The 114,158-nt window shown below is 62.7% G+C and carries 99 protein-coding genes and 4 pseudogenes (2 of these 103 running past the window's edge); 48 read left to right on the top strand and 55 right to left on the bottom strand.

Annotated features, from left to right (window positions below):
• The 5 genes in view from ACSZPK_RS14900 to ACSZPK_RS14880 are tightly spaced (at most 35 nt apart) and all read left to right on the top strand, a layout consistent with a single transcriptional unit that may run on beyond the window.
• On the top strand, positions 1-316 hold the end of the coding sequence (locus ACSZPK_RS14900) for a TonB-dependent receptor (RefSeq protein ID WP_437882254.1). Its footprint begins 1,802 nt before the window's first position; only the last 316 of its 2,118 coding nucleotides appear in the window; its start codon lies off the left edge, out of view; it ends in the stop codon at positions 314-316.
• Between the two features lie 9 nt (positions 317-325).
• Positions 326-1,096, top strand: a complete 771-nt coding sequence (locus ACSZPK_RS14895) for an ABC transporter ATP-binding protein (protein ID WP_437882253.1) — start codon at positions 326-328, stop codon at positions 1,094-1,096.
• A gap of 2 nt (positions 1,097-1,098) precedes the next feature.
• Complete coding sequence (locus ACSZPK_RS14890; protein ID WP_437882252.1) at positions 1,099-2,052, top strand: ABC transporter substrate-binding protein; 954 nt, start codon at positions 1,099-1,101, stop codon at positions 2,050-2,052.
• Entirely contained in the window at positions 2,049-3,071 is a 1,023-nt protein-coding gene (locus ACSZPK_RS14885; protein WP_437882250.1) for a FecCD family ABC transporter permease, read from the top strand. The genes ACSZPK_RS14890 and ACSZPK_RS14885 overlap by 4 nt, the downstream gene beginning before the upstream one ends.
• Before the next feature lie 35 nt (positions 3,072-3,106).
• On the top strand, positions 3,107-3,925 hold the full coding sequence (locus ACSZPK_RS14880; protein ID WP_437882248.1) for an AIM24 family protein: 819 nt from the start codon (positions 3,107-3,109) through the stop codon (positions 3,923-3,925).
• A gap of 5 nt (positions 3,926-3,930) precedes the next feature.
• Here ACSZPK_RS14880 and ACSZPK_RS14875 read toward each other — a convergent pair whose 3' ends face one another.
• The 5 genes from ACSZPK_RS14875 to ACSZPK_RS14855 form a co-directional block, all read right to left on the bottom strand.
• Positions 3,931-4,158: a hypothetical protein gene (locus ACSZPK_RS14875; protein WP_437882247.1), complete on the bottom strand. Its 228-nt coding sequence runs from the start codon at positions 4,156-4,158 to the stop codon at positions 3,931-3,933.
• Positions 4,159-4,282: 124 nt separating this feature from the next.
• Entirely contained in the window at positions 4,283-4,981 is a 699-nt protein-coding gene (locus ACSZPK_RS14870; protein WP_437882246.1) for a pentapeptide repeat-containing protein, read from the bottom strand.
• Positions 4,982-5,038: 57 nt separating this feature from the next.
• On the bottom strand, positions 5,039-6,469 hold the full coding sequence (locus tag ACSZPK_RS14865) for an efflux transporter outer membrane subunit (protein ID WP_437882245.1): 1,431 nt from the start codon (positions 6,467-6,469) through the stop codon (positions 5,039-5,041).
• A gap of 4 nt (positions 6,470-6,473) precedes the next feature.
• Complete coding sequence (locus ACSZPK_RS14860; protein WP_437882244.1) at positions 6,474-9,611, bottom strand: multidrug efflux RND transporter permease subunit; 3,138 nt, start codon at positions 9,609-9,611, stop codon at positions 6,474-6,476.
• A gap of 15 nt (positions 9,612-9,626) precedes the next feature.
• Entirely contained in the window at positions 9,627-10,805 is a 1,179-nt protein-coding gene (locus ACSZPK_RS14855) for an efflux RND transporter periplasmic adaptor subunit (protein ID WP_437882243.1), read from the bottom strand.
• A 176-nt stretch (positions 10,806-10,981) separates the two neighbouring features.
• Here ACSZPK_RS14855 and ACSZPK_RS14850 point away from each other — a divergent pair, with 176 nt between their 5' ends.
• The gene (locus ACSZPK_RS14850) at positions 10,982-11,539 is read left to right on the top strand and encodes a transcriptional regulator (protein ID WP_437882242.1); all 558 of its coding nucleotides are present in this window, start codon (positions 10,982-10,984) and stop codon (positions 11,537-11,539) included.
• 144 nt (positions 11,540-11,683) lie between these two features.
• Here the strand turns inward: ACSZPK_RS14850 and ACSZPK_RS14845 are convergent, their stop codons facing one another.
• The 3 genes from ACSZPK_RS14845 to ACSZPK_RS14835 all read right to left on the bottom strand — a co-directional run bounded on the left by ACSZPK_RS14845 (position 11,684) and on the right by ACSZPK_RS14835 (position 15,720).
• On the bottom strand, positions 11,684-13,180 hold the full coding sequence (locus ACSZPK_RS14845; RefSeq protein ID WP_437882241.1) for an aldehyde dehydrogenase family protein: 1,497 nt from the start codon (positions 13,178-13,180) through the stop codon (positions 11,684-11,686).
• A 348-nt stretch (positions 13,181-13,528) separates the two neighbouring features.
• The gene (locus tag ACSZPK_RS14840; protein WP_437882240.1) at positions 13,529-14,206 is read right to left on the bottom strand and encodes an SDR family oxidoreductase; all 678 of its coding nucleotides are present in this window, start codon (positions 14,204-14,206) and stop codon (positions 13,529-13,531) included.
• A gap of 242 nt (positions 14,207-14,448) precedes the next feature.
• Positions 14,449-15,720: a hypothetical protein gene (locus tag ACSZPK_RS14835; RefSeq protein WP_437882414.1), complete on the bottom strand. Its 1,272-nt coding sequence runs from the start codon at positions 15,718-15,720 to the stop codon at positions 14,449-14,451.
• Positions 15,721-16,173: 453 nt separating this feature from the next.
• On the opposite strand from ACSZPK_RS14835, the gene ACSZPK_RS14830 reads away from it, so the two are divergent.
• From ACSZPK_RS14830 to feaR (ACSZPK_RS14820), 3 genes are all read left to right on the top strand, one after another.
• A complete protein-coding gene (locus tag ACSZPK_RS14830) occupies positions 16,174-17,673 on the top strand; it encodes an APC family permease (RefSeq protein WP_437882239.1) in 1,500 nt (499 codons plus the stop codon).
• The gene (locus ACSZPK_RS14825; protein ID WP_437882238.1) at positions 17,654-18,229 is read left to right on the top strand and encodes a DUF3156 family protein; all 576 of its coding nucleotides are present in this window, start codon (positions 17,654-17,656) and stop codon (positions 18,227-18,229) included. The genes ACSZPK_RS14830 and ACSZPK_RS14825 overlap by 20 nt, the downstream gene beginning before the upstream one ends.
• Positions 18,230-18,388: 159 nt before the next feature.
• On the top strand, positions 18,389-19,345 hold the full coding sequence (gene feaR / locus ACSZPK_RS14820; RefSeq protein ID WP_437882237.1) for a transcriptional regulator FeaR: 957 nt from the start codon (positions 18,389-18,391) through the stop codon (positions 19,343-19,345).
• A gap of 197 nt (positions 19,346-19,542) precedes the next feature.
• Here the strand turns inward: feaR (ACSZPK_RS14820) and ACSZPK_RS14815 are convergent, their stop codons facing one another.
• The 11 genes from ACSZPK_RS14815 to ACSZPK_RS14765 all read right to left on the bottom strand — a co-directional run bounded on the left by ACSZPK_RS14815 (position 19,543) and on the right by ACSZPK_RS14765 (position 31,300).
• Positions 19,543-20,652, bottom strand: a complete 1,110-nt coding sequence (locus ACSZPK_RS14815; RefSeq protein ID WP_437882236.1) for a class II histone deacetylase — start codon at positions 20,650-20,652, stop codon at positions 19,543-19,545.
• A complete protein-coding gene (locus ACSZPK_RS14810; RefSeq protein ID WP_437882235.1) occupies positions 20,649-21,839 on the bottom strand; it encodes an MFS transporter in 1,191 nt (396 codons plus the stop codon). The genes ACSZPK_RS14815 and ACSZPK_RS14810 overlap by 4 nt, the downstream gene beginning before the upstream one ends.
• Complete coding sequence (locus ACSZPK_RS14805) at positions 21,829-22,698, bottom strand: transporter (RefSeq protein WP_437882234.1); 870 nt, start codon at positions 22,696-22,698, stop codon at positions 21,829-21,831. The genes ACSZPK_RS14810 and ACSZPK_RS14805 overlap by 11 nt, the downstream gene beginning before the upstream one ends.
• A 90-nt stretch (positions 22,699-22,788) precedes the next feature.
• Positions 22,789-23,772 (bottom strand): response regulator transcription factor, encoded by a 984-nt coding sequence (locus ACSZPK_RS14800; protein WP_437882233.1) that lies wholly within the window; start codon positions 23,770-23,772, stop codon positions 22,789-22,791.
• 373 nt (positions 23,773-24,145) lie between these two features.
• Positions 24,146-24,913, bottom strand: coding sequence for an SDR family oxidoreductase (locus ACSZPK_RS14795; protein WP_437882232.1), 768 nt, complete (start codon positions 24,911-24,913; stop codon positions 24,146-24,148).
• Positions 24,910-25,701, bottom strand: a complete 792-nt coding sequence (locus tag ACSZPK_RS14790; protein WP_437882231.1) for an SDR family NAD(P)-dependent oxidoreductase — start codon at positions 25,699-25,701, stop codon at positions 24,910-24,912. Before ACSZPK_RS14790 ends, ACSZPK_RS14795 begins: the two co-directional genes overlap by 4 nt.
• Positions 25,694-26,515 carry a molybdenum cofactor biosynthesis F family protein gene (locus ACSZPK_RS14785; RefSeq protein WP_437882230.1) on the bottom strand — a complete coding sequence of 274 codons (822 nt, stop codon included), beginning with the start codon at positions 26,513-26,515 and terminating at the stop codon, positions 25,694-25,696. Before ACSZPK_RS14785 ends, ACSZPK_RS14790 begins: the two co-directional genes overlap by 8 nt.
• Before the next feature lie 84 nt (positions 26,516-26,599).
• Entirely contained in the window at positions 26,600-28,039 is a 1,440-nt protein-coding gene (locus ACSZPK_RS14780; RefSeq protein WP_437882229.1) for an amidase, read from the bottom strand.
• A 59-nt stretch (positions 28,040-28,098) separates the two neighbouring features.
• Positions 28,099-29,316: an MFS transporter gene (locus ACSZPK_RS14775; protein WP_437882228.1), complete on the bottom strand. Its 1,218-nt coding sequence runs from the start codon at positions 29,314-29,316 to the stop codon at positions 28,099-28,101.
• Positions 29,317-29,327: 11 nt separating this feature from the next.
• Positions 29,328-30,251: a SphA family protein gene (locus ACSZPK_RS14770; RefSeq protein WP_437882227.1), complete on the bottom strand. Its 924-nt coding sequence runs from the start codon at positions 30,249-30,251 to the stop codon at positions 29,328-29,330.
• A 59-nt stretch (positions 30,252-30,310) separates the two neighbouring features.
• Entirely contained in the window at positions 30,311-31,300 is a 990-nt protein-coding gene (locus tag ACSZPK_RS14765; protein WP_437882226.1) for a helix-turn-helix domain-containing protein, read from the bottom strand.
• A 644-nt stretch (positions 31,301-31,944) separates the two neighbouring features.
• Between ACSZPK_RS14765 and ACSZPK_RS14760 the strand changes: the two are divergent.
• Both ACSZPK_RS14760 and ACSZPK_RS14755 read left to right on the top strand, forming a co-directional pair.
• Positions 31,945-32,154: pseudogene (locus ACSZPK_RS14760) on the top strand (methyl-accepting chemotaxis protein); the annotation flags it as partial.
• Positions 32,143-33,297 (top strand): substrate-binding periplasmic protein, encoded by a 1,155-nt coding sequence (locus ACSZPK_RS14755; protein ID WP_437882413.1) that lies wholly within the window; start codon positions 32,143-32,145, stop codon positions 33,295-33,297. The pseudogene ACSZPK_RS14760 and the gene ACSZPK_RS14755, both read left to right, overlap by 12 nt.
• A 241-nt stretch (positions 33,298-33,538) precedes the next feature.
• On the opposite strand, the gene ACSZPK_RS14750 is transcribed toward ACSZPK_RS14755, so the two are convergent.
• The 4 genes from ACSZPK_RS14750 to ACSZPK_RS14735 form a co-directional block, all read right to left on the bottom strand.
• Positions 33,539-34,231 carry a helix-turn-helix transcriptional regulator gene (locus tag ACSZPK_RS14750; protein WP_437882225.1) on the bottom strand — a complete coding sequence of 231 codons (693 nt, stop codon included), beginning with the start codon at positions 34,229-34,231 and terminating at the stop codon, positions 33,539-33,541.
• Positions 34,232-34,254: 23 nt separating this feature from the next.
• On the bottom strand, positions 34,255-34,620 hold the full coding sequence (locus tag ACSZPK_RS14745; protein ID WP_437882224.1) for a cupin domain-containing protein: 366 nt from the start codon (positions 34,618-34,620) through the stop codon (positions 34,255-34,257).
• 65 nt (positions 34,621-34,685) lie between these two features.
• Positions 34,686-35,984 carry an NAD(P)/FAD-dependent oxidoreductase gene (locus tag ACSZPK_RS14740; protein WP_437882223.1) on the bottom strand — a complete coding sequence of 433 codons (1,299 nt, stop codon included), beginning with the start codon at positions 35,982-35,984 and terminating at the stop codon, positions 34,686-34,688.
• A 123-nt stretch (positions 35,985-36,107) separates the two neighbouring features.
• Positions 36,108-36,551 (bottom strand): GlcG/HbpS family heme-binding protein, encoded by a 444-nt coding sequence (locus tag ACSZPK_RS14735; protein ID WP_437882222.1) that lies wholly within the window; start codon positions 36,549-36,551, stop codon positions 36,108-36,110.
• A 166-nt stretch (positions 36,552-36,717) separates the two neighbouring features.
• Between ACSZPK_RS14735 and ACSZPK_RS14730 the strand changes: the two genes are divergently transcribed.
• On the top strand, positions 36,718-37,779 hold the full coding sequence (locus ACSZPK_RS14730) for an extracellular solute-binding protein (protein WP_437882221.1): 1,062 nt from the start codon (positions 36,718-36,720) through the stop codon (positions 37,777-37,779).
• 57 nt (positions 37,780-37,836) lie between these two features.
• Positions 37,837-38,259, top strand: a complete 423-nt coding sequence (hpaR, locus tag ACSZPK_RS14725; RefSeq protein WP_437882220.1) for a homoprotocatechuate degradation operon regulator HpaR — start codon at positions 37,837-37,839, stop codon at positions 38,257-38,259.
• Positions 38,260-38,534: 275 nt separating this feature from the next.
• On the opposite strand, the gene ACSZPK_RS14720 is transcribed toward hpaR (ACSZPK_RS14725), so the two are convergent.
• Positions 38,535-39,395: an MBL fold metallo-hydrolase gene (locus ACSZPK_RS14720; protein ID WP_437882218.1), complete on the bottom strand. Its 861-nt coding sequence runs from the start codon at positions 39,393-39,395 to the stop codon at positions 38,535-38,537.
• A 99-nt stretch (positions 39,396-39,494) separates the two neighbouring features.
• On the opposite strand from ACSZPK_RS14720, the gene ACSZPK_RS14715 reads away from it, so the two are divergent.
• From ACSZPK_RS14715 to ACSZPK_RS14690, 6 genes are all read left to right on the top strand, one after another.
• Positions 39,495-40,397, top strand: coding sequence for a LysR family transcriptional regulator (locus tag ACSZPK_RS14715; RefSeq protein ID WP_437882217.1), 903 nt, complete (start codon positions 39,495-39,497; stop codon positions 40,395-40,397).
• A 113-nt stretch (positions 40,398-40,510) separates the two neighbouring features.
• Entirely contained in the window at positions 40,511-41,230 is a 720-nt protein-coding gene (locus tag ACSZPK_RS14710) for a B3/B4 domain-containing protein (RefSeq protein WP_437882216.1), read from the top strand.
• A gap of 10 nt (positions 41,231-41,240) precedes the next feature.
• A complete protein-coding gene (locus tag ACSZPK_RS14705; protein WP_437882214.1) occupies positions 41,241-42,191 on the top strand; it encodes a LysR family transcriptional regulator in 951 nt (316 codons plus the stop codon).
• Between the two features lie 199 nt (positions 42,192-42,390).
• On the top strand, positions 42,391-43,800 hold the full coding sequence (locus tag ACSZPK_RS14700; protein ID WP_437882213.1) for an amino acid permease: 1,410 nt from the start codon (positions 42,391-42,393) through the stop codon (positions 43,798-43,800).
• 4 nt (positions 43,801-43,804) lie between these two features.
• A complete protein-coding gene (locus tag ACSZPK_RS14695) occupies positions 43,805-45,454 on the top strand; it encodes a thiamine pyrophosphate-dependent enzyme (protein ID WP_437882212.1) in 1,650 nt (549 codons plus the stop codon).
• Positions 45,455-45,463: 9 nt separating this feature from the next.
• Positions 45,464-46,654, top strand: a complete 1,191-nt coding sequence (locus ACSZPK_RS14690; RefSeq protein ID WP_437882211.1) for an aromatic amino acid transaminase — start codon at positions 45,464-45,466, stop codon at positions 46,652-46,654.
• A gap of 134 nt (positions 46,655-46,788) precedes the next feature.
• Here the strand turns inward: ACSZPK_RS14690 and hpaI are convergent, their stop codons facing one another.
• From hpaI to ACSZPK_RS14650, 8 genes are all read right to left on the bottom strand, one after another.
• Entirely contained in the window at positions 46,789-47,592 is an 804-nt protein-coding gene (hpaI, locus tag ACSZPK_RS14685; protein ID WP_437882210.1) for a 4-hydroxy-2-oxoheptanedioate aldolase, read from the bottom strand.
• Positions 47,593-47,609: 17 nt separating this feature from the next.
• On the bottom strand, positions 47,610-48,413 hold the full coding sequence (gene hpaH / locus ACSZPK_RS14680; RefSeq protein WP_437882209.1) for a 2-oxo-hept-4-ene-1,7-dioate hydratase: 804 nt from the start codon (positions 48,411-48,413) through the stop codon (positions 47,610-47,612).
• A gap of 12 nt (positions 48,414-48,425) precedes the next feature.
• Positions 48,426-49,736, bottom strand: coding sequence for an MFS transporter (locus ACSZPK_RS14675; protein ID WP_437882208.1), 1,311 nt, complete (start codon positions 49,734-49,736; stop codon positions 48,426-48,428).
• A gap of 51 nt (positions 49,737-49,787) precedes the next feature.
• Positions 49,788-50,198 carry a 5-carboxymethyl-2-hydroxymuconate isomerase gene (locus tag ACSZPK_RS14670; protein WP_437882207.1) on the bottom strand — a complete coding sequence of 137 codons (411 nt, stop codon included), beginning with the start codon at positions 50,196-50,198 and terminating at the stop codon, positions 49,788-49,790.
• Positions 50,199-50,251: 53 nt separating this feature from the next.
• Entirely contained in the window at positions 50,252-51,175 is a 924-nt protein-coding gene (gene hpaD, locus ACSZPK_RS14665) for a 3,4-dihydroxyphenylacetate 2,3-dioxygenase (protein ID WP_437882206.1), read from the bottom strand.
• 121 nt (positions 51,176-51,296) lie between these two features.
• Positions 51,297-52,757 (bottom strand): 5-carboxymethyl-2-hydroxymuconate semialdehyde dehydrogenase, encoded by a 1,461-nt coding sequence (gene hpaE, locus ACSZPK_RS14660; protein ID WP_437882205.1) that lies wholly within the window; start codon positions 52,755-52,757, stop codon positions 51,297-51,299.
• Positions 52,758-52,781: 24 nt separating this feature from the next.
• Positions 52,782-53,546 (bottom strand): fumarylacetoacetate hydrolase family protein, encoded by a 765-nt coding sequence (locus ACSZPK_RS14655; protein ID WP_437882204.1) that lies wholly within the window; start codon positions 53,544-53,546, stop codon positions 52,782-52,784.
• A gap of 10 nt (positions 53,547-53,556) precedes the next feature.
• The gene (locus tag ACSZPK_RS14650; RefSeq protein ID WP_437882203.1) at positions 53,557-54,204 is read right to left on the bottom strand and encodes a fumarylacetoacetate hydrolase family protein; all 648 of its coding nucleotides are present in this window, start codon (positions 54,202-54,204) and stop codon (positions 53,557-53,559) included.
• A 333-nt stretch (positions 54,205-54,537) separates the two neighbouring features.
• Here ACSZPK_RS14650 and hpaR (ACSZPK_RS14645) point away from each other — a divergent pair, with 333 nt between their 5' ends.
• Complete coding sequence (gene hpaR / locus ACSZPK_RS14645; protein ID WP_437882202.1) at positions 54,538-54,960, top strand: homoprotocatechuate degradation operon regulator HpaR; 423 nt, start codon at positions 54,538-54,540, stop codon at positions 54,958-54,960.
• Positions 54,961-54,971: 11 nt separating this feature from the next.
• Positions 54,972-55,871, top strand: a complete 900-nt coding sequence (gene hpaA, locus ACSZPK_RS14640) for a 4-hydroxyphenylacetate catabolism regulatory protein HpaA (RefSeq protein ID WP_437882201.1) — start codon at positions 54,972-54,974, stop codon at positions 55,869-55,871.
• A 159-nt stretch (positions 55,872-56,030) separates the two neighbouring features.
• Here the strand turns inward: hpaA and ACSZPK_RS14635 are convergent, their stop codons facing one another.
• Positions 56,031-57,287, bottom strand: coding sequence for an OprD family porin (locus ACSZPK_RS14635; protein WP_437882200.1), 1,257 nt, complete (start codon positions 57,285-57,287; stop codon positions 56,031-56,033).
• A 314-nt stretch (positions 57,288-57,601) separates the two neighbouring features.
• Between ACSZPK_RS14635 and ACSZPK_RS14630 the strand changes: the two genes are divergently transcribed.
• The 4 genes from ACSZPK_RS14630 to ACSZPK_RS14615 are packed head-to-tail and all read left to right on the top strand — an operon-like array spanning position 57,602 to position 61,707.
• A complete protein-coding gene (locus tag ACSZPK_RS14630) occupies positions 57,602-58,621 on the top strand; it encodes a TRAP transporter substrate-binding protein (protein WP_437882199.1) in 1,020 nt (339 codons plus the stop codon).
• A gap of 5 nt (positions 58,622-58,626) precedes the next feature.
• Complete coding sequence (locus ACSZPK_RS14625) at positions 58,627-59,151, top strand: TRAP transporter small permease (protein ID WP_437882198.1); 525 nt, start codon at positions 58,627-58,629, stop codon at positions 59,149-59,151.
• Positions 59,148-60,470, top strand: a complete 1,323-nt coding sequence (locus ACSZPK_RS14620) for a TRAP transporter large permease (protein ID WP_437882197.1) — start codon at positions 59,148-59,150, stop codon at positions 60,468-60,470. Before ACSZPK_RS14625 ends, ACSZPK_RS14620 begins: the two co-directional genes overlap by 4 nt.
• Before the next feature lie 55 nt (positions 60,471-60,525).
• A complete protein-coding gene (locus tag ACSZPK_RS14615; protein WP_437882196.1) occupies positions 60,526-61,707 on the top strand; it encodes a Bcr/CflA family multidrug efflux MFS transporter in 1,182 nt (393 codons plus the stop codon).
• Here the strand turns inward: ACSZPK_RS14615 and ACSZPK_RS14610 are convergent.
• Positions 61,663-62,883 carry an MFS transporter gene (locus ACSZPK_RS14610; RefSeq protein ID WP_437882195.1) on the bottom strand — a complete coding sequence of 407 codons (1,221 nt, stop codon included), beginning with the start codon at positions 62,881-62,883 and terminating at the stop codon, positions 61,663-61,665. The two genes, ACSZPK_RS14615 and ACSZPK_RS14610, sit on opposite strands and share 45 nt — an antisense overlap.
• Before the next feature lie 287 nt (positions 62,884-63,170).
• Here ACSZPK_RS14610 and ACSZPK_RS14605 point away from each other — a divergent pair, with 287 nt between their 5' ends.
• The 3 genes from ACSZPK_RS14605 to feaR (ACSZPK_RS14595) all read left to right on the top strand — a co-directional run bounded on the left by ACSZPK_RS14605 (position 63,171) and on the right by feaR (ACSZPK_RS14595) (position 66,481).
• Positions 63,171-64,340, top strand: coding sequence for a p-hydroxyphenylacetate 3-hydroxylase oxygenase component (locus ACSZPK_RS14605; protein WP_437882194.1), 1,170 nt, complete (start codon positions 63,171-63,173; stop codon positions 64,338-64,340).
• A gap of 156 nt (positions 64,341-64,496) precedes the next feature.
• Positions 64,497-65,429 carry a p-hydroxyphenylacetate 3-hydroxylase reductase component gene (locus ACSZPK_RS14600; RefSeq protein WP_437882193.1) on the top strand — a complete coding sequence of 311 codons (933 nt, stop codon included), beginning with the start codon at positions 64,497-64,499 and terminating at the stop codon, positions 65,427-65,429.
• Positions 65,430-65,563: 134 nt separating this feature from the next.
• Entirely contained in the window at positions 65,564-66,481 is a 918-nt protein-coding gene (gene feaR / locus ACSZPK_RS14595; protein WP_437882192.1) for a transcriptional regulator FeaR, read from the top strand.
• Positions 66,482-66,514: 33 nt separating this feature from the next.
• Here feaR (ACSZPK_RS14595) and ACSZPK_RS14590 read toward each other — a convergent pair whose 3' ends face one another.
• Positions 66,515-66,838 carry a hypothetical protein gene (locus tag ACSZPK_RS14590; protein ID WP_437882412.1) on the bottom strand — a complete coding sequence of 108 codons (324 nt, stop codon included), beginning with the start codon at positions 66,836-66,838 and terminating at the stop codon, positions 66,515-66,517.
• A gap of 285 nt (positions 66,839-67,123) precedes the next feature.
• Here ACSZPK_RS14590 and ACSZPK_RS14585 point away from each other — a divergent pair, with 285 nt between their 5' ends.
• The gene (locus ACSZPK_RS14585; protein ID WP_437882191.1) at positions 67,124-67,531 is read left to right on the top strand and encodes an MAPEG family protein; all 408 of its coding nucleotides are present in this window, start codon (positions 67,124-67,126) and stop codon (positions 67,529-67,531) included.
• 48 nt (positions 67,532-67,579) lie between these two features.
• Here the strand turns inward: ACSZPK_RS14585 and ACSZPK_RS14580 are convergent, their stop codons facing one another.
• Positions 67,580-67,831, bottom strand: a complete 252-nt coding sequence (locus tag ACSZPK_RS14580) for a hypothetical protein (protein WP_437882190.1) — start codon at positions 67,829-67,831, stop codon at positions 67,580-67,582.
• Positions 67,832-68,112: 281 nt separating this feature from the next.
• Between ACSZPK_RS14580 and ACSZPK_RS14575 the strand changes: the two genes are divergently transcribed.
• From ACSZPK_RS14575 to ACSZPK_RS14565, 3 genes are all read left to right on the top strand, one after another.
• Positions 68,113-69,342, top strand: a complete 1,230-nt coding sequence (locus ACSZPK_RS14575) for an MFS transporter (protein WP_437882189.1) — start codon at positions 68,113-68,115, stop codon at positions 69,340-69,342.
• A gap of 88 nt (positions 69,343-69,430) precedes the next feature.
• Entirely contained in the window at positions 69,431-71,335 is a 1,905-nt protein-coding gene (gene htpG / locus ACSZPK_RS14570) for a molecular chaperone HtpG (protein WP_437882188.1), read from the top strand.
• A 64-nt stretch (positions 71,336-71,399) separates the two neighbouring features.
• Positions 71,400-72,125, top strand: a complete 726-nt coding sequence (locus ACSZPK_RS14565; protein ID WP_437882187.1) for a dienelactone hydrolase family protein — start codon at positions 71,400-71,402, stop codon at positions 72,123-72,125.
• A gap of 13 nt (positions 72,126-72,138) precedes the next feature.
• Here ACSZPK_RS14565 and ACSZPK_RS14560 read toward each other — a convergent pair whose 3' ends face one another.
• From ACSZPK_RS14560 to ACSZPK_RS14545, 4 genes are all read right to left on the bottom strand, one after another.
• A complete protein-coding gene (locus ACSZPK_RS14560) occupies positions 72,139-73,800 on the bottom strand; it encodes an alpha/beta hydrolase family protein (protein WP_437882186.1) in 1,662 nt (553 codons plus the stop codon).
• The gene (locus ACSZPK_RS14555) at positions 73,797-75,002 is read right to left on the bottom strand and encodes an MFS transporter (RefSeq protein WP_437882185.1); all 1,206 of its coding nucleotides are present in this window, start codon (positions 75,000-75,002) and stop codon (positions 73,797-73,799) included. Before ACSZPK_RS14555 ends, ACSZPK_RS14560 begins: the two co-directional genes overlap by 4 nt.
• 165 nt (positions 75,003-75,167) lie before the next feature.
• On the bottom strand, positions 75,168-76,670 hold the full coding sequence (locus ACSZPK_RS14550; RefSeq protein ID WP_437882184.1) for an alpha/beta hydrolase: 1,503 nt from the start codon (positions 76,668-76,670) through the stop codon (positions 75,168-75,170).
• A 291-nt stretch (positions 76,671-76,961) separates the two neighbouring features.
• Positions 76,962-77,630, bottom strand: coding sequence for a TetR/AcrR family transcriptional regulator (locus tag ACSZPK_RS14545; protein WP_437882183.1), 669 nt, complete (start codon positions 77,628-77,630; stop codon positions 76,962-76,964).
• 117 nt (positions 77,631-77,747) lie between these two features.
• Here ACSZPK_RS14545 and ACSZPK_RS14540 point away from each other — a divergent pair, with 117 nt between their 5' ends.
• The 6 genes and pseudogenes from ACSZPK_RS14540 to ACSZPK_RS14515 form a co-directional block, all read left to right on the top strand.
• Positions 77,748-78,749 (top strand): HlyD family efflux transporter periplasmic adaptor subunit, encoded by a 1,002-nt coding sequence (locus ACSZPK_RS14540; protein ID WP_437882182.1) that lies wholly within the window; start codon positions 77,748-77,750, stop codon positions 78,747-78,749.
• Positions 78,746-80,518, top strand: coding sequence for an ATP-binding cassette domain-containing protein (locus ACSZPK_RS14535; RefSeq protein ID WP_437882181.1), 1,773 nt, complete (start codon positions 78,746-78,748; stop codon positions 80,516-80,518). The genes ACSZPK_RS14540 and ACSZPK_RS14535 overlap by 4 nt, the downstream gene beginning before the upstream one ends.
• Entirely contained in the window at positions 80,515-81,642 is a 1,128-nt protein-coding gene (locus tag ACSZPK_RS14530) for an ABC transporter permease (protein ID WP_437882180.1), read from the top strand. Before ACSZPK_RS14535 ends, ACSZPK_RS14530 begins: the two co-directional genes overlap by 4 nt.
• A 4-nt stretch (positions 81,643-81,646) precedes the next feature.
• Positions 81,647-82,759 carry an ABC transporter permease gene (locus ACSZPK_RS14525; protein ID WP_437882179.1) on the top strand — a complete coding sequence of 371 codons (1,113 nt, stop codon included), beginning with the start codon at positions 81,647-81,649 and terminating at the stop codon, positions 82,757-82,759.
• Positions 82,760-82,772: 13 nt separating this feature from the next.
• Positions 82,773-84,278 (top strand): efflux transporter outer membrane subunit, encoded by a 1,506-nt coding sequence (locus ACSZPK_RS14520; protein WP_437882178.1) that lies wholly within the window; start codon positions 82,773-82,775, stop codon positions 84,276-84,278.
• A gap of 338 nt (positions 84,279-84,616) precedes the next feature.
• Positions 84,617-85,087: pseudogene (locus ACSZPK_RS14515) on the top strand (IS3 family transposase); the annotation flags it as partial.
• Between the two features lie 7 nt (positions 85,088-85,094).
• On the opposite strand, the pseudogene ACSZPK_RS14510 reads toward ACSZPK_RS14515, so the two are convergent.
• The 3 genes and pseudogenes from ACSZPK_RS14510 to ACSZPK_RS14500 form a co-directional block, all read right to left on the bottom strand.
• Positions 85,095-85,331 (bottom strand): annotated as a pseudogene (locus ACSZPK_RS14510) (IS30 family transposase); the annotation flags it as partial.
• Positions 85,315-85,710: a YqcI/YcgG family protein gene (locus ACSZPK_RS14505; RefSeq protein ID WP_437882177.1), complete on the bottom strand. Its 396-nt coding sequence runs from the start codon at positions 85,708-85,710 to the stop codon at positions 85,315-85,317. The pseudogene ACSZPK_RS14510 and the gene ACSZPK_RS14505, both read right to left, overlap by 17 nt.
• A gap of 195 nt (positions 85,711-85,905) precedes the next feature.
• Positions 85,906-87,066: an MFS transporter gene (locus ACSZPK_RS14500; RefSeq protein ID WP_437882176.1), complete on the bottom strand. Its 1,161-nt coding sequence runs from the start codon at positions 87,064-87,066 to the stop codon at positions 85,906-85,908.
• 91 nt (positions 87,067-87,157) lie between these two features.
• Here ACSZPK_RS14500 and ACSZPK_RS14495 point away from each other — a divergent pair, with 91 nt between their 5' ends.
• Together ACSZPK_RS14495 and ACSZPK_RS14490 are read left to right on the top strand one after the other, a co-directional pair.
• Positions 87,158-88,495 (top strand): PLP-dependent aminotransferase family protein, encoded by a 1,338-nt coding sequence (locus ACSZPK_RS14495; protein ID WP_437882175.1) that lies wholly within the window; start codon positions 87,158-87,160, stop codon positions 88,493-88,495.
• Between the two features lie 409 nt (positions 88,496-88,904).
• Positions 88,905-89,300: a DUF4280 domain-containing protein gene (locus tag ACSZPK_RS14490; protein WP_437882174.1), complete on the top strand. Its 396-nt coding sequence runs from the start codon at positions 88,905-88,907 to the stop codon at positions 89,298-89,300.
• Here ACSZPK_RS14490 and ACSZPK_RS14485 read toward each other — a convergent pair whose 3' ends face one another.
• The 10 genes from ACSZPK_RS14485 to tssB all read right to left on the bottom strand — a co-directional run bounded on the left by ACSZPK_RS14485 (position 89,301) and on the right by tssB (position 102,041).
• Positions 89,301-89,843: a toxin-antitoxin system YwqK family antitoxin gene (locus ACSZPK_RS14485; protein ID WP_437882173.1), complete on the bottom strand. Its 543-nt coding sequence runs from the start codon at positions 89,841-89,843 to the stop codon at positions 89,301-89,303.
• A gap of 7 nt (positions 89,844-89,850) precedes the next feature.
• Positions 89,851-91,857 carry a type VI secretion system tip protein TssI/VgrG gene (tssI, locus tag ACSZPK_RS14480; protein WP_437882172.1) on the bottom strand — a complete coding sequence of 669 codons (2,007 nt, stop codon included), beginning with the start codon at positions 91,855-91,857 and terminating at the stop codon, positions 89,851-89,853.
• Positions 91,858-92,942: 1,085 nt separating this feature from the next.
• Complete coding sequence (locus tag ACSZPK_RS14475) at positions 92,943-93,551, bottom strand: hypothetical protein (protein WP_437882171.1); 609 nt, start codon at positions 93,549-93,551, stop codon at positions 92,943-92,945.
• Positions 93,552-93,633: 82 nt separating this feature from the next.
• On the bottom strand, positions 93,634-96,183 hold the full coding sequence (gene tssH, locus ACSZPK_RS14470) for a type VI secretion system ATPase TssH (RefSeq protein WP_437882170.1): 2,550 nt from the start codon (positions 96,181-96,183) through the stop codon (positions 93,634-93,636).
• Complete coding sequence (tssG, locus tag ACSZPK_RS14465; protein WP_437882169.1) at positions 96,183-97,202, bottom strand: type VI secretion system baseplate subunit TssG; 1,020 nt, start codon at positions 97,200-97,202, stop codon at positions 96,183-96,185. Before tssG ends, tssH begins: the two co-directional genes overlap by 1 nt.
• On the bottom strand, positions 97,166-98,953 hold the full coding sequence (gene tssF / locus ACSZPK_RS14460) for a type VI secretion system baseplate subunit TssF (RefSeq protein WP_437882168.1): 1,788 nt from the start codon (positions 98,951-98,953) through the stop codon (positions 97,166-97,168). Before tssF ends, tssG begins: the two co-directional genes overlap by 37 nt.
• Positions 98,937-99,377: a type VI secretion system baseplate subunit TssE gene (gene tssE / locus ACSZPK_RS14455; protein ID WP_437882167.1), complete on the bottom strand. Its 441-nt coding sequence runs from the start codon at positions 99,375-99,377 to the stop codon at positions 98,937-98,939. The genes tssF and tssE overlap by 17 nt, the downstream gene beginning before the upstream one ends.
• Before the next feature lie 15 nt (positions 99,378-99,392).
• The gene (locus ACSZPK_RS14450; protein ID WP_437882166.1) at positions 99,393-99,890 is read right to left on the bottom strand and encodes an Hcp family type VI secretion system effector; all 498 of its coding nucleotides are present in this window, start codon (positions 99,888-99,890) and stop codon (positions 99,393-99,395) included.
• Positions 99,891-99,972: 82 nt separating this feature from the next.
• Positions 99,973-101,451: a type VI secretion system contractile sheath large subunit gene (gene tssC / locus ACSZPK_RS14445; RefSeq protein WP_437882165.1), complete on the bottom strand. Its 1,479-nt coding sequence runs from the start codon at positions 101,449-101,451 to the stop codon at positions 99,973-99,975.
• A 29-nt stretch (positions 101,452-101,480) separates the two neighbouring features.
• Positions 101,481-102,041 carry a type VI secretion system contractile sheath small subunit gene (tssB, locus tag ACSZPK_RS14440; RefSeq protein WP_437882164.1) on the bottom strand — a complete coding sequence of 187 codons (561 nt, stop codon included), beginning with the start codon at positions 102,039-102,041 and terminating at the stop codon, positions 101,481-101,483.
• A gap of 209 nt (positions 102,042-102,250) precedes the next feature.
• Here tssB and ACSZPK_RS14435 point away from each other — a divergent pair, with 209 nt between their 5' ends.
• Genes ACSZPK_RS14435 through tssA form a run of 5 tightly spaced genes read left to right on the top strand, consistent with a single transcriptional unit; the run spans position 102,251 to position 109,775 of the window.
• A complete protein-coding gene (locus tag ACSZPK_RS14435; RefSeq protein ID WP_437882163.1) occupies positions 102,251-102,721 on the top strand; it encodes a type VI secretion protein in 471 nt (156 codons plus the stop codon).
• A 53-nt stretch (positions 102,722-102,774) separates the two neighbouring features.
• Positions 102,775-104,100 carry a type VI secretion system baseplate subunit TssK gene (tssK, locus tag ACSZPK_RS14430; protein WP_437882162.1) on the top strand — a complete coding sequence of 442 codons (1,326 nt, stop codon included), beginning with the start codon at positions 102,775-102,777 and terminating at the stop codon, positions 104,098-104,100.
• 30 nt (positions 104,101-104,130) lie between these two features.
• On the top strand, positions 104,131-104,901 hold the full coding sequence (locus ACSZPK_RS14425) for a DotU family type IV/VI secretion system protein (RefSeq protein WP_437882161.1): 771 nt from the start codon (positions 104,131-104,133) through the stop codon (positions 104,899-104,901).
• Positions 104,898-108,695, top strand: a complete 3,798-nt coding sequence (locus ACSZPK_RS14420) for a type VI secretion system protein (protein WP_437882160.1) — start codon at positions 104,898-104,900, stop codon at positions 108,693-108,695. Before ACSZPK_RS14425 ends, ACSZPK_RS14420 begins: the two co-directional genes overlap by 4 nt.
• A 15-nt stretch (positions 108,696-108,710) precedes the next feature.
• Positions 108,711-109,775, top strand: a complete 1,065-nt coding sequence (tssA, locus tag ACSZPK_RS14415; protein ID WP_437882159.1) for a type VI secretion system protein TssA — start codon at positions 108,711-108,713, stop codon at positions 109,773-109,775.
• A gap of 53 nt (positions 109,776-109,828) precedes the next feature.
• Here tssA and ACSZPK_RS14410 read toward each other — a convergent pair.
• Together ACSZPK_RS14410 and ACSZPK_RS14405 are read right to left on the bottom strand one after the other, a co-directional pair.
• A pseudogene (locus ACSZPK_RS14410) lies at positions 109,829-110,062 on the bottom strand (transposase); the annotation flags it as partial.
• Between the two features lie 10 nt (positions 110,063-110,072).
• On the bottom strand, positions 110,073-111,176 hold the full coding sequence (locus tag ACSZPK_RS14405) for a hypothetical protein (RefSeq protein WP_437882158.1): 1,104 nt from the start codon (positions 111,174-111,176) through the stop codon (positions 110,073-110,075).
• A gap of 43 nt (positions 111,177-111,219) precedes the next feature.
• Here ACSZPK_RS14405 and ACSZPK_RS14400 point away from each other — a divergent pair, with 43 nt between their 5' ends.
• The 3 genes in view from ACSZPK_RS14400 to ACSZPK_RS14390 are tightly spaced (at most 14 nt apart) and all read left to right on the top strand, a layout consistent with a single transcriptional unit that may run on beyond the window.
• Positions 111,220-112,221 (top strand): glycosyltransferase family 2 protein, encoded by a 1,002-nt coding sequence (locus ACSZPK_RS14400; RefSeq protein WP_437882157.1) that lies wholly within the window; start codon positions 111,220-111,222, stop codon positions 112,219-112,221.
• A gap of 14 nt (positions 112,222-112,235) precedes the next feature.
• Positions 112,236-114,074 carry an asparagine synthetase B family protein gene (locus tag ACSZPK_RS14395; protein ID WP_437882156.1) on the top strand — a complete coding sequence of 613 codons (1,839 nt, stop codon included), beginning with the start codon at positions 112,236-112,238 and terminating at the stop codon, positions 114,072-114,074.
• Positions 114,071-114,158, top strand: the start of a protein-coding gene (locus ACSZPK_RS14390) for a hypothetical protein (RefSeq protein ID WP_437882155.1). It continues 755 nt past the right edge of the window; the window shows 88 of its 843 coding nt (coding positions 1-88); it begins with the start codon at positions 114,071-114,073; the stop codon falls past the right edge of the window. The genes ACSZPK_RS14395 and ACSZPK_RS14390 overlap by 4 nt, the downstream gene beginning before the upstream one ends.

Genomic DNA, 114,158 nt, shown 5'->3' with positions numbered 1-114,158 from the left:
CAATCGTCCGCTCGACGTGCCGCGCCGGGACGCCAACCTGTGGCTGAGCAAAGCCTTCGCCGAACGCTTCGAAGCGGGGGCGGGCCTGCGCTATGTCGATTCGCGCTACACCGACAACGCCAACCAGCACAGCGTGCCGGGCTACACGGTGGTCGATGCCAATTTCGACTGGCACCTGCGGCCGGACCTGACCCTGGGCCTGCAACTGAACAACCTGTTCGACCGCCAGTACGCCACCAGTGCCAGCAGCGATGGGCTGCAATGGATGCTCGGCGAGCCGCGCTCGTTCTTCGTCACCGCCGATTACCGGTTCTGAGTGCCCGCCGTGCCGCTGTTGCAGATCGAAGGGCTGGACTGGTCGCCGCATGGCGCTCGTCACTGGAGCCTGCAAGACATCGCGCTGCGGGTCGAGGAGGGCGAGTTCGTTGGCCTGATCGGTCCCAACGGCAGCGGCAAGACCAGCCTGTTGCGCTGTGCCTATCGGGCCAATCGCCCCGAGCGCGGTAGCATCAGTCTGGCAGGCGAAGCGCTCTGGCAACGCAGTGCGCGCTGGAGTGCGCAGCATGTCGCGGTGGTTCTCCAGGAGTTCCCGGAGCTGCTCGGCCTGAGCGTACGGGATGTGGTCGCCATGGGCCGCACGCCGCACCAAGGGCTGTTCGAAGGCGAACGCCATGAGGAAGCCGGGCTGATCGAGCGGTCCTTGCAGGAGGTGGGCATGCTCGCGCTGGCCGATGCGGATTTTCTCGACCTGTCCGGCGGTGAAAAGCAGCGTGCACTGTTGGCTCGTGCCCTGGTCCAGCAACCGCGGCTGTTGATTCTCGACGAGCCGACCAATCACCTGGACCCGCGCTACCAGATCGAGCTGCTGCGCCATTTGCGCAGCCTGCCTGTCTCGACCCTGGCCAGCTTCCATGATCTCAACCTGGCGGCGGCGTTCTGTGATCGCTTGTACGTGCTCGCCAATGGCCGCCTCGTCGCCGAAGGCTCGCCAGAGCAAGTGCTGAACGCTGAACTGCTGCTGCACGTCTTCGGTGTGCGAGCGCTGGTCGATCGTCACCCCCTGGCGGGCCACCCGCGCATCACCTGGATCGTCTGACCATGTACAAACGCCTGCTGATCCTCGCCTGGCTGCCGCTTTCGGCGCTCGCCGGCGACTATCCCCTGACGCTGCACAGTTGCGCGCGCGAGGTGACCTTCACCCAGGCGCCGCAACGCGCTGTCAGCCATGACATCAACATGACCGCCATGCTGATCGGCCTCGGTTTGCGCGAGCGCATGGTCGGCTATACCGGTATCAGTGGCTGGAAAACCCTCGACCCCGGCTTGCGCCAGGCCCTCGACGGCCTGCCGGAACTGGCCAGCCGTTATGCCTCGGTGGAGAACCTGCTGGACGCCGATGCCGATTTCTTTTTTGCGGGCTGGAACTACGGCATGCACGTTGGCGGCCCGGTCACCCCGCAGACCCTGGCGCCGCTGGGGGTCCAGGTCTACGAGTTGAGCGAGTCCTGCTCCCACGTGCAAACGCAGCGGCAGGCGAGCCTGGAAGGCCTCTACCAGGACCTGACTAACCTGGGCCGGATCTTTTCGGTAGAGACTCGCGCCGCCGAACTGGTCGAAGGCTTGCGCGGGCGCATCGAACACGTCCGCGCACGGGTAGGCGGCCAGCCTCGGCCCCGGGTGTTCCTCTATGACAGCGGTGAGGACCGTCCCTTTACCTCCGGCCGCCTGGGCATGCCACAGGCGCTGATCGAGGCCGCGGGCGGGCGCAACGTGATGGCGGACATTCCCGCCAGTTGGACCCAGGCCAATTGGGAAAGCGTGGTCGAGCGCGACCCGCAGGTGATCGTGATCGTCGATTACGGTGCACAGACCTGGCAGCAGAAGCGTGACTTCCTGCTGGACGATCCGGCCTTGCAGTCGATGGCGGCGATCCGTGAGCGGCGTTTCGTGGTCCTGTCCTACCTGCAGGTGGTGCCTTCGCTGGACAACGCCGAGGCGGTAGAGACCCTGGCCAGGGCACTGCATCCGACCCTGTACGGAGCCGGGCGATGAGGTTTTTCAGGGGCGCCGGGGCCTATCGCTGGTTGCTGCTCGGATTGGCGCTCGCCGTGCTGTTTTCCTGCCTGGCGTCATTGGGCTTCGGCCCCGCGCGGATTCCCTTGCACGAGGTCTGGGCAATCGTTGGCCAGCACCTGGGCTTGCAGGTCGGCGGCGAGTGGAGCAGGGGACACGAGCGCATCGTCTGGACCATCCGCGCCCCGCGCGTGCTGCTCGCGGTCTTGGTCGGCGCGGGACTGGCCTTGGTCGGCACCGCGTTACAGGCCGTGACGCGCAATCCGCTGGCCGATCCGCACTTGCTTGGCGTCAGTTCCGGCGCCGCCCTGGGCGCCGTGCTGGTGGTCCTCTACCTCGGGTCTTTCGCCGGCCTGCTGAGTTTGCCGTTGGCGGCGTTCATCGGCGCCCTGGGCAGCATGCTGCTGGTCCTCGCCATCGCCCAGCAGGGCGGCAGGCTGGAAAGCGACCGGCTGCTGCTGAGCGGTGTGTCGGTGTCGTTCGTGACGATGGCACTGGCCAACCTGTTGCTCTACCTCGGCGATCAGCACGCCAGCAGTTCGGTGCTGTTCTGGATGCTCGGCGGCCTGGGCTCGGCGCGCTGGCCGAGCCTGATCGTGCCGGCTGTCGCGGTCAGTCTCGGTTTGCTGGCGCTGCTTGGCCTGGCCCGTGGCCTGAATGCCTTGCTCACGGGCGAGCAGTCGGCCCTGAGCCTGGGCTTCGACAGCCGGCGCCTGCGCCTGTGGGTGTTCGCCAGTACCGCGTTGCTCACCGGCGTGCTGGTCTCGCTGTCCGGGGCCATCGGTTTCGTCGGCCTGATGGTGCCGCACGTGGCCAGGCGCCTGGTCGGCGCCGAGCATCGTCGCCTGCTGCCAGTCAGCGCCTTGCTCGGCGCACTGTTCCTGCTCTGGGTGGATGTGCTGGCGCGAACGCTGATCGCGCCGCAAGACCTGCCCATCGGCATCGTCACGGCAGTCATGGGTGGGGTATTTTTCATGGTCCTGCTGCGTCGGCGCTGATACGCTCGCCGCTCCCTTTGCATGGATGTATGGACATGACCCAAGCGCTGAGCGTTCTCGACTCCGTTGAAACCGACCGTATCAAGATCGAGGTGGTCGCCTATCCGCGCCTGAAGGGCTCGGACAGCCTCGGCGTGGCGGAAAAGGTGTTCCTGCTCAACGAGGCGCAGATCACCACCAAGATGCTGCGCATCACCCTCGACGACCACAAGGCCCTCATCGAGCCGGGGGCGTTGTACTTCATGAAGGGCGCATTGACCCTCGAATCGAAGATGCAGGGTGGCCTGGTTTCTGGCGTGATGCGCCGGCTGGCCAGCGGCGAGACCATGTTCCAGTCGAGCATCAGTGGTAGCGGCGAGGTCTACCTGGAGCCGACCTTCGGCCATTACCTGCTGATGAACGTCGATGATGAACGCATCATCTGCGACAAGGGCGCGTTCATCGCCGCGTCCGGTGGCATCAGCGTCAAGGCGGAAATGCAGCGCTCGGTGTCCAGTGCCTTGTTCGGCGGCGAGGGATTGTTCCAGACCGCCATCGAAGGCCATGGCGTGGTCGCCTTGAAGTCGCCGGTGCCGGTCGAGGAACTGATGATCATCACCCTGGACAAAGGCGAGAAACTCACCGTCGATGGCAACTTCGCCCTGGCCCGTACCGCGTCGGTGGATTTCCGTGCCGAGAAATCGGGGGGCTCGCTGTTCCAGAGCGTGACGTCTGGTGAACTGCTGCTACAGACCTTCACCGGGCCGGGCACCGTGTTCCTCGCCCCGACCGAGCCGGTCTACCAGCGTATCGGCCTGTATGGCGGGGTCGAGCAACTGGTGCAATCGAATGGCAGCAGCAACAACCGGGGCTAGTCGAATCAGCCCTGCGTCTTACGCACGATGCGTCCGGCCTTGACCTCTTCGGCATAGGCCTTGAGCTGGTCGGCATCCTTGTACAGGCGATTCATCAGGTGCAGCACGGCAACCACATCGACACCTTCGATCTGTTCGGCGAGCAGGCTGATTTCGCCGGCAGTCCGTTCCAGATTGGCGGCTGTGTTCTTCAGGTCTCGCTTCAGTTCTACCGAAGATTTCTTGATACCCATCGCGTGCTCCGTCGCCCTAATGCGCTGGCCGTCAAACGACGGCAGGTGATGCGGACCAGGCCGCTGAAAAGCTTGGACAGTGTAAACGTGTCGCTAGGCACTTTTCTTACAACTGTGGTTGGTTTCAGCGTACGGTCAGCCCCAGGCCGGCCAGTAACATGGCGGCCTGGGCCTTGGAAATGATCGCGCCCTTGAACAGTTTTGCATCGACCAGGCGCAAGCCATCGAGGCTGGCCTCGCGCAGGTCTGCTTCATCGAAGCGGGCGTCGTTGACCCGTGCCAGCGACAGGCTACCACCGTCGACGAACACCGCCTTGCGAAAATCGCAGTAGCTGAGGTCGGCCTCGGCGAAGTCCAGGTTACGCAGCTCCGACTTGAAGAACGACACACCGGAAAGGCAGGCGCTGCGCAGCACGCAATCGTCGAAGCCGAGGCCCAGCGACGACACATCGGCGAAATTGGCGCCGGTCAGCTTGCAGCCGGTGAAGCTGACGTGGGCCAGTTTGCTGCGCTGCCAGCGGCTGTTGTTCAGGTCGCAGCCACGGAAGCGGGCATCGGTCAGGGTGGCCGAGGTGAAGATCGCCTGGCCGCCCCGGCAGCTTTGCCATTGGCTGTTCTCCAGCTTGGCCGCCGTGAGATTGCTGCCGGCGAACAGGCAACGCTCGAAACGGGCGCCACTGAAGTTCAGGCGCGACAGGTCCTGGCCGCTGAAGTCGATGCCGACGAAGGCCAGGGGGCCTGGCGCGTGAGCGATCAGTTCGGCCAGGTCACGGCCTTCGATGTCTCCCTGGGTGACGGTTGAGTACTCGGTTTCGGCGGGCATGCGGAATCTCTGGGGGGTAAGTAAGGCGAGGGGCGAGAGGGCCGTCCCTCACCGGCATCAGCGTGGCGGGTTCGACTGCGAAATCGTCCTGTCGTTCGCCGACCAGCCACCGCCCAAGGTCCGGAACAACGTGGCCAGGGCGATCTGCCGCTGGGTGCCGATCTGGATCAGGCTGCTCTGGTCGGTGAAGGCGCTGCGTTGTGCATCCAGGTAGCGCAGGTGATCGTCGATCCCGCCCTTGTAGCGGGCTTCGGCCAACGTCTCGGCGGTGCGGCTGGAGTCGGCGAGGGCACGCCGTGCGATCTCCTCGCGGCGCAGCGTATCGGTCGCGGCGAGGGCATCGGCGACTTCGCGGAACGCGGTCTGGATGGTGCCTTCGTAGTCGGCGATGGCTGCGTCCTTGCGCACCTCGGCCAGGTCGAGGTTGGCGCGATTGCGCCCGCCGGCGAAGATCGGCAGCGACAGGCTCGGTGCGAAGGTCCATGACTTGGAGCCGCCATCGAACAGGCCGGACAGCTCGGTGCTGGAGCTACCCACCGAGCCGGTCAGGGAAATCCGTGGGAAGAACGCTGCCCGCGCCGCGCCGATATCGGCGTTGCGTGCCTTCAGCCGGTGCTCGCTGGCGAGGATGTCCGGGCGCCGTTCGATCAACTGCGACGAGGTGCCGGGCTGGATGTCCTGCACCAGCAGCAGGTCGGCACTGGGGCTGGCTGGCAACAGGTCGAGCGCATCGGGCGTACCGATCAGCAGGGTCAGGGCGTTGTCGGCCTGGCGCAGTTCGCGCGCGGTGCTTTCGCGCTCGGCGCGGGCCTGTTCGGTCAGGCCGAGCGCCTCCTGGTAATCGAGCGCGGTGGCCGTGCCGACCTGGCGACGGCGGCTGACCAGTTCCAGCGAGGCCTCGCGGCTTTCCAGGGTTCGTTCGACCAGCGCCAGGCGACGCTGGGCGCCATCGCGGGTGAGGTAGGCCTGGACGACTTCGGCTATCAGACTGATCTGCGTGGCGCGGGTCGCCTGCTCGGTCGCCAGGTAGGTTTCCAGCGCCGACTCGGAAAGATTGCGCACGCGACCGAACAGGTCGATTTCGTATTCGGCCAGGCCCAGGCCGACCTGGTAGGTGCTGGTCACTTCGGAACGACCGGTCTGCGACAGATCGGCCGGCAGGCGCTGGCGGTTGCCGGTGGCATTGGCATTGATCGACGGCAGGCGGTCCGCGCGCTGCACCCGGTACTGGGCACGTGCCGCCTCGATGTCGAGCAGCGCCTGGCGCAGGCTGCGGTTGTTCTGCAGGCTGGCCTCGACCACCTGGCGCAACGTCGGGTCGACGATGAACGCCTGCCAGTCGAGGGTTGCCAGCGAACGTGCCGGGTCGCCGTTCCACTGCGCCGCGACCGGGGCCTCGGGGCGCTGGTAGCTGGGCGCCAGGGAGCAACCGCCGATGGCCACGGCCAGGGCGAGCAGGGCGGGGCGCAGCATGATAGGGCTGGTCATGGCATTACTCCGCTTTGTGCAGGGGATGGTTGTCGGTCTGCTGAGGCTTGGTGTGCAGCAGCGACAGCACCCAGACGAAGAAGATCGGGATGAACAGCACGCCCAGGAGGGTCGCGCTGAACATGCCACCGATCACCCCGGTGCCGATGGCGCGCTGGCTGGCCGCGCCGGCACCGGTGGCGATCACCAGCGGCACGACGCCGAGCATGAAGGCCATGGAGGTCATGATGATCGGTCGGAAGCGCATGCGCGCCGCCTCGACCGCCGCCTCGCGTAGCGAGTAACCGTCCTCCCACAGGTCCTTGGCGAACTCGACGATGAGGATGGCGTTCTTCGCCGCCAGGCCGATCACGGTGATCAGGCCGACCTTGAAGTACACATCGTTGACCAGTCCGGTGGCGGTCACCGCCAGCACCGCGCCGAGGGCGCCGACCGGCACGATCAGCATCACCGCCAACGGAATCGCCCAGCTTTCGTACAACGCCACCAGCAACAGGAACACCACGACAATGGCCAGGGCGAACAGCACCAGGGCCTGGCCGCTGGCGACCTTCTCCTGATAGGACAGCCCCGTCCACTCATAACCGATGCCATCCGGCAGTTCGGCAGCGATACGCTCCAGTTCGGCCATGGCATCGCCGGTACTCACGCCGGGTGCGGCGTCGCCGGAGATACGGATCGATGGATAACCGTTGTAGCGGGCGATCTGTACCGGGCCTTCCTCCCACTTCGTGGTGACGAAGGCACTGAGTGGCACCAGGCTGCCGCTGTCGTTGGGCACGTGCAGCTTGAGCACGCTTTCCGGCGTCATCCGCTCGGCCTGTTCGGCCTGCACCACCACCCGCTGCTGGCGGCCGGCGTTGGCGAAATCGTTGATCACCGAGGAGCCGAAGGCGGTGGACAGCGCCGTGCTGATCGACTCGAAGCTGACGCCCTGGGCCCGGGCTTTCTCGCGGTCGATGACCAGGCGCAACTGCGGCGCCTCGGCCAGGCCTTCCATCATGCCGTAGAGGAACTTCGGGTTGCCGTTGACCTTGCCCAGCACCTCATCGCGGGCGGCGAGCAGGGCCGTGCGGCCAAGGTTGGCGCGATCCTGCAGGCGGATGGCGAAACCACCCGAGTTGCCCAGCCCCTCGATGGGCGGTGGCGGCACGGCCATCATGGCGCCGTCGTCGAGGTTGGCGAAGCGGCCGTTGACCGCACCGGTTTCCGCCTGCACGGATTGATCGGGGCCACGCTCGGACCAGTCCTTGAGCAGCGGGAAGGCGATGGCGGCGTTCTCGCCCATGCCGGAGAAGCTGAAGCCCAGCACCAGGAACGAAGTGGCCACGGCGTCGCGCGAGGCGAGAAATGCTTCCAGTTGCTCGCCGGCGGCCGAGGTGCGCTCACGCGTGGCGCCCGGCGGCAACTGGATGTCGACGATCATGTAGCCCTGGTCTTCGACCGGCACGAAGGATTCCGGCAGGCGCAGGTAGAAGAAACCCATCAGCACCACGATGCCGACATAGATGAACATGAAGCGCCCGGCGCGTGGCACCAGTTTGCCGTTGAGCGCGGTGTAGCGCCCGGTCAGGCGGGCGAACAGGCGGTTGAAGGCGCCGAAGAAACCGCGCTTCTCATGATGCCCCTGGGCAATCGGCTTGAGCAGGGTGGCGCACAACGCCGGGGTGAAGGTCAGGGCCAGGAAGCCGGAGAACAGGATCGACACCGCCAGGGACAGGGAGAACTGCTGGTAGATGACCCCGACCGAGCCGGACATGAACGCCAGCGGCAGGAACACCGCCGACAGCACCAGGGTGATGCCGAGGATCGCCCCGGACACCTGGCTCATCGCCTTGATCGTCGCCTGCACGGGCGGCAGGCCTTCCTCGGCCATGATCCGCTCGACGTTCTCGACCACGACGATGGCGTCGTCCACCAGGATGCCGATGGCCAGGACCATGCCGAACATGGTCATCATGTTCACCGAGAAACCGAGCAGGTACATGAAGGTCAGGGTGCCGAGCAGGCACACCGGCACGACGATGGATGGAATCAGGGTGTAGCGCACGTTCTGCAGGAACAGGAACATCACCAGGAACACCAGCACCATGGCCTCGCCCAGGGTGGCGATGACCTTGTCGATGGCCACGTCGACGAAGCGCGAGGTGTCGTAGGGCATGGAGAACTGCACGTTGTCCGGGAAGTTCGCCGACAACTCGGTCAAGCGTTCCTTGACCGCCTTTGCGGTCTGGATCGCGTTGGCGCCTGGCGCCAGTTGCACGGCCGCGGCCACGGCCGGCCTGCCGTCCTGGCGCGAACCGAAGTTGTAGTCCTGGCTGCCGACCTCGATGCGCGCCACGTCGCCGAGGGTCAGGCGAGAGCCGTCCTGATTGGCGCGCAGGACGATGGCGGCGAACTCCCCGGGGTTGTCCAGGGTGCCCTTGACCGCGAGGGTCGCGGTCAGCTCCTGCTCGGCAGCGCCGGGCGTGCTGCCGAAGGCGCCGGCCGGCACCTGCACGTTCTGCGCGCGAATGGCGGCGTTGACGTCATCGATGGACAGGCCATAGCCCACCAGCTTCTGCGGGTCGATCCAGACGCGCATGGCGGCTTCGGAGGCGAAGAACTGCAGCTTGCCGACACCGGGTACGCGACGAATTTCGTTGTTGATGTTGCGCGCGGCATAGTCCGCCAGCGCCGTGGTGTCGTCGTGCTTGCCGCCATCCTTGTAGCTGAGGGCGTAGATCAGCAGGAAGCCGGCGGTGGCCTGCTCGGTCTGGATGCCCAGGGTCAGCACGGCCTGGGGCATGCGCGCCTCGGCCTTCTTCAGGCGGTTCTGCACGTCGACCTGGGCCAGTTCCGGGTCGGTGCCGGGCTGGAAGGTCACGGTGATCTCGGCGATGCCGTTGGCGTTGCTGGTGGACTCGAAGTACAGCAGGTTCTTCGCGCCGTTCAGTTCCTCCTCGATGACGCTGGTCACCGAGTCGGTCAGCACCTGGGCAGACGCACCGGGGTAAGTGGCGGTGATGGTGACCTGCGGCGGCGCCACGTTGGGGTACTGCGCCACTGGCAGGAACGGGATGGCCAGCAGACCAGCCATCGAGATGAACAAGGCGACCACCCAGGCGAAGCGCGGGCGCCGGATAAAGAACAGGGACGTCATGTCATGGGCTCCGGCTTATTGCGCCTTGGGTTGGCTGGCGTCAGCAGCGGGCGCCTGTGCGCCTTGCGGGCGAGGTACGACCTTGGCCCCCGGCCTGATCGCCGTCAGGGAACTGACGATGACCTTGTCACCGGCCTGCAGCCCTTCGGTGATCTGCCAGCGGCCTCCCTGCATGGCACCGGTCGTGACCGGACGGGCCTCGACGGTATCCTCGGCACCCAGCAGCATCACGCTGGCCTTGCCATCCGCCGAACGCTGCACGGCACGTTGCGGCACCAGGATGGCATTCTGGTTCAGGCCCTGCGGCGTACTCACCCGCACGTACATGCCGGGCAGCAACACGCCCTGCGGGTTGTCGAAGCGGCCGCGCAGGGCGATCTGCCCGGTAGTGCGGTCCACCGCGACATCGGTGAACAGCAGGGTGCCACGGCTTTCGATGGCGGTGCCGTCGACGCGCAGGGACAGTTCCTTGTCACCCTGGCCGGAGACCTTGCCCTCGGCTATGGACGCACGCAGGCGCAGGGCATCGGCGGCCGGCTGGGTGAAGTCGGCATACACCGGGTCGAGTTGCTGGATACGGGCGAGCAGGGTGGTTTCGTCCTGGCCGACCAGCGCGCCCTCGGTGACCTGGGCACGGCCGATACGGCCGGCGATGGGCGCCTTGACCGCGGTATAGCCAAGGTTCAGGCGTGCGGTTTCGACGTCGGCCTGGGCCGAACGCTTGGCGGCCTGGGCACTCTGCAGGGCGGCCTTGGCGACGTCGAAGTCCTGCTGGCTGACCGCTTCGATCTTCACCAGCGGCTCATAGCGCCTGAGCGTCGCCTGGGTCTGGAACAGTTGCGCCTCGGCCTGGGCCAACTGGCCTTCGGCACGCGACAGGGCGGCCTTGAATGGCGCCGGGTCGATCTGGAACAACAGGTCGCCGGCCTTGACGTCGGCGCCTTCCTCGAAGGTGCGCTTGAGCACGATCCCGGCGACCCGGGCACGCACCTCGGCGACCCGCACCGGTTCGATACGCCCAGGCAGTTCGGCGACTACGGTGAAAGGCTCGGTCTTGATGCTCAGGACATCGACTTCACGAGGCGGCGCCTCGCCCCAGCCTCCTTGCTCGCCTGATTGCTCGCAACCGGCCAGGCTGATGGCCACCAGAAGGGTTATCGCCGAAAAAACGCAACGCTCGCGTAACGTGGTCATCATTCACCTGGCCAAGTCGCCAATCCATAGAAGGCGCACATGATCTTTACTTGAGGCAAATGAGTCAATATTGACTCATTTGCTAATTGTGTGGACAAAGTTACCAAGTCCACTTGAGAAAAAGGGTTTTTCCTGCAAAATTGCCATCCCCGCGCCAGTCGAGTGAAAACCTGCCGATGGATCTACCTGCTGCTGAAGAAAAACTGCTCAAGGCCCTGGCCATTGCCATCGTTGACCATCCACGTGGCACCTTCAAGGAAATAGCCCAGGCGGCCGGCGTGAGCAAAGCCACGCTGAACCGCTTCTGCGGCACCCGCGACAACCTGATCGACATACTGCTCAACCACGGCTCGACGGTGATGAATCAGGTCATCGCCAATGCCGAGCTGGAGACGGTGCCTCCGCTTGAGGCCTTGCAGCGCCTGATCGACGATCACCTGAAGCATCGTGAACTGCTGGTTTTCCTGATCTTCCAGTGGCGCCCCGACTCGCTCGAAGCCTGTGGCGAGGGCGAGCGCTGGCAACACTATATCGATGCCCTGGACCGCTTCTTCCTGCGTGGGCAAAAAGAAGGCGTGTTCCGCATCGATATCGGTGCCCCGGTGCTTTCGGAAATGTTCGGCTCGGCACTGTTCGGCCTGGTCGATGCCGAGCGTCGTGGCCGGGTGGCAAGGGTCGGCATGTCGGCGACGATCCTCCAGTTCTTTCTGCACGGTTGTGCAGCGACACATTGAGGGGGCGCATTGCGCTACCCGCTCAGTGGCATGACCTTCATGGACTGGGTCCGCGAAGTCGCGCTGGTCGATGTGGCGGGTTGGATCAGCGAAACGGACCTGTGGCCCTGACTGCCGGGCAGTTGCCCGGCAGCGCCGATGGCCTCAGTAGGTGATGCACACCGACTTGGCTTCGGTGAAGCCCTCGATGGCGGCCCTGCCGAACTCACGGCCGATGCCCGATTGCTTGTAGCCGCCGAAGGGCAGGTTGGGGTCGACCGGGACATGGTTGTTGACCCACACGGTACCGGCTTCGATACGCGGGATCAGGTCCATGACCCGGCCCAGGTCGTTGCTCCAGATGCTCGCGGTCAGCCCGTAGCGGCTGTCGTTGACCATGCCCAGGGCCTGCTCGACATCGTCGAACTGCAGCACGGAGAGCACCGGGCCGAAGATTTCCTCCTGCACCGAGGTCATGTCCTGCTTGAGGTTGGCCAGCACGGTCGGTTGCACAAAGTAGCCCGGCAGGTCGGGCTGGCCGCCACCGGTGGTGAACTGCGCGCCTTCCTGGCGGGCGATGTTCAGGTAGTTGAGCACGCTGTCCTGCTGCTTGCGCGAGACCAGGGCGTTGATCTGTGCCTCGGGGTCCATGCCTGCACCGACCTTGAGCGCGGCGACCTGGGCGGTCAGGGCTTCGACGAAGTCCTTGTAGCGGCTGGCGTGCACATACAGGCGCGAGGCTGCGGCGCAGACCTGACCCTGGTTGAGCAGGCCGCCGCCGATGGCGCCGGCCACGGCTTTCTCGATGTCGGCATCGGCCAGCACCAGCATCGGGTTCTTGCCGCCCAGCTCCAGGGTGAAGCGGGTCATGTTCTGCAGGGCGGCGACGCCGACCTGCTTGCCCACAGCCGTCGAGCCGGTGAACGACACCTTGTTCACCTTGGGATGCGCGACCAGCGCGGCGCCGGCTTCCGAACCCTTGCCGATCAGCACGTTGAACACGCCTGCGGGAACCCCGGCCTCGACCGCCAGTTCGGCCAGGCGCAACGCGGTCAGCGGGGTCTCGTCGGCGGGCTTGATGATGATGGTGTTGCCGCAGGCCAGCGCCGGCATGACCTTCCACAGGGCGATCATCAGCGGGAAGTTCCACGGCACGATCCCGGCGATCACCCCGGCCGGCTCGCGCCGCGTGTAGGCGTTGAAGCGCGCACCCGCCGGCACCGGGATCGACACGTCGAGGGTCTGCCCTTCGATCTTGGTCGCCCAGCCCGCCATGTAGCGCATGTAGTTGAGCGAGGCACCGACCTCGACCGCGCGGGCCAGGTGGATCGACTTGCCCTGGTTGAGGGTTTCCAGTTGCGCCAGTTCTTCGCTGTGGGCTTCGACCAGGTCGGCGAACCTGAGCAGGATGCGTTCGCGCTGGGCCGGCGCCAGGCCACTCCAAACACCGCTGGCGAAGGCGCGCTGGGCGCTTTGTACGATGGCCTCGACTTGCTCGGCATCGGATTGCAGGGTGTGGCTCAATACCGCGTTGGTGGCCGGGTTGAACAGGTCGCGCAGGTTACCGTTGGCGGGTTGGCGCTGTTCGCCTTCGATGAACGAGGCATGGGTGCGACCAAGGAAAGCCTCGACGCTGGGAAGGGTATCGATCAGAGAAGTCACGAGCGGCTCCTGAAGCTGGGCAGATGGAAAGTTCGCCGATGGCGATCACCTGCCCAGCATAGGCAAGCCCCAGGCAGGAGACTTGACTGAGCCTGCCGAACTGGCATGACTGAGCGTGCAGGCTCACCGGAAAGCCCCAAGTATGCGTTTAACCGTCGTTCCCGCGAGGGCAGGGAAGCGACGCCATCGCTGAACAGCGCTAGCGCCGCCCGACGGGGAATAATCCAGAAGCATATTTTTATTTGGGCTCCCGCCTTCGCGGGAGTGACGGTAAATAATCGGGGTGCCTGTTTCTGCCCCGATGCCGCAACAGGAACAGGCCAGAGGGATGACGTGGGGAGTCCAGGTTTACCAAGGTAATGTCTGCTGCTGGTAGTCGACGAAATAGCAGCCACTCTTGCCGCGATGAGCGTCCAGGCTGACGACCAGGCCGGCGGCACTGTCGACGATTTCCACCGGCGCGTTGTCGCCGCCCATATCGGTCTTGACCCAGCCAGGGTGCAAGGCGAGCAGGCAGGCATTGGGCCGATCCGCCGCGCGGCTCCAACTGCGCAGCAGGCTGTTGAGGGCGGCCTTGCTCGCACCGTAGAGCGGCATTTCGGCAGATCGGGCCAGTTCCACGCTGCCCATCTGCGAACTCATGAAGGCGATCACCGCGTCATTGGCCATCCGCGTGCTGAGGGCGCGAGCGATCCGCAGTGGCGCGATGGCGTTGGTGAGGAAGAGTTCGACGATCTGCGCATGGCTCACGTCCTCGATTGTCTGCCTGGCGGAAATGCCCGCATTGAACAGGGCGATATCGAGCGGAGCATCCAGGGCGGCGGCGATGCGCTCAGCGGCCTGATCGCCGGTCAGGTCACTGACGATCAGATTCAGCCGTTGCGGATGCTGCTCGGCGAGATTTTTCAGGGCTTCGTTGCCCGGCTGGCGAACCACCACATGAACACGCTCGCCACGTTCGAGGAAGGCCCGCACCAGGGCCAGGCCGATGCCCCGCGATGCGCCCGCGATAAGGATGTTCTGCATGTCGGACTCTCTCTGTCAGGGAAATGCAATAACACTGGCAAGCAGACACAAGCCGCCGCCGGTTGGATTGTTCATAGTAAGGCCGTCGCCATGAAATCAGTGCTCAGGCGACCTTGCTTGACTTCATCACGCTCGAACCTTCACCGCCGGATTGGTCTCCGGCGGTTTTTTTTTGCCTGCAACCGATCCTAACGAAAACGCCGCAGCATAGGCTGCGGCGTTTCAGTGCCAAGTGAAGCAGATTAGAACGGTACGGCCACGGTCAACTGGCTGTAGACGTTGGTGCCATTGCCGCCGACCTGGTTGCCACCGGTGGCGGAATCCTTCTCAGGTTTGTACAGGCCAATCAGCGGGCTGATGATCAGGTGCTCGTTGACCGCCCAGTCGACGTACAGGTCCAGTTCGCGGGCATTCAGGTTCAAGTCGCGGCGGTCGTGCAATGTGCTGAAGTCGAAGTACAGCGCGCCGACCGTCACGCTCTCCAGTGGCGTGGCCTTGAGGCCGATGTGGTGGATGCCGGTGTTGCTGTTGAACGGGCCGGCGTAGTTGGCCGCGACCTCGCCCTGGAACCAGGTGCCAAGCCCCGTGCTCAGGCCAGTGAACAGCGAATCCCATCCTCCCGAGTAACGGGTGTAGCGGTAGGTCACGCTGGGTGACCAGGCGATGTCGGCGAAGGTGTAGCCCGCTTCGGCGTACCAGGCTTTCTCGGCGCCAGCCTCCTTGTCCTGCCAGGCGTACTCGAAAGCGAAACTGGCGTTCTGAATGCCGGCATCGCCTTCGCCACGGATGCTGTAGATATCCATGCCATCGCGCTGTTGCTGGAAATCGCTGGCCCATTGATCAGTCACATCGAGGCCATGGATATAGGTCAGGCCCAGGGTTCCGGCAGCGCCGGTGTAGTCCAGGGTGGCGCCGGCCAGCGATGTCTCGGCCTGGGCACGGTTGTCGGATTTCAGCCAGAAGGCGCTGCCGTGCAGACCGTCCTGCCCGCCCAGTTTCAGCACGGCCGTACGGTCGAAGGCATGCCGCGCGGCCAGGTAGTAGGCGCCGCCACGGTCGAGGGCGCCATCCGCCGGGCCGTTACCCAGGTTGGGGCCATCGTCGTTGATCAGGAAACCGCTGCCGATCTTGATCACCTGGCGGCCGAAGGAGACGTCCACGCCATCCTTGCCCAGCAGCGGGAACAGGTCGGCGGAGCGCCAGCCCAGGTAGGCATCTTCGATCTTGGTGGTGCGCTCGGAACCATCGGTGTTGCCGGCCGCATCGCCGTCGCCCCAGGTCGCGGAGCTGACCAGGCTGAACGCGCCATAGGCCGTGCCGGCGCCAGCCAGGCCCTGGTCGCCGCTCAAACCATACTTGATGAAACCTTCGCGCCAGGTCGAGCCGCCGCTGGTGCCATCGTAGTTCTTGCGGCTGTTCATCAGGCCGAACACGGCGAGCATGTCGGCATTCAGGTGCGTGTCGTCGTCGGCATACAGTTCATAAGCGCTGGCGGCCTGGTTGACGGTCAGCATGGCGATGCCCAGGCCAACGGCCTGAACCAGTGGTAGAAAACGGGTCGGACGCCCCATGAAAGAGTGCTCCCTGTTGCTCGTATTGGATATCCGGGACTTCTGGGGCCCCGGGATGCGATGGCCGCTGGAAGGGGGATTGCATGTTCCGGCGGCAGGCTATTAGTCACATCGACGAGACGCGCAAGTCTTGTTCGTGGCTGCCAAGGTCTTGATTGGGCCGGCCAGATCGTGGCGGCGCGGAGGGTAATGTCAGGCTGCAACAAAAGTGCCGGCAGACAGGGGCAAGACCGCTCTGGCGGGGGAGGCGCAAAGTGCCCGGCAACTGTCCGCAGCAACGCCCAGGCGTGGGTGGACGGAGAAAAGGCTGGCGCCAGGCCGGCGATCCGCTCACGGTGCCGCCAAGAGCATCGAGAGTGCCAATAACTAAAAAACCTGCTTCCGAGGTCCACGACGATGTCGCTCAACGACAAGCTTCACGTGCATCTGAACCGAGGGACGGTGGGCTTTCCCACCGCGCTCGCCAGCACTATCGGCCTGATCATGGCCAGCCCGGTGATCCTCACCGCCACCATGGGCTTCGGCATCGGCGGCAGCGCCTTCGCCGTGGCCATGCTCATCGCCATGGTGATGATGCTCGCCCAGTCGACCACCTTCGCCGAGGCCGCCTCGATCCTGCCGACCACAGGTTCGGTGTATGACTACATTTCCGCCGGCATGGGGCGCTTCTTCGCCATCACCGGCACCATCGCCGCCTACCTGATCGTCCACGTCTTCGCCGGCACCGCCGAGACCATCCTGTCCGGGGTCATGGCGCTGGTGAACTTCGAGCACCTCAACACCCTGGCCGAGTCCGCAGGTGGCTCCTGGCTGCTGGGCGTGGCCTTCGTCATCGTCTTCGGCATCCTCAACGCCTTCGGCGTCAGCGTGTTCGGCAAGGCCGAGGTGGTGCTGACCTTCGGCATGTGGACGACCCTGATGGTGTTCGGTGTGCTCGGCCTGATCGCCGCGCCAGCGGTGCAACTGGACGGCTGGTTCGGCGAATCCCTGGTCGGCAACGACCTGACCACCATCCTGTCGCTGGTCGGCATGGCCATGTTCATGTTCGTCGGCTGCGAGTTCGTCACGCCGCTGGCACCGGATCTGCGCCAGTCGCACAAGGTCATGCCGCGCGCCATGGCCCTTGGCTTGCTCGGCGTCGCCTCGTGCATGTTCATCTATGGCGCGGCGATGAAGCGCCAGGTGGAAAACGTGCTGCTCGACGAAGCCGCAGGTGTGCACCTGCTGGATACGCCGATGGCGATTCCGCAATTCGCCCAGCAGGTGATGGGCGACATCGGCCCGATCTGGCTGGGGATCGGCTTCCTGTTCGCCGGTGCGGCGACCATCAATACCCTGATGGCCGGGGTGCCGCGCATTCTCTACGGCATGGCCGTGGATGGCGCGCTGCCCAAGGTCTTCGCCTACCTGCACCCTCGCTTCAAGACGCCGCTGGTGTGCATCGCCGCGGCGATGATCATCCCTTGCGCGCATGCCGCCTACCTGGGTGGCAACGCCGATCACATCGTGCCGCTGATCCTGGCCGCCGTTTGTGCCTGGGGCACCGCCTACCTGCTGGTGACGTTGTCGGTGGTACTCCTGCGCATCCGTCGTCCGGACCTGCCGCGCGCCTACAAATCGCCGTTGTTCCCGCTGCCGCAGATCGTTTCCAGCGTCGGCATCCTGATTGGCCTGTGGTTCATCGCGCCGCCAGGCATGGCGCGTAGCGACGTGTACGTTCCGTTCTCGATCATGCTCGGCCTGACCGCGACCTACGCGCTGTTCTGGACCGTGGTGGTGCAGAAGGTCAATCCATTCCGCCCGGTGCCGGTGGAAGAAATCCTGGAGAAGGAGTTCCGTGCAGAGCCGGGCGTTCACGGCAGCGAGTCCTACGATCATGCTTCGAAAGCTGTCTGAACTGTTTGGCCAGCAGCGTGCGCCCTCCGGCTATCGGCCGGGGGTGACCCTCGACCACGTGCGGCGCAACCTCGGCGACCTCAGGTTCGAGGCGCTGGAAAGCGGTCGGGGGCGTTTTGTCGCCCTCGGCGGCACGTTGCAGTTCGAGGTGCACGAGCGCACCCAGTCGGAATTGCTCATGCACCTGGTGTTGACTGATTTCGTGCTCGACGTGCCTGCGTGCAAAACGGGGCGCGCCAGCCTGGAGTTGCGCCACAGTGGTGCAATCAAACGCAGCGGTATCGTCGTACAGCGACCCACTGGCGATGTCACGGCGCTGCAAGCAGCTTTGATCGCCGATCAGGATTTGAGCGAAAGCCTGATGCCCCTCGATTTCAAGCGCTTGCGCATCGAGCGCGACGACGATCACTGGCAAGTGCGCCTGGAGCACATGGCGGCCAGCGAAGTGGTCAACCGCATGCCCAGTTTCCGCCGCTACATCCGCCTGAACGAGCAGCAGCGCGACTGCCTGCTCGCCGCCCTGAATCACCTGCAGCGCATCCTCCGCGCCCATTGATCCTGGCGATGCGCCTGGCATCGCCAAGATCGTTCACATGTTAGCAATCTGGCACCGAATCTGCATGAACCCCGCCCAGAGGTTCTCTGTTGCGCCCTCATCGATAACATGTTAACTATTTGGCAACAAAAACAAGTCAGCATCCCGTGGAGGTGCGCAATGAATGGCCAGCCCATGGCTCACGAAGGATTGGAAGGCTGGAAGTCCGCTTTGCAGGCAGTCTGCGGTCAGTTCGAGACCCATATGGCGTTCAACCGCTCACTGTTCATCGGCGAGATTTCCCTGCAGTGCCACGCCGGCCTGCCGATGGCGCACCTGCGCACCAACGCGGGGCTGATCGCGCGTGATTCGATCAAGCCCGATCACGACAACGACCAGAGCTGTTTCCTGGTCAGCCAGCGCAGCGGCTTTTCCCAGATAACCCAGGACGGCACCAGCATTCAGCTCGCGCCGGGCGACCTGCTGCTGATGGATTCCGTCGGCTCCTGCGAGATTACGCCGTTCGGCCTGATCGAGCATGCGTCGCTGTCGTTGCCGCGCAACGAGGTCGAGCGGGTGCTCAAGCACAACAAGTTCGGCAAGGTCAGCGCCAGCAGTTCCAGCGGCAAGATGCTGCACGTGTTGGTCGATCAACTGTGCCGCGAACCGGAAAGCGAGCACGATGACGGCGAGGAAAGCGAGGCCCTGCGCACCGCGTTCATTTCCCTGCTGGCCCCGGCGTTGTCGCAAAGCCGCAAGGAGGTAGCGCCGAGCGAAACCCTGCATGGCGCCAACCTGCGCAGCTACGTGCAGAAGATCATCGATGAGTCCCTGGCCCAGCCGAGCTTGAATCCCGTCGGCCTGGCAACCCGGCTGAACATTTCCGTGCGCCACCTCTATCGCCTGTTCGAAGAGCAGGGTGACAGCGTCTGCCGCTATATCCAGCGCTCGCGCCTGAAACGCAGTGCCGATGACCTGTCCAACCCGTTCCTGAAAAGCGAGTCGATCACCTCCATCGCCTACAAGTGGGGGTTCACCGACTCGGCGCATTTCAGCCGGGCCTTCAAGAAGCACTTCGAGCTGTCGCCCAAGGAATACCGGGCGGTGTCGTTGATGGAAACGGCGGGAGCGGCATAGCGTCTGCTCCGCTTTCAGTTTCGATGGCTGGTTTGCGGCAGGAGCGGACGTTCACGCGATTATCGTGTTTAGCCGTCATTCCCGCGAAGGCGGGAACCCAAATGCGCCTGATCTTCTGGGTTCCCGCCTTCGCGGGAATGACGGAGGAATAACGAACGTCCGCTTCTGCCTCAATGCTGGCCAAAAGGGGGAGCGCTTTACGTGAACCGCCTGCCCAGTGTTTCGACGTATTCACTCAAGAATTGCGCATGCCGTTCGCCCGGCTGCTGCAATTCGATGAGCTCCAGCATCGGGTCTTCCACCGCTGTGCGCACGCCTGACAATTCCTCGATGGCCGCGAGGCCACAGAAGGGCACGTAGGCCTCCGAATAGCCCCCCTCATGCACCAGCACCAGGCGCCCGCCGCAGTGGCGCTCGGCGACTTCGCGCACAGCAGCGGTCAGGGCGCGATACGAGTCGCTGTGCAGCAGCATGCGCGCCAGCGGGTCGACGCCATTGGCGTCGTAGCCACAGGCGACGATGATCAACTGTGGGCGAAAGCGCTCCAGCGCCGGTACGACGATGCTGTGCATGGCTTGCAGGTAGGCGTCATGGCCACTGCCGGCGGGTAGCGGCACGTTTAGGTTGAACCCTTCGCCTTTGCCTGTGCCGCGTTCCTCGGCACCGCTGTAACCCGGTGGGTAGCAGTTTTCCTGATGCAGCGAGACCGTCAGGACGTCATCGCGTGAGACGAAGATCGACTGGGTGCCGTTGCCATGGTGCACGTCCCAGTCGACTACCGCGATGCGTTCGAGGCCGTGCCTGGCCCTGGCCGCTTCGATGGCGATGGCAATGTTCGACAGGAAGCAGAAGCCCATCGCCTGGTCGGCCAGGCAGTGGTGGCCTGGCGGGCGCGACAGCGAGTAGGCGTTGTCCGCTTCACCGCTGAGCACCGCATCGACCGCCGCGATGGCCAGCCCGGCCGAGAGCTTGGCGATTTCATAGGTGCCGGGGCCGATCGGCGCCTGGGGGCCGAGGTCGCCACCGCCGGCATCGCTGAGCGCCTTGAAGCGCTCCAGGTAACTGGCCGGGTGCACCCGTAGCAGGTCTTCTTCGCTCGCCGGGCTGGCCGTGCGCAGCAGCAGGTTTCGGCTCAGGCCGGAGACGTCGAGCAGGCTCTTCAGGCGCCGCTTGGTTTCCGGCGATTCGGCGAACCCCGCGGCGGCGGGCGGTTGCACCCAGCCACCGACGGGCAGCACCAGCGCATGCATGCCGGCGCTGTGCCAGAAGCAGAGTTCATCGGAAAAGAACGCGGTACGGCGGCTCATGGGTTGACTCCAGTGGTTTGCAAGGAAGAAGCGCGGTTGCGGCTCAGGCTCAGGGCCGCGAAGGACAGCAGCAGGCAGGCGCTGCTGAAGATCAGCATGCCGTTCATGCCCAGGCGGCTTTCCAGCAGGGGCCCGGCGATGGCAGGGCCGAGTGCCAGGCCGCCGCCGATGACCAGGTTGGTGCTGTTCATCAGCCGGCCGCTGCGGTCCAGATCGGCCAGGCAGGCGAGGATGAACGGCAGGATGAAGGTCCAGGTGTACTTGAACAGCAGCGCGGCGACCGCGAAGCGGGCGACGGCCGGGGTATCGAGCAACAGCAACACGGCGCCCGTCATCAGCCCGTAGCCCAGCACGAGCAGGCCGCCACGGCTCCAGCGATTGCCGATCAGCGCCGCACAGGCCGAACCGGCGATGCCGAGCAGGCTGGCGATGGCGAGGATGCGGCCGCTGCTGGCCGGGTCTATCGCCGCTGCGCCGGCCACGCCACCGATGAAGGTCCATACGCCACTGAGGCCGACGTAGAACGCCAGTACCGCGAACAGGGCCAGGCCAGGTCGCCAGCGGCCGGTTGGAGCATGATGTTCGACAGTACGCTCGCTGCGCTCGATACCTTTTGGAAAGGCACCGGCCAGGGGCATGCAGGCCACCATCAGCACCGCCAGGCCCAGGTACAGCGCCTTCAGGCCGAAACTGGCGAACAGGCCGGGAAGCAGCCACAAACCGATCGCACCGAGCACCAGTTGGCCCATGACCCACAGTCCGTAGACGCGGTCGCGGTCCGCGCTGTGTGCCGCGCTGGAGATGCACAGCACCATCAGCGTGCCGCCGGCCAAGGCACTGATGAAGCGCAGCACCAGCAGCGGCGTGAAGGACCCCGCCCAGATCGAAGCGAGGTTGGCGGCGATGAACGCCAGGGCCGCCAGGCGTGCCATCAGCCGCCAGTCGATCCGTGGTTGCCAGAGGTAGGCGGGCAGTGTGGCCAGGCTCATGGCCAGCAGTTCGGCGGAGAACATCTGGCCGATCTGGGTTGGCCCCAGGCCGAGCTGGCTGGCCAGTTGGGCGGCGATGGCCGGTGCGGCCATCAATACGCAGGGCACGATGGCGGCGAACAGGACGATGGCCAGCAAACGAATGCGTGGCAGTCCGGCAGCGGTGGCTGATTGCATGGTCACGACCTCAGAAGACATGGACGAAACGCAGCAGCGCGTTGCTCTGGGCGAAAGCGTTGTCGGTCGCCACGTTGCGCGTCAGGCCGAGCAGCACCTGGTTGCGCTGGTCCAGCCAGTGTCCGACTTCGAAACCGACCTGGGTGTAGCGCTGGTGGGTGTCGTTGAGCCTACGACCGTCGAGTTCCAGTTCACCGCCATCGGCATGGATCAGGCGCAGGGCACCGTAGGTGCTCTGGGTGAAGTCGTAGGAGGCGAAGGCCTGCAAGCGGTACAGCGGTTTCTGTTTGAGCGGGCTGTCGTAGTAGTCGTCGTTCTTGCCGTAGAGCTGGGTCTCCAGGTTGGCTTCGACTATCCATTTCTCGCCAAGACCCTGGGTGTAGTTGTAATTGAGGTGCAACGCCCAGCGGTTGGCGCCTGGCGAAACGTCCGGGTTGCGCCCGTGGTATTCGCCGACCGGCACGCTGAGCAACGCCAGCAAGCCGCTGTAGGTACGCGATTGCGGATCGTTGATGAAAAACAGCGTGCCGCCGACCTGCGGGTCGCCCACGCCGCTTTCGTTGCTGTGTCCGGTCGCGCCGGGCATGCGACCGTCTATGTCGGCGAACGGCACGATGAACTGCGGTGTGCAGAGCGTGCCGCAGATATCGCTGAACCACAGTTGGCGATAGGCGAAGGCGTTGACCGACAGCTCGGCATTGCCGTTGCTGTCGGCGACACCGTGGTAGTCATTGGCGCGAGTGAGCGGCAGGTAGGCGACACCGAGGCTGGTGCCGACCGGCGCGGAAACGAAGTCCCGGGCATTCAGGTCGGCGGCCTGGGCGTCGGTCCAGGCCAGGGCGATGGCGAGCGGTAACACGGGCATGCAGCGGTTGAGCATGAGGTTTTCCTCTATGGTGTTGGCGAGCGGCAGGCAAAGCGTCCCCAAACCCACGCGACGAGCGCAGGTCGGTTCAGGTGAAGAGGGGATTTATCCCGGTGGTCGGTGCAGCAGGTGGGCGATGCCGGCCTTGCCGTTCACCCCGAGCTTGTCGTAGATGCTGCGGATGTGGTGACGCACGGTATTGGGCGCCAGGCCCAGGTCGCGGGCGATTTCCTTGTAGGTGCTGCCGCCGCCAAAACGCTCGGCCACATCGGTCTCCCGCGCACTGAGCATCGACAGGGCGGGACGAGGGCGGGCGCTGAGCAGGAACAGGTCGCCGACCGCGGTGGACTCCAGTTGCATGTGCCGGCCACGGTAGCCGTCGGGGCTGACCTCGTCGGGCAGGTGCGGACCGTTCCAGTCCGGCCACTCCTGCAGCAAACGCTCGACGAAGCCATGTTCGGCGTAGTGCAGCGTGCCCTGGCGGTCGCATACCGCCAGGGCCAGGGTGTTCGGCGCGTCGAGGGTCTCGCGCAGGGCGACCAGCGCGCGAATCTGGTTGGCGCCTTCTGCGGCGGCCAGGTGAGGCATCAACTGGTCGAGGATGAATCGATCGTGTTGGGTGAACGCTGCGGCACCCGCTTCGCGATAGAGCGTCAGGTGCACGCGCAGCAGGGTCTGCGGGTCGATGAGGATCACGCAGAGGAATTCGCCGAAACCATGCTTGTGGCCCAGCCAGCGCAGGCCGGCTGGCGTGTCCCGGGCCTGGCTGTCGATGATCACCGAATGCCCGGGTTCGGCATGCACCTGCTGCACGGTGATGTCCTGCTCGCGGATCGACAGCCAGTCGTCGACATAGGAGGGCGGCAGGCCGAAGACGTGGCAGCTGTGCTCGTCGGGCAGGTCGTCGACCAGCGCGGCACGTCCCCACCAGGCCTTGTCGAAGCCGATGAGTGCCTGGCAGCGCAGCAGCGCCTGGTGGTGGAACTGCGACAGCGGCAGCTCCCGCGCCAGGTGCTGCAAGTCCAGCGCCACGCTGTTGAACGCGGTGAAACGGCTGGCACAGATGAAGTGTTCGTCGATGGTGCTCATGGGCGATACCTGGCTGCGACTTTGTTGTTTTTGTCTGAACCGCGTAACGGTCCTCAGTCATCAGTGGGCGGCCGGTTTGGGCAGGGCCTGGAGCGAGTATCGGCGATGGTGGAGGGGGCGGCCATCCTACAGATGCAGGAGGAGACGCTGGAGGCTGGAGGGTTGATCGAAAAAGTCGGCACGGTGTGTGTAGTCGTCATTCCCGCGAAGGCGGGACAGCGGCTCCATCGCTGAACAGCGCTTGCGCTGGCCCTAAGGGGAATAATCCAGAAGACCCGAAGCATTTGGGTTCCCGCCTTCGCGGGAATGACGATGACGCTCAACGTTCGCGTTGCCTCCAATGCAGCCGTTCCCGTTGAAACGGCTGCAGCCCTCAGTGCTCCAGGGTCGCCAGGGTTTCCGGCAGGGTCGCGCCGCCATCGACGATGATCGTCTGGCCAGTGATGTAGCGGGCCGCGTCGGAGGCGAGGAACAGCATCGCGTTGGCGATATCCTCCGGCGTTCCGAGCCGACCCAGGGGCACCGCCGAGGCGATGCGCGCACTGAGTCCGGCATCGCCGAGGTTGGCCATCGCCGGGGTCTGGATCATCCCCGGCTCGACGCCATTGACGCGCACGCCATGGCGCGCCAGTTCCAGCGCAGCGCTGCGGATGAAACCGTTGACCCCGGCCTTGGACGCCGCGTAGTGGCTGAGTCCTGGGTAGGCGACGCGCGGCCCGGTCACCGAAGAGGTGACCAGCACGTTGCCGCCACCCTGGCGGGCGAACAGCGGCAAGGCTGCCTGGGTCAGCCAGAACGGTGCACACAGATTGACCGCCAGTGTCCGCTGCAAGAGTTCCTCGTCGATGGCCGCGAACGGCGTCAGCGGGAAATACGCAGCGTTGTGCACCAGCACATCGAGGCGTTCGAGGCTGGCCAACAAGGCCACGATGGCCTCGCGTTCGGCGAGGTCGATTTGCCGCGCCTCGACTTGCCAACCCTCCGCGCCGAGACGTTCGGCCAATCGCTGCGCCACATCCAGTTGGCGGTCGACGATCAGCACGTGGGCGCCTGCCCTGGCGAATCCCTCGACGATGGCCTGGCCGATGCCCTGGGCGCCGCCGGTAACCAGCACGTGGCGCCCTTTGAAGTCATGTTTCATGGCGTATTTCCCAGTTGAGTGAAGGCGAGGGTCGGCACGTCGACGATGCTCGAGCCGCCGTCGGCGACGAGGGCAGCGCCGGTGATGATCGACGCCTCGTCGCTGATCAGGAATCGACAGACACGGGCGATTTCTTCGGCACTGGCCGGGCGGCGCAGCGGCACGTTGGCACAGACCCGCGCGTAGGCCGCATCGAGGTCATCGCCGTAGTGCGCCATCAGCGGTTGCATCTCCGCATCGGCCATCGGCGTGCGCACCCAGCCGGGGCAGACGCAATTCACGCGCACGCCCTGGGGACCGTAATCGTTGGCCAACGAGCGGTTGAGGCCGAGTAGCGCATGCTTGGCCGTGGTGTAGCCACAGACTTCAGGGCCGGCGGCGAGCGAGGCGATGGAACCGAGCAACACGATGCTGCCGCGTCGCTCGATCAACGCGGGCAGGCAGGCACGGGCGCTGTGGAAGGCGCTGTCGAGGTTGCTGCGCATGGCCGCTTGCCAGGTTTCATCGTCGGTTTGCGTGGCACTGCCCAACCCATGGCCGCCAGCACAGGCGAGCAGGGCGTCGATGGCGCCGAAACGCTCGATGATCCGTGCGATGAACCCGTCCCAGGCGCTGCTGCTCGCCGCATCGCCCACCAGCACCAGGCCGCCGGTTGCCGCCGCGACGCGCTCCAGCGGCTCGCGACGACGGCCGATCAGCACCAGGTTGGCGCCGTCGGCCGCCAGGCGGCGGGCGCAGGCCTCACCGATGCCGGTGCCGGCACCGGTGATGACGACGGTCTTACTCATCGCCGTAGTCCGTGCGGTTGAGCAGGTCGCAGTAGGACGCCACCGGGAAGTTGGACAGGCTGTCGAAGCGGTCGCCGGCATAGCCGAAGATCTTGCCGTCGCTGCGGTGGTTCTGCAGGTCGATCATCACCAGGCCGAGGGTCGGCACGATCTTCTCGCGCCAGACGAACAGGTACAGCTCATCGGCGATCTTGTAGTAGTGGCACAGGTCGGTATCGCACAGGCCTTGCTCGACGCCCTTCAGGCATTGCCAGGTGTAGTAGTCGGGGTTGAGGTAGATGTGTTCGTAGACCTCGGTCGGGCTGTAGCGGTAGCGATTGCGGATGCCGACCAGCTCGGTGGTCGGTGCATGGGGGCAGGCGCCCGGTTGCCAGGGTTTGTCCAGGCTGCCGTGGTAGAAGCTGGCCTGCACGGTGGTCAGGGTCTTGCCGGCCAGGGCACGGCTGTACAGGCCCTCGCGGGTCTGCTCGGCGCTCGGCAGGCTGCCGATCACGGCGGTGAAGGATTGGCTGTGGCTGTCGATGACCAGGCTGATCGACCAGTCCTTGCTGTCTTCGTGCTTGATGAAATCGACCAGGTAAATGCCCGGGCGCACCGAGGTCGCCCGGTAAGCCGCACTGCCGCTGGAGTGGCCGTCGGTGGCGATCCAGTGCACCTGCTCGGCGTCGAAGCGGTGGTCGATTTCCCAGCCATTCTCGAAGAACAGCGTGAAGCGCCTGCCGGCCAGTTCGGCCAGCTTGGGCAGGATGAAGGCCTCGGGGGCGAAGCCTTCGGCGAGGGCACCTACGGTGATCCAGTCGGAAGCGTTACTCATGGTTGTCGTCCTGTGTCGAGTGGACTTCCATGGTGCGTGGAGCACCGTGCCGACGCTATCAACCAGATGGTTGATAGCGTTCGCTCAACGTTGCCGGGCGCTGACGGCGGGTACGTGTCCCGCCCAGGGCTGGAGCGCTTCCAATTGCGCGGCCAGGGCCAGCAAGGTGCTTTCCTCGGCGAAACGCGCAGCGAAGTGCGAGCCGATGGGCAGGCCGCCGGCGGTCCAGTACAGCGGCACCGACATGGCCGGCTGGCCGCTGGCGTTGAACAGTGCGGTGAACGGCGAATAACTGTGGAAGTGTTCGACCAGGGTCGCCAGGTCCAGGCGCTCGTCGAACGCGTCGAGGCTGCCGATCAGTGGCGGTTCGCGGGTCAGGGTCGGGGTCAGCACCAGGTCGTAGTCCAGCAGGAAACGGGCAAGGGTCCGCCCCAATGCATGGATGCCCGCCACCGCGCTGGCGTAGCGGGCCCCGCTGACGCCACCCTTTTCGCGCAGGATCACCCGGGTGCGCGGCTCCAGTTCTTCATCGGCGACCGGCAAGCCGCGCATCTCGCCCAGCAGATCGAGGTAACTGCGGGTGCTGGCACCGATCACGTCGAACACCTGGTCGAGGAAGGCCAGCGGCTCCACCGGCAGACTGGCGTATTCGACCTGGTGACCGAGGGTTTCGCACAACCGGGCGGTATGGCGCACCGCGGCCAGCGCTTCGGGTCCACTGGTCCAGGGCGCCAGGTGCTCGACCAGCGCGATGCGTAGCGGTCGATGAGGACGATGCAGGCTGTCGACGAAAGGTTCGTCCTGCCAGGGGGCGGCGTAGGGCGCGCCTAGATCGGCACCGGCCGTGATGTCGAGCAGGGCGGCACTGTCGCGCACCGACAGGGTGATCGCGTGGGGCGTGCCCATGCCGGCCCAGCCTTCGCCGACCAGCGGCCCGCTGGGCATGCGCCCGCGACTGGGCTTGAGGCCGAACACGCCGCAGCACGAGGCCGGTACTCGCAGCGAACCGCCGCCGTCGTTGCCATGGGCGAATGGCACCACCCGTGCGGCCACCAGCGCCGCCGCACCGCCACTGGAGCCGCCCGCGCTGCGCTCGGTGTCCCATGGGTTGCGGGTGGCACCGAAACGGCTCGACTCGGTGGTGTAGGAGGTGCCGAACTCCGGCGAGGTGGTGGTGCCGATGAACTGGCAACCGGCCTCGCGCAAGCGCCCGACCACGGCGTCGTCGAGGCCGGGGCGGGCCTCGCCGAGGGCCAGGGAGCCGTTGCTCATGCGCGCCTCGGCGAGCGGCGAGAACAGGTCCTTGATCAGCGTCGGCACGCCGGCAAAGGCGCCGTCGATGGGCGGCGCGGCGCGGGCGCTGTCGTAGAGTTTCTCGGCTACGGCATTGAGCCGGGGCTCGACCGATTCGAGGCGGGCGATGCTGGCTTCCAGCAGTTCGTGGCGGCTGATCTCGCCGCTGCTGACCAGGCCGGCGAGGCCGGTGGCGTCATGTCGATCGATGAGGCTGTGGATGTCGTGCATGGTGATCTCCGGGCGATAACGACCACCGCAACACGCTGCGGTGGCTGTGCAACAGGTTCTCAGGAAGAGGAAGTGCCGATGGCGTTCCTGGCCGATTTGCTCAGGCTGGCGATGGCCCAGAGCACGGCTGCGACCAGGCTGGCGATGGCCAGCCAGTGGATGGCGCCACGCAGGTCGTGGCCAAAGCCGCCAAGCATTGCCACCAGCAGCGGGCTGGCGAACTGGCCGACGTACAGGCAAGCGGTGAACACCCCCAGGCCACGACCACGGGTGCCGGCGCTCAGGGCGTTCATCACCGGCGCCATGGCATTGGGTACCAGCAGGCCGGCCCCGACGCCGTGGATGAATACCGCCAGCAGCACGGCGTTGTAATCCTGCGCATTGCCCAGCAACCACAAGCCCAGAGCCAGCAGGGCGAGCAACAGCGCGTTGCAACCGCGGATGCCGAGGCGCCGACGCAGCAACGGCCAGAGCAGCGAGCCGGCCAGGGTGGCCAGCAGGCCCAGCCCTGCGGACAGGCCGATCAAGGTGCTCGAGGTGGTGCCCATGCTCACCAGCAGCGCCGGGGTCTGCACCGGAACGATGAAGTTGAGCAGCATGCCGCCGAAAATCAGCAGGTAACCGATTACCAGCGTCGCAATCGATACCCGCTCATGCACCTGCGTGTCGTCGAGCGAGCGCACCGCAAGCGCGGGTTCCCACAGCACCTTGATCATCGCCGGCACCAGCAGCAGTGGCAGCAGGTACAGGTAGAAGGGCGAGCGCCAGGCATGTTCGCCCAAGGCCCCGCCGATGACGAAGAACAGCGCGCCGACCAGGCCGATGCTGACCACCTGGTAATTGACCAAACGCAGGCGCTGTTCACCGTGCCAATAGTCGGCGATCAGGGTTGCGCAGCAGGTCATGATCGCCGCCTCGGCGCAGCCGAACAGCAAGCGGGCGCCCACGATGCTCGGCAGATCATTGAGCAGCGCTGGCAATGTGCCGAGCAGCGCGTAGAGCAGGGTGGCGATGATCAGCAGCGCCTTGCGCCCGACACGGTCGGCCAACCAGCCGGCCAGCGGCGCGAACAGGGCGATGGCCAGCGCCGGGCCGGTGATCGCCAGCGGCACCAGCAGGTCGGCACGCGGCTCGACCGGGCCGAACTCGGCGCCGAGCTTGGGCAGGATCGGCGCGACCATCACCGCGCCCATGATGGTCAGGCTGCTGCCGAGCATCAGCACCACACCTTCGCGCCGGCCGCTGGCCTGGCGCATGTGCGTTGATTCGAGAGTCATGGCGGCGCTCCTCAGAAACTCTGCGACAGGCGCAGGGCGACGGTATAGCCCTCGGCACGGTTGTAGGCGTCGAACTCCTTGTAGGCGTGTAGCCAGACCGGTGGCAGTCCTGGCTTGAAGTAGCTGATGGCTGGGCCGACGGCGAACACCCTGGCGCGGTTGCCGTCGGTGAGGCTGGGGCCGTCGTCGTCGCTCAACTGGCGGTAGTAGTAGCCGCCGATGCCCACCGTCCAGGGGCCGAAATGTTGGCCGGCGGCGAATTCGTGACGGTACTCGACGCCGTTCTTGTAGTCGGTGTCGTGATTGCGCGTGTTGAAGTCCAGCTCGAAGCTCGATGACAACTCGAAGCCGCTGTCACTGATCCAGGTGGCGTTGAGAATCGGCGAAATAGTCCAGTGGTTCAGACCCGGCGAGACCAGGCGATCCTTGTCGTAATCGCCGGTGGGCGCCTGGATCTGCAACTGGGCATTGATGCCGATGTTCGGCGCCGGCGTCCATTGCAGGATCAGCGGGATGACCTGCGCATCGGCCTGGCGGAACACCTCGGCATCCTGGGAAACGGTGCCGAATGGCGTGGCCACGTCCAGTGAGGCGTTCATCTTGAAGAACGGCAGCACCGCACCGAAACCGTACTTGGCGCCAAACAGTTCCTGGTTGGTCATGCGGATGTAGGCGGCACCGATGGACAGCACGTCGATGGAGAAGTCCACCGCTGACTTGTGGCCATCGCCATCCATCAGGCGGTTGGCCGAATAGTAGGCGGTACGCAGGCCGAAGGTGCCCAGCGGCGTTGCCGGCGGGGTGAAGCCGGCGCCGAAGTCATAGACGCCGTTGGGGGTGGTGGGCGAACCGTTCTCGGTTGCTCCGGTGTGGCCGCAGAATAGGGCGAACGGTGTGAGACATAACGCGAGAGCGGCTGATTTGCTGGTGTACATCGTGATCCCCGGTGTTGGCTTGTTGTGTTTTCAGCCTAGGGGCGGGGTGTCGCGACGAGTTATCCGAAATCAGCACAGTTACGCTGGCGACGCAGGGTGTCCGAGGGACGCTCGCCGAACAGTTGGCGATAATCCGTGGCGAAGCGGCTCAGGTGCCAGAAGCCCCAGTTGGCCGCGACCTCCTGCACCGAGCCCTGGTCGCCCTGCAGCAGGGCGCGATGCACCGCGTTGAGGCGCAGGGCACGCAGGTAGGCCAGGGGATTGATGCCCAGGGTTTCGTGAAAGCAGTACTGCAACTTGCGCCGGCTGGCGCCAACCCGGTTGCACAGTTCGACGATGGACGGCGGATTGTCCGGGCAGGCCATGGCCACTTCGCAGGCGCGATCGACCATGCGCTTGCGGGCACTGAGCGTCAGCGGCTGCACCTCTTCATCGTCGACCAGGTCGAGCAGGTGCATCAGCACCGCGTCGCGGATGCCGTCGCGGATCGCGCCGTAGCCGAGCAACGTCTGCCCTTGCTGGTTGGTTTCGTCGAGCACGCCACGAAACAAGGTGGCCAGCTCGTTCTGGCTGCCACCGGCGTGCAGCCGGTAGCAGCGCGGCAGGGCTTCGAGATCGAAGCTGTGCTGCTGGCGTTGCAGCAGGTCGGTGAGCAGCGCCTCGTCGACAGCCACGCACAACAGGTCGAGGTCTGCCGGCGCGCGCAGCTCAGGCAGGTTCTGGCCACGGGCGACCAGCAGGTTCTGGCCGCTGATCGAGTGGCCGGCACAGTGGAAGCCGCTTTCGTGTGTGTCCAACGGCATGCTGAAACTGATCGCGCCATCCCAGGTTGCACCCTTCTTGACCATCGCCTGATTGGCCTGGTCGCGCACCAGTTGCATGCCATCCAGGCGCAACTCGCTGAGGGTGCCGGCGAAACGTCCGGACGTCAGTTGGTCGTAGCGCAGTTGCCAGCCATTGAGTGCGCTGGCGTGCTCCTCGATATCCAGGGTCTGGCGATGGTGCAGGCTGGCGCTGGAGGAGGGTTGAGCGTCGATGGCGTTGAGCATTTCGGTAACCCTCGTACGGGCACAGGACAACGAAGACGATTCGAGGCAAGTTCCGTTCCCGAACGGCCCCTCGGAGCGCCGCTTTGCCGAAATCGGATAGTCGTGCCGAGACCGCGTGAACCGTGGCCTGCGCAGGTCAGCGGAGGACAAGGGCGGTGGCACGCAGAGGCAAGCTTTGGCGGGCACCCGGCAGGTAAACAACGGGGGCGGGAAGCCTCGGTCGGCTTGCCGACGAGCCCTCATGCCAGCCGGAGCCGTACAACATGCTGAAGAACTGGTTCACCAGAACGCCGTCGGTGAGCGACGTACAACCCACCGAAACACCTGCGATAGTGCCAGCAGCGACGGATAACGGCGTGCCCTGGCTGTATGAACGCCTGTTCCATTTGCTGGCAAGCCTGGCCAGCGCGGTCTCCACGGGGTTGCAGAGCGCCCGCCAGGCGTGTGTCGAAATCAACCGTCGTGGCCAGCAGATGGAACAGGCGCTGGGCGAGTCGGCCGGACACATGCAACAGAGCGCGGAACTGGCGGTATCGATGCAGCGGGCCTTGAGTGAGCAGTTGCGGCAGGTGGAGGCCGATATCCGCCTACGCCTGGACGATGTCGCGGCGCAGGTCACGGCCAAGTCCGACGAAGTGATCGCGGTGCTGCGCGATATCGGCGACATCGCCAAGCAGGTCAACCTGCTCGCGCTCAACGCCGCCATCGAGTCGGCGCGGGCTGGCGATGCCGGGCGGGGATTCGCCGTGGTCGCCGATGAAGTGCGCAAGTTGGCGCAGCGCACCCTGGCCAGTGCCAACGATGCGACGCAGCGCATGGACCTGAGCGAGCTGCAACGGCGCATGCTGGCGGTTTCCAACCACAGCCAGAGCAGCTTCAGTGCCTTGAACCAGAACCTCAACCTGTCGCTGATGCAGATGAACGCGCTGTTCGCCACGGTCAACGGCAATGTCGACGGCCTGCAGCAGACCAACCGGGTGATCCTGGAAAGCGCGCCGCAACTGGAGAATCGCCTGGGTGGCCTGGTGTCGCTCGCCGATCGGGCGGCGCATCTGAGCGCGCAGGTATGCGTGGCGGTCAAGCAGCAGGCTGCCGACGCCCAGGTGCAGCGCCTGCTGGCCGAGCAGCGTATTGCGGTGGATCGCCACTACGACCGCCTGGAGGACATCCTGCAACGTAAACGTTTGCGCGTGGCCATCGAGCCGGAGTTCGTCGGCCTGTCGTTTCGCAACCGTCCCGGGGAACCCTTGCGTGGCCTGGACGCCGACTATGCCCGGGCGTTCGCCCAATGGCTGGGGGTGGAGATCGAGTTTGTCGAGCATGGCTGGGAGCAGTGCCAGTTCCTCCTGTCCTTCGGGCGCAAAGCCGGCGAGGCACCGGCCGACCTGATCTGGAGTGCCTTGCCGGCCTTGCCGGTGTTCGATCACCTGGCGTTCTCGAAGCCCTACAGTTTTTCCCCGCTGATCCTGGCAAGGCGCCAGGGTGACACACGCATCCGCAGCCTGGCCGACCTCAAGGGCAGGGTGATCGGCTGTGGTAACGACCCACTGGCGATGGAAACCCTGGAGCGTCTTGGCGTGCGTTGGTCGGCCAATTTGCACCAGCCGGGAGGGCGCATCGAACTGGCCAACCTGATCGCCTTTTCCGATCAAAAGCGCATTCACGATGCCCTGGCCGAAGGCGTGGTGGATGCCTTCGTAGTGGAACGGCCGATCTATCACTGGGCCGCCAGCAATCCGCAAAGCCGCTGGAGCGACACGCTGGAAATCCTGCCAGTGAGCCTGACCGACCAGTTGTGGTGCTACAGCGTCGGCGTGGCACGTCGCCCCGGCAATGCAACCTTGCTGGCGAAGGTGGACAGCTTCATCGAACAGTTCCACAGCAGCCCGCGCCGCGCGGAGATCGAGCGTACCTGGCAGGGTGAGGTGCTCGATGTGCCGGCCTCTGCGCGCCGCTTGCACGGTGTGCCGGGGGCAGCGGAGTTGGCAGGTTTGTAGGAGCACGTTCGCTCGATAACCGTTCCTACGCGGTGTCTTTAGTCGTCGTTCCCGCGCAGGCGGGAGCCTATAGGCTGCGTTGAGGCAATTGTGGCCGTTCGTTATTCCGTCGTTCCCGCGAAGGCGGGACAGCGGCTCCATCGCTGAACAGCGCTTGCGCGGGCCCGCAGGGGAATCATCCAGAAGCGTTTTTCATTTGGGTTCCCGCCTTCGCGGGAATGACGACTAAGCACACAGGTTCTCAGAGAAACAACCTCGCCACCAACTCCGTACGGCTGCCCACGCCCACCTTGCGAAACAGGTTGAGCAGGTGGGTCTTGATGGTCGGCAAGCCCAGCTCGAGTTCGCGGGCAAGCACCTTGTTGCTGGCACCTTCGCGTAGCAGCAGGGCGATCTGTCGTTCGCGCGGGGTCAGTCGCTGCAGTGCAACCGCTTGCGTCGTTTCCACGCGAGCTGCTGCCAGTTGCAGCAAGCCGTGCAGCGGCAGCAGGTCGGCCAGTTCATGGGCTCGGAATGGGCCGAGCGCGGTGTCACGCAACAACGAGATGCCAGCGACCGGACGGCTATCCGCGCGAACGATGATTTCGACCACATCGACCACCGAATGACGCTGGAGGAAGCCTTGGTACTCACGATTACGCGAGGCTTCCTGGCGGCGCATGCCTTCGCTGAGCGGCACCACTGGCAGGGCCGAGTCGATACAGACGACGGGCTGCAGCGGGTCGAGATGCCGGTAATGATCGAGGTAGGCCGCGTGCATCGGGGGTTGCATGCCGAGGAGCTGGAAGTCACAGGCCTGCAGGTGTTCGTCGATACGGTAGAAGGCGGCGAGTGAAGCAGGAACGAAATGGGTGAGCGTGCGCAGGCACTGCTGGCCGAATTCGTCGGTTGGCGAGTGGTCGTTCACGCTGGGCAAGCGCCAGGTATCGGGCACCGGCGAAGCAGTGCCCGCATCCGTCAGGCGACGGCGTAGTAGTGCTTGACGAAGCTGTCGCTGACGATCTCCCACAGCACCGGGGTGCCCTTGGTGACGAACCAGGTGTCGCCGGTCTTGAAACGGCTGGTCTGGCCGGTGGACTCGTCGGTCAGCAGCACTTCGCCGGTGACCACGGTGGCCTGCTCGTTGAACGGGTAGACCATGCGGAACTTGCCCTTGGTGGTGCCGAAATAGGCCGAGCTGACCGGGTCGGTCGGGGCGCCGTCGGTCATCTTGCCGAAGCATTTGACCTCGCCTTCGAGGATTTCCGAACCGAGGTCGGCAACGGTGCCCCAGGCATCCAGTTGGTCGAGGGTGATGCCGTTCTTGATGGCGGTGAGGGACATGGGCAGTGACTCCTATCAAGGGTGTTTTCGAGGCGCGTGCAGGCATGCGTGCGCTGGATGGTTGTTCAGCGTCGGCCGGACCAGTAGCCGGACAACTGGTGCCAGGTCTTGCCTCCCGTGAGCAGCAGCGGCCGGATGTGATCCTTGCCGACGATAGTGATGCGCCGCACCGAACGGATCAGGTCGTAGCGCGCCGAGCCTTCGCTCATGCCTTCGGCCAGCACCTTGCAGATGATGTGGCTGGGGGTTACGCCGAAGCCCGAGTAGCCCTGGACGAAGAAGGCATTGGGCCGGCCGGGCAGGGTGCCGATCTGCGGGAACAGGTTGGCGCTGGTCGCCATCGGGCCGCCCCAGGCCAGGTCGATCTTCACGTCCTTGAGGTAGGGGAAGATCTTCAGCATCAGGTGGCGGTTCCAGGCCTTCAGGTCGTTGGGAATGTGTTCGATGAAGGGCGTGGCGGCGCCGAACAGCAGGCGGTTCTCGTTGGTCACCCGGTAGTAGTCGATGACCGGGCGGATATCGCTGTAGGCACCGCGAATCGGGCTGATGCGCTGGATCAGCTCGTCCGACAGCGGCTCGGTCATCATCTGGAAGGCGTAGGTATTGATGGTGGTGCGATGCAGCTCCGGCTCCAGTTTGTTGAGGAAGCTGTCGCAGGCCCACAGCAGCTTGCTGGCCTTGACCGAACCCTTGCCGGTACGCACGCTGATGCGCTCGCCGTATTGCACCTCCAGGGCCGGGCTGTATTCGAAGATCTTCACCCCATGGCTGGCCAGCGCCTTGGCTTCGCCGAGCAGCAGGTTGAGCGAGTGCACGTGGCCGCCGCCCATGTGCAGCAGGGCGCTGCTGTAGGCGTCGGAGCCGATGATCTGCTTGACCTCCGAGCCGCCGAGAAAGCGGATCTCGTGCTGCGAACCGAGGGATTTGAAGTCCTTCTCCCAGGCGCGCAGGGTCTTTTCCTGGCGGGCGTTGAAGCCCATGTAGCCGTAGCCGTGGCAGAAGTCGGCGTCGATGCCGTACTTGGCGATGCGGCCCTTGATGATATCGGCGCCGCTGTCGCTGATCTCGAAGATCTGCCGCAGGCCATCCTCGCCGACGTCTTTCTTGATCTTCTCCAGGTCGTGGCCGATGCCGGCCATGATCTGCCCACCGTTGCGTCCGGTACCGCCAAAGCCAAGGTAGCGGGCTTCGAGCACGACGATGTTGGTGATGCCTTTCTCGGCCAGCTCCAGCGCGGTGTTGATCCCGGAGAAACCACCGCCGATCACGACGACGTCGGCTTCCAGGTCTTCCTGCAGGGAAGGGAAGCTGAGATCGTACTTCTTGGTGGCCGTGTAGTAGGTCGGAGTCTCGATATTGATCATGATGCAGCCTGGAAAGCGATGGAGAGAAATACCGGCTGGTAGCTGGCCGCCATTAGGGGCTTTGCGGGAGGTCGCAGTCTTGTTCCTGCCTGCCGTGGCTCTTGACCGGGGCTGACAGGCCAGTCAGCCGGCGGCGAGCACCGCCAGGACACGTTCGACGGCGGCCAGCGCGCATTGCCCGTCGAGCTGCTCGGACGCGCCGGAAATACCGATTGCGCCAATCACCTGATCGGCGAAACGGAACGGCTCGCCACCGCCGAACAGCGCCATCTTCGGTTGTAACGGTAGCCCCTGGCGCACCGCCTCGGAGCATTTTTCCAGGCGTGCCTGCCAGGCGCTGGTAGACACGCCGAAGCCCACGGCGGTCAGCGCCTTGTTCAGGGCGATGTCCCGGCTTTGCAGGGGCGCGCCATCCATGTGCGCCATATGAATCAACTGGCCACTCGCATCGACCACGGCGATGCTGATCCGCGCCTGGTTTTCCTTGGCGGTGGCCAGCGCGGCCTGCAATGCCTGCATGGCCAGGTCGAGGGTCAGTGAGGTCTGTTGGCGAAGCAGGGCGTTCATCACGAAGGCTCCTTGGCGGTGGATATCCGGCCACATCATGAACAGGTTAACGACCTCCTTCAATCCACCTTGGCCTGGCACGGTCAGTCAACCGGCTGGCAGGCACGCACATGCCGGGGCGGGGCGCGACCTGTTAAATAGCCCGTCCTTCACTCGGAGTCCCGCCATGAGGCTACTTTCCGGCCTGTTGCTGTTTCTCGCCTGTTGTCAGGTCAATGCCGAGGAAACCTTGCGCGTCCTTAACTGGAAGAACTACATCGACCCGCAGGTATTGGCCGCGTTCGAACAACAGACCGGCATCCGCGTCGACTACCAGACCTTCACCGCCGCCGAGGAGCTGGATGCGGCGTTGGCCAAGGGCACGCCCTACGACGTGGTGGTGCCATCGCACTTCCAGTTGCCGCGCCTGATTCGTGCTGGCCAACTGGCCCCGCTGGATAGCGCACGCCTGAGCCACTACGGGAGCATCGATCCCGGCCTGCTGGCGATGCTGGCGGGCGTCGAAACGGCCAACCGCTACGTCGCGCCGTACCTGTGGGGCGCGGTCGGCCTGGTGATCGAGCCGCAACTGGCCGAGGCGAACTATGCTGGCCCGCTGCCTGACAGTTGGAGCCTGTTGTTCGACCCGGCCCAGGTCGCCCGCCTGAAGCCGTGCGGCATTGGCATGCTGGATGCCCCGGAGGAGACCGCTTCGTTGTGGTTCAACTACCGTGGGCGCAGCCTGACGCTGTATGGCGCGCGCCAGATCGAGCGCAACATGCAGCCGTTGCAGGCCATCGCCCGCGAGGTGAAGAGCCTGGACAACGAGACCTACATCAAGGCCCTCGGCGAAGGCGGGTTGTGCGTGGCGATGGCCTGGAGCGGTCATGCCCTGGAAGCGGCGGGCAAACGCCCGAACCTGCGCTTCCTGATCCCGCAGGAGGGCGCCGTCGCCTATATCGACAGCCTGGCCATCCCCGTCAACGCGGCGCACCCGGACCTGGCCTATCGCTTCATCGACTTCCTGCTGCAACCCGGCAACGCCGTGCGCAATGCCCGCGCCACGCAATTCTATTCGCCCCTGGCAAGTGACAGCGCCGAACTCAAGGCGCTGGCCGCCGAACGGCCGATGCAGGTGCTCGGCGCCGCCGAGCGACGGCGTATCTATATGTTGGAAAGCCTCTCCAGCGATCAGAAAAATGCGCTGGATCGTGCCTGGGCCCCGATAAAGGCTGCCCATCACCCATGACGTACGGCCGGTCACTCGTTAAACTATGAACAAATAATCAGCCTAACTACCGTGATCATGTCCACCAGCCGCGCTTCCCTGACGCTCACCCTGTTGCAGGCCCGTGAATCGGCCATGCGTTTCTTTCGTCCGCAACTCAACCTGCATGGCCTCACCGAACAGCAGTGGCGGGTGATCCGCATCCTGCGCCAGCACGGTGAGCTGGAGAGCCACAAACTGGCGCGCCTGGCCTGCATTCTCAAACCGAGCATGAGCGGTGTGCTGGTGCGCCTGGAACGCGACGGCCTGGTGCGCCGGCGCAAACTGGCCGAGGACCAGCGCCGGGTGCTGGTCAGCCTGGCGGAAAAGGGCGAGCAGTGCTTCGAGTCCATGAGCGTGGAGATGGAAAACAACTACCGGCGCATCCAGCAGCAGCTTGGCCCGGAAAAGCTGCTGACCTTGCTGGAACTGCTACAGGAGTTGAAGGGCATCAAGCCGTAAGAGGCTGTTCACGATCTCAGATTGGTTCCGCGGGCAGCTTTGAGGTAATTGCGGACATTCGTTACTCCGTCATTCCCGCGAAGGCGGGAACCCAGAAGCGTTTTTTATTTGGGCTCCCGCCTTCGCGGGAGTGACGGTTAATAATCTTGAAGGTCCGCTCCTGCCTTGAAGCAGCTATTCGTACGCGCTCGCGAGATCATGAACAGGTTCTAACAGCTTTCGCACGTACAGAGTTCCGCAAGGCGAGCGCCATGCACGCGAAAGCAGTTAGACGGTCACCACTTCATCTCGCCTTTGGCGACCTTGGCGCTCAGTTCCAGACCTGCTTCGTCCTCCAGCCCTGGATAGCGCTTCTGCATGGCACCGATAAGTGCCTGGGCATCCTTGGCCTTGGTCGTTTCCTCATCGAACGCGCGGATGTAGCCGGCGGTGAACGCCACGGACTGCTCGGCGGTTTGCGGGCCGGGTAGCACGTGCCCAGGCACGACGATGCTTGGCTTGAGGCGCTCGATACGGGCCAGGGTCGCCAGCCAGTCCTGATGGGATTTTGCTGTCTGGGTATCGGCCATCCACACATGCAGGTTGCTCGACAGCACCACGCCACCGACCACGGCCTTGATCGACGGCATCCAGACAAAGGTGCGATCCGGCTGCGGACCGTCCAGGCCGACGATTTCCAGGACCTGCCCTTCCAGTTCCAGACGATCGCCCGGGAGCGGCTCTGGCACCACCAGTTCGGTCGGTGCGTCCTGGCCCAGTTGCGGGCCCCAGTAGGCCAGCTTGTCCTTCATCGTCTGCTTGATGTGCTCGATGGTCGGCTGGCTGGCCAATACCTGGGCATCAGGGAAGGCCGCCTTGAGGGGCTGCAAGCCGAAGTAGTAATCCGGGTCGCCATGGCTGATGTAGATGCGGCTGAGGTGCTTGCCGCTCTGCCGCACTTTCTCAACCAGCGCCTGCGCCTGAGTCTTGCCGAACTGGGCATCGATGAGGATCGCATCGTGCTCGCCGCTGACCAGTACCGAAGACACGGGGAATACCGCCTCATGACCAGGGTTGTAGACCTCGATTTTCAGTGGCGAGGCGGCGAACACATGGCTGGCGAAACCGAGGACTGTGGCAGCGAGAAAGGCACGCATGATGGGCTCCGGACAAATGAGAGTAGCCAGGATAGTTGCGCAAGGCAGGTTGAAAAACGCTAGATTCAGGGCTGGTTTGTTGCAGGAACAGGATCAATCGTGGATCGAATCATGACCATGCAGGTTTTCGTCGCCGTGGTGGAGGCGGGCAGCCAAACCGCTGCTGCCGATAAGCTCGGCCTGTCCCGTCCAGTGGTATCGCGCTGCCTCGCCGAACTGGAAAACTGGGTGGGCGCTCGCTTGCTGCATCGCACCACGCGGCGCCTGCATCTGACTCATGTCGGCGAGGAGGTATTGCCGATGTGCCAGCGCATGCTGGACCTGGCACAGGATATCCAGGCCAGCGCCCGCCACCCCGAGGACGAACCCCAGGGCCAGTTGCGCGTGACCTGCAGCACCTCGTTCGGCCATGCCCAGCTCACCGACGCCCTGGCCGAGTTCCACGAGCGTTTTCCGCGAGTCCGTATCGACCTGCAATTGCTCGACCGCACGGTGAACCTGGTAGAAGAGGGCATCGACCTGGCGGTGCGCATCAGCAATGACCTGGACCCGCAACTGATCGCCCGCCACCTGGCGGTCTGCGAGTCGATATTGTGCGCGGCACCGAGCTACCTACAGACACACGGCATACCGCAGCAAGCCAAGGACCTCGAACGCCACAACTGCCTGACCCACGCTTACCACGACAGCACCTTGTGGCGCTTCGAGCTGGCTGGCGAGCCCGTCGGCGTGGCAGTCAGCGGCAGCCTGAGCAGCAACGACTCGGTGGCCCTGATGCATGCGGTGACGCGCGGCGCCGGCATCGCGTTGCTGCCCACCTACCTGTGCGCAGGGGCGATCCGGGAAGGGCGACTGGAGGTCGTGCTGCCGGACTATCGACCGACCAGCCTGGACATCCACGCGGTGTATGCCTCGCGCAAGCACATGAGTGCGTCGTTGCGCACGTTGCTGGACTTTCTCGTCGAGCGCTTCGCCAGTGTCACGGACTGGCATCTATCCTGAATGCACATAGCTGTGTTGCATGTTGCGCATGGTTCGTACGGTGAGTACCGGTATATAGTCGCGCCCTCGGCTTGGCCAAGCTGCACAAATCCCGCATTCCAAGAGGAGCGCCAGTGAGCACCTTCACCTATACGGTCAGCCCTGAAATCTTCAACGATCACCCTGACTATCGACGCGGCGTCGTGATCTTTCGTGCACTGGACAATACGCGGTCCGACGCACGACTGACCGACCAGTTGCGCGCCGCGGAGCAGCATCTGCGCGAGCGCATCAGTGGCAACCCTGCCGAGTTTCCGCAGATCGCTGCCTGGCGCGATGCCTATCGACGCTTCGGTGCCAAGCCTTCAGAGCACAGAAGCTCCATCGAAGCCCTCAGCCGCCGCGTGCTCAAACCGGACTCACTGCCGGATATCAACCCGCTGGTGGACATCGGCAACCTGCTGTCACTGCGCTACATCCTGCCGGCTGGCGTGCATCCGATCACCTCGGCGTCGATGCAGGTGCAACTACGCAAAGCTCAGGAGACCGATCGTTTTCTAGCCGACGCAGAGGCTCAGCCAGAATCGATTGCCCCCGGTGAAGTCGTCCTGGCAGCCGGGAGCAGGGTGTTAACCCGGCGTTGGACCTGGCGGCAAGCCGCCGATACTCGCACCCTGGTCGATACCCGTTGCGTGTTCTTCGATATCGACGGGCTGGCGCCTACCAGCCAGGGCGATATCGAGTCCGCCATTGCCGATCTCATCGAGTTGGTCAGCCAATACTGCGCCGGCGAATGCCTGGGTCATGCGGTGCTGCAGGCCGGTCAGGCGAGCTTGAGCGTTCAACTCGGCTGAGGGGAACCGCATGGGGCCTGGCTTCAACAACCTGAGCATTGCCCAACTGAAGGCGCTGGTGGCGATCCTCGAGGTGCGTAACCTGAGCTATGCGGCCAATCTGCTGGGCACCAGCCAGTCGGCACTGAGCCGAAACCTGGCGCAGTTTCGCGAAGCCTTCGGCGACCCCTTGCTGGTTCGCCAGAGCCGGGAGTACGTACTGACCGAGCGAGGCGCGGCGCTGATCGCGCCAATCAAGTCGATACTCGATCAGCTGCAGGACATCGGCTCACCAAGTGTGTTCACCCCCGCGACCTGCACACGGCGCTTTGCCATGGCGGGCTCCGACCATGTCGCCCAATACATCCTGCCGGATATGTTCGAAGACCTGGCCTCGACAGCGCCTGGTGTGAGCATCGATTTCCGCCCCTGGCAGGCCAATCGCTTCGACTGGCTGGCCAGCGGCGAGATCGACCTGGCGATCAGCATGATCGACGACACACCGGCCGATTACCATGGCCGGGTCATCGGCGAGGACAGCGCTGTCTGCTGCATGCGTAACGGTCATCCACTGGCGAGCCACGAGACGCTTTCGGTCGACGCGCTCCTGCAATGGCCGCACATGAAAATCACCAGCGGCGGGGACAAGGACAGTTTCGTCGACGCCTGCCTGCGCAAGCGCAACCTGCAGCGTGATATCCAACTGACGGTGCCGTTCTATTCGGCCGCCATGGCGGTCATGTTGCGCAGTGACATGTTGCTGATGCTGCCCGAGCACATCGCACGCAAATGGACGGAGCAGGTCGAGGCCTGCTCACGCCACCTGGACTTCGTCGATCACACATTCCGCTATTGGGTGGTCTGGCACAGCCGTACTCACAGCTCTCCCGAGCAACAATGGTTTCGGCAGTTCGTCTATCAAAATTGCCGTGGCTCGCAATTCCTCAGTCCGGGAGATCGGCCGCCCGCTTATTCGGCTTGAACTATGCGGAATCTGCATAGCTGCAACTCACTACCCGTTACTGTGCGCGCCGATATTCGATGATAACTTTCAGCTCATCGAACAGATCAGTTTCGATAAAACAATTCCAATATTCCAACACCCTCTATCTGCCAGTTATTCGTTGAGCGCCATTTGCCTGCAAGCAGATTCGCTCAAAAACAATACAGAGAAATAAACGATGAGCAGAGTCACTGATAACAGCCTCGCGTTGCAGCGAGGCCTGTCCAATCGCCATATCCAAATGATCGGCCTGGGCGGTGCAATAGGCACCGGTTTGTTCCTGGGCAGTGCCGGTGTAATGAAGTCTGCCGGGCCAGGACTTCTTCTCGGTTACGCAATTGCCGGACTGGTTGCATTTCTGATCATGCGTCAACTTGGTGAAATGCTGGTGGATGAACCGGTATCCGGCTCACTTAGCCACTTTTCCGGTAAATACTGCGGCGGCTTCCTCGGTTACCTCGCCGGCTGGAACTACACCGCAAATTATATTCTGGTCGGCATGGCTGAACTGACCGCCGTCGGTAAATACATTCAATTCTGGTGGCCGGATATTCCCACCTGGGCGAGTGCTGCGTTCTTCTTTCTCCTGGTCAACGGCTTGAACCTGTTGAACGTTCGCGTATTTGGCGAAGCCGAGTTCTGGTTCGCCACGATCAAGGTGGTCGCGGTCGTGCTGATGATCAGCCTGGGCCTGTGGTTGCTGTTCGGTCCGAGCACGCCGAGTGGCGCCAGTGTCAGCAACCTTTGGAGTCACGGTGGTTTCATGCCCCACGGGCTGATGGGGCTGGTCATGGCCTTGCCGTTGATCATGTTCGCCTTTGGTGGCCTGGAAATGATCGGTTTCACCGCAGGTGAAGCCAAGAGCCCGAAAACCACGATTCCGCGAGCGATCAACAATGTGCTTTATCGCATCGGTATTTTCTACGTTGCGGCGTTGGCTGTGTTGTTGGCGCTATCGCCCTGGGATGAACTGGTCGCCTCGCTGACGACCGCTGGTGATCCTTACAGCGCCAGTCCGTTCGTGAAAATATTGAGTTTGCTCGGCGTCGACACCGCGGCCCATTTGCTCAATCTGGTGGTGTTGACTGCGGCCTTATCGGTTTATAACGGCGTGGTCTACTGCAATGTAAGACAGCTGCACGCAATGGCTGAGCAAGGTAATACCTCGAAGAAACTTCTAAAACTCAACCGCAATCACGTTCCAATCAATGCATTATTGTTGACGGCATTGATTACCGGCGTAGCCGTCGCACTGAATTACTTCTTCCCCAATGGTACCCTGGAACTGCTCATGTCATTGGTCGTTGCGGCGACCACCATGAACTGGATGTTGACCAGCTATACACACTTGAAATTCAAACGTGCAAAAGAACAAGCAGGGGAGCAGGCTGTTTACAACTCGCCACTGCATCCGCTAAGCAACTATTTCTGTATGGCCTTCATTGTCTTTCTGTTGACGATCATGGCTCTGATTCCTTCGATGCGCCTGTCCGTCTGGCTGATTCCGCTGTGGCTCACGATCATGTACGCGAGTTATCGGAAAGTTCGGACCACCAGCGCTTCGCTTCGAGTAACCAGCAATGGATAACAGCATGAAAAACATCCCAACTCCGGCAACTCGCATGACCGGTGGCGACGCCATCGTCGAAAGTCTCAAAGTACATGGCGTGGACACCGTGTTCGCCTTGCCCGGCGCGCAGATATACGGTCTTACCGACGCACTGGCACGCAACAGTGACTCGATTCGTACCTTTGGCGCCCGGCATGAGCAGACCAGCGCTTACATGGCGTTCGGCTATGCGCGTTCCAGCGGCAAGCCCGGCGTGTTCACCGTGGTTCCCGGTCCCGGCATTCTCAATGCCAGTGCGGCGATGCTCACCGCCCACGGTTGCAATGCTCCCGTACTCGCTCTGACGGGCGACGTGATGAGCGGTTTCAAGGACCGTGGCCGTGGCCAACTGCATGAACTGCCGCGCCAGTTGGAAATCCTGCAAAGCATCGGCAAATGGGCCGCTCATATCGAGCAGCCAGCCGATGCACCGTGGCAGGTCGCTCAGGCGTTCCAGAAGATGCAATCCGGCCGGCCTGGCGTCGTGTCGCTACAGGCTTCCTGGGACTACTTCACCCAGGCAGCTGCGGTGCGCCTGCAACAACCGCTGGCCTTGCCAGAACCGCCGCCAGTCGATAGCGATGCCGTGGACCGTGCAGCCAAGCTGCTCAGTGCGGCCAGTGCACCGATGATCTTCGTCGGTTCAGGCGCATTGGAGGCGAGTGTCGAGGTCAGGCAACTGGCGGAAGTGCTGGGTGCTCCGGTGGTGAGCTTCCGTGGCGGTCGCGGCGTGGTTTCCGATGATCATCGCCTGGGCTTTACTGTCGCGGCAGGCGCCAGGCTTTGGCCGAGAACGGATGTGGTCGTAGTGATCGGCTCGCGCTTCGAGTTGCTCGACATCCGCTGGCGTCACCGCCCAGCTGGCTTGAAGCTGATCCGTATCGACATCGATCCCGCCGAGGTCCGTCGCATTCCGGCCGAGGTCAATCTGCTCGCCGACGCTGCTGAAGGCGCCAGCGCCCTGACTCAGGCGGTGCTGCGCCTGGGCTCACCAGCTCACCGCGATGTCGAAATCGCCGATGCCAAGGCGACCGCCGAGCAGGAAATCCAGTGTGTGCAACCGCAGTTGGACTACCTGCGCGTCATCCGTGAGGTGTTGCCGCGCGATGGTTTCTTCGTCGAGGAAATCTCCCAGGTCGGCTTCACTTCGATCTTCGGTTTCCCGATCTACCAGCCACGTACTCTGGTGACCTCGGGCCATCAAGGCACGCTCGGCTTCGGCTTCCCGACCGCACTCGGTGTGAAAGCTGCCCATCCGGACAAAGCCGTGGTGTCGATCTGCGGTGACGGCGGCTTCATGTTCGCCGCCCAGGAGCTGGCGACAGCGGTGCAGTACAAGCTCAATCTGGTGACCATCGTGTTCAACAACAATGCGTTCGGCAATGTCTATCGCGACCAGCAGGAAAGCTTCGCCGGACGCCTGCTGGGCTCGGAGTTGGTGAACCCCGATTTCGTCCGGTTCGCCGAGTCGTTTGGCGTCCAGGCCTTGCGTGTCGACACGCCGGCCGCGCTGAAACCGGTGTTGGAACGAGCGTTCGCCGCTGATCGTCCGATCCTCATCGAAGTGACCATCCCACGCGGTAGCGACTCCAGCCCGTGGAAGTTCCTCCATCCTACTTTCCCTACTCGATAAGGCCCGTTCATGTTCGAACATGTCGACAACTACCCCGGTGACCCGATCCTGTCGCTGATGGATGACTATCAGCGCGATCCACGCACGGACAAGGTCAATCTCAGCATCGGTTTCTACTACGACGAGAACGGCCAGGTGCCGGTACTGCCGACGGTACAACGAGCCAAGGCTCATCTGGATGCACGCCCGACATCAGCCAACCTCTACCTGCCCATGGATGGTCACCCCGGTTTTCGCCGGGCAGTGCAGGATTACCTGTTCGGTGCGTTGAGCGAGGCTCAGGACGAGCGCATCGTCACCATCCAGAGCGTCGGCGGTTCAGGTGCTTTGCGGGTCGGCGCTGATTTCCTCAAGCGCTACTACCCGAACTCGCAGGTCTGGGTCAGTGACCCGACCTGGGACAACCATCTGGCGATTTTCAGTGGCGCAGGTTTTGCGGTGAACCGTTACCCGTACCTGGACGCCAGCGGCAAGCGCATCGACTTCGCGCGGATGCTGGAGGTGTTCGCGCAATTACCAGCCAACAGCATCGTGCTGCTGCATGCCTGTTGCCATAACCCGACGGGCATGGACCTGTCGGTTGAACAATGGGATCAGCTGTACATGCTGTTCCGCGAACGCTCGATCATCCCGTTCCTCGATGCCGCTTACCTGGGGCTGGGCGAGGGTGTGGAGCAGGACGCCTATGCCATTCGGGCCCTGGCTCGCACTGGCATCACCGGCCTGGTAGCCAATTCGTTTTCCAAGGTGTTTTCCCTGTACGGCGAACGTGTCGGCTCGCTGTCGATCGTTTGCGACAGCGCGGCCATCGCCCAGCGTGTACATGGCCAGTTGAAAGGCACCGTACGTACCAACTACTCCAACCCACCACGGCACGGCGCCGAGCTGGTCTCGATCATTCTTGGCGAGCCGCAACTGGCGGCTGAATGGCGTGCAGAACTCGAATCCATGCGCGTACGCATGGTGGCAATGCGTCAGGCGCTGTTCGATGCGATCCGTGAACGCAAGCCTGAGCTGGATGTGGAATATCTGCTCGAACAGAAGGGCATGTTCAGCTACACCGGATTGTCCGCCGAGGTAGTTGACCGGATTCGAGAACGTCATGGCGTTTACCTGATCCGTAGTGGCCGTATCTGCATCGCCGGGTTGAATGAATCGAACCTAGACGCTGTTGCACAGGCGCTGGCCGACCATCACTGAAACGTGTTCACACTTCAGCGCCCCTCAGGGCGCTTTTTTTCGGCTCAAAAAAATGGCCCCGTGAGGGGCCAGAGAAGACGACTCGGTTCAAACCGGCTTCGCGTGCACTGCACGCTCTTACCGGGCTTGAGCTATCAGTACACGCCACCACCAGCAGCGACCGGTGCAGGTGCATCCTTGAAGGTCGCGGCGAGGGTTTGCAGGCCACGCATCAGTACGGTGGTGTCGACGCCGACGGCAACGAACTTGGCGCCCAGTTCGATGTAGCGGCGCGCCAGTTTCTGGTCGGCGCTGAGGATACCTGCGGCCTTGCCAGCCTTGCCGATACGAATGATGGCGTCCTCGATGGCGGCCTGCACATCCGGATGCCCAGGATTGCCGCGATGGCCCATGGAGGCGCTGAGGTCGGCCGGGCCGATGAATACACCGTCGACGCCATCGACGGCGACGATCTCGTCCAGCCTGGCCAGGCCGTCGAGGTTCTCGATCTGCACCAGCAGGCACATCTGCTCGTCGGCCTTGTCCAGGTAGCCGGGAATGCTGTTCCAACGCGAGGCCCGGGCCAGGGCGCTGCCTACGCCACGTACGCCGCTCGGCGGGTAGTGGATGGCACGCACCAGCTCGCGCGCCTGTTCGGCGCTTTCCACCATCGGCACCAGCAGGGTCTGCGCGCCAATGTCGAGGATCTGCTTGATCAGCGCGGTGTCGCCGATCACCGGGCGGATCACCGGCTGAGAGGCATAAGGCGCCACGGCCTGCAGTTGGCCCAGCAAGCCACGCAGGTCATTCGGCGCGTGCTCGCCGTCGATCAGCAGCCAGTCGAATCCGGCATTGGCCGCCAGCTCCGCGCAGTACGGATCGGCCAGGCCGAGCCACAGGCCGATCTGCGCCTCGCCGGACTGCAGGCGTTGCTTGAAGGTGTTGATGGGCATGTCCATGACCGGCTCCTTGCTTCTCAGACGAATCGGCAGGCGATGCTGCCGAGCATGTCGTAGTCGACGTGGAAGGTATCGCCAGGGTTGGCCGCCACCGGGCGGGTGAAGGAACCGCCGAGGATGATCTGGCCCGCTTCCAGGGTGACGCCGTACGGCGCCAGTTTGTTGGCCAGCCAGGCCACGCCCTTGGCCGGGTGGTTGAGCACGGCGGCGGAAACCCCGGATTCCTCGATCACGCCATTGCGGTAGAGCACCGCCGGCACCTTGCGCAGGTCGATTTCGGTTGGTCGCACGGCGCGGCCGCCCATGACCACGCCGGCGTTGGCGGCGTTGTCGGAGATGGTGTCGAACACCTTGCGGGTGGCCTTGGTGTCCGGGTCGACCTGCTGGATGCGCGCGTCGATGATCTCCAGCGCCGGGATCACCCATTCGGTGGCATCGAGCACGTCGAACACGGTGACGTTCGGGCCTTTCAGCGGCTTGCCGAGGATGAACGCCAGTTCCACCTCCACGCGCGGCACGATGAAGCGTTCGAAGGGGATGTCGCTGCCTTCATCGAACAGCATGTCGTCGAGCAGCGCGCCGTAGTCCGGTTCGGTGATGTTCGACGACACCTGCATGGCGCGCGAGGTCAGGCCGATCTTGTGGCCGACCAGCTTGCGGCCGTCCTTGATCTTCTGCGCGACCCAGGCGCGCTGGATGGCGTAGGCGTCCTCGATGGTGATTTGCGGGTGATCCAGGGAGAACTGGCGCACCTGCTGGCGCGAACGCTCGGCGGCGTCGAGGCGGGCGGCGGCCTGCTGGATGAGGGTCGAGTCGAGCATGGCGAATCTCTCTTAACGTGGGTTGACGAGGGCGGCCGGGGTTCGCAGAACCAGAGCGGCGCCCAGGGCGATGAAAAAGGCCAGGACGAACAGCGCGAGGCTGGCGCTCTGGGTGGTGTCGCGCATCCAGCCGATCAGGTAGGGCGCGATGAACGAGGCGATGCTGCCGAACGAACTGATCAGGCCGATACCGGCGGCCTGGGTGCGGTCGGACAGGAAGGCCGGTGGCAGTTGCCAGAACATCGGCAGGGCGGCGCTGGCGCCCATGCCGGCGATGACCAGGCCGGCCAGCACCGGAATCGCGCTGCCCGGTGCTACTCCAGCGGCGGCAATGCCCACGGCGCACATCAGCAGCGGCACGCTGAGGTGCCAGCGGCGCTCGCGATGACGGTCGGAAGACCGGCCACAGGCGAGCATGAAGAACACCCCGGCCAGGTAAGGAATGGCACTGAGCAGGCCGACCTGGCTGTCACGGGCCACGCCGGCACCGTGGATCAGGGTCGGCATCCAGAACGCCAGGGTGTTCACCGCCAGCATCACCGCGAAGTAGATCGCCACCAGCAGCCACACCTGCGGGTTGCGCAGGATGCCGGAGAACGAGGTGATGGTCTTGCGCTGCTCTTCGCTGGCCATCTCTTCGCGCAGGCGTTGTTTCTGCGTATCGCTGAGCCAGCCCACCGTGTCGAAACGCTCCGGCAGTACGCGCCAGACGAGCAGGCCGAGCAGCACCACCGGCAAGCCTTCGAGGAGGAACATCCATTGCCAGCCGCGCAGGCCGCCGGCATCGTGGAACAGGTCGAGAATGCCCCCGGAGGCAGGGCCGCCGATGACCCCGGCCATCGGCACGGCAATGGCGAACAGCGCGGTGATCTGCGCGCGGCGACGAGCCGGGTACCAGCGGTTGAGGTAGACCAGGATGCCCGGGAAGAAGCCGGCTTCGGCCACGCCGAGCAAGAAGCGCAGGGTGTAGAAGCCACTGGCGCTTTCCACCAGGAACATGCCGGTGGACAGACATCCCCAGACCACCATCAGGGTGGCGATCCAACGCCGTGGCCCGACCTTGTCCAGGGCCATGTTGCTGGGCACGCCGAACAAGGCGTAGGCGACGAAGAACAGCCCGGCGCCGAAGCCATAGACGGTATCGCTGAAGTGCAGGTCGGCGCTCATCTGCATCTTGGCGAAGCCGATGTTGATCCGATCCAGATGGGCGAACAGGTAGCACACCAGCAGCAGCGGCATCAGCCGCCAGGTCACGGTGCGGTGGGTGGAATCGCTGACGGCGTGGTCGGCGCCGACGGAAGAAGCGGAATGGACAGTGCTCATGATCTTGTACTTTTTGTAGGTGAGGCGGCGAGGGCGCGGCGGCGCCCGCATTCAGGATGTCTTGTTGAACAGTGGGTGCAGGCTGCTCTGCTTGCCGTCGTAGACCTGGTTCAGGCTTTCGTCGATCTGCAGGGTGATACCGACCGGGCGCTGTTGGAGGATCGCGCCAAGGCTCGCGCGTAATACGGCCAGCAGGCTGTCGCCCACCGCCTTGTGCACATCGCTGCTGCGCCCGGTGCCCATGCGCAGGTTGGCGTAGATGAAGCCGTAGTCGCCCTTGCCATCGGCCACGGCGCAGTGTGCGGCAGGGTAGGCCAGCACGCGGGTGCCGCCGGTGGGGAATACGGCCTTACCATGCTCGTCGCGCTGTTCGAGCATGGTGTCGGCCAGAGCCCGGCATAGGCCGGGAATATCCGCCTCCCGTTCGAGGTCGGGGGTGTAGAGCAGGACCAGATGAGGCATGTCGATTGTCCTTGGGCCTGGAGACGTGCCGCCCGTGAGAGCGGCATGCGGCATTACAGGCGGCTGGTGGAAGCCACGGCGGCCGGGTGGGCGGCCTGGGCGGGCGGGATGGCCGAGCCGTCCTGCGGGGTGACCGGGAATACGGCGTTGATCTGGCCGGTACCCGAGGCGGCGAAGTAAGGCGTCAACACCTCGGCCTTGCCGTCGTATTTCGACCAGCCAAGGGCGCCGAGCAGCATCGCGGTGTCGTGCATGAAACCCTCGCCGTGGCCCTTGGCCGCGTATTCCGGAAGCATGCCGCAGAACTCCTCCCACTCACCGTTCTGCCACATCTGTACGACCCGCTCATCGAGGGTTTCCAGGAATGGGCTCCAGATCTTGGTGGCGAATTCCGGAGCCTGGCCGTTCTGGGCGAAACGATGCGACAGCGAACCGCTGGCGAAGAACGCCACGGTGCCGTCGTAGTGGTCTTCCACGGCCTTGCGCATGGCCCAGCCGAGGCGGGCGCTGTCGTTCAGATAGTGGGAGGTGCACAACGAGGAAACCGAGATCACTTTGAAGTGTTGGTCCTTGTTCATGTAGCGCATCGGTACCAGCGTGCCGTACTCCGGCGCAAGCGTGGTGGTGTGGTGAGCCATGGTCTCCACGCCGAAACGGTTGCATTCCTCGGCCAGGATCAGGCCCAGTTCCGGGTTGCCGGGGAACTCGTACTCCATGTTGCTGATGAAGTGCGGCAGTTCGTTGCTGGTGTACAGGCCCTTGAAGTGCGGACCGCACAGCACGTGATAGTTGGCATTGACCAGCCAGTGGGTGTCGAACACCACGATGGTGTCCACGCCCAGCTCGCGGCAGCGGCGACTTATCTCTATATGGCCGTCGATGGCTGCCTGGCGAAATCCCTGCTTCGGGCCCGGCAGCTCGGAGACATACATTGACGGTACATGGGTGATCTTGGCGGCAAGAGCGACTTTGCCCATGAGTTTTCTCCTTGCGGGGCCAGGTGATGGCCCGGGTTCTTGTGATTGGATTGCACGCAGGAATGTGGCGGCTCGTACCGGGTTTTATAAACCCGGCAGAGTCACTCATGCGAGCAGATCGTCACACGCCCCAACGCGGGATGTGGTGGCTGCCCATGGAAATGCAGATGTTCTTAACTTCGGCGAATACTTCGTAGCTGTACTCGCCGCCTTCGCGGCCGGTGCCCGAACCTTTCACGCCGCCGAACGGCTGACGCAGGTCGCGCACGTTCTGGCTGTTGATGAAGACCATGCCGGCTTCGATGCCACGGGCCAGGCGATGGGCCTTGCCGATGTCCTGGGTCCAGATGTAGGAGGCCAGGCCGTATTCGGTGTCGTTGGCCAGGCGCAGGACCTCGGCTTCGTCCTTGAACTTGATCAGGCATACCACCGGGCCGAAGATTTCTTCCTGGGCGATGCGCATGCGGTTGTCGACGTCGGCGAACACGGTCGGCTGGATGAACTGCCCCTTGGCCAGGTGTGCCGGCAGGTTGGCCGGACGCTCCAGGCCGCCGGCGAGCAGGTTGGCGCCTTCTTCGATACCGATCTTGATATAGCCGGTGACCTTGTCGTAGTGGGCCTGGGTGATCATCGAGCCGACCTGGGTCTTCGGATCGGTCGGATCGCCAACGATCAGGCGCTTGGCACGGGCGGCGAACTCGGCGACGAACTGGTCGTAGACGGTTTCCTGGATGAAGATGCGGCTGCCGGCGGTGCAGCGCTCGCCGTTCAGCGAGAAGATGGTGAACAGCGCTGCGTCGAGGGCGCGATCCAGATCGGCGTCGTCGAAGATCAGTACCGGCGACTTGCCGCCCAGTTCCATCGAGTATTTCTTCAGGCCGGCGGTCTGCATGATCTTGCGGCCGGTGGCGGTGCCGCCGGTGAAGGAGATCGCCCGTACGTCAGGGTGACGCACCAGGGCGTCACCGGCGGTGGCGCCGTAGCCCTGCACGACGTTCAGCACGCCTGGCGGAATACCGGCTTCCAGGGCCAGGCGGCCCAGTTCGTTGGCGGTCAGCGGCGACAGCTCGCTCATCTTCAGCACGGCGGTGTTACCGAACGCCAGGCAGGGCGCGGTTTTCCAGGTGGCGGTCATGAACGGCACGTTCCACGGCGAGACCAGGCCACACACACCGACCGGCTGGTACAGGGTGTAGTTGAGCATCTGGTCGTCGACCGGGTAGCTGTGGCCATCCATGCGCGTGCAGGCTTCGGCGAAGAAGTCGAAGTTGTGCGAGGCGCGCGGGATCAGCACGTTCTTGGTCTGGTGGATCGGCAGACCGGTGTCGAGGGTTTCCAGCTCGGCCAGCTTCGGCACGTTCTGGTCGATCAGCTCGCCCAGCTTGCGCATCAGCTTGGCGCGTTCCTTGGCCGGGGTGTTCGACCACTTCGGAAAGGCTTCCTTGGCGGCGGCGACGGCCAGGTTGATTTCCTCGGCGGTGCCGCTGGCGACTTCGCCGATGGCCTCGGTGGTGGCCGGGTTGTAGTTGGTGAAAGTCTCGTTGCTCTCGACTTCCTTGCCGTTGATCCAGTGCTTGATCATGGTGTGTGCCTCTTATTGTCTTGATTAGCCGCGGGCGGCGAAGAATTCGGATTCGCTGACGATGCGGTTGACCAGGCGGCCAACGCCTTCCACTTCCACCACCACTTCGTCGCCCGGCACCACGTCGGCCAGGCCTTCCGGCGTGCCGGTGGCGATCATGTCGCCCGGCTGCAGGGTCATGAAGCTGGAGAAGTATTCGATCAGGTAGGGGATGTCGAAGATCATGTCGGCGGTGCTGCCTTCCTGCTTCAGCTCGCCGTTGATCCAGGTGCGCAGCTTGAGCCTGGACGGGTCCGGCACGTCGGCGGCATCGACGATCCACGGCCCGACCGGGGTGGTGCAGTCGCGGTTCTTCACTCGCAGGTTCGGCCGGTAGTAGTTTTCCAGGTAGTCGCGGATGGCGTAGTCGTTGCACACGGTGTAGCCGGCCAGGTAGCCCAGGGCATCCTCGCGCTTGACGTTCTTCGCCGGCTTGCCGATCACCGCCACCAGCTCGCACTCGTAGTGCATGTACTTGACGTTGTCCGGGCGCCAGGTCACCTGGTTGTGACCGGTGTAGGTGCCGGGCGACTTGATGAACGCCAGCGGCTCGGTCGGCGCCTTGAAGGCCAGCTCGGCGGCGTGGTCGGCGTAGTTCAGGCCAAGGGCGAACATGCTGCCTTCGGCAGGCGGCAGCCACTCGACATCGGCTTCTGCGATCAATCGACCATCTGGCAGGCGTACGGCGTTGTCTTCTTCGACGGTGACCTGGTGAACAGCGTTTTCATAGCGGATACGTGCGTGTTTCATGTCTCTGGCCTCACTCCGCCACGATGCTGTTGGTCAGGCGACCGAGGCCGCTGATTTCAACCACGACTTGGTCGCCGGGCTGGACGTCGACGCGACCTTCCGGGGTGCCGGTGATCAGCACGTCGCCTTCATGCAGGGTCATGAACTCGCTGAGTTCGGCGATCAGGCGCGGAATGCTGCGCACGAAGTTGGCGGTGGTGTTTTCCTGGCGCACTTCGCCGTTGACCAGCAGCTTGAGGGTCAGGGCATGCGGATCGGCCAGCTCGACCACGTCGCTGCCCAGGGCGCAGAAACCGTCACGGCACTTGGCCTTGACCGCCGGGCGGTAGTAGCTGACTTCCGGCAGGCTGAATTCGTTGACGATCACATAGCCGGCAACGTGGGCGAGGGCGTCCTGCTCAGCGACACGGCTGGCGGTCTTGCCAATCACTACGCCAAGGGCCGGGCCGGGCTGCAGGCGCTCCCCCGTCGGCACGGCAACGGACTGGCCATCGGCGTTGCGGGTATTGGGCGTCTTGATGAACAGTACCGGCTTGACCGGCGGCTGCTGGTAGGGCGGCTCGTTGAATTCGGCCAGTCGGCTTTCCAGCAGGCCCTTGTAGTTCAGCGCGATGCCGAACAGGGTGCCCGTGGCGACTTCGCTAGCGGCGCGAGGCATGTCTAACTCCTGAATCGAACTGGGGCTTGCCCCAGGTGATAAAAGCGGGCGGCTCCCGGAACGGAGCGGCAGCACACCCGGAATTGGTTAACATGCTAACGTTATAATTAATATGTTAACAATGATCAAGCCATGAATCGTTCTACCTTTGACCCATGAGGCTGTATTTAAGCGATGTGGCAGGCCATGCGATTGTCCCGGCCTGCCAGATTTATTGACCGGGACTGCCAGCCGATCCGGCACTTGTCCGTGCGTGGCCTGCGGGTTTGCGTCCACCTGGGGAATGTTGCTTAAATCGGCCACCGCCAATTCTGGCTTCGACGAGTTGCCCTGATGTCCGCACCGCGCCCTTCACTGACCCTGACGTTGCTGCAAGCCCGCGAAGCGGCGATGGGCTTCTTCCGGCCCTCGCTGAACCAGCACGGTTTGACCGAGCAGCAGTGGCGGATCATCCGCATCCTGCGCCAGAACGGTGAGATGGAGAGTTATCAGTTGGCCCAGCAGGCCTGCATCCTCAAGCCGAGCATGACCGGCGTGCTGTCGCGCATGGAGCGCGATGGCGTGGTACGCCGCTGGAAGGCACCGCAGGACCAGCGCCGGGTGTATGTCGGCCTGACCGAGGCTGGCCAGCAGTGCTTCGTTTCGATGAGCGAAGACATGGAGCGCAACTACCGGAAGATTCTCGAACAGTTCGGCGAGGAAAAGCTCCAGCAACTGCTCGGCCTGCTCAACGAACTGAAACAGATCAAGCCCTGAACGCCTGAGCCATGGCCGCGCGTCCTCCGATTCCCAACATCGACATCGGCCATGTCTACGACCAGCGCTATGCTGACTCCGATGTGCACTACGAGGCGCTGGGCAAGCTCGCCGACTTCTTCGGCCGCAACATGCCGGTACACCGGCATGACCGTTTCTTCCAGGTGCATTACGTCAAGAGCGGCATGGTCCGGGTGTTCCTCGACGACCATCGCTACCTGCAACAAGGGCCGATGTTCTTCCTCACGCCGCCGACCGTCACCCATGCCTTCGTCACCGACTCGGAGGCGGATGGCCATGTCCTGACCGTGCGCCAGCAACTGGTCTGGCCCTTGCTGGAAGAGCAGTACGGTTTGGCCAGCGGCCCGCAGATCGCGCCGGTATGCGTGGCGTTTGGCGAGCTGGACGAGAAATACCGCAGCGAGGTGACGCGCCTCGACCTGCTGTTCGACGAGTTGCGCAGCGAGTTCGCCGAGAACCGGCCGGGCAGGGCGCCGAGCCTGGCCGCGCTGACCCGGCTGATCTTCATCAGCCTGTTGCGCCTGTCCGCCCGCTCGTTGTCGTCGCAGCCGGCCAGGCGCGAAGACCTGCAGATATTCCAGCGTTTCAACGTACAGATCGAAGCCCATTACCAGGAACACCTGCCGCTGAGCGAATATGCAGCCTTGCTCGGCGTCACCGAGGCACGCCTGAACGACGTTTGCCGGCGCATCGCCGACATGCCCTCCAAGCGCCTGGTGTTCGAACGCCTGATGCAGGAAGCCAAGCGCCTGCTGCTGTTCACCAGCGGCACGGTGAACGAGATCTGCTACCAGCTCGGTTTCAAGGACCCGGCCTATTTCAGCCGTTTCTTCACCCGCCATGCCGGCATGACACCTGGGGAGTACCGGGTACGCAGCCGGGATGGCTAGGGTCTGTCGATGCTGCAACGAGGTAGGAGCTACAACCGGTTGAAGTATTCGTCATTTCCTCGAAGGCGACTCGAAGCATCTGGGCTCCCGCCTTCGCGGGAGTGACAGTGAACCGAAGCGTCCGCTCCGACCTCAAAGCCACTCATCCGAGTGAGCCGCTTACAACAGCGGCAGGGTATAGCCGATGATCACGCGGTTCTCGTCGATGTCGGTGGTCAAGCCGCCGCTGGAACGGAACGTGGCGTTGCGCAGGCGGATGTTCAGGCCCTTGAGCGAGCCGTCCTGGAAGGTGTAGACGATGTCGGTGTCGCGCTCCCATTCCTTGCCGCCGCTGACCGCCGCCGTCTCGATGTGGTTGGCGCTGACATAGCGGGTCATAAAGCTCAGGCCGGGAATGCCGAGGCCCGCGAAGTCATAGTCGTAGCGCGCCTGCCAGGCATCGGTCTCGGCCTTGGTGAAGACGTTGAAGGTCACCAGGTTGATCGAGTACGGGTCGAGGCCGGGGTAGGCGAAGTCACCGTCGCCAGAGAGATTCTGGTAGCCGAGGCCGAACTTGTGCGAGCCCACGCCCAAGGTCAGCATGCCGTTGAAGAAGCGGTTGTCGATGCGCCCGCCATCCACCCGTGTCGCGCTGCGGTAACGGTGAGCGCCATTCTCGGCGGTGTCGAAGAAGCGCAGGTCGGTCTTCAGCGTGATACCGTCGGCGAGCCTGGCGTTGTGGATCAGGTTGACGTGGTGCTGCTGGTAGATGTCGTCCATCTGCGCGTAGTAGTAGGTCAGCGTCAGGTTCGGATTGACCGCGTAGCTACCGCCAGCCAGATCGAGGTGGGCGCTTTCCACACCGCCGTAGTTCATCTCGTCGTTGCTCGACGAATCGCGCAGGTTGATCTTTTCCAGGCGGCCGACGTTGAGGGTCAGGCCGTCGACTTCTTGCGAGGTCAGCAGGCCACCGGCGTAGGTGGAGGAGAGCAGGCGCACATCGTTATAGGCGGCCACGGGCAGTTGTGGCTGCAGGGTGCCGACCTTGAGCACACTCTTGGACAGCCGCACCTTGGCGGCCACGCCGAGTTCGCTGTAGTTGTCTTCCGGTTCCAGGCTCTGCGCACCGTAGGCCAGCAGGCCGGTGCCGCGGCGGTCGCGGCTGGAGTCGAGCTTGATCGCCGTTTCGCTGATGGCGTCCAGGCCGAAGCCGATGGTGCCCTCGGTGAAGCCGGACTCGTAGCGCAGGGTGAAGCCCTGCGCCCACTCTTCAGCCTTGGCCTGAGTCGCGTTGCTCTGGCGGAAGTCGCGATTCATGTACATGTTGCGGGCTTCGAGAGTGGCCTTGCTGTCAGCGAAGAAATCGGCGTGAGCCAGGCCACTGAAACCCCAGGCAGAGCCGAACAGGCATGCGAATGCCGGTAGATTCCTGATCATTGTTTTTATCTCCAGGACGAGTGTTGGGGCCGTCCGGTGGCACCGAACGGCCGCCACATGTAGCCACATCATTAATTTATTAACAATATGGATTTTCCCTGCCAACCCGCCTGAAAAATAAATCAGTGCCTGGTCAACCAAGCGAAAACCGCATCCTGCTTGGGATTGACTGTTTTTCGTCAACCTCATCCGGCCATCCTTAGACAGTGGTCGTAGTTGACAGCGCCCGGTAAAAAATTAACTTATTAACAGATTGCGCTTCGCCATACGCCATCGCATCTGCCTGGCGACAACAACAAGATGGAGCTAACACGATGAAAACAATGAAAATTGCCGTTCTGTGCAGCGCCCTGGCCGCGGCATCGGTCCAGGCTGCCGACAGCGTCACCCTGAAAGTCGCTCATTTCCTGCCATCCACCTCCAATGCCCAGCTCAACATCATCGAGCCCTGGTGCAAGCAGCTCGGCGAAGAATCGCAGGGCCGCATCAAGTGCCAGCTCTATCCTTCCATGCAACTCGGCGGCACACCGGCCAAGCTGGCCGACATGGCGCGCAATGGCGTGGCCGATATCGTCTGGACCGCGCCGGCCTATTCGGCGGGCAAGTTCCCGCGTGTCGAGGCCCTGGAACTGCCGTTCGTCCTGCCCTACGGTGGCAAGGCTGGTAACCAGATCATCTGGAACTTCTACGAGCAGTACGCCAAGGATGACTTCAAGGGCTACAAGGTGCTGGTGGTGCACGGCGATGGCGGCATGAACCTGCACACCCGTGGCAAGGCGGTGAAGACCCTGGACGATCTCAAGGGCCTGAAACTGCGTGCCTCCAGTCGCACGGCGGCGAAGACCATCGAAAGCCTGGGCGCCACGCCCGTGAGCATGCCTCCAGCACAAATGACCGAGGCGATTTCCAAGGGCGTGGTCGATGGCGCTCTCGCGGCCTGGGAGGTCGTCCCCTCGACCAAGCTCGATGAAGTCACCCAGTACCACAGCGTCACCCCCGAGGCGCAACCAGCCTTCGGTTACACCGTGCTGACCCTGCTGATGAACCAGCGCAAGTTCGACAGCCTGTCGCCCGACCTGCAGGCGATCATCGAGCGCAACAGCGGCCAGGCCCTGGTCGAGCGTTTCGCTACCGCGTGGGACAAAGCCACCGATGCCGCTATAGCCGCAACACCCGAGGCTGGCCGCATCGCAATCGAACCAGCCGCGTATGCGCAGATGCAGAAGGCCTCGGCCGCTGCCGTCGAACAGTGGATCAAGGAAGCGGACGACAAGGGTCTCGATGGCAAGGCACTGGTCGAAGGCGTGAAAAAACTAGCGGGCTCCGCGCAGTAAACGCCATGAAAGAGTCCCTTGATTTCGAGATGAACACGGCGGCCCATGGGCCGCTAAAACGTGGCCTGATAGGGCTGACCCAGGCCTTCGCCCTGGGTGGCGGCCTGATCCTCGTAGGGCTGATCGGCATGTCGATGGTGTCGATCATCGGCCGCAAGCTGTTTTCCACCCCGGTGCGCGGCGACATGGAGCTGATGGAAGTCGGTGCGGCCATCGCCATCGCCGCCTTCCTGCCGTTGTGCGAGCTGCGCGGCACGCACATCAAGGTCGATGCGCTGACGTCCTGGCTGCCAGAGGGCATCCGCCGTGGGTTGGACACCCTGGCGCACCTGGCCTGTGCTGCGGTGGCGGGCGTGCTGGCCTGGCGTACCGCGCTACAGGCACTGGACAACCATGAATATGGCGACGCGACGACCCTGCTGTCCTTTCCGCTGTGGATTCCCCTGGCGCTGATCGTACCAAGCCTGGTCCTGCTCGGTATCTGTGCACTGGCCCGTGCTTGCGAAGTCGCGTGTGGAGGTAAAGCATGAGCGGTCTTGCATTGGGGTTGATCGCCCTGGCCATCACCATGGGCCTGTTGCTGCTGCGCGTGCATATCGGCATCACCATGCTGATCGGCGGAGCGGCGTGCTTCTGGGCGGTCAACGACGGCGACCTGTCGAACCTGCTGTTCACCCTCAACGACCTGGCCTATTCGCGGCTGTCGAACTACGACCTGGCGGTGATTCCGCTGTTCGTGATGATGGGCCAGTTCGCCACCCATGGCGGCCTGTCGCGCTCGATCTTCCGTTGCGCGTCGGCCTTCATCGGCCACTGGAAGGGCGGCATGGGCTTGTCGGCGATCGGTGCCTGTGCCGGCTTCGGCGCGATCTGCGGCTCATCGCTGGCCACCGCGGCGACCATGAGCCACGTCGCCTTGCCGGAACTGCGCCGGCACAACTATTCCGGACGCCTGGCCACCGCAACGGTCGCGGCGGGCGGCACCCTGGGCATCCTGATCCCGCCGTCGGTGCCGTTGATCATTTACGCCGTGCTGACCCAGGAGTCGATCGCCAAGCTGTTCATCGCCGCCATCGTACCCGGCGTGATCGCGATCATCGGCTACATGCTGGTGCTGCGCATCATGGTCGCCCGCGACGAAAGCCAGGCGACCTGCTCGGAGAAAGCCTCGCTGGCCGAACGCATGAAAGCGCTGGTGGCGGTATCGCCGGTGATCGGTGTGTTCCTGGTGGTGATCGTCGGTATCTACGGCGGCTGGGCCAACCCTACGGAAGCGGCGTCCATCGGCGCGGCGGCGTGCGGCATCCTCGCGGTGTTGCAGGGCGGCATGCGCTGGAAAGGCATCCGCGCCAGCCTGCTGGGCACGGCGGAAACCTCGGCGATGATCTTCCTCGTGCTGCTCGGCGCCGACCTGCTCAACTCCGGGCTGGCACTGACGCAAATGCCTGGCGAACTGGCCGCCTGGGTGATCGAGAGTGGCCTGGCACCACTGCTGGTGCTGGTCATCATCCTCGGTCTGTACCTGGCGCTCGGTTGCGTGATGGACTCGCTGGCGATGATCCTGCTGACCATCCCGATCTTCTACCCGATGATCATGGGCCTGGACTTCTTCGGCATGAGCGAAAGCGACAAGTCGATCTGGTTCGGTATCCTGGCGCTGATGGTGGTGGAAATCGGCCTGATCCATCCGCCGCTGGGCATGAACCTGTTCATCGTCCAGCGTACGGCGGGCGATGTGCCATATGGGGAAACGGCAAAGGGCATCATCCCGTTCCTGTGTTCGGACCTGCTGCGTATCGTCCTGCTGGTGGCGTTCCCCGGGCTCAGCCTGTGGTTGCTCACGCTCTGATCCTTGATACCTCCCTGGCCGCCTGCGGGCGGCCTTTTGTTTTTCTGGAATAGTCATGACCTCACCGCAACGCCTGATCGTCCTGCTCGCCGCCCTGGTGGCGTTCGGCCCGCTGTCCATCGACATGTACCTGCCCAGCCTGCCGGCCATCGCCGCTGACCTGCAGGCAGGCGAAGCCGAGGTGCAGATGACCATCGGTGTGTTTCTCGCCGGGCTGTGCCTGGGCATGCTGTTCTATGGGCCGCTGTCCGACCGTTACGGACGCCGTCGTTTGCTGCTGGGCGGGATCGTCATCTATCTGCTGGCCAGCGCCGGTTGTGCCCTGGCCTCCGAGGTCGAGCACCTGGTGCTGTGGCGCTTTCTCCAGGCCCTTGGCGGGGCGGCGGCATCGGTACTGGGGCGGGCCATCGTGCGCGACCTGTTTCCTCTCGACGCTGCGGCGCGGGTGTTGTCGCTGATGCACCTGGTGACCATGTTCGCCACGCTGCTGGCCCCGCTGCTCGGCGGCTACCTGATGCAGTTGGCGGGGTGGCGCTCATTGTTCGTGGTGCTACTGGCATTCGCTGCGCTGTGCCTGCTGGCTGTCGCCTGGAAGATTCCCGAGACACACCCGCCAAGCGCACGCGGCGCGTCGCTGGGGCAAGCGTTCCTTGCCTACGGGCGCATGGCGATACAGCCGCTAGCGCTCGGCTACATCCTGTGCATGGGCCTGGGTTTCGGCGGCATGTTCGCCTTCATCACCGCCTCGCCATTCGTCTACATCGATTATTTCGGCCTGTCGCCCATGGCCTACGCCTGGCTGTTCGTCCTGAACATTCTCGGCATCATCATCGCCACCTTGCTCAATGCGCGTCTGGTTGGTCGCCTCGGTGCGCAGCGCATGCTGGTGCATGGCACGGCGGTCATCGCCTTGGCTGCCGTGGCGTTGCTGGCTGTCGGCTTCAGTGGCTGGGGCGGGATTGCCGCCATGGTGGCGGGCGTGGTGCTGTTCATCAGCGTCACTGGCCTGCTCGGGGCCAATTGCCTGGCCTGCCTGCTGGCTGCTTTCCCACGCCAGGCCGGCGCGGCGGCAGGGCTGGCCGTCGCCACTCAGTTCGGCCTGGGCACCGCCTGCAGCGCGCTGGTCGGCGTGCTCTATGACGGCACGCCATTGCCAATGTGCCTGGTCATGGGCGCGGCGGGCCTGGGCTCGCTAGGCGCATTCCGTTTTGCCAAGGCGGCGACGTTGCGCGGATAGCCACAGGCAGTAGACCAGCAGGATCGTCCCCGATACGGCAAGTACCACAGGCGCGCCCAGATGCGCTGCCAGCAACCCGGCAAGCAGGCCGCCGATGGCATCGAAACCGAAGCGGGTCGAGGTGTAGAGCGAGACGACGCGGCCACGCAACGCTTCCGGTGCCGAGCTTTGCAGGACGATATTGGTGCCGACGTTGCTGGCGGAGATACCGAAGCCGAGTACGGCCATGGTCGCCAAAGACGTCCACAGGTGCGTACTGATGGCGAAGCCGATCATCGCCACGGCGGCGAACGCCGAGGAAATCAGGATCACCCTGGGCAGAGACGTCACCGCCCGGTTATTCGCCAATACCAGGGTCGATGCCAAGGAACCCAGGCCGGCCGCGCCCCATAGCCAGCCCAGCGTGGTCGCGTCTCCGGCGAAAATGTCCTTGGCGAACACTGGCAGCAGGACGACATAGCTGGAGGCGGTCAGGTTGACGATCAACACACTGAGCATCATGCGTCTGACCGTCAGGTTTTCCAGGGCATAGCGCAGCCCCTCGCCGAATACGTTGCCGAACGAGCCGCTGGCACGCGGCGATGGTTCCAGGCGCACGAAGATCAGGCCGCTCATCAAGGCCAGGTAGGAGAGGGCGTTCAGGGCGAAGCAGGTCGCCTCGCTGACGAAGCCGAGCAGCAGCCCGGCCAGCGGTGGGCCGATGAAGCGCGACAGGGTGAACAGCATGGCATTCAACGCCAGGGCATTGGGCAGGTCGGCGCGGTCATCGACGAATTGACTGAGCAGCGACTGGCGCAACGGCGTGTCGACCGCATTGAGCACGCCGAGCAGGGCGGCCATGGCGACGATAGTCGTTGGCCCGATGTGGCCGCTGGCGGTGAGCGCCGCCAAGGTCAGCGCCTGCAGGCCAAGCGCGGCCTCGACCAGGATCAGCAGGCGGCGCTTGTCGTGACGGTCGATCCAGGCCCCGGCGAAAGGCCCGACCAGCAGTTGCGGGAGCAGGGCGGCGAAGGTGGTCACGCCAAGCAGCGCCACTGAATCGGTCAGCCGGTAGACCAGCCAGGACAACGCCACCTGCTGGATCCAGGTGCCAAGGGTGGAGATGGAATGCCCGGTGAAATACAGGCGGAAATTGCGGTGACGCAGGGCGCGCAAGGCGCTGGGCCAGGTACTCATTTATGCGGAACGACGCGCTACAGCCGATGGTAGGCGAATCATACGCCTTAGACCAATTGTTAATAAATTAATGATTGCCGGCCGACAAATCGGGGAAAAGTGCCTTGTCGCCATGGAAAGTACAATCTTGCCTGTGAAACGTACATTTTTAGCTTGCCAGGCTCTATCCATAATTATCCGGCAAGCATTTCGGCCTGAGCGCAGCCTCTGCATGCCACGGGAAAAAACCTTGGCCGAGGCCCATGAGTGACTCACGACCGACAACTAACAATAAGCAGGGCCATAACATGAAAAAGCCAAATCCTCTCTTCACCGCGCTTAGCGAAATTCTCCCTGCCATTGCTGCGAATGCCGCTCAGGCCGAAAAGGACCGCATGGTCCCGGCCGAGAACATCGCCATGCTCAAAGGCATCGGCCTGCACCACGCGCTGCAGCCGAAAGCCTACGGCGGCATGGAAATATCCCTTCCCGAATTCTGCGATTGCATCGCTGCACTGGCCGGAGCCTGTGCCAGCACCGCCTGGGCCATGAGCCTGCTGTGCACCCATAGCCACCAGTTGGCGATGTTCCCGAAAAAACTCCAGGACGAAATCTGGGCGGACGATCCCGATGCCACCGCCAGCAGTTCCATCGCGCCATTCGGCAAGGTCGAGGAGGTCGAAGGCGGCGTGATGTTCAGTGGCCAGATGGGCTGGAGCAGCGGCAGCGACCACGCCGAGTGGGCCATCGTCGGTTGCCGCCGGCAGAATGCCGAGGGTGGCCAGGACTACTGCTTCGCCGTACTGCCGCGCAAGGACTACGAGATCCGTGACGATTGGTACGCCGCCGGTATGAAGGGCAGCGGCACCAAGACCCTGATCATCGACAACGTCTTCGTCCCCGAGCACCGCATCCAGAAAGCCAAGGACATGATGGAAGGCAAGTCCGCCGGTTTCGGTCTGTACCCGGACAGCAAGATCTTCTACAGCCCGTACCGCCCGTACTTCGCCGTCGGCTTCGCCACCATCAGCCTGGGTGTCGCCGAGCGCATGCTGGTGGCCTTCCAGGAAAAGACCCGCAACCGCGTGCGGGCCTACACCGGCGCGACCGTGGGGGCCGCGACGCCGGCACTGATGCGCCTGGCAGAATCGACCCATCAGGTCCACGCCGCCCGCGCGTTCCTGGAAAAGACCTGGCGCGACCACGCCGAGCATGGCGAGCGTCACGAATACCCAAGTCGCGAGACCCTGGCCTTCTGGCGTACCAACCAGGCCTATGCGGTGAAGATGTGCGTGCAGGCCGTCGACCGTCTGTTCGAAGCCGCTGGCGGCACCGCCTGGATGGAAAGCAACGAGCTGCAACGCCTGTGGCGCGACTCGCACATGACCGCCGCACACGCCTACACCGACTACGACGTGTGTGCGCAGATTCTCGGTCGCGAGCTGATGGGGCTGGAGCCGGACCCGACGATGGTCTGAGCGCGGCACATCAGCGTCTACGGCCGGTTAGAGGTGTAAGCAGCCATCGCTACAAAAACGAGCGGCTCCTGTCTCATTGCCGGCTGTTTGCCCCGTCCAATGAGCGGGCTCGTGAAAAACCAACATGCCGGGCCGGTGTCCGGCACTGAGGACAACATGACAAATCAACAACAAGCGGCCTTCGATCCGCGTGCCTTCCGCCGTGCCCTGGGCAATTTCGCCACTGGCGTGACCATCATGACCGCCACTGCCGGCGGCAAGAAGGTCGGCGTCACGGCCAACAGCTTCAACTCCGTGTCGCTGGACCCGGCCCTGATCCTGTGGAGCATCGACAAGCGCTCCACCAGCTATGACGTCTTCAACGAAGCCAGCCATTTCGTGGTGAACATCCTGGCGGCGGACCAGATCGACCTGTCCAATCAGTTCGCCCGTCCCAGTGAAGACAAGTTCGTGGGTATCGATGTCGAGATCGGCGCGGGCGACGCGCCGATGTTCAAGGACTGCGCGGCACGCTTCCAGTGCGAGATGTACCAGCAGGTCGACGGTGGCGATCACTGGATCCTGATCGGCAAGGTGGTGGCCTTCGACGATTTCGGCCGCGCGCCGCTTCTGTATCACCAGGGCGCCTATTCCTCGGTCCTGCCGCACCCACGCCTGCTGAAGAAGAGCGAGACCGTCGGCAAGACCGCATTCCAGGGGCGCCTGAGCGAAAATCTCTACTATTTGATGACCCAGGCAGTGCGCAGCTACCAGGCTGATTATCAGCCACGCCAGTTGACGACAGGCCTGCGCACCAGCGAGGCCCGCATGCTGATGGTCCTGGAAAAGGATGCCAGCCTGAGCATGGCCGACCTGCAGCATCTGATCGCGATGCCTGCGCGTGAAATCGAAGAATCCCTGGAAAACCTCAAGCGCAAGGACATGCTTTGTGCAAGTGGCAGCGGCTATGGCTTGACCGCACAAGGCGTGGATCACGCCGAAACCCTCTGGGATATCGCCGAGCAGCAACAACAGCGCGTGTTCGCCAACCTGCCTGCGGAAAAGGTTGAGGCGTTCAAGGACGTGCTGCGCGCCATCACCCAGCTTTGACCTGCCGGCCGCCTCGCAATGGGGCGGCCTTCTTCGACTTTCGTCAGGAATCGGTATTCATGCCTTGCGCCGGCATGATTTCGATAATATGTTAATAAAAATAATAATCAGCCGGGATTCAGGAGAGTCGCGCCATGCCTACACTTTCTTGCGCGTCCAGCCAGTTCGAAGAATGGAATCGTTCACTTCGTTCGGTCTGCGGTAATTTCCGCACCGAGGTTGCCCAACGCCATTCCCTGTTCATCGGCGAAGTTCGCCGCCAGGAGCTGGATGGCCTGGAAGTGGCGCACATCCGCACCAATGCCGGATTGATCGCCCGCGAGCGTGTCCGTGCGGATGGCGACGATGACCGTCATTGTTTCCTGATCTTCCAGCGCAGCGGTCGCCAGCACATTCGCCAGGGCGATCGCAGCATCGAGCTGATTGCCGATGACCTGGCCCTGGTCGACTCAGCGACTGCGTTTGAAATAGAACCCCACGGGCTGATCGAAAACCTGTCATTCCACCTATCGCGCGATCAGGTCACACGTCAGTTCGCAGGTCGCCGCCTGTTTGGCCGATTGTCTCGCAACGGTCTCAGCGGACGCATGATTCGTGCGCTGCTGCAATCGGTGAGCGGCGGCAATGAACCGCGCGGGGGAGAAGGGCGAGCCTTGCAGGACGCCTTGATCGCATTGCTCCAGCCCGCCCTGGTCGAAGACCGTGATGAGGGCATACCTACAGCCGGCAGTCTCTATGGGCTGGCATTGCAACTGATCGACGAGTCGTTACAGAACAACCTGCTCGGCCCGGAATTTCTTGCCAGTCGCCTGCATGTCTCGGTCAGGAGGCTTTACCGAATATTCGAAGAACAGGGCGACAGCATCTGTCGCCACATCCAGCATGCGCGTCTCAATCGGGTGGCTCGCGACCTGCAGGCTGGCAACCTGCGGCATGAATCCATCACCCAACTGGCCTTCAAGTGGGGGTTCTCCGACGCGGCACACTTCAGTCGGGCCTTCAAGCGCCAGTTCTCCAGTACGCCACGGGACTATCGCGCCCTCATCGGTTAAGTATGAAAAAGCCCGCTGAAGCGGGCTTTTGGGTTACCAGGCCCGGTAGTAACGGGGCGGTGGCGGGCCATAGTAATAGGCTGGCGGCGGTGGCGGCGGGACGTAATAGGGTCGCGGCTCCACCACGACGGCATAGGGTTGCGGTTGTGGGTAATAGACAACCTCTGGCGGCGGAGGCGCAGGCTGAACATAAACAGGTTGCGGTGCTCGCTGCGATGACACGATTGCGCCCCCGATCATCGCCCCGACGACGGCCCCGGCGATGGCTGGCCCGGCATCGCGGCCATGAGCCGAAGCCTGTCCGGCAAGCGCCAGGCAAGCGGAAAATGCGATTATTTGAGGCAAACGACGAACCATGATGCTCTCCAGGTCCGCAATGAACGGGCGGATACGAAACATCAGACACTGCCTTTCGTTGGTTTGCAGTGAGTGTTGGGTAAATATTATGTAAGTATTTCCGAGTTGAAACCTTTCACAGAATTTTCACACCTGCTGGGGTACTTCTTAAGGCGGGTTGACGGATCAACCTCCCCATACAGATAGCCCGCCTCGCGCGGGCTTTTTGTTGGCGCAGATTTCCGGGCCGCGGCTTATCCTGAAGTGGTAACGAAGTCAGCCACTTACAAAAAAGGAGAAAGGAACGTGAGTATTCCGTTCTGGTGCATCTTCATCGCCGCACTGCTGATCTATCTGGCCAAGATTCCCGTAGCCCGGGCCATGAGCGCGGATGGCGGCTACGACAACAGCCATCCACGAGCTCAACAGGCCCGCCTCAATGGTCTGGGAGCAAGGGCTCTGGCTGCCCATCTCAATAGCATCGAGATTTTCCCGCTGTTCGCCGCTGGTGTCCTGATGGCGCATACGACCGAGGTATTCGGCTGGTGGGTCGATCTTCTCGCCATCCTGTTCATCGTCAGTCGCGTACTCTATCTGCTCTTCTATTGGCGCGATCTGGCCTGGCAGCGTTCGCTGGTGTTCTGTATCGGCCTGTTCTGTTGCTTGCTGCTGATGCTCAGCCCTGCGATTCGCTGGCTACTGGTTACCCTATGAAAAGCAAAAGGCCCGCATTGGCGGGCCTTTTGCTATTTCTGCCGTGGCTTACTGCTGTTGGCCATTGCTCGCGGGCGGAGTAGCCGGTGCCGCAGGCTCGGCTGGCTGAGTCGCAGGTTCTGCCGGAGGCGTGGCTGGCTGGGCCGGCTCTGCCGGCGGCGTGGTCGGAGCCGGTGCTGGCGCGGCAGGCTGGGACTGCGTTGGCTTGGGCTCCTCAGCCTTTTTCTCGGCAGGTTTGTCACAGGCCGCGAGGCCGAGAGAGGCAGCGATAAGCAGGGCGTAGGCGAGTGTTTTTTGCATGGTTCTTCTCCGTGGGATGGTGTCCATCGGGCTATTTGATGGCATCTGCACGAAAGAAGTTCAGTGCAATCATTGTGATAGGTGCATTACTTGATGTGATCCGGGCGCATCCTTGAGGTTCTGCTTCGAATTTTGCGCTGAGTCTTTGCCGGCCATCACAATTAAAGAAAAACATCGAATTGTCGATGGATTACCGCTGTACGGGGCATTAACTTGGCGCCCATGCCTGCGGCAGGTGCTGTCGGGGCTTGGGTCAACCTCTGGTTACAAGGAATAGCGAATTGGATGCGTTGCTGATCCTCGCCGGTCTGCTGTTGATGCTCGTCGGCCTGGTCTGGCTGATTGTGCTGGCATTTGGCAGTGGCTTGCTGTGGGGCTGGGGTAGCCTTTTACCGCCGATTACGCTGCTGTACGTCGGCAAGCACTGGCTCAGGGCACGCAAGGCCGTGGTGGTGTTCGGCCTGGGTTTCATTCCGCTGGTCGTCGGCATGGCCCTGCTGGCCAGCCGCGACGCCGCGCGCCTGGAGGCGCTGATCACATTAAGCTGGCTGCAACCACCACAACAGCCCCCTAAAGAGCTGGATATTCGCCTGCGCGGCGATCTCAACGGACAGGTCTTCGCTGCGCAGCAGGCCGAATTGATCAATGGGGTATTACGCCTGCGCGAGGGCAACGATTTCTTCGCCCGCCGCGAGGTGATCGTGCGCCTGCCGAAAGATACCCGTCCGCCGGTACGGGTAGATATCCTGCCGGAGGACCAGGGCGACCTGCCAGAAGTGGAGATCAGCTGGCTGCTACCCGATCAGGACCTCCCTGAAGCCAGGCGCCTGGACAAGGGCTACACCTTGCACCTCGATCTTCAGCCGCTGCCGCCTAACAAACTGGTCGGCGACTTCCATCTGGTCTTGCCGGCGCAATATCAGACGACCCTGAGCGGCCGCCTTGAACTGTTCCGCGACGACCTTCGTTATCGCGACGACAAGGTCGACCTGACCCACGACTCCCAGGACACCCTGCGCTATCTGGTCACCGATTACCTGCAACGGCGCTTCGCCACGACCCGCGTGGACATCATCGACCTGCCACCGGTGGCGTTCCCGACCCGGCGCGTAGCGACAACCGTTGCCGCCTCGATCGAAGGCAAACCACAGCAAGTGCCGCTCTCCATGGAAAAGACCAATACCGGCTGGCGAGTCGATGGCGATCGCTTCATCCCTTTGCAGGCAGAAAGCGAAAACCAGCAGGCCTCGCCAGCACCGACGCAGGTTAAAACACCTGATCGAGCGCCTCAGGATCCATTCTCCCTGGTCGTTCTGGTGAGTACTCCCGAGCGTTATATCGGCCGCAACATGCGCGTGTTCAAGAGCAGTGGCGGCAATGTGGAAGGCCGCTTCGAGGGTTTGGACAGCACGGGCAACATTCGCCTGCTCCAGCAGCGCGGCGGCGCCGGCCAGGCAACCTTTACCCTCAAGCCGGACGACATCAGTCGCATCGATCTGCTGGGTTCCTGATTGCATGACTTGAAATAGTCCAGCAAGCCCCCATCTGCATGTCATCCGCCGCAATCGCGGCCTGTCCTGCCGATGGAGTTAGAAGACCATGAGTGTGGAAACTCAAAAAGAAACCCTGGGCTTCCAGACAGAGGTAAAGCAATTGCTTCACCTCATGATTCATTCCCTCTATTCGAACAAGGAAATCTTCCTTCGCGAATTGATTTCCAACGCTTCGGATGCTGCCGACAAGCTGCGTTTCGAAGCCCTGGCCAAGCCGGAACTGCTCGAAGGCGGTGCCGAGCTGAAGATCCGCCTGTCGTTCGATAAAGAGGCCAAGACCGTCACCCTGGAGGACAACGGTATTGGCTTGAGCCGCGAGGAGGCGATTGCGCACCTCGGGACCATCGCCAAGTCCGGCACCGCCGACTTCCTGAAGAACCTCTCTGGCGACCAGAAAAAGGATTCGCACCTGATTGGTCAATTCGGCGTGGGCTTCTATTCCGCGTTCATCGTTGCCGACAAGGTCGATGTGTATAGCCGCCGCGCCGGCCTGCCGGCCAGCGAAGGCGTGCACTGGTCGTCGAGGGGAGAGGGCGATTTCGAAGTCGCCACCGTCGAGAAAGCCGAGCGTGGCACACGTATCGTCCTGCATCTGAAGAGTGCCGAAGAAGAGTTCGCCGATGGCTGGCGCCTGCGCAACGTGGTCAAGAAATACTCCGACCACATCGCCCTGCCCATCGAGCTGCCGAAGGAGTTCCACGGCGAGGAGAAGGACAAGCCGGCCGAGCCGGAGTGGGAAACCGTCAACCGCGCCAGCGCGCTGTGGACCCGGTCGCGCACCGAGGTGAAGGACGAGGAATACCAGGAATTCTACAAGCACGTTGCCCACGACTTCGAGAACCCGTTGGCCTGGAGCCACAACAAGGTCGAAGGCAAGTTGGAATACACCTCGCTGCTCTACGTGCCGGGTCGTGCGCCATTCGACCTGTACCAGCGCGAAGCGCCCAAGGGCCTCAAGCTCTACGTGCAGCGCGTGTTCATCATGGACCAGGCTGACGAATTCCTGCCGCTGTACCTGCGCTTCATCAAGGGTGTGGTCGATTCCAACGACCTGTCGCTGAACGTCTCCCGTGAAATCCTGCAGAAAGACCCGGTCATCGACTCGATGAAGTCGGCACTGACCAAGCGTGTGCTCGACATGCTGGAGAAACTGGCGAAGAACGAGCCTGAACAGTACAAGGCGTTCTGGAAGTCCTTCGGCCAGGTGCTCAAGGAAGGCCCGGCGGAGGATTTCGCCAACAAGGAGAAGATCGCCGGCCTGCTGCGCTTCGCCTCGACCTCCGACGAGTCCAGCGAGCAATCGGTTTCCCTGGCTGATTATCTTGCCCGCGTGAAAGAGGGCCAGGACAAGATCTATTACCTGACGGGTGAAACCTACGCTCAGATCAAGAACAGCCCGCACCTGGAAGTCTTCCGCAAGAAAGGCATAGAAGTGCTGCTGCTCACTGACCGCATCGACGAGTGGCTGATGAGCTACCTCACCGAGTTCGATGGCAAGCAACTGGTCGACGTCGCCCGTGGCGATCTGGACCTGGGCAAGCTGGATTCGGAAGAGGACAAGAAAGCCCAGGAAGAAGTGGCCAAGACCAAAGAGGGTCTGGTCGAGCGCCTGAAAGGTGCGCTGGGCGAGCAGGTCGCGGAAGTGCGCGTATCCCATCGCCTGACCGACTCGCCGGCGATTCTTGCCATCGGTGATCAGGACCTGGGTCTGCAGATGCGGCAGATTCTCGAAGCCAGCGGCCAGAAGGTGCCGGACTCCAAGCCAATCTTCGAGATCAATCCGGAGCATCCGCTGATCGAGAAACTGGACGCCGAGCCTGACGAAGATCGTTTTGTCGACCTGTCGCACATCCTCTTCGACCAGGCGGCCCTGGCCGCTGGCGACAGCCTCAAGGACCCGGCGACTTATGTGCGTCGCCTGAACAAGCTGTTGGTCGAGCTGTCCGCATAAGTCGGATGTCGGTAACCAGGAAGCCCGCATTGTGCGGGCTTCTTCATTTAACGGGAAACAAGATATGAGTCAGATTCAAGTGACCCCGGTGGGCTACGAGATCGATGGCCAGACCTACGAAGGCCAACTGGTTTATGACGCCTCGAGCAATACGCCACGCCCTGGCCTGCTGATGGCGCCGAACTGGATGGGCGTCGGCGCGACGGCGCTGGACGCCGCACGCAAGCTGGCCGGCAGCGATTATGTGATTTTCGTGGCTGACCTGTATGGCAAGAATGTCCGCCCGGAAAATGCGGATGAAGCCGGCGCGGCGATGATGCCGCTCAGGAATGACAGGGCGCTGCTGCGCAAGCGCATGCAGGCCTCCCTGGAAGCCCTGAAATCCGCCCTGGCACCGCTGGATACAGCCAAACTGGCAGCCTTCGGCTTCTGCTTTGGCGGTTGCTGTGCCCTTGAGCTGGGGCGTGCTGGCGCGTCCTTGCACGCCTTCGTTTCCTTCCACGGCAGCCTCGACACACCGAATCCGGCAGACGCAAGAAACATCAAGGGCGCGGTACTGGTTCTGGATGGCGCTTCCGACCCGCTGGTGCCACGCGAGCAGCTACCCGCTTTCGCCGAGGAAATGACCGCTGCCGGGGTGGACTGGCAACTCATCAGTTACGGCGGCGCGGTGCATTCCTTTACCGATCCTGGAGCCAACGTCCCAGGCAAGATGCAGTACGACGCCAAGGTCGCGGCACGGGCGTTCATCGCCATGCGCAACTTGCTGGACGAGCGCTTCGGCGGCTGAGTCCAGAGCGCTCCTACGGCTGCGCAGGCGTATACATGTAGGGCCGTGCCGCATGCTTCAGTTGCTCGATCCGAGCGCTGAACGCCTGCCGCTCGGCTTCGCTCTTGGCCAACCACCACTGGCGTACCGGCGTGTTGTCATAAGGCATGGCCCATCCGGCATAGCGTTGGAACTGCGGTTTTGGAAAGCCATTGTCCTGGCCGCGCAGGTACTTGTCGAAAAAGCCGAGAACGAAGTCGTTGGGCGCATCCAGCATGATTTCGGTCGGTGCCGTTCCCAACAGATTGTCCCGTAATGGTCGGCGCGCCATCCAGGCCAGGTCGGTCAGGCCGTTATGGGCTACGCCCCTGATCTTCAACCGATGGATGTCCGCACGCTGGCCTGCATGCTCGAAGCGCTCGTAGGAAAAATCGTTGAAGCTACGCTGGTCCTGCTCCGCGATATCAGCCTTGAAGTAACCGTAGAACAGGCTGATGTCCGAGTGCAGCATCAGCATCGGCACGGGTATGTCGCTAGCGAAAGGGCTGAAGTGAAAGTCACCGCCGTCGAGATTGACCAGCGCAGCGCAGCGTTTATCGACCAGGCATAGTGCTCCGGCCGTGGAGCCGCCGAACGACATGCCTATCTCGCCGGTACGTTCGAAATCGCTGGCCGCCACGACGTCGGCGACACTCGATGGCACGTGCCCAGCCTGCAGCCGGTCGTGTACGAAGACCTGATCGGCCACCCAGGTTGGCGCACTCGATACAACAATTCGCGACTTCCTGGCCAGATTCTCCTGCGCATTGATCAACTGCGCATCCAGGCGGTCGTCAAGGGCGCGGGCCGTGAATGCCTTGATCATCACCGCTGGAAATTCGCCATTGGCTTCGGGGCCCTTGCGGAAGCTGTCGACCAGTTCGGGGTCCATGGGGGCGATGTCGCCATTGGCGAACACGGTGGGCGAAGCATCGTAGGTGTGCTGTACGGCATAAACCGCATAGCCATGGCTGGCGAGCTTCTCCATCAGCACACTGTTCTGCCAGGCGAAACCGGTGTAGCCATGGCTGAAGAACAGCACAGGCAAGCGTCCCATGTCCTCGTGCAGTGGCGCGTTGGCGTAGCTGTTCGTACGGACATGGCGTACATGGCTGAGCAGTGGTGCAAACCCCATCAGGCTGCCCATGCCTTGGGCCGTACTATGCGCCTCGGCGGGGCTGAAATAGGGCAGGGGGCTGGCGTCGGTGGCCGGGCGCGCCGGATACCAGACCCGCACCAGTAGTTTGCGAGGCTCATCGGCGGATGCGTACATGACGCCTTTGCGGCTTTCGTCGACAAGCTCGAAAGTACGCACTCCAACTGCGTAGTGCCCATCCGGAGTGGGCAGTGGTCGTATCGGGAACAGATAGAGCAGCGCCACTGACGCGATGCTCAACAGCCCTAACAGGGTGCCACTGACCCACGCTGTGGTTTTTCCTGATGAGCGACGAGCCAGTGGCGGGGTCAGTGCCAGCAAGACGGGCAGCAAGCCCAATGCAGACTGCCAGCGGTCGAGGTACAGACTGAACGCGACACTGGCCAGAAGCAGCAGCGCGCTGATGCGGATCAGCACCACGCGGTTTTTCAGCCTGGAACGCCACCAGGCCAGTAGCAGCAAGGCAGTGAGTGCAATCTGCAGCAGATCCAGGAACGTCATGGCGCCTTGGCCTTACTCTGTGGCCATAGAACGGCAACCGCCAGCAGTAGCGCGCTGACGACGTAAGGCAGGCCAACGTGAAGTTGGTAGAGCAGGGTGCCAATCAGGGGGCCGCTGATCATGCCCACGCCATGGGCCGCGCCGAGGGTACCCGCAGTCGCGCCTTGCTCATGGGATTCCACGGCATTGGCAGCGAGCGCGGCCACCGAGGGAAAGACCCAGCCCATTCCGGCTGCCGCAACGAAGAATGCAATCCATAGCTGGACGGCATTGTCGACCAGCATCACCCCGGAAAAACCCAAGGCCGACACCATGCCGCCAACTCGAATCAGGCGCATAGGCGACCAGGCAAGCAGGCGCACCAGCAGTTGCACGAAGATCAGGGCGACACCGACTGCAGTCAGCGCGATGCCGGCGACCTTGGCGGCCTCCGACGATGGCAGGTCCAGTCGATCGAGGGCAAAGAATCCTACGGTCACCTGTGCCATCGTCACGCTGAACATGGCGCTGAATCCGATCAGCAAAGGCCTGCGCAAGCGCGGGTCGGTAACCCGCAGCGGCCTGCTGTCGGGGACGACATGGTGTTCGACCCTGGGCAGCCAGCGCCAGAAAACGAACAGCGCCAACACAGGCAACAGGGTAATGACATAGAGCGGCAAGCGCAGGTCGTAACTGGCCATGAGCCCTGCGATGCCAGGGCCGGCGACCATGCCGATGGCACTGGCAGCCCCGAGCCCGGCCATTGCCGACGCGCGCTTCTCGGGTGCGACATGATCGGCGACCAGCGCCGCCCCGGTGGCCGGGATCGCCGCATAAAAACCGCCCGCGACTCCGCGTAGGGCGACGATACCGACGAAAGCGAGCCAGGAAGGAGGCAGCCATTCCAGGGCGACAAGGACAAAGGCGGCGAGGGCGGTATAGGACACCACGAAACCGAGCAATCCGGTCAGCAGGATTTTTCTCCGCCCGAGACGATCACTTGCCGCCCCCCAGGCACGCGCCAGCAGTACCCAGGCGATACCGACCATCGCCACCGTGGTTCCTGCCTGCCAGGGGGCGAGCCCGAGAATGCGCGACAGCGGTCCGATCAGTACGACGAAGGACATCACGGCCACGGTGCAGGCAAAGTTTTCCACCATCAGCGGCCATAGCCTGAACCGGGTAGACGTTGCTGTGTCAAGGGAGGTATCGATTGCGTTCATGTACTGTTTCTTTTCTCTTGCAAAGCATCCATGTCGTAGACGCAGGGAAAAGGTGGGGGGATGTGGAGACAAAGCTGCTTTCGTTCACATTCGAGAATGCGTCTCATCATAATGAGGCGCTGCGCGTATTGTCACCGATCACGGCTGATGGCGCTCGGCAAAAAGCTAGCTCAGTACGTAGTAGCCGAGCTTGTCGAGGACTATCCCACTGCGTTTGTCCGGTTTCAGCCCTTCTTTGATGATGCAGTACAGATCCCTGAAAACCTTGGATTTGGTCGCCACGTAACTGTGCCCTAGACCGAATAACTCACTTCCTGCCGATGTGACGTCGATGGTCGCCAGGTTCTCGTCGACTATCGGCGGCAAGGCATCGCCAGCCCGAGACATCTTGCGCAACTCCCGGGAGATCTTTATCGCGCGATCACTTCTGGACGCGTACAGGGTGACCTGCTCGTAATTGCCGAAGACCTTGGCGATCTGCATGAAACGACCCGTGTCGATGTCAGGAGCAGCCAGTACAACCTGGCCGATGGGTGTGCTACCTGCACGCCCGCGCCAACTTTCCAGAACGGACAAGAGCGCGCGATTGCCCATGCTATGGGCAATGATGTGCAACTTGCGCAGCCCCAGTTTCTCCGTGACCTCCTGCAGGAAGGTCCTGAGGTGAGCGGTTGACCAGTCGACAGTTGCCTCGTCGGACGGATACTTGAGAACTTTGCCGTGGGACGCCCAGCTATAGCAAAGCTTGACCCCGGAAAACTGCAGGTCATGACAGATCTGCGCGGTGCGCCAGATCGCCTCGTTGAAGTCCACATTGAATCCGTGAATGAAGAGCAGCCCATCTTGCTGCTCGACGTCAGAGGAGGCCGAACCGATCCAGTCCCGCAGATCCATGGCCTGGAGATAATGGATCGCGATGTGTTTGTCAGGGTTCTGCTTGCAGGAATGCCAGAACTTCCATCTAGACGGCGGACGCTCGATTTTCCCCTCGGCATGGACATGGGGCACCGACACATGGGCCACGCCGTAGGTAACCCTGTCATGGCCTCGCTCGTCGCCGAACTCGATGGCGCCATGCTCAAGGGTCAGGCGCCGGTCCGTACCGAAGTGCAGCAAGTGTCTGGTGAAACGCTCCGTGGCCTCGCTCTCCGATGCCTTCGCTGCAGCGAAGCCGGTAGCGTGGGTGTTTCCCGTACATGAGCCGGCCCGAGCGAGGTTGTCATGACCAATGCTGATTTGCCCAGCAGAGGGGCGGGGGATGATCTGGGGGCGAATAACGTCATGGCAATCGAGCGACCTGGTTTTCGGCTCCAGGATCTGCAGCGGTAAATCCAGTGCGGTGAAGAGCAGCCGCCTGAAGTGCTGCTGCCGTACTACCATTTTGACTTTCCCGGCTCGTCCAGCATGGGCATCGAGTATCGACCTGATCTTTTTCGATGCGTCATTCAGCACGATATCCGCGAGGGCGAAAAGTAACTCATCGAAATCCGCGAGATGAGAGGGGAGAGCGACCTTTTCTCTGACTTGCCGAAGAAACTCGCCATCCCCGGCATTTACCCAACATTGAAAGACCGCGGTGCAACTCACTATCTGGCCATGCCTGCTACTGGTGAAGACATTCTTCTGTAATAACGCCAGCGCGAGTTTCAGATCCTCTGCGGTTCTCATCCATCACTCCCTGAATGCGATTATCGACTGATCGTGCCTGCAGCGGATGCTTGAACAGGTTCTGAGATGTTTAGTCGCCGCAGCGCCTTTTCTCCTCTCCTATGAAGTTTTTTTGACGTCGCCCCAGACGCTTCCCGGAAGCTTTTGCCCGCCGCCCAGTCAAAAACTGCACGGCGCGGTTCAGCGCCGAGACTTGTTCTTCGGATGCGCGCCATGGGCAATGGCCGGGAATTAACGGCTGGCCAGGGAGTAGAACAGGCCGTGGATATATTGCTTGCCAGTCCCTTGGCGTTATCGGGAGGGCGCGCTGCTCGGCGCCAGGTAGTCGACACTGATGGCCCGCAATCCCGCTATGGTGAAATTGTATAGGTGAGAAATCAGTTCCTCTTCAGGCATCGCCAGCACCACTGGTGCAGGGCCTGGCAGTCCGTTGCCGGCGACCAGTAGCATCAGGCACGGCGCTGCGGTGCTGATCAGGCAGCGCAGTAGCGCGGGATGATTGGCAGGAATAGCGGTTATCTCGCTGAGTATGTTCAGGATTACAGCGAGTTTTGGCTGCAGTTCTTCGTTGAACAGCACTTGCAGATGGGAGGAGGGGGCGAGTACCTCGCGGGCCAGTACTCCGGAGTGCCAGCCATGGCCGACCTGGGCGGCGTTGACCAGCAGGGTAAGGATAGCCCGCAGCTTTTCTTCCTCGGTGCACTCGCGCTTGGCGATCTGCACCAAGTCGTCGAGGCTTATGACGCGCCGATGCGCCTCGGCCAGGACTACCTGGTACAGGCCTGTACGGCTACCGAAGTGATAGTTGATCGAGGCCAGGTCCACCTCCGCCTCTGCGGCGATAGCCTTGCTGGTGGTTTCCGCGAACCCGGTCTGGGCGAACAGACGGCCTGCGTTCTCAAGGATGCGCGTGCGGGTCGCTTCACCGTCAACCCGGCTACTGCGGCTCGAATGAGTCATGGCATTTCAACTCTGTTGATTTATTGCAATTGATTTTGTCGAGAGATAGATTAAAGTCAATTTAAATTGATTGGCCGTGTGATTACCTGTGTCCATTTCTGCGCTCGGAATCCGTTTATGAAGAAGCCTTTTATCGTTGTTGCGCTGGTTGCGGGTCTGGTCATCGCTGGACTGCTCTACTGGAACAGCCGTCAGGAAGATGCCCCCAGCACCCTGATCCTGCATGGCAATGTCGATATCCGTCAGGTGTCGCTGGCCTTCGATGGCAATGGCCGAGTGGCGCAATTGCTTGCAGAGGAGGGCGACGCGGTCAAAGCCGGCGCCGTGCTGGCGGTGCTGGACACCCGCACCCTGGCGCTGCAAGCCGCGCAAGCACAGGCTCAAATTGCCGTGCAGGAAAAAAATCTGCTGCGCCTGCGCAATGGCTCGCGGCCCGAAGAGATCGCCCAGGCACGTAGCCGCCTGGCAGCGGCGAACGCCGATACCTACCTGGCCAACCAGGAGCTGTTGCGCTTGCAAGGCATCGCCAGTAAAACCGCTGGGCGTGGTGTCAGCGTGCAGGATCTGGATCGTGCCAAAAGCTCGCTGCAGGTTGCCAAAGCACGTGGGGATGAACAACAGAAGGCCTTGCGCCTGGCCGAGCTGGGGCCACGCGCGGAAGACATTGCCGGTGCCGAGGCGCAACTGCAGGTTTCGCAAGCCGAACTGGCCTTGCTACAGCACCAGATCGACCTGGGTAGCTTGCTCGCACCCGCCGATGGCGTGGTGCGTTCGCGCCTGCTGGAACCGGGGGACATGGCTACGGCGCAGCGTCCGGTATTCGCCCTGGCGTTGACGCAGCCCAAGTGGGTGCGCGTGTATGTCAGCGAGACCGACCTGGGTCGTATAAAACCCGGCATGGGCGCCCGCGTTACCACCGACAGCCACCCGGAGCAGCCCATTATCGGCAAGGTCGGCTATATCGCTTCGGTTGCCGAATTCACCCCCAAGGCCGTGCAGACCGAAGAGCTGCGCACCAACCTGGTCTATGAAGTGCGTGTGCTGGTGGACGATGGCCGCGACGTGTTGCGCCTGGGCCAACCCGCGACCGTAGAGCTGGATGGCGGTGTGGCGCCGTGAGTGACAAGGGCACCACGGTGCGGGCCGAGGGGCTGTGCAAGTCCTTTGCGGTGCCCGGGGGCAGTCGCTTGCTGGCGGTCAACGCGGTGAGCCTCGGCGTACAAAAGGGCGAGCTTACCGCCTTGGTCGGGCCGGACGGAGCGGGCAAGACCACCTTGCTGCGCATGATGGCCGGACTGCTGCAACCTGATTCGGGCAGCCTCGAGGTGCTGGGGTTGGATGTGATCCAGGCGCCACAGGCCGTGCAGGATCGCATCAGCTATATGCCCCAGCGTTTCGGTCTGTACGAAGACCTCAGCGTGCAGGAAAACCTCGACCTCTACGCCGACCTCCACGGCGTTGCCCAGGCCGTGCGCCGCGAGCGTTTCGCGCGGTTGCTGGCAATGACCGATCTGGCACGCTTTACCGAGCGCCCGGCGGGGAAACTGTCCGGCGGCATGAAGCAGAAACTCGGCCTGGCCTGCACCTTGGTGCGCTCCCCCGACCTGCTGTTGCTGGATGAGCCCAGCGTGGGGGTGGACCCGCTGTCGCGCCGCGACCTGTGGAAGATCGTGCAGCAATTGATCGACGACGAACAACTGAGCGTGATTGTCAGCACCGCTTATATGGACGAAGCCGAGCGCTGCGGCCAGGTCTACGTGATGAACCAGGGCCGCCTGCTGGCCCAGGGCACACCGGCTTCGTTGCGGGACAAGGCGCGGGGGTTGACCTTTACCGCCACGCCACCGGCGGGCATGCCGGCGCGGGATCTGCAGGCGCGCTTGATCGATGCCGGGCAGCGCATTGTCGATGCGGTGCCCAAGGGCGGGGCGGTGCGCTTTATCGTGCAGCCAGGGCAGGGCATCGCTTCAGTGAGCGATCTGCTTGCCGAGGTCCGGTACGAGGCACGGCCGCAGGAACTGGAAGACGCCTTCATGATGTTACTGCGCAAGCATCAGGCACAGCACAGCGCCACGCCAGGCACCGCCAAGAATGTCGCCTTGCCCAGGGGGGCTCCCGCCGAAAACCAGCAGCCGGCCATCGTGGTGCGTGATCTGGTACGTAAATTCGGTGATTTCACCGCAGTGGCCAGCACCTCGTTCGAGGTCGCTCACGGTGAGATATTTGGCTTGCTTGGGCCCAACGGTGCAGGCAAGACCACCACCTTTCGCATGCTTTGCGGCTTGCTGCCGGCCAGTGGCGGTCAGTTACAGGTGGCCGGGGTGAATCTGCGCCATGCCCGTGCCCAGGCCAGGGCGCGCATCGGCTATGTGGCGCAGAAGTTCGCCTTGTATGGCAACCTCAGCGTGCAGGAAAACCTCGAGTTCTTTGGCGGTGCCTATGGCCTGCGCGGGCAGGCGTTGCGGCGGCGCATCAGCATCGTCAGCACACAGTTCGAACTTGAACCCAGCGCCCGCAGTGGCGAGCTGCCGGCAGGTTACAAGCAGCGCCTGGCGATGGCCGCCAGCCTGCTGCACGAGCCGGAAATCCTGTTTCTCGATGAGCCCACCAGCGGCATCGACCCCCTGGCCCGTCGCGCCTTCTGGCGCACCATCACCGCCTTGGCGCAAAGCGGCGTGACCATCATCGTCACCACGCACTTTATGGAAGAGGCCGAATACTGCGACCGCATCGCCATCCAGGATGCCGGGCAGATGCTGGCCCTCGGCACGCCCCTGCAGGTACGCGAACAGGCCGGAGCCGAGCATGCCACCGATATGAACGGCGCCTTTATCGCCATCGTCGAGCAAGGGCGCGCGGCACGCACCACGGCGAGGACTGTGTCATGAGCGAGGCCGGTTTCACTCGCCGTCTGCTCGCCCTGGTGCGCAAGGAAACCCGGCAGATGCTGCGCGATCGCAGCAATCTGGCGGTGGGCCTGTTGCTGCCGGTGGTGCTGATTCTTCTGTTCGGTTATGGCCTGTCCTTCGACGTCGAGCACGCACCGGTTGCCGTGGTGCTGGAGGACAGCTCGCCACCGGCACGCGATCTACTCGCCGGCATGCAGGACTCCCGCTACCTGGCCCCGCAGTGGCTCACCAGCATGCCCGAGGCCGAGCGGCGCATGCGCCTGGGCGAGTTCAACGCCATCGTCCGCGTGCCAGCGGATTTCTCGCGGCAATTGGCGGCGGGCGAGGGGCGGATACAACTGCTGCTTAACGGCGTCGACTCCAATACCGCCAGCGTGGTGGAAGGTTATGTCAGCGGCGTGATTGCCACCTGGGCGCAGCACCAGGTGGACCGCGCGGGCAACAAAGCGGTCGGCGGCAGTGTGCAGATCGAACAGCGCATGTGGTTCAACGAAGCCTCCACCAGCACCTGGTATCTGGTGCCGGGCCTGATCGCCTTGGTGATGACCCTGATCGGCGCCTTCCTCACCTCGCTGCTGATTGCCCGTGAGTGGGAGCGCGGCACCCTGGAATCGTTGTTCGTCACCCCGGTGCGCCCACTGGAACTGGTACTGGCCAAACTGGCGCCCTACCTGGTGGTTGGGGCTATCGATCTGCTGTTCTGCCTGCTGGCCGCCAAGTTCCTGTTTCAGGTGCCGATGCGCGGTTCGTTGTGGCTGATCATGCTGGCCTCGATGCTGTACCTGGCGGTCTCGTTGCTGCTGGGCCTGTTTATCTCCGGCAGAACCCGCAACCAGTTCGAGGCCAGCCAGATGGCACTGCTGGTCAGCTTTATGCCCGCCATGATGCTCTCGGGTTTTGTCTTCGACCTGCGCAATGTGCCGGTGGCGATCCAGGTGATCAGTCAGTTGCTGCCCGCCACCCATTTCATGGGCCTGATCAAGACCTTGTTCATGGCGGGTGATAACTGGCCGATGGCCCTACGCGACTGTTCGATCCTCTGCCTGTACATCGTGGTGCTCACCGTAGCGGTGCAGCGCACGCTGAAGAAAACCCTGGACTGAAGCCATGCGTGAATTACTCGAAACCCTCGTCGCTATCGGCTTTCTGGTGCGCAAGGAACTGCTGGCGCTGTTCAAGGAGCCGTCCAGTCGGGTGATCCTGATTGCCCCGGCCTTGATCCAGGCCTTGCTGTTCGGCTATGGCGCCACCTACGACCTGACCTACGCGCCTTACGCGCTGATCGACCAGAGCAAGGGCGCCGCCGTCACCGAGCTGTTGACCCGTATCGACGGCACCGGCGTGTTCAAGCGCGAGCGGGTGCTGGACTCCTCGCAGCAGATCGCCAGTGCCATCGATGACGACGGCGTGCTGTTGGTGCTAAGCATCCCCGCCGATTTCGAATCACGCTTGGCGGCCGGGCAGGCTGCGCCTTTGCAGGTAATCCTCGATGGCCGCAACTCCTCCACGGCTGGGGCGGCCTCGGCGCAGATCAGTGCCATCGTCGCCACCTTCAACCAAACCCGCGGCAGCGTGGCGGCGGTGAATGTCGAGCGCCGGGCCTGGTACAACCCTAATCTGGAGTCACGCTGGAACCTGATGCCGGCGCTGATCGCCTCGCTGAGCATGCTGCAAACCCTGCTGCTGGCGGCGCTGTCGGTGGCCCGTGAGCGTGAGCAGGGCACTTTCGATCAACTGCTGGTCACGCCGTTGACACCCATGCAGATTCTGCTGGGCAAGGCCGTGCCGGCGATTCTGGTGGGCCTGACGCAGTCGACACTCATCCTCTTGGTGATCCGCTTCTGGTTTCAGATCCCCATGGCCGGTTCACCGTTGCTGCTGTACGGGGGACTTCTGGTCTTTACTGGCGCGGCGGTGGGTATTGGCCTGTCGATCTCGGCACTGTCGCTGAATATGCAGCAGGCGATGCTCTACACCTTCCTGATCATCATGCCGATGATGTTGCTCTCCGGCCTGCTTACTGCGGTCAACAACATGCCCGTGGCCCTGCAGATCGGCACCTACCTGAACCCGCTGCGCTTTGCCACCGACCTGGTGCGCCGGGTCTATCTGGAAGGCGCCGGGTTTACACAGATTGCCTTCGACTTCGTGCCCATGTTGCTGGTGGCCGCCGTGACCTTGCCGTTGGCGGCCTGGCTGTTTCGCAATCGTCTTTCCTGAGCGTAGGTCCTTTATGTCCGAATATCGCCGTTTTGCAGCCTGCCTGATTGCAGTGACGTTGTCGGGGTGCAGTGTCGGCCCCGATTTCGCCAAGCCCAAACCTGCGGCTCCGGCGGACTGGGCCAGTTGGCACAGCGCCGACCCACAGCTGCCTACGCCCGCCGTCAGCGGGCAAACGCTCCCTGGGCAATGGTGGCTGGTACTCGACGACCGGGTGCTCGACCAGTTGCAACAGATGGCATTCGCCACCAGCCCGGACCTGCGCACCGCCGCATTGCACTACGCCGAGGCCCGCGCCCAACGCCGCACCGTGGCGGCGCAACGTGGGCCACAGCTCGATGCCAGTGGCGGCGTATCCCGCGAGCGCCAGAGTGAGTCCGGGGCCAGCACGCGGCTGATCGGCTCGATCGCACAAGACCCCGCCCCGCTAGTCAAGCAACTGAGCGAACCCTTCAACTTGTACCAGGCTGGTATCGACGCCTCGTGGGAGCTGGACCTGTGGGGACGCATCAGCCGCTCCATCGAAGCGGCCGATGCCGATATCGACTCCCAGCGCGCGCTGCTCGACCTGGCGCGCCTCAGCTTGACCTGCGAGGTAGGGCGCACCTACTTCGAACTGCGTACCAGCCAACGGCAAATCCAACTTACCCGCGAAGACATCGCTGCTCTGGAAGACCGCCTCGGGTTGCTGCAAGCCCAAGTCGATGGTGGCCTGGTGGATCACTTCGACCTGGAGCGCCAGCGCGCCGACCTGGCGGCCCTGAAAGCTCAACTGCCAACCCTGCTGGCGCAGGAAGGTGCGAGCAGCAACCAGCTCACCCTACTGCTGGGTAAACAGCCTGGCGCGTTGCGCGAGCTGCTGGCGCCACGCCGTCAGGCGATAACGACCGCGCTGCCGGACCTGCAATTGGGGTTGCCCTCGGAAGTGGTGGTGCGCCGCCCGGATATCCGTGCTGCCGAGGCTCGGCTGCACAGCGCCACGGCAAATATAGGAATTGCCCAGGCCGAACTCTATCCAAGCATCAGCCTGGGCGCGCGTTTTGGTTACGAGTCGTACCTGAGCGGCGAGTTTGCCGATTGGGGCAGTCGCACCTGGTCCGTGGGCCCCAGCCTCAACCTGCCGCTATTCGACCACGGCCGACGTAAAAGCGTGGTGCAACTGCGAGAGCTCGAACAGCAGGAAGCAGCCGTCGACTACCAGCAAACGGTGCTCAAAGCCTGGCAGGAGGTCGACGATGCCCTGACTGCCTACACGGCCGAACGCCAGCGCTCAGACGCGCTAACCCTGCGCGCGCAGAGCGCCGAGCAAGCCTACCAACTGGCCAAGGCCCGTTACGACGGCGGCGGCACCGACTTTCTCAGCGTGCTCGATAGCCAGCGCGGCTACCTGCAAGCCCGTCGCGACCTGGTTTCAAGCGAAGGCACGTTGTACGCGCGCTACATAATGGTGAATAGAGCGATCGGCAATGCGGATGGTGACAAGGCGCAGGAAGAGTTGAAGCGGGCACTGACGGACTGACTGTAAGGGCAAGTTCGACGTGTCCACTGATTTGAGTGGCACGCGGCTTCACGTTCCAATCCCTGCGACCAAGGGATTGGACTGAACCGCCCCAGGTATCGCGGAGGCTCCATCTTTTGAGAAACTGGAGCCACTATGCCAAAGCCACCTAAATTTTCCCCCGAAGTCCGTGAGCGTGCCGTGCGGATGGTCTACGAAGTCCGCGAGTTGCACGATTCTCAGTGAGCATCCATCGAGGCGGTGTCAGCAAGATCGGATGTACAGCCCAGATCTTGAGCAACTTGATCCGCAAGGCCTTTTCTCCCGCAGCACCTAGCGTACCGGCCGATCCTCGGATCAAAGAGCTGGAGCGAGAGATTCGTAACGAGGCACTTGCCGTACAGATTCACTGTGTCTGGCAGGAAAACTACGAGGTCTATGGGGCCAGGAAGATCTGGCGACAGATGCATCGCTAACACCAGATAGTGGCGCGCTGCACAGTGGAGCGGTTGATGCGTGAGATGGAGCTCTGCGGCGTGACACGCGGCAAAACGGTGAAAACCACACAAGCTCCCAGGGATTTGGTGAAGCGCCAGTTCAGTGTCGAACGTCCCAATCAGCTCTGGGGCGCCGATTTCACGTTCGTTTCAACCTGACAGGGGTTCGCCTATGTCGCGTTTATCGTGGATGTCTATTCGCGTTTCATCGTTGGCTGGCGAGTCAGCCGACACATGCGTACGGAGTTTGTCCTGGATGCGCTCGAACAGGCAGTTCACGCACGCCGGCCTGAGCCTCACCGGTTGGTTCATCACAGCGACAGAGGCTCGCAAGGCGGATTCAACCGGTCGTCGCAACACTGGGTTGCTGAATAGATTTTAGATAGTTGTTCAGTACTTCGGCAGGTGTTTTCCAGCCGAATGTTTTTCTGGGCCTGTTGTTCAGCGTACGGGCTATGGCTTGAATCTCTTGAGCACTCCATCGAGATAGGTCGGTGCCTTTCGGGACGTATTGCCTCAGAAGACCGTTTGTATTTTCGTTCGTACCGCGCTGCCATGGGCTATGAGGATCGGCAAAGTCTAAGTTTGTGGGCGGGATTGCTCATGTTGCAAAACAATGGCATTCCACTGAAGCACATCGACCAACTTGGAGATTCAGGATCTCGCGAGGCAAAATCGGGCCAAGGGGCTGGATCAATTTTATGAAGTTTTTGAAGAGTATCCCATCCGAAAGAGTGGTACTTATCAACAGTGTCTACGCAGATGGCTGTTATTGAGAATGCTATCAAGAGTGGGTATGCAGTATCGATATCCCCATCCCATCCTCTTGATGCTGAAACATACTCAGAAAGCCCGTCTGCGAGAACTTGGAGTCCGTTAGAGTCAATATCTTCAACAAATATAAACTTCAGAAGTTCCTTGCGGAATGCATTCTTGGAAAATACACATGAAAACAAAGAGTTCGATTTAATCTGGCTTCAAGGTCTTCTAGAACCTCAGCGTGCCATCCCGTTGCACTAGTCGTTAATTCAGACTGATTTATCAAATTTTCAAATTTTGGGTGCACGATTGACTTGCCCACAGATAGACTCCTGTCTCAAATTGGAAATTCGTTATTGGATTCCAGATTTACTGTCGAAGAAGACGCTTGCTTAACTTAGTTCTTGTGTGGCGTATGCTGCCTGAATCGACAAAGTTACTACTGTTGCAATGGAAGCTATTACTTGAACTACTGCAAATATAATCATGGCAGAGAATATTCCGATTCTATCGGCTAATGCCCCGCTTGCTATAACAGGAATAGAAAACCCCGCATATGCATATACGAACAGTCCAGCAGTCGCGCGCGCACGATTTTGGGGCGCTTTGGACGTGACTTCGAATAAGGCTGCTAGGTAAGTGAAGCCGTAACTTGCGGAACTCGTAATCGCAGTGCCTATAAGAATGAGCGCAATCGAATAGTTAAAGACTCCTATTAGAAGAATTGAGAACCCAATCGGAGTGAGCAGTATTCCAAAAGCAAGTGACGTGATGTTTTTCATCCGTCGGGCTATAAACTGACACAAGAAGCCTGTGCAGATTGATAGGAAAACTACCAAACCAGTCCAGCCATTTATACCTATCTGATTTAGGGCTAAGGGAATTACAGCGATTACTACGCCGCTAGTAGACCAGGCGATTATCATTGCAACACCATATACCCAGGTTGCTTTAGGAAAAACAGGTAGCCTTATAAGTGATTCTCTATTTGGAGTGTCTACAGCTGGAAGGTTTAGCGTTAGAACAGCCAAGATCGGCGCAATGACTATGAGCAATACAAAGCTTCCAGGAATCAATGTATATCCTTGTAAGCCAAGGCTTACGCTGGTAGCTAACGCGCCACCACCGAAACCTAGGGTCGTTGCAGCGGTGACGATTAGAGCAGCAAGACCTGACCTATCTCTGTGCAACAGCTCCGACATATAGGCAGTCCCAGCAGTTGTTGCTAGACCAGTGCCTATTCCAAGCAGGATTCGTGCAGTAACCAAGCTTTCCCAGACAGGGTATATAGCAAGTATGCACGTAGCAATTGCCCCAAGTACAAGCGATAGGGCGATTGGCAACCGTCTACCTATACGATCGGACAATCCCCCCATGAAGATCAACGTTGGCATCAAGCCGGCGACGTAGGCAGCGAAGGCGATGGTTACTGCTGTAGCACCTACATCGCTTTCTGCAGCGTAGGCTGCATATAATGGCGTTTGGAGGTTTACTGCGAATGTCGCCGTAAATATCGAGATGGCTAGAAGTACTGTTGAGTATGAATTTGGCATGTTCGCGACGATCCCTCGTTACAGTCACAGCTAGATAGCATGATATTTCAATGCAGTGCAATTATTAAATTGTACTAAATACGGTGATTCGATGCCCAAGGCTCAGTACACAGAACTCGCAGCTTTAGTCGCTGAAGACATCCAATCCGGAGCAATGCCTCCAGGGACACGGCTTGCAACACATAGAGCTTTCGCTGAGAAGCACGGGGTAGCGCTTGCCACCGCGACCAGGGCGTATAAAGAACTCGAGAGATTAGGTCTGATTGTTGGCGAGAAAGGTCGAGGCGTCTTTGTGCGTGATCTTGGTCTTCCTCTTACGTTGGGCGTTGAGCAGACCGCCGCCGAGGGCCTAATAGACCTTGTGTTCAACATGCCGGGTGATGTCGGCGATTCTGAAATCCTCAGAGCGGGGCTGAAGCGCTTAGCATCAGCTGGTGATCTCGACGCAATGCTCCGCTACCAGCCACATAGCGGGCGGTATCATGAACGCAAGATCATTGCTTCATACCTAGCGAGGCTTGGTGCTGTTGATCCCGAGCATTTGCTAATAACCTCGGGTGGGCAGCATGGACTGGCTTTAACGGTGCTGGCTCTGCTGAGGCGAGGTGATACAGTAGGAACTGACACTCTTACATACCCTGGCTTTAAATCAGCGGCGGCGCTGAACGGACTTAGACTTGTACCCATCGAGGGGGTGGGTGGCTTCATGAGTCCTGAAGTTCTAGATCGAAAGTGTCGTGAAGAGAAACTCCAGGCTATTTATCTGATGCCTACCGTCCACAATCCACTAGGATCTGTGATGGATAAGGCAACACGTCTCGGTCTAGTTGATGTCGCTCGTCGTCATGATCTACTGATTATTGAAGATAGTGCTTACGCTTTTTTAGAGTCTGATCCGCCTCCGTGCCTTCTTGAGCTTGCTCCAGAACGTACGATTCATATCGGAGGTTTTAGTAAAAGTCTTGCGACTGGCTTGAGACTCGGGTATTTAGTAAGTCCTGATCAATACTTAGACAAAATGACTCTCGCGATTCGAGCGACAACTTGGAATACGCCAGCATTGATATCGGCACTTGTCACTGGGTGGATCGAGGATGGAACGCTGGCGATAGCGGAAGAGAGTAGAAGGATGGATGGGGCATTTCGTCAGCACCTTTGCAGGGAAGTTTTTAACGATATGCTGATTGTATCCCATGAAAATGCAAGCTTTTCGTGGCTACCGCTTGCTGGCGGTCAACGGGCAGAGCCGATCATTACGCGACTCAAAGCTCAAGGAATAGCTGTTTCGTCAGGAGATCCGTTTTCTGTGACCGAGGCGGCTCCGCAAGCATTACGAATTGCTTTTGGAGGGATACCAAAGCAGCAGCTAAGAAACGCATTTGAAATTGTTTATGAGCAGATTATCGCGGGTTATAAGCTAGCAAAATGATTTGAGATTTATTGTATTCGCTATTTTGGAGTTTTTCTTGTGAGCTTAATGTTTCAGTAATTCCTCTACTTAAATGAGTAGCAATTCAGATATTAAAGAGGAGGGCGTAGGAACCGATTGGAAATAGGCCGCCAGCCGAGTTTGAGGCACCATACGAACAGAGCCAGGCAGCAATATCAGTTGCAGCCTGACTCAAACAAAACAACCTCCGCGATACGCGGGACGGTTCAGTTGTTTTGCCAGTGCCTCGCCGGCTTCCGTCAGGTCGTAAGTTTGCAGTCCATCCATCTGGCCATCTTGGCAATGCTGCTCAAAAGATCGTGAACAGGTTCTAAGATCTTCGCATCGCTGATGGGAACTTCAACTAGCCTATAAGCCAAGCCATAGAACCGTAACGGGAAGGGTATCAATGGGCTGTCCACAGGTATGCAGCGGTGCCACACTGCAGTGCAGTTTTGGTGTCGCCCCTAGCATGTTGAGTGTGTTGCCGCAGAGCCGTACGCTCACGGCGGGCATGCCTGCGGCGAACATCATGGATCACATCCCGCTGGTGAATATCCTGCCTTTCGGCATGTGCCAGAGCCTTGCCAATCCCATGGTCGCTGCCTCGACTGCAGCAGCGTTGGGTGTGTTGACGCCCATGCCTTGTATACCGGCAACAGCGACACCTTGGATCCCGGGCGGACCACCGACCATGTTGCTCGGTAACATGCCTTCGCTCGACTCCAATGGCACACTGATGTGCAATTGGGCTGGTGTGATCAAGGTCGTTATGCCCGGCCAGGTGCAGATGCTGATTCCCTGATCAGGCCTCGGCCGACTCCTGCCAACGCCGCCACCACCAGCGCAGCCGAGAGATGGGTTTGCCGTCGGCGTCCAGGGGGCGGCCGTCTTCGGCGAAGCCCTGGCCTTCGTCCAGTGGCTTGCCTTTGACGTAGCGGCTACGGTGCGCTACCTGGCCGTTGCCGTGGAAGCGCTGGTAGAGGCCGTCGCGCACGCCGTCGCGGTACTGCTCCAGCTCGGCCAGGCTGCCGTCCGGGTAATAGCTGCTGGCTTCGCCGTGCATCAGCCCCTGGCGGTAGCCAACCTTACGCTGCAACCAGCCTTCGGCGGCGAAGTACTGGGCGACGCCCTGCAGGCGCCCGTCCACGTAGGGCAGCAGTGCCGATACCTGGCCGTTGGGGTGGTAGAGGGTACTGGTGCCGTGCAGCACGCCGTTGACGTAGCCGAGTTGGGCCTGGGGGCGGCCGGCTTCCTGGATGCGCACCAGGCCGTCGAGGGCGCCATCCTGCAGCTTGCCCTGGAGGCGGCTGTCGCCGCGGCTGAGGTCGAGGTTTCCGCTGGCCATGGACGACTCAGTTCACCTTCACCAGACCGCCCTTGATGGTCAGCATGCCGCCGCCGTCCACGGTCTGTTCGGCGGCGGCCTTGTTGGTGAGGCTGACTCCGGCGTCGTTGGTCAGAGTGGTGCCGGCCTTGTTGTCCAGTGAGGTGCCGGCCTGGTTGGTGAGCGAGGTGCCGGCTTTGTCAGTGAGGGCCATGCCAGCCTGGGTGGTGAGGTTCTGCTCGCTCTTGGCGGTGAAGTTGCCGCTGCTCTGCAGGGTGAGGGTGCCGCTGACCTTGATGGTGAGGTTGCCGTCCACCGTCAGCTCGTAGTTGCCGCTGACCTTGTGGCTGTAGTTGCCGCCGGTGCTGTGGGTCTGGTCGGCGCCGACGCTGACGGTGCGGCTGTCCTTGACGTCGAGGGTGTCGCTGCCGGTCTGGATGGTCACCGTGCGCTTGCCCTTCTCCAGGGTGACGGTCTCGTCGCCTTCCTTCACCGTGCGGGTGCGGGCGTTCTGCACCGTGAGCGTCTCGTCGTGGCCGATGGTGGCGCTGCTGTCGTTGAGCACGTTGACCTTCATGTCCTTCTGCGCCTGGAGGAAGACTTCCTCGGCGTCCTTCTTGTCCTCGAAACGCAGCTCGTTGAAGCCGCCGCCCCCCTTGGAGGAATTGGTCTTGATGCCCGACTGGGTCTGGTTGTCCGGCAGGGCGTAGGGCAGGGTGTTGTCGCCGTTGTAGACGCAGCCGGTTACCAGCGGGCGATCCGGGTCGCCGTCGATGAAGGTGACGATCACCTCCTGGCCGATGCGCGGGATGAACTGCATACCAAAGCCCTTGCCGCTCCAGGGCAGCACCACGCGCACCCAGCAGGACGAGGTCTCGTCGTTCTTGCCGTCGCGATCCCAGGGGAACTGGATCTTGATGCGGCCATACTGGTCGGTCCAGATCTCCTCGCCGGCCTTACCTACCACCTGCGCGGTCTGGGTGTGCATACGCGGCTTGGGCGTGACCCGTGGAGGGCGGTAGGCGGTGGCCTTGGGGATGGCTTCGAAGCGGTTGCGGTAATGCTCGTGGCTGGCGTCATGGGTGACCGAGGTCACCACCCAGTCGATGTTTAGGCTGGCGTCGTCATGGCCGGTGAGGGTGAACCAGTGGCCGGGCACCAGCCAGCGGCAGTCACTCTCGCCGATCAGGCGCTTCTCCTGGCTGCGCAACCCATCCACACGCTGCTTGGTCAGCGCATCGCCCCGCGCCTTGGCGATATAGCCGCCCGGGTGCTCGTACATCGACAGCGGCCCGGCTACCGCCTCGGCCTGGCTGTAGAGCGAGGTGGTTGGAGTGGTGAAGGCGTAGTCCGTTGCGCTGTACACCCCGCTCACCGCCTGCACGCTGTACTGCGCCGAGCGGATGCCATGCAGCTCGCGCACGCCGATGCCCTGGCCCAGGTAAGGCACCTTAGGCCCGTTGGGGATCGGCGGAAAGGCATCGCTGCTATCCCCCAGCACGAGGCAGTGCTTGCCGTCTTCGTGGGTGAAGAACCAGAAGATCCCTTCCTCCTCCAGCAGCCGCGAGACGAAGGCGAAATCGGTTTCGCCGTACTGCACGCAGTACTCGCGTGGCTCGTAGCTGCCGGTGAGCGACAGCGTGAAGTCGGTAAAGCCGTGGGCCTTGAAGAGGGTGGTGACGATGTCGCTGGTGGACAGGTTCTGGAACACCCGGTTATTGCTGGACAGCGTCAGCCACCAGAGCCAGGGGCGCAGTACTACCAGATAGCGCTCGGCGGTGGCATCAGCCGGCAACTGGCGAATCTCTGCACACAGCGCATCAGCTGGGCGCAGCAAGTCATCGTTATGTACCGTCGCCGTGATATGGGACGCCACCGAATCGGCAAGGGTCAGCGTCGTGGCGCTACACCCATGCAAACGCAGGCTGCCCAGCGCATTTAACATCTCCTCACCGACGAGGATTTCCGGGTACAAATCCGCCAGGGCGATCGACGTGATGGAGAGGGTGGCTGTGGTGTCGGTTGGGCGGGGCATGGGGATCTCGATTTGTTTTTAGAGAGGCTATTACAGTTGCCCAGTTCTCACATGTTATGCAGAAACATAGATGTCCTGCTTAGACCATAAAAATAGTGTTCTTTATTGTTACATGCACATAGATTCCAGTATCTATATATCGGAAGATGCGAAGTTGGCCCATACCCCAAAGTGACCCGGTGTAGTTAGTGCCATAGGCGGGATCCATGTAACTGCCGTTGGAACGATGAAGTACGTAATGCAGGCCTAGTCCGCCTATGGCGACCACGCACAATAGCCGGGAGTGTTCATCTACTGGTTCTGGCTTCGCATAAATGACTTCGATGCCGGCGTTATTGCAATTGGACTCTTCATTTGGGTATTTCCACTTTAAAAACCTAGGGAGGATCGATCCGTCCAAGTATAGCTTTACGTGAAAACCAAGGTCTTTTGCCGCTGAGGCCAGTGCGCTTGGCATAGAGTAACCAGAGGCTTTTCCATTAGTAGTGTGATGGTAAATTTCAGTCTCGCTTGTCATGTCAAGAGATAGCGTTTTACCGAACCAGAGATGCTCAATGTCGTCAGGGGTTCGATCTATTCCAAGCTCTTTAGCAGCTACTAATAAGCAAGCAGCTCCGCATGAGTCCGTGTGATTCTGTTTTTTTACTAGCATCTTGCTGTACGCTTTATTTAATGGCCTTCATGGGCTTGGGTGTGCAGTAGAAACAGTTAACTATCTGACGTGAAGTGTTCACGGTGCCGTATGTGTATATCCGCCAACTTGGCCGTCTGCTCAGATGGAAAAGATGGCAAATATGAATGGCGCTTACTTTGCTCTCTTCGGATGCTCGCTCTTTCTGATCTCAGACCGAGCGGAAGAGTGTTTTCGTACCAGTAATGGCTGCTGCTCCTTGGGCTTGGTGTGTGTTTGCAGCTATCATCATAGCCTAAGAGCAGCCTTTATTATTTCAGATCAATCGGTTAATGCAAAGTAAGTGCCATTTAGATCTATCCCTTCTTTCTTTACAAATAAATCTGTCCACTTTTCCAATGTTTGCACGAATAAAGGTATGCTTTTGTGTACGCAAATAGTAAGTTCTTTTATTTTATGGTTCGAAGTCAGACTCTGAATCAGAGTCTGAGTCGCTATCTTCTGATAGTGGGGCAATGCGCTTAATCGGCTGGTATTGCCATGATCCCATGTTTTCTTCTGGTGTGTACAATCCTTCCCCATAAGCTACAGCGTAACCCACTGATTTATCGGCCAGTCGCGCAATCAACCCCGCCTCTTTACGGGGGCCTTTTTTTTCCTGAGACGGACCGACGTGTGAAGTTCCGCAGCAAATGATTACTTTGCTTGCTTTATTGGCGCTGCTTATTGCCAGGGAGGTCCAGTAGTCGTTAGCTACTGGAACCCTTTCGTTTTCTAGCCACTCATCTGTAGTTTGCTTTGGGGCGGTAATCTCATTTTCGCCTGGGATTATTGAAAACCCTTTTCTCTGCAGGGCTATAACTTCATCTAGCATTGTTTTTGATATTTCAGGAGGGGACTCTATGATTATGTGGTAATTATTTCCATCTTTAGAAGTGAGGTTTTTTTTGTTGCAATATTCTAGCAATGTCATCAGGCTGTTGCTTCCGTGAAAAGGATCACCCAATATCAAATAGACTTTGTCGCTTTCGAAGAAATGATCAAGCGCCTCAATCGTTTTCATTTTTTTCCTTGCTTTTAGCTAATTATAAAGTGTGTTTATATAGAGGTGTTAGGGGCGTTATTTTGAATTTTTGTGGTTTCCCTCATTCCAACACCCACTCCGCCAACTTCCCCGTCACCTGCGCCATCAGCACATTCTCGATATCTCGCGCCCCCGCCGAGCTGCACTTGGCGAGTACGGCCCTAACGATTACCGGATCGAAATCGAACTGTTTGCCGGTCGCAGCCTTGTAGCGCTCCCGCAGTTTTTCCAGCTTGGCCAGGACGATGCCTTCCAGGGTCGCCTCGTCCAGAGGGCGGTAGGGCACCACGGTCATGCGGGCGAGGAAGGCGGGGCGGAAGGTCTGTAGCAGGATCTTGTGCAGGCGTTCGTTGAAGGCGTCACCGCCGAGCTGGTCGGTGTGGGTGTCCAGCACCAGTTCGGCGCCGACGTTGCTGGTGGCGAGCATCACGGTGTTCTTGAAGTCAACCACCAGGCCGGTGCCGTCTTCCATCACGCCCTTGTCGAAGACGTTGTAGAAGGCCTCCAGCACGTCTGGGTGGGCTTTTTCGATCTCGTCCAGCAGCACCACGGAATAGGGCCGGCGGCGTACCGCCTCGGTGAGCACGCCACCGCTGCCGTAGCCGACGTAGCCGGGCGGGGCGCCCTTGAGTTGGCTGACGGTGTGGGCCTCCTGGTACTCGGAGAGGTTGATGCTGATCAGGTTGCGCTCGCCGCCGTAGAGGGCGTCGGCCAGGGCGTAGGCAGTCTCGGTCTTGCCGACGCCGGTGGGGCCGACCAGCAGGAACACGCCCACCGGCTTGGCTGGGTCGGTGAGGCCGGCGCGGTAGGCCTGGATGCGCTGGGCGATGGTGGCCATGGCGCTGTCCTGGCCCATGACCCGCTGGCCCAGGCGCTGGCCGAGGGTGCGCACGGCGTAGGCTTCGTCGGCGAGCATCTTGCCGATGGGGATGCCGGTCCAGCCGGCGATCACTGCGGCCACGGTGCGCGAATCCACCTGTTCCGGTACCAAGGGGTCGTCCTGGCGGATGGCGTCGAGGCCGGCTTCCAGGCGGGTGAGTTCGGCGGCGAGGTGGTCGATGCGCTCGTCCAGGGCTGCGTTGGGGTGGCTGGCGTCGGCGCTTTCGCTGAGGGCGAGCAGCTCGCGGCGGGCTTCCAGCAGTTCGCGCACGGCTTCGCGTTCTTCGCCCCAGCGGGTTTCCAGCTCGCGGATGGCGGTCTGGTTGTCGGCGGATTCCTGCTCCAGCGCGGTGATGCGTTCACGGTGGTCGAGGCCGGTGGCCTGTTCCCGGCGCAGGCGCTGCAGTTCCTCGCCCAGGGCTTGCTGGCGGTGGCGCAGGCTTTCCAGCGGCGGTGGCACGTCGTGCTGGCCGAGGGAGACCCGGGCGCAGGCGGTGTCGAGCACGCTGATGGCCTTGTCCGGCAACTGGCGGCCGGAGATGTAGCGGTGGGAGAGTTTGACCGCGTCCTGGATGGCGCTGTCGAGCACCTGCACGCCGTGGTGCTGTTCCAGCTTGGCGGCAACGCCGCGAAGCATCTCCACGGCGGTGGCCTCGTCGGGCTCCTCCACCTGCACCAGTTGGAAGCGGCGGGCCAGGGCAGGGTCCTTCTCGAAATACTTCTTGTATTCCAGCCAGGTGGTGGCGGCCAGGGTGCGCAGCTCGCCCCGGGCCAGGGCCGGCTTGAGCAGGTTGGCGGCGTCGCTGCCGCCTTCGCTGCCACCGGCGCCGATCAGGGTGTGGGCTTCGTCGATGAACAGGATGATCGGCTGCTCGCTGCCGCGCACGGCGTCGATCACCCCCTTGAGACGTTGTTCGAACTCGCCCTTGACCCCGGCGCCGGCCTGCAGCAGGCCGAGGTCGAGCACCCGCAGAACCACGTCCTGCAGGGGCGGCGGCACGTCACCGGCGGCGATGCGCAGGGCCAGGCCTTCGACTACCGCGGTCTTGCCGACGCCGGGGGCGCCCACCAGGATCGGGTTGTTCTGCCGGCGGCGCAGGAGGATGTCGATGCTCTGGCGGATTTCGCCGTCGCGCCCGACGATGGGATCGATGCGACCGGCGCGGGCGTCGGCGGTGAGGTCCTGGGTGTATTGGTCGAGCAGGCTGTCCTGGGAGGCTTCCTGGGCGGGACGGGCCTTGTCCGCCGGGCGCGGGCCGCCTGTGTGCTCGCGGGATTCCTGGGTCCATTCCAGCAGGTTGGCGCGCAGGGCGTCGCGGGGAATACGCAGCAACGAAGAGGCGCTGTTGAGCAGTAGGCTGCGACGTTCGTCGCGGTCGAGCAGGGCCAGCAGCAGCAGGCCGGAGCGGATGCTGGCCTGGCTCAGGACGCTGGCCTGCACCACGGCGTCTTCGAGCAAGCCGATGGTCTGGGTGGAGAGGGCCGGGGTACGGGTGCTGCCTGCCTTGAACAGTTCCAGGGCGCGGTTGATCTCGGTGGCGACGCTGTCGCGTTCCAGGCCGAAGCGCGGCAGCAGCCAGGCCAGGTCGCCGCCTTCTATATCGAGCAGTTCCAGCAGCAGGTGCTCGATCTCCACGTAGTGGTGGGTGCGCTGCAGGCAGCGCTGGGCGGCCCGTTCCAGGGCGCGGCGGCTGTCTGCGTTGAGGCGGCCGATCAGCGCGGCGAGTTCCATCAGGATATCTCCTCGAGCCGCAGGCGGGTGTCGATGCGTTGCAGGGTGCTGCCGGCGGCCAGGTGCAGGCCGCCGCTCCAGCGCAGGCGCGGCGGTTGCCGGCGATCCAGGCGCAGGGGCGCACCGGGGCGCACCAGCAGGCGCAGGTGGCAGTCCAGATCCGGGCCGAGGTAGAGCCCGGCGAGATCGGCGAGGCGCTGGTGCTGCTCGCCGCCAGGCAGGTAGGCGTTGGCCTGTTCGGTGCTCAGCGGGCCGAGGGTGAGGCGGATGCCGGCGTGCTCGTCCCACACCTGGGTGCCGGCGATGGCGTCACGCCCCAGGCCGAGATTGCGGCCACCGCGCTGCAGGCGGCTGCGGCTGGCCGGGGGGATTTCCCGCCAGGCGCCCTGGTAGGCGTCGTAGTCCACCGCCACGCCGAACTGGTGGCGTACCAGCACGGCGAAACCGGCCAGGGAGCGGCGCGGGCCGTTGAACAGGGCAGCCCGAGCGGTCACGGCGGCGTCCGGCAGACGCATGCGTTGCTGCAGGCTGCGCGGCAGCAAGCCGGCCAGGGCCAGCAGCGGCGGGTGCACGGGAGCCTGCTCGGGAGGCTGGAAGCCGAGGGCCAGGCGGTGACGGCCAAGCACCCGGTAGAGCTGGGCGAGCAGGCGATTCTGGAACAGGTCGAGGAATTCCGCCGGGGCATGATCCTTGTGACGGGCGCGCTGTTGCAGCCATTCCTGGTAGGCGTAGGGCAGCGGGCCGTCGGGGCCGCCGAGGCCGAACACGGCGATGCTCAGGACGGGGGGCTGCCCGTACGGCTCCTCCAGGCGCTCCACCTGGCTGGCGGCGAAGGTCGGCGTGAGCGGCCCGCGCAGGCGCAGGGCTTCCTCGTCCGGGCTGCTGCCTTGGCCGAGGGGCGTGGCGTCGGGGCGTTCGCGCTCCAGCAGCAACAGGGCCTGGAGGAATTCGAAGGCCTGGGGTTTCTCGCGCAGGTGCCGGCTCAGAGGCTGAGGGGCTTGCCGGCCTGGGGCTGCCATGTCCGCACCTCCTTGTTGTGATCCACCAGTACCGTACGTACGAAGCGGTTGGGTGTGGCATAGAGGGAGAAGAACTGCGCCAGCACGGCGGAGAACAGCACAGTGCTGCTACCGGCGAAATGCTGCGGGTCGAGGCGAATACGCACTTCCAGGCCGTTGCGCCAGCCACGCCAGGCGTCCTCACCGACCCGCGCCACCACCCGCTCGCAGGCGAGTTCCAGCAGACCGTCCACCTGGCGGCGTGGCCCAGCCTCGTCGCGCAGGTTGTGCAGGTGCAACAGTTCGCGCAGCGCGTCGAGGGCCTCGGGGCCTTCCACCAGGGACAGGTGGTTGAGGCTCAGCTGGGACACCAAACGCCAGCGCGAGGGGCCGGACAGGCGCGGCAGACTCTGCGCCGTTGGCGGTGCCAGCAAGCTGGCCAGGGCCACCGGGCCGGGACGCTCGAAGCCCAGGCGGGTGCCGGCGGGCAGGTTCTCGGCCAGGTGTCGGTTGGTGCACCGCAGTTCGGCAGTGAGGCTATATTCAGGAGCGTCGTGCAACGGGTCGAAGGCGGTGTCTACCAGGCTCAGCAGCAGGTCGCTGCCGGGTTGTGCCGGGTTCAGGCCCAGCACGCGGCGAGCGTGCCAGTAAAGGCCTTCGCCACCGTGGCTATGGCCGTAGTAGGCCGGCACGCGACGCACGCCCTGCGGGGTGGCGGCGCGCAGGCCGCGAATGCTGTGAATCTCTACGCTGTTTTCGCGGTGGGCGTCGGCCACCAGGCGGTACTCGCTGCGGGTGCCGTCCGGGCGCAACGGCTCGGAGGTGCGTGGGAACAGGTTGATGGCCGGGGCGCAGCCCAGGCGTAGCTCGCTGGCCTGCAGGGGCGGCCGGCCTACCGGGGCGCGGTCGAAGGCAATCAGCACTTGGCAATCACGCCCGCCGCTGGCCGGCGGTAGCAGCGGCAGGTCGAAGAAGGCGAACTTGTCGGGGAAGGCGAAGTACTCCGCCAGCAGGCGTAGGCCAGGGTGCTGGCCGTCCTCGTCGGGCAGCAGCGCCTGATCGTCGGCGAAACCTACCGGGGCGATTTCGCCGGGCACCGCCTGCAACGGGCTTTCCGGTGCGCCACTCCAGATACCGAGACTGTGGGCGCCGAGCAGGTCGTAGAGCGCGGCGTTGGTCATCGGCGAAGCGGCCAGATGTACCCGCAGGCGGCGCACCGGCAGTTGCGCCCAGTCGAATTCACCGAGGCATTCCAGGGTCAGGCGCAAGGCCGAGTTCGCACGCGGGTGGCCGGAGAGGGCCACGGCAGCGTCGCCGTCCAGCAGGGTTGCCTCACGGATGTGCAGTGGCCAGAGCACCGCCTCGGCACTGGTGCGCAGGTGCACGCTGGCGCCGTCTCGGGTGGTGACGAACAGCGGCGTGTCGCGGGGCAGTCTGTAGCCCTCGGCGAGGTTGCCTTGGGTCGGGTCGGGCTCAAACTGCACGATGGCGCAGGAGGGCAGGGGCCTCAGAACCAGCGGGTAGAGCTGTTCCAGCAGGGCGTCGCTGAATTCGGCGTAGTCATCGTCGAGGCGTCGGTGCAGCCGCGCGCTGAGCAGCGCGAAACCCTCCAGCAGCCGTTCGACATGGGGGTCCGGGCATTCGCCGGGGGCGAGTTCCAGGCGCCGCGCCACCTTGGGGTAGCGCTGGGCGAAGCCGGTGCCGGCGTGGCGCAGCCAAGTGAGTTCGCGCTGGTAGTAGTCCAGCAGGTCAGCGTCAATCGAGTCGCTCACGGCGCACCTCCAGGCCGTCGTCGCCGGGGGCGAGGAGGAACAGGGCGGGCCAGGTGCGCTGGCCGCTGCGCAACTGGCCGGCCAGGCGGATGCCGAGGCGCTGGGGCTGGTCGGGCAGGGCCTCGACGTCGATCTCGCTCAGTTGCAGGCGTGGTTCGAAGTGCTGCACGGCGGCGCGCAGTTCCCGCAACAGGTGCCGGCGGTCATCGGCCCGTAGGGCCTGCAGGGCACTCCAGTCGGCAATGCCGTAGTCCAGCACGGTGAGCGGTCGACCAGGAGTACGAGGGGGGCGACGGGTATTGAGCAGGCGCGCCAGCTCCAGGCGCACGGACTCGGCGAGGCCGTCGCTGTCGAAATCCGGCGCCTCGTCCGCCTGGGCAGAGAGACGCTCGAACAGGGGGGGCAGCAGTCCGCTGTATGGCATGGAGCGGCGGCGTCCTTACTTGACGAGCTTGTTGGCGGCCAGATCCCAGGTGGACGCGGCAGTGCCTTCCTTGGTGCCATCGTCCTTCTGCGCAGTGAGCTCCCATTTGATCTTGGTGAAGTTCAGCGACAGGGTTTCCACCGGTTTGCCGCCGGCACCACCGCTGACACTGACGTTGGAGAGCACCACGTTGTCGAGGGTGTAGACGATGAAGGCCAGCAGTTTGCCGTCGCCCTCGGCGGCGTTGCGGCCGATGGTGATGGTGGCCGTGGTGATGGGCTTGCCGGCGCAGCAGTATTCGTTGAGCGAGGGGGTCGAGGTATCGACGAACTTGGTGACGGTGAACTCGCCAATGTGCGGCTTGCCGGAGGTGCGCTCCGAGTTGCTGACGTCGTTGGTGACCTGCATCGCCACGTTGTGGCTGTAGGACATCAACTCGATCTTGTCGGTGTAGCCCTCGAGCAGGCTGTCGCCTTTGATGTCGTCGCCGAGGTCGAGAATGATGGCATCCATCGCGGATAACTCCTGGGTCTGGAAACGGGGTGGATCATGATAGGGACGAGCCCCCGCCGGACAGGCCGGCGGGGGCATCGGGTCAGGCGGCTACCGGTGGCGGCAGGCTGGCCACCAGGCGGATCGAGGCGGTCAGCTCTTCCAGTTGGAAATGCGGGCGCAGGAACACCGTGGCGCGGTAGACGCCCGGCTTGCCGGCGACTTCCGAGACGTCCACGCGGGCTTCGCGCAGGGGGTACTGGGCCTTGATTTCCTGGGGCGCGTTGTCGTTGATCAGCACGTAGTCCGCGATCCAGTTGTTGAGGTAGGTCTGCACGTTGTCGCGGGTCATGAAGCTGCCCACCTTGTCGCGCATGATCACCTTCAGGTAGTGGGCGAAGCGCGAGGCTGCCAGCACGTACGGCAGCATGGCCGAGATGCGGGCGTTGGCGTTGGCTTCGTTGGTGTTGTAGAGCTTGGACTTGTTGGTGGTCTGGCCGCCGAAGAACACCGCGATATCCGTATTCTTCTTGTGGCAGAGGGAGATGAAACCCAGGTCGTTGAGCTCCTTCTCGCGACGGTCGGTGATCGCCACTTCGGTCGGGCATTTCAACGACAGGTCGCCAGACAGGGTGCGGAAGGTGTGGGCCGGCAGGCCTTCCACCGCACCACCGCCTTCGGCACCACGGATCGCCGCGCACCAGCCGTACTTGGCGAAGGCGCTGGTGATGCGCTGGGCCAACAGCCAGGCGGCGTTGCCCCAGAGGTACTTGGAATGGTCGGTGCCGTTGACGTCCTCGACGTAGTCCATGCCTTCCACCGGGCTGGTGTCGGGGCCATAGGGCAGGCGCAGGAGGAAGTTCGGCAGCACCAGGGAGACGTAGCGCGAGTCCTCGCTTTCGCGGAAGCTGCGCCATTTGATCAGTTCCAGGCTCTCGAAGATCTTGCTGAGGTCACGGGGCACGGCCAGTTCGGTGAAGCTGTTCATGTCGAACAGCTTGGGATTGGCGGCGGCGATGAAGGGGGCATGGGCGGCGGCGGCGACGTTGGAAAGTTTCTCCAACAGGGCGACGTCCTGCGGATGGCGGCCGAAGGCATAGTCGCCAACCAGCAGGCTGAATGGGTGGCCGCCGAAGGTGCCGTATTCCTCTTCGTAGATCTTCTTGAACAGCGCGCTCTGGTCGAACTCGACGGCCTTCTCCAGGTCGTTCTGCAGTTCCTTCTGGGTGACGTTGAGCAGGCGCAGCTTCAGGCGGCTGCTGGTTTCCGTTTGATCCACCAGCATATGCAGGCCGCGCCACGAGGCTTCCAGTTTTTGCAGGTCAGGGTGGTGCAGGACTTCGTTGAGCTGGTCGCTGATCAACGTGTCGATCTGGCTGATGCGGTCGTTGATCATGGCCACGGTGTCCTTGTCGATGGCCATGCCTTCGTCGAGAACCTGGGTCGCGAATTCCGCGAGCATGTCGCGGGCGTAGCCCTGCTGGCTTTCGTCATGGGCCATGCGGCCCTCGGCGATGATGCGGTCGAGCAGGGTCAGGGTCTGGGTCGTGCTCTCACTGGATACACCGGCTTCGGTTGCCATTGCGTTGTCTCCGGGAATTCTGGGGGCGGTCAGGACTGGGGTTCGGCCGGTGCTTCGTCATCGGCAGTGGCGGCGCCTTCAGCGGCTGGCGCTTCACCTTCGGGGCGCGATGACTTGATCTCCTGCAGGCCTTCGGTGTTGCTCACCACGTCCTGCAGCAACTTGTCGAGGTCGTCGTTGCCATCGAGCTTGGTGAGCAGATCACGCAGGCGCTGGCGGGCCTCGTAGAGACGGCGCAGCGGGGTGATCTGCTTGACGATGTTGACCGGATCGAAGTCGTCGAAATGGCGGAAGCGCAGTTCGACGTTGAGCTTGCTGCCGTCACCGCTGATGGTGTTTTCCACCTGCAGGGTGCTGCGCGGCTCGATGGAGGCGAGCACCTCATTGAAGTTGTCGCGGTCGATCTCGGTGAAGCGGCGCTCGATCAGCTTGGGCAGGGGGGTATCCGGCTTGCCGGAAAGATCGGCGAGGATACCGACCACGAGGGGCAGCTCCTTTTTCTCGATGGCGTTGCCGATTTCGACGTCGTAGGTGATCTGGACACGGGGGGGGCGGATCCGATCCAGCTTGTGTTGCGTACTTTCAGCCATGTTGGTTGAGCTCCGGGGCGGTACCTGGAGCGCAATGCTGCGGATGAATCCCGTGCTCGCACTCCGTTGCTGGACCACAGCGATGACGGGGTGGCTGAACAGCGAGCCCGTCCTTGGCGATCCATCCACATCCGTCATAAAGACGAACTTTCGTAGAAGCTAGATCAGGTCTATAAATTTGCAAATGTGAAATTCAAGGTGGAATTCTCATGACACAGGGACGTGCAATTTCCTGTCTGTTCGCAGTGATGATGAGTTTCGCGCTTGCTCTGAGCGGCTGCTCCTTTCGCGGTGAAAGGATCGGGCTAGACAGCCTGACGCTAGACGTGGCGGAGCGGGCCAATGACGACACGCCGATTGCCGTCGACTTCGTCGCCGTGCATGACCCCGACCTGCTCAAGCTGCTTTCCGAGATTCCGGCCAGGCAATGGTTCGCCGAGCGCGGGCAGTACGAGCGCGACTACCGGCAGCTGTTTTCGGTGTGGCGGCTGGAACTCGTACCGGGGCAATTTCGCGATGTTCGGGACTTCCCCTTTGCCGGTGATGAGGCCGCTGGACTTTTGGTATTCGCCGGCTATAACACTCCTGGCGCGCACCGTTTGCGCCTGAACGAATCAGGCCGAGTATGGCTGCGTTTCGATAGCAGGGAGATGCGCCTGCTGACAGGTCGAGAACGCTAGCCCCTCCTTGCGCGCACGTGCATGCCAAACAGCGGACGTCGAAGGGGAGTGGTATGAAGGTTTTGCCGGATGCAGTCTGCTGGCACGAGGGCATGCAACTGTTGCCTCAACATTTTCAATTGCAGGGGTTGCGCGCGGAAGTTGTCGCGGCCCTCTGCGCCAACGCTGCAAACCCCTGGTTCTGGGGTTTAAACGACCTTGAGGTCGATCCCGCAGCGCTGAGTACCGGTCTGGTACGTATCCAGTCTCTCGAAGCGATCATGCCCGACGGCATGCCCGTCAGTGTGCAGCCAGGTGGCGGCAAGGTGCTGGAACTCGATGTCGGGCCTGCCGTGGCGGCTTCGGCCAACGCTTGCGTCACCCTCTACCTGGCAGTCAACCCGCTTGGCCGCAGCGGGCAGGTACTGCCCCTCAATGGGCGCCTGCAATCGCACTTCGGTGACGCGGTGCCCGATCTGGCCAGTGGTGAGCATCCCGAGCCGATTCTGGTCTGGAGGCCCAACCTGCGCCTGGTGACGGAGAGCGAAAGGGCCGATTCGATTTGCCTGCCGCTGTTGCGTATCGCCAAGGAGGGCGGCGGTTTCGTCTGGCAAGACTACGTGCCGCCGATGTCGCTGATCTTGCCGGAATCGCAATTGGGGCAGATGGTCTCGGCGTTGTGCGCACGCGGGCGAGAGAAATGCATGTTCCTGGCCGGGCGGTTGCGCCAGGCCGAGCAGGCGGGCAATCGCGACGACGTGCAAGAGCTAAAGCGGCAATTGACGGCTCTCTGGGCTCGTCTCCCCGAACTCGAAGTGGCCTTGAACAGCCGAGTGGCGACCCCGGTGCAGTTGCATGGCCTGCTGGCCGGCCTGGCCGGCGCCTGGTGTGCGCTCGATCCGCTGAATGGCGTGCCGGCGTTCGCGCCGCTCGATTTCCTCGAGCTCAAACGTGGTTTCGACGAAGTGATCGAATGGCTGCATCGAAGCCTGGACAGCATTCGCGTCGGTTATCGCTGCCTGGTCTTCGAGCAGTCCGAGCAGGGTTTCGCCATCGATTTGCCGGATAACCAGACGCGTCGTCAGCGTCTGGTCGTCGGGCTGCGCATGCCGGCCGGTACGGGCCAGCAGGCCGCACAGGCCTGGCTGGCCCAGAGCGTGGTCGCGTCGCAGCAGCATGTTTCCACGCTCGGTCAGCAGCGCATGAGCGGCCTGCTACACCAGCCGATGAGCCGCAACGAGCGAGCGGCCTATGGTGTGGGGGAGGAAACCCATCTCTTCCTGATCCAGGCATCCGGCGATTGGTTCGACCCCGAGCAGCCGCTGTGTCTTGCCGTCACCTCGGCGAGAGCGACGGCGAGCCCCTGGCAAGTCCTGCTGTTCACCACCGATACCCCTTGAAATCGGCCTGCCCAAGCCAAGGAAGCCTAGATGTCGGAAAGGAGCGTTGCGCTGTACCCACTCGAGTTCGGAGACGCACCACTGAGCCTGGCATTTCGCGAGGCGTGGATCGAATGGCGGGAGATCTGGGATGGCATGGCCGGGCTCAGCAACACGGGCAACGAACAGGTCGAGCGCATGGCGGAAGCCACGATCCTGGTGGTTCGCCGTCTGTGGCGCGCAGCATTCGCCAGTGTCGGGGCGTCCTCCTCGAGCCAGGTCAAGGCGATGGTCTATGCGTTCGTGGCCCTGGTCGACGAACGCCTGCTGTTCGATGAATGGCCGGGCCACACGGCCTGGCAGCCACGCCCGCTGGAAACCCGCTTGTACGGCTCGCGCAATGCGGGTGAGCGCCTGCCCCATGCCATTCACACGTTGCTCAAGGAGCGCGCGCCGGCCTCGCGTGATCTGGCCAACGTCTATCTGCAATGTCTGATCCTTGGCTTCTATGGCGGCCTGCGCAGTGATCGTGGGCGTGCGCTGCATACTCGCTGGCGCCACGCGCTGTTTACCTTTGCCTGGCAGCGCGAGCCCGCAGCGGCTGGCGTAATGACCAGTCTCGCACGGCCAACCCGGGCTGCGGCCTTGCGCCTGCCGCTGCGCCGCGCACTGCCCGATGGCATGCGTTTGGGCTTGGCGATCTGCGGCTTGCTGGTGCTGCTGAGCCTGGCCGGGCACTGGATGTGGCGTGACATCCAGGCGGAACTGACCCCGCTGCTGCATCTGGTCAGCCTGGAAGACGCCGGGAGCCCGGCAGAATGAGTACCCTGGCAATCATCCTCAGCGTGCTTGGCGCGCTATTGCTGCTGGTGGCATTGGTCGCGCTGTTCTGGTGGCTGCGGACTCAATCGGGCATGGCAATCCGCAGCTTCTATGCCGCCGTGCGCAAGATGGAGCATGAACAGGGGATCGAGTCGCGCTATCAGGTTCCCTGGCTGATGCTGCTCGGCGATTCGTGCGAGGGCGGCCAGCTTTGCCTCGACTGGCAACTCACACCTGCTGGGCGTCCGGCCTGGTTCGGCCGCTGGTGGGCGGATCAGGACGGCGCCATGCTGGTGGTGCCGCAGGGCATATTCCTGCCCAGCGATGGCAGCAACGCGTCCACCTTCGTCTGGCGACGCCTGCTTGGCATGCTGCTCAGGCTGCGTGGCCAGCGCCCACTGGATGGCGTGGTCTGGAACATCCCCCTCAGCCAGTTGCAGGACGGCGTGCAGAGTGCCGCCGATGTGATCGTGCTGCGCCGTCGTTTCGCGGAGCTGCTGCAACGCCTGGGCCTGAGCCTGCCGGTCTATGTCCTGATCACCGGTTTCGAGGAGATGCCGGGCTTCCAGGAATTGGTCGCTGCATTGCCCGAGGAGGGACGTGAACGTCTGCTGGGCTGGTCATCGCCTTATGGGTTGGATGTCGGCTGGCAGAGTTACTGGCTCGACGATGCGCTGGAAGCGGTGGTGCAGAACATGCAGGCTGCGATCATTGAGATCGGCGCCTTGAAGGGCGAGTTGGCCGAGGATCTGTATCGCCTGCCTGATCTGCTGCTGGAATTGAAGGACAACCTGCGTACCTTGCTGGAGCCGGTTTTTCAGGGCAATACGCAGGGCGAGGCGCCCAGGTTTCGCGGCCTTTATCTCGGCGCGGCGCAAGTGCTTGCCGAAGCGGCGCAGCTTTACCCCAGTGAGTTGCCGGCAACGCGAGGGGTCTTCACGCAAGCGCTCTGGCGGCAGCGGCTCGTCGCGGAGCAGGGGCTGGCGCAGGCATTGCCGCGCGTGCTGCGTCTGCGTCAGCGCTGGCAGAAGGGCGTGGGCGGCGTTGCCGTCGTGCTCGCACTGTGCTGGCTGCTGGGCATGCTGTGGGTGTGGCAGGGACGGCAGGAGGATGCCCGTGAGCTGAGCCGTCTGCTGCAGGAAACGCATGCCGGCCACGTCAGCCTGCTGGCGCCGGAGCGTCGTCAGGAGCAGGCAAGGCTCAATGTGCAGGCATTCTGGACGCTGCTGCAGCAGGCGCCGCGCTGGCATTTTTCATCGCTGGTCTATCCCACGTCCTGGGGCACGTCCCTGGATGTGCAGATGGATCAGTTGCTGCGTGGCATGGCGCGCCGTGAAGCCCTGGTGCCGTTGCAGCAACTGCAGAATTACCAACTGAGTACGTTGCTGGCGATCCGTAATGAAAAGCGCAATCCGGATGTGGAAAGCGCCCAGCCGGATCAATGGCCGACCTACGTCAAGGCTCGTACCCTGACTGAAGGTGTAGTCGGCCTCGAGCGGCACAATCGCCTGCTCAATAATGTGCTGACTGGCCAGGAGGGGGGCAGCGAGTTACTCGCGCAGTTGAGCAACGATGCACTGGGACTCAGCCTCGATCCTTCCAGCCTGCCCAGACGTGCCTTCTACGACCGGACCCTGCGCAATCTGGCCATGCCAGGTCTGCGCCCCGTGGATCTGGAGCCCAATCGCAGGCAGCTTTCAGGGCAGTTCCAGGCGTTGATGAAGTTTTGGCTGGCGCAGTACTTCCTGGCCGGCAACTTCGTCACGCCCGCCGGTTATCTCAAGCGGCATCTGAGCGATCTGGAGTATGGCCGTGATACCTCGCTGAAAAAGCTCGAGGAAATCAACGCGCTGATCGGGCATCTGGAAGACCTGATCGCCCTCACCAACTCCGCCTGGAGTCATGGCAGCGGTGAGGAACTCGTGCCTGGCTATCGCGATCTGATGAACGACGTCAAGCAGAGCCGTCTGCTGGGGCCAACCGTCGAGGCCTCCGTCATGCTGGAAGCCGAACAACTGCGCAAGACCTTCCACACCCAGTGGATCGAAGGCGCTGCCAGCCGCGATAATCTCCTGCAGCGTCAGGCGGGCGGAACGCTGGTCTTGCAGGAGAACATCAGCAAACTGTCCAGAAGCATCGATGACCTACTCATGCGCGACTTCGCAGTGAGCGCGATGCGCCACCCGGATGGCACCATCGACACCCGCGCCCCGGGTAACCTGAGCGAACAGCAGATTGCTCAGGCGCTGGTCTATCAGCAAAGCTACCTGAGCTTCGTCACGCAGGAACTGGCCCAGATCGCGCCGGATTATCGTACCGGCATGCTCAAGGCAGCCGAGCAAGCTGCAGCGTTGGCCATGTGGTCGGAATTGACCACGTCGGTCGGCTCCTACAGCCACGCGTCCGCGCAAAGCCAGTTCAATGTCTCCGTCGAGCAGGCCATGCAAGTGATCCAGGCACTCAAGGCGCTTGGCCGTGCTGATCTGGCCAGAACCCTGCAATCGCAATTGACCTCGAGCGCTATGGCGGATATCGATCCAGTACTGGCCGATATCGACACCTTGCCGCTGTTCACTAAGCGTTACCCGATTGCCGAGTGGGACGGCAAACCCAACCTGGGGCTCAAGCTTTTCCGTGCCACCGATATCCAAGATCTGAAAGCCTCCCTGGTGCGACAGTTCGCCGATATCAGCACCAGTACCGACAAGGTGCAGCCCGAGCTGACTTGGCTGAGGGCACAGAGCGACTTGCCGTTAGCCTTGCAGGAGAAGGTATCCAGGCTCGGCTCGATAAGCGATGAGATGCAGAAGTACAAGGCACAGAATCCCTCCAGTGCTCCGGCGTTGTTCGAGCAACTGGTGACCCGGGATCTGGTGGAAATGGAAATCGGCAACTGCCGCCAGGTGCTTTCGACCGCCAGCCTGCCGCCAGGTGATGGCGATCTAGCGCGTTATACCCGAGACATATCGGCGCAAGCGCAACAGCGCTGCAACGAATTGCAAACACAGGGCGCGGCACAAGCCTGGAGCGCGCTGGCGGACTACTTCAATCAGTACCTGGCTGGACGCTTCCCGTTCTCCTACAACCTGGATAGCGGTGATGCCGATCCGGCCCGGGTCAAGCATCTGCTGGAGCTGATCGACACCCACCTGGAGGTCGCCGAGAAGGGACTGGTATTGGCGCCGCCAGGCAATCGGCTGGCTGCGGAAGACTTCCTTTCCCGGATGAAACAGGCCAGAACCTGGCTTGGGCCGATGTTCATACGTGACCCATCAGGGACTATTGGTGTGGAACTCGAAGTCCGCTGGCGAACGGATCGTGAGGACGAGCGGGGGGCCGACCAGGTGATCGCCTGGACATTGAATGGCGCAGGTCAGCAGATTGCTCACCCCGGAGAAAGTGGCCAGCGCCTGCGCTGGAATGTCGGCGATCCGCTGCAGCTCGTGCTGCGCTGGGCGCGTGACAGTGACCAGCGACCGGTGATCGACCCGCTGCAACCGAGTATGGCCGTCAGCGGCCTGGAAGCAGGCTGGGAATACCGTGGGCCGTGGGCACTGCTGCGCCTGATGCGTGTGCATGTGGTGCCACGGCATCTGCCGAACATGGACTATACGGACTTCCCCCTGACCTTGCAGGTGCCGGTACATGGTGCACTGGATGCCAGCCCAGAGGCGCAGATGTTCATGCGTCTGTCGCTGCTCAGCCAGGGTAGCAAGCTGCCGTTGTCGATCCAGCCGCCACCGGTGGTAGCACCTGCGTCGCCGTTTTCCAGTTTTCAGTTGCAGGACTTGTGATAGAGCACCAATGCCATGAGCCGTTTTTCCATCGAGACGTACCTGCAGCCTATTCCCGGTGATGATGATTGCGGCCCTTGCCTGCGTTACGAGGGAGTCTGGGATCGCCTGCGGGAGTTGCGCCGCGAGGATGATGCGAGCCTGCCCACCGGTGTCTGGCAGAGTGAGCTCAAGCGCGGCGACTGGGCAGCGGTGGAACATCTGGCCGGCGATCTGCTGCGTGAACGCAGCAAGGATCTGATGATCGCAGCGTGGCTTGGTGAAGCCTGGATCAGACGCCATGCATTGGCTGGGTTGGCTGCAGCTCTGGAGCTGATAGCCGCATTGTGCGAACGCTACCCGGACAACCTGCACCCACAGCCTGAGGACGATGATTGCTCCTGGCGGGCCTTCCCCTTGGCATGGATGATTCGCCAGTACAGCGACGCCGTGCGCATCCATGTTCCGCTCTTCGGCCTGGATAACAGCGAGTTCGGGCAAGTAAGCCTGCACGACTGGCTGCAGTTGCAGCAGCGCCAGGTGCAGATGAACGACAGCAAGCAGGGCAAGATCGCAGCCGAAGCCGCCCAGCTGGAGTTTCGCAAGCTGCAGGAAAAGCTCAGACAAACCCCGGCCGTTCACTTCCAGACCGCTGACGCCGAGTTGCGAGCTGCACTTGCTGCACTTGAACGTCTGAGTCACTGGAGCGATGACTGGCTGGCCGATCTAGCACCCAGCTTTGGCCCGCTGCGCCAGACATTGATCAGCCTGCGTGCCCAGCTCGAGGAATTCGTTCCGCTGGCCGAGCCAATCCTTTCCCCCGAGACTGAGAGCGAAGCCGTGATGGACGAGCCGACTACCGAACTGACTGCCTCTGCACTGCCTGCCGTGGGTATGCCCAGCAGTCGCGAACAGGCCTACCGACAACTGGCACAGATCGCCGACTACCTCGCCAGAACCGAGCCGCACAGCCCGGTTCCTTATGTTATTCGCCGGGCGGTGGAGTGGGGTAACCAGCCTCTTGGCGAGTTGCTGGACGAGTTGATCAGCGCCGATACCGAGTCCAGGCGGATATGGAAGCTGCTAGGGGTGCTTAAGTAAGGCAATGTCTGAATCGCACCGTTTTTTGTGGAGACCATTTCGTTTAAGTCAGGCTGAACCTGCTCTCGGATTGTCTCGCTGTCATAGCCCTTATCCGCGACGATGTTTTTTGCCGCAGGGCGCTTGGAAATCAACGCAGGTGCCTGAGTACAGTCATTGATTTGGCCACCTGTGATTTCAAACTCGATGGGTAAACCGTGGGCATCCACCACCAGGTGAATCTTGCGGGTATTGCCTGCCCGACTTTTTCCTATAGCCTCATCGTTACCGCTGGCAGCACCCGCGCTGGTCAGCCTGTCATCGCAGGATATGGTCGTTGCCTACCGTCACGTGCACGTGCATGCGGCGCCTTGCCCAGGCGGCGAACAGGCCACGCAGCAGGTCGGCCATGAGCAGAGGGACGGCCAGCAGGGGGAGTACGCGTTCGTAATGGCGATCCACGATCCGTACCAACTTCGACGGCAGGCGGGGCCACAGACGTATCCAGGCCCAACTGCGCATCACCCGGCGCGATAGCATCGCAGGCAATGCTCCTGGCAGCCGCATCTCGGGAAAACGCTCGGCCAGCCGCTGAAGATCGGCGGGAAGATCGCCAACCGGTCTTTGCGCGTACCACCAGCCGCGGTGATGTACGCCGTGGCGACGGCAGCGACGCAGATGGGGAATCGACAGACCGCGCTCGTCGGCGTATTCGGCATGGAAGACACGGCCCAGCTTGGCCTCCAGCCGTGCCGCCGGGTCGGTCGAGGTGAAATGGCGGCCCGCCTGTTCCAGTACGGGCAAGGCGGGGGCGACAAAGCGCCAGTGAAACGCGTGGTGCCCTTCGCAATCCATGCCGCAGAGATCGCGGTAGCGCACCGCCACCGCCGAGCGACCATGCCAGGTGGCGTCCAGATCCTGCCAGCACGGCGGTCGCAAGGCGGGGGTGGCGAAAGGGAAGGGTTCTTCGGCTGTCGGGCAGCAGGGCGAGCGCGGCCCCAGCAGATCCAGGTATTCGTAGTGTCGGGTCATCGCCAGGCGGGCGGGGCCGTCCAGGCCATGGTGCCGCAACTGCTCCAGCAGGGTATGCGAGGGTATTTCGTCGGCGTCGCAGATCAACACCACGTCGTCCGGCTCGGCGTCACGCAGGCCCAGTACCAAGGCGTTGCGCTGTATGGCAGCACGTCTGCGCGGCGTTGCCTCCGATCCTCCCAGGCTGCTCAGCGCAACCGTGCGAATCTTGTCGGCCGCCCAAGCGAAACGCTCCCGGTGCTCCGCGAAGCAGAGTGCCTTGGGGGCGTTTCGATAGGTTCGTCGCGCTTCGACAATAACGAAATAGTCAACAAGATCGTAAGTCTCCGCCAGCCTGTGATGGAGCAAAGACAGTTCACCATCGAAGAGGAAAGTGTCGTAAATTTTCATGACGGTAGCGTACTATTTTGCCTCTCCAGAGGGATACGTTTTGATGATGAAGCTCGATGCCAGGAGCGTGGAAGCCGACATGCAATATCCATCCGTCGTCATCGAGTGGGACAATGCTCTGCTAAGTGGCAACAACCGCGCGTTCAAGGGGCTGTCCATCCTCAATCAGCAGCTCTGGGATGCGCAGGGCCACCTTAGCGGAGAGGCCGACGTGGTGGTCACCTTCGACCCCTCCCAGGCCGATGAGGCGCTGATTCGCCGGGAGATCGAGCGTATCGGTGGCAAGCGTGGCTGGCCCGGGCATCTGACCGTCGCCACCGTGCCGCCGGGTACCAGGTACTACGGCCACAAAAATATTGGTTTCCGGTTCACTCGCAACGACATCGTCATCTTCCTGGACAGCGACCTGTTGCCCGAGTCCGGCTGGCTGGAGGAAATGATCAGGCCCTTCGCCGATTACCGCCATTCGGTCGTGGTCGGTAACACCTACATGGATTTCGATCGTTTCTACGCCCGATGCGTCGGGTTGTTCTGGATTTTCGAAACGCGCAGCACCGAACGGGAATTGAGCGTGACGGACTGGCTGGTCTCCAACAACATCGCTTTCCGCCGCAAAGTGTTCGAGCGCCTGCCTTTCCCTGAGCGCGTCACGTTCCGCGGGCAATGTTCGGAACTGGGGCGGCTCCTGGCCGCCAATGGCATCCTGCTGTACCGCAATCCGATGGCGCAGGCCGCTCATCCGCCCCCCAACGGCATCCGGCATTTCGTCGAGCGCGCCAGTTATTCGGGGCACGATGAGTGCTCGTACCGGCGCCTCTGCGCCCCCGTGGGGGTCGCCAACGCGTGGGCGCGGTTCCGCTTCGACCTGGGCGTCGTGAACCAGCGAGTCACCCGGCGAGCCCCTGTCATTGGCGCCAAAGCGGGCACCCGCCTGGCCGCCCGCGTCCTGGGCGCCGTCTTCTATCTGATCAAGCTCATCGCCTATGCGCTGACCGTCTTCGCACCCACGGCGGTACGGCGGATCTTCGGTGCTGCCACGTCTTAGGTAGAGGTTTTTCCATGTTCGTGTTGATCGCTGGCCCGCAAGACCAAGCAGGGCAGGGAGCCCTGATGCCGATGGCCGATGCCTTGCGTCATGCCGCCCGCCCGCCTGTTTCCTGGTGGGATGACAATGACCGCGCCGGCGTCGCCGCCAGCGTGGCCGGGACCTTGCCCGAAGACGTTTTCGACCGCTCGCCTCTGATCGACGAGCGAGTGGTGTTCGTCGCCCAGGCCCGTCTCGACAACCGCCCCGAATTGGAGCGGGCGCTCGGCCTGTCCCCGGCCGAGGCCGCAATGACGGCTGACACGGCCTTGCTGTTCCTGTGTTACCGGCGCTGGGGCGAAGAGTGTGTACAGCATCTGGTCGGCGATTACGCGTTTGCCTCCTGGGATCGGCAATCCGGTCGAGTCACCGCAGCTGCCGATTGTCTGGCGACGGTTCCGCTGTTCTACGCCGAGGTGGCTGACGGTTTGTTGATGTCGACCCAGTTGGGTGCCCTGCTGGCCCATCCCGAAGCGCCACGTACACTTGATCTGGAAGCTCTGGCCATGATGCCGGTGCCCAAGAGTATCGGCGGTTCGACGCCCTATCGCGATATCCGCCAGGTGCCCGGCGGGCACCTGCTGAGCTGGGGCGATGACGGGCTGCGCCTGCGCCGCTGGTGGCGGCCAGACACCAGCATCCTCTACCGCCGCGATCCGCGTGATTACGTCGAGGAAGCAGGAGCGCTACTGCAACAGGCGGTACGCGCCACGTTGCGTACCAGCGGTTCGATCGCCAGCACCATGAGCGGTGGTCTCGACTCCTCGCTGGTGTCGGCCATGGCGGCGCAGATGTTGCGCGAGGAGGGGCGCGGGATAACCGCCTACACATCGGTTCCCGAGCCGGGGTTGGCGGTGGTGGAGCGACCGGGCTGGGATGCCGATGACTTCCCTTTCGCCGCCGATATCGCGGCCATGCACGACAATATGCGCCATGTCGCCATCGCCCCGGATGGCGCCAGTCCTCTCGACATCGTGCCGCAGACCCATGCCTTCTCACGTACCCCCGTACGCAATGGCGCCAATTATCTCTGGTTCGGCAAGGTGGCGGCCCAAGCCCGCGCGGCGGGCGGCAATGTGCTACTGGTGGGCGAGAAGGGGAATGCCACCAGCAGTCGGTACGGCTCCGAAAGCATCGCGATGCATCTTCGCCGCGGACAAGGACTGGCCGCCTGGCGTTTGGCGGCGGCCTTGGCCCGAGGAGAAGATCGCCCCCTTTGGCGGTTGTTGGCGCGCGGTGTGCTGGGGACCCAGCGTATCGTGCCCGATCAGCCTGGTCTTGCGTTGTTGATGCCGGCTTGGCGTGCCAGGGTACGGCCGCGTCTGGCTAGCTACTATCAGGGGATGGATGTGCGAGGCAGAGCCATCGCCTTTCTCATGCGCCCCCGAGAAGCCTGGGGTGTCGATGCTTTGGCACAATGGGGCGTGCAATTCCGTGATCCCTTGGCCAATCGGCGGTTGATGGAGTGCCTTCTGCGCTTCCCCCCCGAAGCTTTCGTCCAGGATGGACGCTTCCGTGGGCTGGCCCGTGCTCTGGGACGTGGGGTGTTGCCCGACAGCGTGCGGTTGCGTCACACGCGGGGGGCTCAGGTGCCGGAGCATCCCAGTCTGATCTCCCGTGATGCGCAACGTTATCTGGCCATTGTCGAGTCCCTGAAACAGAGCCCCCAGGTTCGCGAGATCTTTGACCTGGATACCCTACGCCGTTTGATTATCGGCCTGCGCGATGGTCGGATGGCATTGGCCGAAGCCATAACCGTGGATCGGATCATCGATTGCGCCATGTTCACCGCTGCGCACGAGGCCGCCCGATGAACCTGGACAATCCACCGATCTGGGACGGCGAAGTACCGGCCGTTCCTGGCGCCCGCATCGTTACTGTGCCGCATTTGCCCGATA

It is taken from the genome of Pseudomonas sp. LRF_L74, assembly GCF_965644255.1.
GTDB lineage: Bacteria > Pseudomonadota > Gammaproteobacteria > Pseudomonadales > Pseudomonadaceae > Aquipseudomonas.
Note: the sequence above shows the minus strand (reverse complement) of the source record. Positions and strands in the feature narration are given on the sequence as shown.

Bases quoted from the DNA above. Each gene is read 5' to 3' on its own strand.
- ACSZPK_RS14890 (WP_437882252.1), top strand. From the start codon at position 1,099: ATGTACAAACGCCTGCTGATCCTCGCCTGGCTGCCGCTTTCGGCGCTC.
- ACSZPK_RS14885 (WP_437882250.1), top strand. From the start codon at position 2,049: ATGAGGTTTTTCAGGGGCGCCGGGGCCTATCGCTGGTTGCTGCTCGGA.
- ACSZPK_RS14880 (WP_437882248.1), top strand. From the start codon at position 3,107: ATGACCCAAGCGCTGAGCGTTCTCGACTCCGTTGAAACCGACCGTATC.
- ACSZPK_RS14875 (WP_437882247.1), bottom strand. From the start codon at position 4,158: ATGGGTATCAAGAAATCTTCGGTAGAACTGAAGCGAGACCTGAAGAAC.
- ACSZPK_RS14870 (WP_437882246.1), bottom strand. From the start codon at position 4,981: ATGCCCGCCGAAACCGAGTACTCAACCGTCACCCAGGGAGACATCGAA.
- ACSZPK_RS14865 (WP_437882245.1), bottom strand. From the start codon at position 6,469: ATGACCAGCCCTATCATGCTGCGCCCCGCCCTGCTCGCCCTGGCCGTG.
- ACSZPK_RS14860 (WP_437882244.1), bottom strand. From the start codon at position 9,611: ATGACGTCCCTGTTCTTTATCCGGCGCCCGCGCTTCGCCTGGGTGGTC.
- ACSZPK_RS14855 (WP_437882243.1), bottom strand. From the start codon at position 10,805: ATGACCACGTTACGCGAGCGTTGCGTTTTTTCGGCGATAACCCTTCTG.
- ACSZPK_RS14850 (WP_437882242.1), top strand. From the start codon at position 10,982: ATGGATCTACCTGCTGCTGAAGAAAAACTGCTCAAGGCCCTGGCCATT.
- ACSZPK_RS14840 (WP_437882240.1), bottom strand. From the start codon at position 14,206: ATGCAGAACATCCTTATCGCGGGCGCATCGCGGGGCATCGGCCTGGCC.
- ACSZPK_RS14835 (WP_437882414.1), bottom strand. From the start codon at position 15,720: ATGCTGACCGTCAACCAGGCCGCCAGCGCTTATGAACTGTATGCCGAC.
- ACSZPK_RS14830 (WP_437882239.1), top strand. From the start codon at position 16,174: ATGTCGCTCAACGACAAGCTTCACGTGCATCTGAACCGAGGGACGGTG.
- ACSZPK_RS14825 (WP_437882238.1), top strand. From the start codon at position 17,654: ATGCTTCGAAAGCTGTCTGAACTGTTTGGCCAGCAGCGTGCGCCCTCC.
- feaR (WP_437882237.1), top strand. From the start codon at position 18,389: ATGAATGGCCAGCCCATGGCTCACGAAGGATTGGAAGGCTGGAAGTCC.
- ACSZPK_RS14815 (WP_437882236.1), bottom strand. From the start codon at position 20,652: ATGAGCCGCCGTACCGCGTTCTTTTCCGATGAACTCTGCTTCTGGCAC.
- ACSZPK_RS14810 (WP_437882235.1), bottom strand. From the start codon at position 21,839: ATGTCTTCTGAGGTCGTGACCATGCAATCAGCCACCGCTGCCGGACTG.
- ACSZPK_RS14805 (WP_437882234.1), bottom strand. From the start codon at position 22,698: ATGCTCAACCGCTGCATGCCCGTGTTACCGCTCGCCATCGCCCTGGCC.
- ACSZPK_RS14800 (WP_437882233.1), bottom strand. From the start codon at position 23,772: ATGAGCACCATCGACGAACACTTCATCTGTGCCAGCCGTTTCACCGCG.
- ACSZPK_RS14795 (WP_437882232.1), bottom strand. From the start codon at position 24,913: ATGAAACATGACTTCAAAGGGCGCCACGTGCTGGTTACCGGCGGCGCC.
- ACSZPK_RS14790 (WP_437882231.1), bottom strand. From the start codon at position 25,701: ATGAGTAAGACCGTCGTCATCACCGGTGCCGGCACCGGCATCGGTGAG.
- ACSZPK_RS14785 (WP_437882230.1), bottom strand. From the start codon at position 26,515: ATGAGTAACGCTTCCGACTGGATCACCGTAGGTGCCCTCGCCGAAGGC.
- ACSZPK_RS14780 (WP_437882229.1), bottom strand. From the start codon at position 28,039: ATGCACGACATCCACAGCCTCATCGATCGACATGACGCCACCGGCCTC.
- ACSZPK_RS14775 (WP_437882228.1), bottom strand. From the start codon at position 29,316: ATGACTCTCGAATCAACGCACATGCGCCAGGCCAGCGGCCGGCGCGAA.
- ACSZPK_RS14770 (WP_437882227.1), bottom strand. From the start codon at position 30,251: ATGTACACCAGCAAATCAGCCGCTCTCGCGTTATGTCTCACACCGTTC.
- ACSZPK_RS14765 (WP_437882226.1), bottom strand. From the start codon at position 31,300: ATGCTCAACGCCATCGACGCTCAACCCTCCTCCAGCGCCAGCCTGCAC.
- ACSZPK_RS14755 (WP_437882413.1), top strand. From the start codon at position 32,143: ATGCTGGCGGTTTCCAACCACAGCCAGAGCAGCTTCAGTGCCTTGAAC.
- ACSZPK_RS14745 (WP_437882224.1), bottom strand. From the start codon at position 34,620: ATGTCCCTCACCGCCATCAAGAACGGCATCACCCTCGACCAACTGGAT.
- ACSZPK_RS14740 (WP_437882223.1), bottom strand. From the start codon at position 35,984: ATGATCAATATCGAGACTCCGACCTACTACACGGCCACCAAGAAGTAC.
- ACSZPK_RS14735 (WP_437882222.1), bottom strand. From the start codon at position 36,551: ATGAACGCCCTGCTTCGCCAACAGACCTCACTGACCCTCGACCTGGCC.
- ACSZPK_RS14730 (WP_437882221.1), top strand. From the start codon at position 36,718: ATGAGGCTACTTTCCGGCCTGTTGCTGTTTCTCGCCTGTTGTCAGGTC.
- hpaR (WP_437882220.1), top strand. From the start codon at position 37,837: ATGTCCACCAGCCGCGCTTCCCTGACGCTCACCCTGTTGCAGGCCCGT.
- ACSZPK_RS14720 (WP_437882218.1), bottom strand. From the start codon at position 39,395: ATGCGTGCCTTTCTCGCTGCCACAGTCCTCGGTTTCGCCAGCCATGTG.
- ACSZPK_RS14705 (WP_437882214.1), top strand. From the start codon at position 41,241: ATGGGGCCTGGCTTCAACAACCTGAGCATTGCCCAACTGAAGGCGCTG.
- ACSZPK_RS14700 (WP_437882213.1), top strand. From the start codon at position 42,391: ATGAGCAGAGTCACTGATAACAGCCTCGCGTTGCAGCGAGGCCTGTCC.
- ACSZPK_RS14695 (WP_437882212.1), top strand. From the start codon at position 43,805: ATGAAAAACATCCCAACTCCGGCAACTCGCATGACCGGTGGCGACGCC.
- ACSZPK_RS14690 (WP_437882211.1), top strand. From the start codon at position 45,464: ATGTTCGAACATGTCGACAACTACCCCGGTGACCCGATCCTGTCGCTG.
- hpaI (WP_437882210.1), bottom strand. From the start codon at position 47,592: ATGGACATGCCCATCAACACCTTCAAGCAACGCCTGCAGTCCGGCGAG.
- hpaH (WP_437882209.1), bottom strand. From the start codon at position 48,413: ATGCTCGACTCGACCCTCATCCAGCAGGCCGCCGCCCGCCTCGACGCC.
- ACSZPK_RS14675 (WP_437882208.1), bottom strand. From the start codon at position 49,736: ATGAGCACTGTCCATTCCGCTTCTTCCGTCGGCGCCGACCACGCCGTC.
- ACSZPK_RS14670 (WP_437882207.1), bottom strand. From the start codon at position 50,198: ATGCCTCATCTGGTCCTGCTCTACACCCCCGACCTCGAACGGGAGGCG.
- hpaD (WP_437882206.1), bottom strand. From the start codon at position 51,175: ATGGGCAAAGTCGCTCTTGCCGCCAAGATCACCCATGTACCGTCAATG.
- hpaE (WP_437882205.1), bottom strand. From the start codon at position 52,757: ATGATCAAGCACTGGATCAACGGCAAGGAAGTCGAGAGCAACGAGACT.
- ACSZPK_RS14655 (WP_437882204.1), bottom strand. From the start codon at position 53,546: ATGAAACACGCACGTATCCGCTATGAAAACGCTGTTCACCAGGTCACC.
- ACSZPK_RS14650 (WP_437882203.1), bottom strand. From the start codon at position 54,204: ATGCCTCGCGCCGCTAGCGAAGTCGCCACGGGCACCCTGTTCGGCATC.
- hpaR (WP_437882202.1), top strand. From the start codon at position 54,538: ATGTCCGCACCGCGCCCTTCACTGACCCTGACGTTGCTGCAAGCCCGC.
- hpaA (WP_437882201.1), top strand. From the start codon at position 54,972: ATGGCCGCGCGTCCTCCGATTCCCAACATCGACATCGGCCATGTCTAC.
- ACSZPK_RS14635 (WP_437882200.1), bottom strand. From the start codon at position 57,287: ATGATCAGGAATCTACCGGCATTCGCATGCCTGTTCGGCTCTGCCTGG.
- ACSZPK_RS14630 (WP_437882199.1), top strand. From the start codon at position 57,602: ATGAAAACAATGAAAATTGCCGTTCTGTGCAGCGCCCTGGCCGCGGCA.
- ACSZPK_RS14625 (WP_437882198.1), top strand. From the start codon at position 58,627: ATGAAAGAGTCCCTTGATTTCGAGATGAACACGGCGGCCCATGGGCCG.
- ACSZPK_RS14620 (WP_437882197.1), top strand. From the start codon at position 59,148: ATGAGCGGTCTTGCATTGGGGTTGATCGCCCTGGCCATCACCATGGGC.
- ACSZPK_RS14615 (WP_437882196.1), top strand. From the start codon at position 60,526: ATGACCTCACCGCAACGCCTGATCGTCCTGCTCGCCGCCCTGGTGGCG.
- ACSZPK_RS14610 (WP_437882195.1), bottom strand. From the start codon at position 62,883: ATGAGTACCTGGCCCAGCGCCTTGCGCGCCCTGCGTCACCGCAATTTC.
- ACSZPK_RS14605 (WP_437882194.1), top strand. From the start codon at position 63,171: ATGAAAAAGCCAAATCCTCTCTTCACCGCGCTTAGCGAAATTCTCCCT.
- ACSZPK_RS14600 (WP_437882193.1), top strand. From the start codon at position 64,497: ATGACAAATCAACAACAAGCGGCCTTCGATCCGCGTGCCTTCCGCCGT.
- feaR (WP_437882192.1), top strand. From the start codon at position 65,564: ATGCCTACACTTTCTTGCGCGTCCAGCCAGTTCGAAGAATGGAATCGT.
- ACSZPK_RS14590 (WP_437882412.1), bottom strand. From the start codon at position 66,838: ATGGTTCGTCGTTTGCCTCAAATAATCGCATTTTCCGCTTGCCTGGCG.
- ACSZPK_RS14580 (WP_437882190.1), bottom strand. From the start codon at position 67,831: ATGCAAAAAACACTCGCCTACGCCCTGCTTATCGCTGCCTCTCTCGGC.
- htpG (WP_437882188.1), top strand. From the start codon at position 69,431: ATGAGTGTGGAAACTCAAAAAGAAACCCTGGGCTTCCAGACAGAGGTA.
- ACSZPK_RS14565 (WP_437882187.1), top strand. From the start codon at position 71,400: ATGAGTCAGATTCAAGTGACCCCGGTGGGCTACGAGATCGATGGCCAG.
- ACSZPK_RS14560 (WP_437882186.1), bottom strand. From the start codon at position 73,800: ATGACGTTCCTGGATCTGCTGCAGATTGCACTCACTGCCTTGCTGCTA.
- ACSZPK_RS14555 (WP_437882185.1), bottom strand. From the start codon at position 75,002: ATGAACGCAATCGATACCTCCCTTGACACAGCAACGTCTACCCGGTTC.
- ACSZPK_RS14550 (WP_437882184.1), bottom strand. From the start codon at position 76,670: ATGAGAACCGCAGAGGATCTGAAACTCGCGCTGGCGTTATTACAGAAG.
- ACSZPK_RS14545 (WP_437882183.1), bottom strand. From the start codon at position 77,630: ATGACTCATTCGAGCCGCAGTAGCCGGGTTGACGGTGAAGCGACCCGC.
- ACSZPK_RS14540 (WP_437882182.1), top strand. From the start codon at position 77,748: ATGAAGAAGCCTTTTATCGTTGTTGCGCTGGTTGCGGGTCTGGTCATC.
- ACSZPK_RS14530 (WP_437882180.1), top strand. From the start codon at position 80,515: ATGAGCGAGGCCGGTTTCACTCGCCGTCTGCTCGCCCTGGTGCGCAAG.
- ACSZPK_RS14525 (WP_437882179.1), top strand. From the start codon at position 81,647: ATGCGTGAATTACTCGAAACCCTCGTCGCTATCGGCTTTCTGGTGCGC.
- ACSZPK_RS14520 (WP_437882178.1), top strand. From the start codon at position 82,773: ATGTCCGAATATCGCCGTTTTGCAGCCTGCCTGATTGCAGTGACGTTG.
- ACSZPK_RS14500 (WP_437882176.1), bottom strand. From the start codon at position 87,066: ATGCCAAATTCATACTCAACAGTACTTCTAGCCATCTCGATATTTACG.
- ACSZPK_RS14495 (WP_437882175.1), top strand. From the start codon at position 87,158: ATGCCCAAGGCTCAGTACACAGAACTCGCAGCTTTAGTCGCTGAAGAC.
- ACSZPK_RS14490 (WP_437882174.1), top strand. From the start codon at position 88,905: ATGGGCTGTCCACAGGTATGCAGCGGTGCCACACTGCAGTGCAGTTTT.
- ACSZPK_RS14485 (WP_437882173.1), bottom strand. From the start codon at position 89,843: ATGGCCAGCGGAAACCTCGACCTCAGCCGCGGCGACAGCCGCCTCCAG.
- tssI (WP_437882172.1), bottom strand. From the start codon at position 91,857: ATGCCCCGCCCAACCGACACCACAGCCACCCTCTCCATCACGTCGATC.
- ACSZPK_RS14475 (WP_437882171.1), bottom strand. From the start codon at position 93,551: ATGAAAACGATTGAGGCGCTTGATCATTTCTTCGAAAGCGACAAAGTC.
- tssH (WP_437882170.1), bottom strand. From the start codon at position 96,183: ATGGAACTCGCCGCGCTGATCGGCCGCCTCAACGCAGACAGCCGCCGC.
- tssG (WP_437882169.1), bottom strand. From the start codon at position 97,202: ATGGCAGCCCCAGGCCGGCAAGCCCCTCAGCCTCTGAGCCGGCACCTG.
- tssE (WP_437882167.1), bottom strand. From the start codon at position 99,377: ATGCCATACAGCGGACTGCTGCCCCCCCTGTTCGAGCGTCTCTCTGCC.
- ACSZPK_RS14450 (WP_437882166.1), bottom strand. From the start codon at position 99,890: ATGGATGCCATCATTCTCGACCTCGGCGACGACATCAAAGGCGACAGC.
- tssC (WP_437882165.1), bottom strand. From the start codon at position 101,451: ATGGCAACCGAAGCCGGTGTATCCAGTGAGAGCACGACCCAGACCCTG.
- tssB (WP_437882164.1), bottom strand. From the start codon at position 102,041: ATGGCTGAAAGTACGCAACACAAGCTGGATCGGATCCGCCCCCCCCGT.
- ACSZPK_RS14435 (WP_437882163.1), top strand. From the start codon at position 102,251: ATGACACAGGGACGTGCAATTTCCTGTCTGTTCGCAGTGATGATGAGT.
- tssK (WP_437882162.1), top strand. From the start codon at position 102,775: ATGAAGGTTTTGCCGGATGCAGTCTGCTGGCACGAGGGCATGCAACTG.
- ACSZPK_RS14425 (WP_437882161.1), top strand. From the start codon at position 104,131: ATGTCGGAAAGGAGCGTTGCGCTGTACCCACTCGAGTTCGGAGACGCA.
- ACSZPK_RS14420 (WP_437882160.1), top strand. From the start codon at position 104,898: ATGAGTACCCTGGCAATCATCCTCAGCGTGCTTGGCGCGCTATTGCTG.
- tssA (WP_437882159.1), top strand. From the start codon at position 108,711: ATGAGCCGTTTTTCCATCGAGACGTACCTGCAGCCTATTCCCGGTGAT.
- ACSZPK_RS14405 (WP_437882158.1), bottom strand. From the start codon at position 111,176: ATGAAAATTTACGACACTTTCCTCTTCGATGGTGAACTGTCTTTGCTC.
- ACSZPK_RS14400 (WP_437882157.1), top strand. From the start codon at position 111,220: ATGATGAAGCTCGATGCCAGGAGCGTGGAAGCCGACATGCAATATCCA.
- ACSZPK_RS14395 (WP_437882156.1), top strand. From the start codon at position 112,236: ATGTTCGTGTTGATCGCTGGCCCGCAAGACCAAGCAGGGCAGGGAGCC.